This is a genomic window from Pannonibacter anstelovis (assembly GCF_036881715.1).
Classification (GTDB): Bacteria; Pseudomonadota; Alphaproteobacteria; order Rhizobiales; family Stappiaceae; genus Pannonibacter; species Pannonibacter anstelovis.
In genome coordinates, this window is sequence record NZ_JBAKBF010000016.1 from 1 (window position 1) to 82,391 (window position 82,391).

The 82,391-nt window shown below is 63.0% G+C and carries 65 protein-coding genes and 1 other annotated feature; of the genes, 40 read left to right on the top strand and 25 right to left on the bottom strand.

The features are described 5' to 3' along the window. Positions 1 to 450: 450 nt before the first annotated feature. Positions 451 to 1,665, bottom strand: a complete 1,215-nt coding sequence (locus tag V6L75_RS19180) for a hypothetical protein (protein ID WP_334253084.1) — start codon at positions 1,663 to 1,665, stop codon at positions 451 to 453. Between the two features lie 433 nt (positions 1,666 to 2,098). Here V6L75_RS19180 and V6L75_RS19185 point away from each other — a divergent pair, with 433 nt between their 5' ends. Further along, positions 2,099 to 7,780: an autotransporter outer membrane beta-barrel domain-containing protein gene (locus V6L75_RS19185; protein ID WP_334253085.1), complete on the top strand. Its 5,682-nt coding sequence runs from the start codon at positions 2,099 to 2,101 to the stop codon at positions 7,778 to 7,780. A 57-nt stretch (positions 7,781 to 7,837) separates the two neighbouring features. Here the strand turns inward: V6L75_RS19185 and fumC are convergent, their stop codons facing one another. Further along, on the bottom strand, positions 7,838 to 9,220 hold the full coding sequence (gene fumC / locus V6L75_RS19190) for a class II fumarate hydratase (RefSeq protein WP_334253086.1): 1,383 nt from the start codon (positions 9,218 to 9,220) through the stop codon (positions 7,838 to 7,840). A 193-nt stretch (positions 9,221 to 9,413) separates the two neighbouring features. Here fumC and V6L75_RS19195 point away from each other — a divergent pair, with 193 nt between their 5' ends. The 4 genes from V6L75_RS19195 to V6L75_RS19210 all read left to right on the top strand — a co-directional run bounded on the left by V6L75_RS19195 (position 9,414) and on the right by V6L75_RS19210 (position 13,639). After that, positions 9,414 to 10,406: a metal ABC transporter solute-binding protein, Zn/Mn family gene (locus tag V6L75_RS19195; RefSeq protein ID WP_334253087.1), complete on the top strand. Its 993-nt coding sequence runs from the start codon at positions 9,414 to 9,416 to the stop codon at positions 10,404 to 10,406. Positions 10,407 to 10,488: 82 nt separating this feature from the next. Continuing rightward, positions 10,489 to 11,262, top strand: coding sequence for a metal ABC transporter ATP-binding protein (locus V6L75_RS19200; RefSeq protein ID WP_334253088.1), 774 nt, complete (start codon positions 10,489 to 10,491; stop codon positions 11,260 to 11,262). Between the two features lie 222 nt (positions 11,263 to 11,484). Next, the gene (locus V6L75_RS19205) at positions 11,485 to 12,717 is read left to right on the top strand and encodes a metal ABC transporter permease (protein WP_334253089.1); all 1,233 of its coding nucleotides are present in this window, start codon (positions 11,485 to 11,487) and stop codon (positions 12,715 to 12,717) included. Continuing rightward, positions 12,707 to 13,639 (top strand): metal ABC transporter permease, encoded by a 933-nt coding sequence (locus V6L75_RS19210; RefSeq protein ID WP_334253090.1) that lies wholly within the window; start codon positions 12,707 to 12,709, stop codon positions 13,637 to 13,639. Before V6L75_RS19205 ends, V6L75_RS19210 begins: the two co-directional genes overlap by 11 nt. Positions 13,640 to 13,647: 8 nt before the next feature. Here the strand turns inward: V6L75_RS19210 and V6L75_RS19215 are convergent, their stop codons facing one another. The 3 genes from V6L75_RS19215 to V6L75_RS19225 form a co-directional block, all read right to left on the bottom strand. Beyond that, complete coding sequence (locus tag V6L75_RS19215; protein ID WP_334253091.1) at positions 13,648 to 14,718, bottom strand: quaternary amine ABC transporter ATP-binding protein; 1,071 nt, start codon at positions 14,716 to 14,718, stop codon at positions 13,648 to 13,650. Continuing rightward, positions 14,711 to 15,595: an ABC transporter permease gene (locus V6L75_RS19220; RefSeq protein ID WP_334253092.1), complete on the bottom strand. Its 885-nt coding sequence runs from the start codon at positions 15,593 to 15,595 to the stop codon at positions 14,711 to 14,713. The genes V6L75_RS19215 and V6L75_RS19220 overlap by 8 nt, the downstream gene beginning before the upstream one ends. A gap of 126 nt (positions 15,596 to 15,721) precedes the next feature. After that, the gene (locus V6L75_RS19225) at positions 15,722 to 16,717 is read right to left on the bottom strand and encodes an ABC transporter substrate-binding protein (protein ID WP_334253093.1); all 996 of its coding nucleotides are present in this window, start codon (positions 16,715 to 16,717) and stop codon (positions 15,722 to 15,724) included. A gap of 604 nt (positions 16,718 to 17,321) precedes the next feature. On the opposite strand from V6L75_RS19225, the gene V6L75_RS19230 reads away from it, so the two are divergent. Together V6L75_RS19230 and V6L75_RS19235 are read left to right on the top strand one after the other, a co-directional pair. Next, positions 17,322 to 19,430, top strand: coding sequence for a putative bifunctional diguanylate cyclase/phosphodiesterase (locus V6L75_RS19230; protein WP_334253094.1), 2,109 nt, complete (start codon positions 17,322 to 17,324; stop codon positions 19,428 to 19,430). A 91-nt stretch (positions 19,431 to 19,521) separates the two neighbouring features. Beyond that, on the top strand, positions 19,522 to 20,466 hold the full coding sequence (locus V6L75_RS19235; protein ID WP_334253095.1) for a 2-hydroxyacid dehydrogenase: 945 nt from the start codon (positions 19,522 to 19,524) through the stop codon (positions 20,464 to 20,466). Here the strand turns inward: V6L75_RS19235 and gph are convergent, their stop codons facing one another. The 3 genes from gph to V6L75_RS19250 form a co-directional block, all read right to left on the bottom strand. Then, positions 20,467 to 21,126: a phosphoglycolate phosphatase gene (gph, locus tag V6L75_RS19240; protein ID WP_334253096.1), complete on the bottom strand. Its 660-nt coding sequence runs from the start codon at positions 21,124 to 21,126 to the stop codon at positions 20,467 to 20,469. It abuts the gene before it with no gap. After that, complete coding sequence (gene rpe, locus V6L75_RS19245) at positions 21,123 to 21,809, bottom strand: ribulose-phosphate 3-epimerase (protein WP_334253097.1); 687 nt, start codon at positions 21,807 to 21,809, stop codon at positions 21,123 to 21,125. The genes gph and rpe overlap by 4 nt, the downstream gene beginning before the upstream one ends. 155 nt (positions 21,810 to 21,964) lie before the next feature. Continuing rightward, entirely contained in the window at positions 21,965 to 22,729 is a 765-nt protein-coding gene (locus V6L75_RS19250) for a DeoR/GlpR family DNA-binding transcription regulator (RefSeq protein ID WP_334253098.1), read from the bottom strand. Between the two features lie 314 nt (positions 22,730 to 23,043). Between V6L75_RS19250 and glpD the strand changes: the two genes are divergently transcribed. The 10 genes from glpD (at position 23,044) to V6L75_RS19300 (ending at position 34,902) form a co-directional block, all read left to right on the top strand. Beyond that, positions 23,044 to 24,645 (top strand): glycerol-3-phosphate dehydrogenase, encoded by a 1,602-nt coding sequence (gene glpD, locus V6L75_RS19255; protein ID WP_334253099.1) that lies wholly within the window; start codon positions 23,044 to 23,046, stop codon positions 24,643 to 24,645. A gap of 23 nt (positions 24,646 to 24,668) precedes the next feature. Continuing rightward, positions 24,669 to 25,757 carry an ABC transporter ATP-binding protein gene (locus tag V6L75_RS19260; RefSeq protein ID WP_334253100.1) on the top strand — a complete coding sequence of 363 codons (1,089 nt, stop codon included), beginning with the start codon at positions 24,669 to 24,671 and terminating at the stop codon, positions 25,755 to 25,757. Positions 25,758 to 25,767: 10 nt separating this feature from the next. Further along, on the top strand, positions 25,768 to 26,844 hold the full coding sequence (locus V6L75_RS19265) for an ABC transporter ATP-binding protein (RefSeq protein WP_334253101.1): 1,077 nt from the start codon (positions 25,768 to 25,770) through the stop codon (positions 26,842 to 26,844). Then, the gene (locus tag V6L75_RS19270) at positions 26,844 to 27,716 is read left to right on the top strand and encodes a carbohydrate ABC transporter permease (protein ID WP_334253102.1); all 873 of its coding nucleotides are present in this window, start codon (positions 26,844 to 26,846) and stop codon (positions 27,714 to 27,716) included. The genes V6L75_RS19265 and V6L75_RS19270 overlap by 1 nt, the downstream gene beginning before the upstream one ends. A gap of 83 nt (positions 27,717 to 27,799) precedes the next feature. Beyond that, positions 27,800 to 28,576, top strand: a complete 777-nt coding sequence (locus tag V6L75_RS19275) for a carbohydrate ABC transporter permease (protein WP_334253147.1) — start codon at positions 27,800 to 27,802, stop codon at positions 28,574 to 28,576. Positions 28,577 to 28,592: 16 nt separating this feature from the next. Beyond that, positions 28,593 to 28,865, top strand: coding sequence for a DUF2160 domain-containing protein (locus V6L75_RS19280; RefSeq protein WP_334253103.1), 273 nt, complete (start codon positions 28,593 to 28,595; stop codon positions 28,863 to 28,865). Positions 28,866 to 28,914: 49 nt separating this feature from the next. Further along, positions 28,915 to 30,621 carry an ABC transporter substrate-binding protein gene (locus V6L75_RS19285; RefSeq protein ID WP_334253104.1) on the top strand — a complete coding sequence of 569 codons (1,707 nt, stop codon included), beginning with the start codon at positions 28,915 to 28,917 and terminating at the stop codon, positions 30,619 to 30,621. 166 nt (positions 30,622 to 30,787) lie between these two features. Then, on the top strand, positions 30,788 to 32,275 hold the full coding sequence (gene glpK / locus V6L75_RS19290; RefSeq protein ID WP_334253105.1) for a glycerol kinase GlpK: 1,488 nt from the start codon (positions 30,788 to 30,790) through the stop codon (positions 32,273 to 32,275). Between the two features lie 140 nt (positions 32,276 to 32,415). Further along, positions 32,416 to 32,471, top strand: a sequence feature (sul1 is cis-regulatory element that is thought to sense ions involved in sulfur or methionine metabolism; They are found in Alphaproteobacteria). A gap of 77 nt (positions 32,472 to 32,548) precedes the next feature. Further along, on the top strand, positions 32,549 to 34,033 hold the full coding sequence (locus V6L75_RS19295) for a SulP family inorganic anion transporter (protein WP_334253106.1): 1,485 nt from the start codon (positions 32,549 to 32,551) through the stop codon (positions 34,031 to 34,033). A 14-nt stretch (positions 34,034 to 34,047) separates the two neighbouring features. Then, positions 34,048 to 34,902, top strand: a complete 855-nt coding sequence (locus V6L75_RS19300) for a universal stress protein (protein ID WP_334253107.1) — start codon at positions 34,048 to 34,050, stop codon at positions 34,900 to 34,902. A 54-nt stretch (positions 34,903 to 34,956) separates the two neighbouring features. Here the strand turns inward: V6L75_RS19300 and V6L75_RS19305 are convergent, their stop codons facing one another. The 7 genes from V6L75_RS19305 to V6L75_RS19335 all read right to left on the bottom strand — a co-directional run bounded on the left by V6L75_RS19305 (position 34,957) and on the right by V6L75_RS19335 (position 42,446). Beyond that, positions 34,957 to 36,090 carry a Gfo/Idh/MocA family protein gene (locus tag V6L75_RS19305; RefSeq protein ID WP_334253108.1) on the bottom strand — a complete coding sequence of 378 codons (1,134 nt, stop codon included), beginning with the start codon at positions 36,088 to 36,090 and terminating at the stop codon, positions 34,957 to 34,959. A gap of 14 nt (positions 36,091 to 36,104) precedes the next feature. Further along, positions 36,105 to 36,896, bottom strand: coding sequence for a sugar phosphate isomerase/epimerase family protein (locus V6L75_RS19310; RefSeq protein ID WP_334253109.1), 792 nt, complete (start codon positions 36,894 to 36,896; stop codon positions 36,105 to 36,107). A gap of 39 nt (positions 36,897 to 36,935) precedes the next feature. After that, positions 36,936 to 38,015: an ABC transporter ATP-binding protein gene (locus tag V6L75_RS19315; protein WP_334253110.1), complete on the bottom strand. Its 1,080-nt coding sequence runs from the start codon at positions 38,013 to 38,015 to the stop codon at positions 36,936 to 36,938. A 4-nt stretch (positions 38,016 to 38,019) separates the two neighbouring features. Continuing rightward, on the bottom strand, positions 38,020 to 38,907 hold the full coding sequence (locus tag V6L75_RS19320; RefSeq protein ID WP_334253111.1) for a carbohydrate ABC transporter permease: 888 nt from the start codon (positions 38,905 to 38,907) through the stop codon (positions 38,020 to 38,022). Further along, positions 38,904 to 39,827 (bottom strand): carbohydrate ABC transporter permease, encoded by a 924-nt coding sequence (locus tag V6L75_RS19325; RefSeq protein ID WP_334253112.1) that lies wholly within the window; start codon positions 39,825 to 39,827, stop codon positions 38,904 to 38,906. Before V6L75_RS19325 ends, V6L75_RS19320 begins: the two co-directional genes overlap by 4 nt. A gap of 75 nt (positions 39,828 to 39,902) precedes the next feature. Continuing rightward, positions 39,903 to 41,135: an ABC transporter substrate-binding protein gene (locus V6L75_RS19330; protein WP_334253113.1), complete on the bottom strand. Its 1,233-nt coding sequence runs from the start codon at positions 41,133 to 41,135 to the stop codon at positions 39,903 to 39,905. 291 nt (positions 41,136 to 41,426) lie between these two features. Next, a complete protein-coding gene (locus V6L75_RS19335) occupies positions 41,427 to 42,446 on the bottom strand; it encodes a LacI family DNA-binding transcriptional regulator (RefSeq protein WP_334253114.1) in 1,020 nt (339 codons plus the stop codon). 269 nt (positions 42,447 to 42,715) lie between these two features. On the opposite strand from V6L75_RS19335, the gene V6L75_RS19340 reads away from it, so the two are divergent. Together V6L75_RS19340 and V6L75_RS19345 are read left to right on the top strand one after the other, a co-directional pair. Beyond that, complete coding sequence (locus V6L75_RS19340) at positions 42,716 to 43,786, top strand: sugar phosphate isomerase/epimerase family protein (RefSeq protein ID WP_334253115.1); 1,071 nt, start codon at positions 42,716 to 42,718, stop codon at positions 43,784 to 43,786. A 14-nt stretch (positions 43,787 to 43,800) separates the two neighbouring features. Next, positions 43,801 to 44,973, top strand: a complete 1,173-nt coding sequence (locus V6L75_RS19345; protein ID WP_334253116.1) for a Gfo/Idh/MocA family protein — start codon at positions 43,801 to 43,803, stop codon at positions 44,971 to 44,973. Between the two features lie 272 nt (positions 44,974 to 45,245). On the opposite strand, the gene V6L75_RS19350 is transcribed toward V6L75_RS19345, so the two are convergent. Continuing rightward, the gene (locus V6L75_RS19350) at positions 45,246 to 46,361 is read right to left on the bottom strand and encodes a Gfo/Idh/MocA family protein (RefSeq protein WP_334253117.1); all 1,116 of its coding nucleotides are present in this window, start codon (positions 46,359 to 46,361) and stop codon (positions 45,246 to 45,248) included. A 98-nt stretch (positions 46,362 to 46,459) separates the two neighbouring features. On the opposite strand from V6L75_RS19350, the gene V6L75_RS19355 reads away from it, so the two are divergent. From V6L75_RS19355 to iolB, 10 genes are all read left to right on the top strand, one after another. Next, the gene (locus V6L75_RS19355) at positions 46,460 to 47,281 is read left to right on the top strand and encodes a MurR/RpiR family transcriptional regulator (RefSeq protein ID WP_334253118.1); all 822 of its coding nucleotides are present in this window, start codon (positions 46,460 to 46,462) and stop codon (positions 47,279 to 47,281) included. Between the two features lie 117 nt (positions 47,282 to 47,398). Then, on the top strand, positions 47,399 to 48,340 hold the full coding sequence (locus V6L75_RS19360) for a sugar ABC transporter substrate-binding protein (protein WP_334253119.1): 942 nt from the start codon (positions 47,399 to 47,401) through the stop codon (positions 48,338 to 48,340). Between the two features lie 94 nt (positions 48,341 to 48,434). Continuing rightward, positions 48,435 to 49,532 carry an ABC transporter permease gene (locus tag V6L75_RS19365; protein ID WP_334253120.1) on the top strand — a complete coding sequence of 366 codons (1,098 nt, stop codon included), beginning with the start codon at positions 48,435 to 48,437 and terminating at the stop codon, positions 49,530 to 49,532. Continuing rightward, complete coding sequence (locus tag V6L75_RS19370; protein WP_334253121.1) at positions 49,532 to 50,311, top strand: ATP-binding cassette domain-containing protein; 780 nt, start codon at positions 49,532 to 49,534, stop codon at positions 50,309 to 50,311. Before V6L75_RS19365 ends, V6L75_RS19370 begins: the two co-directional genes overlap by 1 nt. Positions 50,312 to 50,342: 31 nt before the next feature. Beyond that, a complete protein-coding gene (iolG, locus tag V6L75_RS19375) occupies positions 50,343 to 51,347 on the top strand; it encodes an inositol 2-dehydrogenase (protein ID WP_123195107.1) in 1,005 nt (334 codons plus the stop codon). Positions 51,348 to 51,359: 12 nt separating this feature from the next. Further along, on the top strand, positions 51,360 to 53,270 hold the full coding sequence (locus V6L75_RS19380) for a bifunctional 5-dehydro-2-deoxygluconokinase/5-dehydro-2-deoxyphosphogluconate aldolase (RefSeq protein WP_334253122.1): 1,911 nt from the start codon (positions 51,360 to 51,362) through the stop codon (positions 53,268 to 53,270). Further along, positions 53,267 to 55,093, top strand: coding sequence for a 3D-(3,5/4)-trihydroxycyclohexane-1,2-dione acylhydrolase (decyclizing) (gene iolD, locus V6L75_RS19385; RefSeq protein ID WP_334253123.1), 1,827 nt, complete (start codon positions 53,267 to 53,269; stop codon positions 55,091 to 55,093). Before V6L75_RS19380 ends, iolD begins: the two co-directional genes overlap by 4 nt. A 3-nt stretch (positions 55,094 to 55,096) precedes the next feature. Continuing rightward, the gene (gene iolE / locus V6L75_RS19390; protein ID WP_334253124.1) at positions 55,097 to 55,999 is read left to right on the top strand and encodes a myo-inosose-2 dehydratase; all 903 of its coding nucleotides are present in this window, start codon (positions 55,097 to 55,099) and stop codon (positions 55,997 to 55,999) included. A 496-nt stretch (positions 56,000 to 56,495) separates the two neighbouring features. Next, positions 56,496 to 56,702, top strand: coding sequence for a hypothetical protein (locus V6L75_RS19395; protein WP_334253125.1), 207 nt, complete (start codon positions 56,496 to 56,498; stop codon positions 56,700 to 56,702). Then, positions 56,699 to 57,511, top strand: coding sequence for a 5-deoxy-glucuronate isomerase (gene iolB / locus V6L75_RS19400; RefSeq protein WP_334253126.1), 813 nt, complete (start codon positions 56,699 to 56,701; stop codon positions 57,509 to 57,511). The genes V6L75_RS19395 and iolB overlap by 4 nt, the downstream gene beginning before the upstream one ends. A gap of 22 nt (positions 57,512 to 57,533) precedes the next feature. Here the strand turns inward: iolB and V6L75_RS19405 are convergent, their stop codons facing one another. The 4 genes from V6L75_RS19405 to V6L75_RS19420 form a co-directional block, all read right to left on the bottom strand. Next, on the bottom strand, positions 57,534 to 57,890 hold the full coding sequence (locus tag V6L75_RS19405) for a DUF1850 domain-containing protein (RefSeq protein ID WP_334253127.1): 357 nt from the start codon (positions 57,888 to 57,890) through the stop codon (positions 57,534 to 57,536). Further along, positions 57,887 to 59,998 carry a TRAP transporter permease gene (locus V6L75_RS19410; RefSeq protein WP_334253128.1) on the bottom strand — a complete coding sequence of 704 codons (2,112 nt, stop codon included), beginning with the start codon at positions 59,996 to 59,998 and terminating at the stop codon, positions 57,887 to 57,889. The genes V6L75_RS19405 and V6L75_RS19410 overlap by 4 nt, the downstream gene beginning before the upstream one ends. Positions 59,999 to 60,097: 99 nt before the next feature. Beyond that, positions 60,098 to 61,051: a TAXI family TRAP transporter solute-binding subunit gene (locus V6L75_RS19415; RefSeq protein WP_334253129.1), complete on the bottom strand. Its 954-nt coding sequence runs from the start codon at positions 61,049 to 61,051 to the stop codon at positions 60,098 to 60,100. A gap of 210 nt (positions 61,052 to 61,261) precedes the next feature. Continuing rightward, on the bottom strand, positions 61,262 to 62,407 hold the full coding sequence (locus tag V6L75_RS19420; protein WP_334253130.1) for an ROK family transcriptional regulator: 1,146 nt from the start codon (positions 62,405 to 62,407) through the stop codon (positions 61,262 to 61,264). A 225-nt stretch (positions 62,408 to 62,632) separates the two neighbouring features. Between V6L75_RS19420 and V6L75_RS19425 the strand changes: the two genes are divergently transcribed. The 4 genes from V6L75_RS19425 (at position 62,633) to V6L75_RS19440 (ending at position 67,421) form a co-directional block, all read left to right on the top strand. Beyond that, positions 62,633 to 63,772, top strand: a complete 1,140-nt coding sequence (locus V6L75_RS19425; protein WP_334253131.1) for a CobW family GTP-binding protein — start codon at positions 62,633 to 62,635, stop codon at positions 63,770 to 63,772. Positions 63,773 to 63,775: 3 nt separating this feature from the next. Next, positions 63,776 to 64,048 carry a nitrate reductase gene (locus V6L75_RS19430; RefSeq protein ID WP_334253132.1) on the top strand — a complete coding sequence of 91 codons (273 nt, stop codon included), beginning with the start codon at positions 63,776 to 63,778 and terminating at the stop codon, positions 64,046 to 64,048. An 89-nt stretch (positions 64,049 to 64,137) separates the two neighbouring features. Continuing rightward, positions 64,138 to 66,735, top strand: coding sequence for an ATP-binding protein (locus V6L75_RS19435; RefSeq protein ID WP_334253133.1), 2,598 nt, complete (start codon positions 64,138 to 64,140; stop codon positions 66,733 to 66,735). Beyond that, positions 66,735 to 67,421, top strand: coding sequence for a response regulator transcription factor (locus V6L75_RS19440; protein ID WP_334253134.1), 687 nt, complete (start codon positions 66,735 to 66,737; stop codon positions 67,419 to 67,421). Before V6L75_RS19435 ends, V6L75_RS19440 begins: the two co-directional genes overlap by 1 nt. Positions 67,422 to 67,470: 49 nt before the next feature. Here V6L75_RS19440 and V6L75_RS19445 read toward each other — a convergent pair whose 3' ends face one another. Together V6L75_RS19445 and V6L75_RS19450 are read right to left on the bottom strand one after the other, a co-directional pair. After that, positions 67,471 to 68,415, bottom strand: coding sequence for a GNAT family N-acetyltransferase (locus tag V6L75_RS19445; RefSeq protein WP_334253135.1), 945 nt, complete (start codon positions 68,413 to 68,415; stop codon positions 67,471 to 67,473). Positions 68,416 to 68,484: 69 nt separating this feature from the next. Next, positions 68,485 to 69,441 carry a GNAT family N-acetyltransferase gene (locus tag V6L75_RS19450; RefSeq protein ID WP_334253136.1) on the bottom strand — a complete coding sequence of 319 codons (957 nt, stop codon included), beginning with the start codon at positions 69,439 to 69,441 and terminating at the stop codon, positions 68,485 to 68,487. A gap of 260 nt (positions 69,442 to 69,701) precedes the next feature. Here V6L75_RS19450 and V6L75_RS19455 point away from each other — a divergent pair, with 260 nt between their 5' ends. Next, the gene (locus tag V6L75_RS19455; protein WP_334253137.1) at positions 69,702 to 70,049 is read left to right on the top strand and encodes an NHLP leader peptide family RiPP precursor; all 348 of its coding nucleotides are present in this window, start codon (positions 69,702 to 69,704) and stop codon (positions 70,047 to 70,049) included. 39 nt (positions 70,050 to 70,088) lie between these two features. Continuing rightward, positions 70,089 to 70,430 (top strand): NHLP leader peptide family natural product precursor, encoded by a 342-nt coding sequence (locus V6L75_RS19460; RefSeq protein WP_334253138.1) that lies wholly within the window; start codon positions 70,089 to 70,091, stop codon positions 70,428 to 70,430. Between the two features lie 57 nt (positions 70,431 to 70,487). Here V6L75_RS19460 and V6L75_RS19465 read toward each other — a convergent pair whose 3' ends face one another. Next, a complete protein-coding gene (locus tag V6L75_RS19465; protein WP_334253139.1) occupies positions 70,488 to 71,501 on the bottom strand; it encodes a hypothetical protein in 1,014 nt (337 codons plus the stop codon). Between the two features lie 435 nt (positions 71,502 to 71,936). On the opposite strand from V6L75_RS19465, the gene V6L75_RS19470 reads away from it, so the two are divergent. Genes V6L75_RS19470 through V6L75_RS19490 form a run of 5 tightly spaced genes read left to right on the top strand, consistent with a single transcriptional unit; the run spans position 71,937 to position 80,221 of the window. Continuing rightward, positions 71,937 to 73,475, top strand: coding sequence for an efflux transporter outer membrane subunit (locus V6L75_RS19470; RefSeq protein ID WP_334253140.1), 1,539 nt, complete (start codon positions 71,937 to 71,939; stop codon positions 73,473 to 73,475). 15 nt (positions 73,476 to 73,490) lie between these two features. After that, on the top strand, positions 73,491 to 74,795 hold the full coding sequence (locus V6L75_RS19475) for an NHLP bacteriocin system secretion protein (protein WP_334253141.1): 1,305 nt from the start codon (positions 73,491 to 73,493) through the stop codon (positions 74,793 to 74,795). Between the two features lie 8 nt (positions 74,796 to 74,803). Beyond that, positions 74,804 to 76,978, top strand: coding sequence for an NHLP family bacteriocin export ABC transporter peptidase/permease/ATPase subunit (locus tag V6L75_RS19480; protein WP_334253142.1), 2,175 nt, complete (start codon positions 74,804 to 74,806; stop codon positions 76,976 to 76,978). Positions 76,979 to 76,985: 7 nt separating this feature from the next. After that, entirely contained in the window at positions 76,986 to 79,682 is a 2,697-nt protein-coding gene (locus V6L75_RS19485; RefSeq protein WP_334253143.1) for an ATP-binding cassette domain-containing protein, read from the top strand. A gap of 17 nt (positions 79,683 to 79,699) precedes the next feature. Further along, positions 79,700 to 80,221 (top strand): cyclic nucleotide-binding domain-containing protein, encoded by a 522-nt coding sequence (locus V6L75_RS19490; RefSeq protein ID WP_334253144.1) that lies wholly within the window; start codon positions 79,700 to 79,702, stop codon positions 80,219 to 80,221. Positions 80,222 to 80,286: 65 nt separating this feature from the next. Here the strand turns inward: V6L75_RS19490 and V6L75_RS19495 are convergent, their stop codons facing one another. Continuing rightward, positions 80,287 to 81,063: an SDR family oxidoreductase gene (locus tag V6L75_RS19495; RefSeq protein ID WP_334253145.1), complete on the bottom strand. Its 777-nt coding sequence runs from the start codon at positions 81,061 to 81,063 to the stop codon at positions 80,287 to 80,289. Then, a complete protein-coding gene (locus V6L75_RS19500) occupies positions 81,063 to 81,986 on the bottom strand; it encodes a dihydrodipicolinate synthase family protein (protein ID WP_334253146.1) in 924 nt (307 codons plus the stop codon). The genes V6L75_RS19495 and V6L75_RS19500 overlap by 1 nt, the downstream gene beginning before the upstream one ends. Between the last annotated feature and the right edge of the window lie 405 nt (positions 81,987 to 82,391).

Sequence of the window (82,391 nt, forward strand, 5' to 3'; positions counted from 1 at the left end):
ACCCCGTGGCGGCGGCGCGCCGGCCCCGGCCAGCGGCGGCAACAGCGCCATGGCCGCAGCTCTCGCTGCTGCGATGAATCGCAAGGGCAAGTGAGCGGGGGCTGTCTCAGGAGGGGGGGCTACTGCATGCACACATCGTGCCTACGGCCGGAGACAGATGGGAGAACGCCTGAAGTCTGGTTACTCTGGCACGGCGCCTCAGCTCCCTCCCCCTCGTGGGGAGGGGTTAGGGGTGGGGGGAAGGCCTCTCCATCTGGCAGAGTGTCCATTGGCTCCGGACAGCCGTTCTTCTTGATGCCGCTCCAGGCATCTATCTGTGTTTCATATAGTTTTCGGCTCAGAGCCCCCCACCCCTTACCCCTCCCCACCAGGGGGAGGGGGGCTGAAAGGCCATGCGCAAAGATGGATTACGGCCTTTGCTCTCACGCTGAACGGGGCGGAGGGATAGGGTCAGTGGCTGATGCCGCTGCCGCCGGTGATGGCGATGGTGTAGGGCATGCCTTCCACCGGGATTTCGCCGGTCTGCTTCAGGTCTGACGTGCTGATGAGGCGCAGCAGGCCCTTGTTCGGATCGGTCATCACCACGGTATCACCGGCCACAGCAAGCCGCGGGCGCGGGTCGCGCCAATGGCCGTCCATGCTGTAGGGCTCCGTCACCTTGCTGGACACCTCAATGTCACCGGACAGGATGTTGAAACGGTGCAGGGTGCCGTCTTCAGTCAGCACATAGGCATTCTGGGGCTTGGCCGGATCAAGCACGAAGTCCACCCGCCGGAAGGGCAGCGTGACGCGGGTGAAGTGGGGCGCATCCGAAGGGTCCACCACGACAAGGCCGTCAGCGCCATAGTTGCCAAGGAAGGCCTGCATGCCCTTCACGCCCAGCAGTGTGCCGGTCTTGCCCTTCGGGAAATCGGCAGGATAGGGCAGAAGCGCGAATTCGGGCTTTGCGCCATCCGTCTTCACCGTCAGGACGCCGTCTTCGCAACCCGCCGCCAGATAGGCGCCGGAGAAAGCCTCGCCATGAATGCCGGGGCAGGAAGCGAGATCCGACACCTGTTTGCCATCGGCCGAAAAGGCCTGCAGCCCGAGGCGCGGCAGGCTTGACGCGCCTTCCGGCTTTTCCTTTGCCGAAACGGTCGAGAGCACATAATCGCCTAACACGGCCACAAAGCCATGGTGGGCAACCTCCTGCGGGAAGGTGCGCATCTGCGGATCGCCGCCGAGCAGGCCCTTCACATCCGCAAGCGACGCCTTGGCGTCCTTGTCGAAATTGATGGCCAGCACACCGGAATGCTCAACCACATGCACCGGATTACCACCCTCCATGGAGGTGTTCAGCAGTGCCGGATCGCTGACCTCGACATCCGCATGGTCGCCGTGGCTTTCCAGCGCGATGCCGCTTTTCAGGAAATCGGCGCGGTTTGCTTCAGCCTGCACCACGGCAATGCCTGCCCCATCACCGAAGGGATAAAGCCGGGCGTGGCTTTTGACTTCGAAGGTCCAGCGCTGATCCGGCTTGTCCAGATCCAGAGCCGTAATCTTGCCGGTGGAATGATCGCCAACGAAAACACGCCAGTGGCTCTGGGCTTCGTCCGCCCGAACCATCGTCCCGCCAGCGGCCAGCGCCATCATCGCCAGCGCAAGGGCTGTCGTCTGCCTGAACATCTCAAACTCCTGTAATGTTATCTTATAACATACCTACTTAAGCCGGGCCGCACCTGTCTGGCAAGCCCTTTCGGAGCGGAGTCTCAGCCCGCCTCTCACAGAGTTTTGTCAAAATGCATGGCCGGTAAGGACTCATTAACCATTGCCAGATGACGTGGGGGGATTAGAGGGGGCTGCTATGGATGAGATGATGGCGCTGGAAGGCACTGTTTCCCTGACGGGGAGCGCGTGGCGCGATGCTGCTTGTTCCAAAATGCTTCCAGAGGGACGCCTTATGGCAGCATTCAGCAAATGGCTGAGGCCCCTGAGACCGGATCTTGTCTTGCCGGCGGTGGTTCTCCCCGTGCTGCTTTTGCCTCTGGCCGGCACATCCGCAAGCGCGCAGGGTTTCTTGTTTCCGGTGGTTACTGTTGCCGGATGCAATGGACCGTCCATGGGGGCACTCGGTGTCTTTGCCACGGTTGCTGATTGTAATGGAGATACATCGGGCAACCCTGGCCTCGGCATCACCTCAACCGGTTTTGACGGACAGCACGGGGGCGGCGCGGGCTGGGACAGGGCTTCAGCTGGCGGGGCTGGCGGCGGCGGGCTTTCGCTGCGGATCTCCAATGCTTTCGACTATGTCCAGTACAACGGCGGGCCAGCGGCTTTCTCGATCCTGAGCATGGGCGGCAGGGGCGGTCATGGCGGCGATGGCAACATCATTCATGACGGGGCGTCCGGCGGCCAAGGTGGTGATGGCGGATCCGTGATCTTCGTGCTGGAGCCCTCCGGGAGCATCGCGACCGGAACCATGGGAACCGTTGGCATTCTCGCGGTCAGCAAGGGTGGCCAGGGCGGTGATGGCGGCGAGGGCCATGGCGCGTCAGATGGCGGCACCGGTGGCCTCGGCGGCAATGGCGGTTCCGTCTCCGTTATCACCAATACCGGCTCAAGCATTTCCACCCTGGGCAATTATGCCGCAGCGGTGTCTGTTCTGAGTGAAGGAGGCTATGGCGGAGCGGGTGGGAGCGGCGGTTTCTTCTTCGGCCGTGGCGGCTCGGGCGGACAGGCCGGAAACTCCGGGTCATCGGTCAGTGTTAGCAATTCCGGCGCTCTTTCAACGCTTGGCGTCATGTCGCATGGCGCGCTCGCCCGCAGTGTCGGCGGTAATGGCGGAGAAGGCGGGGTCACCACCGGCACAATCCTCGTTCTGGGCGGCAATGGCGGTGCAGGCGGCAACGGCGAGCGTGTCGCGATGATGAACCTGGGCCTTATTACAACGGACGGGGATCATGCGCGTGGCCTGTCGGGGCTGAGCATTGGCGGCGGTGGCGGCGATGGCGGGCAGGCCTTTGACTACAGCTCCTTTTACGGAGTTGCAGTCGGTGGAAATGCCGGCGGCGGCGGCGACGCCGGCATGGTGACGATCGACAATTCCGGAACCATTCTCACAGCTGGGCGTCACGCAACTGGCATGGTTGGGCGGTCGATTGGCGGCGGTGGCGGTGAGGGCGGCTCTGCTCAAAGCGTGGTTCTGGGATATCAGGCCGCGCTGTCGCTGACGATGGGCGGTCTGGGTGGTTCGGGCGGCAATGGCGGCATGGTGACGCTCACCAGCTCCGGACGGGTTGCCACCGGATATATCGATCCCCTGGACGCGGTTGCGCCGCGCAATGTGCAATTGCCGGGCGATCATGCCGCAGGCATGCTGGCACAATCGGTTGGTGGCGGTGGAGGCAACGGCGGTGCGGTGATCTCGGTCACGGCAGCCGCCAGCGGCAGCGGTGCCATTGATGTTTCGTTCGCGCAGGGCGGCAGTGGCGGCTCGGGTGGCGACGGTTCGGATGCCGCTGTCTCTGTCCTGAGCGGTGGCTCGGTGGTCACTTACGGACGGCTGGCTCCTGCTGTCCATGCTCAGTCTGTTGGCGGGGGCGGTGGCACAGGCGGCCATGCGATCGACGTGGGCGCTGCGGTGGGAGAAGCAGCCGTCAGCCTTTCGGCCGTTCTGGGCGGCAGGGGGGGCAGTGGCGGCAATGGCGGAACGGCTTCAGTCTACAATGAGGGGTCTGCCGCCACAGCATCTTCCAGGTCGCCCGCAGTGTTCGCCCAGTCCGTGGGCGGCGGCGGCGGCAGTGGAGGCAGCGTCGTCACGGTTGATGCGGACATCGGCAAGAACGCGCTCAGTTTGAATGTTGCCCTCGGCATGACCGGCGGCAGCGGCGGGCAGGGCGGTTCTGCCAATGCCACGACCTTCGCCGCAAGCACCATCCAGACTCTGGGGCATCAGTCGCACGGACTTTTCGCCCAGTCGGTGGGCGGCGGCGGCGGTCATGGCGGCGACGTTCACACCTATGCGATCTCTGCCATCTACGGAAACGGCACTGCTGCGGCCGTGCCCATCGCCGTTGGCGGTCACGGGGGCAGCGGCGGTACCGGTGGCAGCGTGGCGGTCAGCCATTCCGGCAGCATTCTCACATTCGGGGATCAGTCCTATGGTCTGTTTGGCCAATCCGTTGGCGGCGGCGGCGGCGATGGCGGCTCCGTGCTGGCCTTGTCGATTGCCGCGACGCTCGACAGCCGGAGCGGGGAGAACAAGGACAAGGGCGGCAGGGCTGTCAGCACGGCGGTGACCGTTGGCGGGCATGGTGGCGTGGGGAATCATGGCGGCAGCGTTGTGGTCAATGCGGCGGCGGGCAGCTCCATTGCCACCTCGGGTGTCATGGCCACGGGCGTGAAATTGCAGTCGGTTGGCGGCGGCGGCGGCACCGGCGGCGTGGCGCACAGCTTTGCCGTGTCGACCTCGACACCAAGCTGGGACCGTTTCTTTCCGCCGCAGCCGCTGCTGCTCAGACTGGTCAACAAGGTGAGGGGGCTGCCCTCGCGCGAGACAGACAAGAAGAACGGTGCCGACATTGCCGTTTCCGTCGGTGGCTGGGGCGGTGCAGGCGGTAATGGCGGCAGCGTCACCTTCACTGCGGGGCCGGGTGCAACCATCGCGACATCCGGCGTCATGGCCTATGGTGTCCATGGCCAGTCGGTTGGCGGAGGCGGCGGCTCCGGCGGTCACGCCATTTCCAACGGCTTCATCGGCTTTGATACCTACGCGCTTGGGGTGTCTGTCGGCGGTTCCGGTTCTTCTGCCGGTGACGGCGGATCCGTCAGCCTGGCGGGCACCGCAGCGGGTTCTGAAACCGGCTGGAGCCTCATTTCGACGCAGGGGGCCAACGCACATGGCCTATTCGCCCAGTCCATTGGCGGCGGCGGCGGCGATGGCGGAGCGGCTGCTTCCGCCATAACGAGCATCCCCGTTCTGAGCGGTCAGGGCTTTGAGATGGCGATCGGCGGTGCGAGCGGCAGCTCCGGCGCGGGTGGCAGTGTGCTGGTGAGCAATCCCGGGCGTGTGCAAACCGCTGGAGCGGGCGCCCATGGCATCTTTGCCCAGTCCGTGGGTGGCGGTGGCGGCTACGGCGGCGATACGACCGCCGGAGGCCTTATGAAGCTGGCCATCGGGCGCGCGGGGTCAGGCGGCGGCAGCGGCGGCAGCGTGGCCGTTGAAGGGCAGGGCGCCATTGTCACGCTGGGGGCTGGCGCTGCCGGCATCTTTGCCCAGTCGGTCGGCGGCGGCGGCGGAGCAGGCTCTCTGGCGCATGAAGGCTCCCTTCCGTTTCTGCCCGACACCAACTACGGGCTTGCGCTCACTATTGGCGGCGGTGGCGGCAACGGGGGCTGGGGCGGCGATGTGTCGGTGAACTTTGGCGGCGGTATCGGCACCTATGGTGCCGTTGCCCCGGCCATTCTGGCCCAGTCGATTGGCGGCAGCGGCGGTACCCTGGGCGTTGTTCGAGGCACAATTGCCGGTGGTGCCTTTCCGGTCACGGTGACCTCCAGCGGGGCGTTCGGGTTTGCAGGGCAGGTTGCTATTGATGACACCCAGGCACCCGCTCCACTTCTTGTTGAAACCCGGGGCGACGGCTCGGCAGGCATCATTGCCCACGTGGCCAGCGGTGGAGGCGGCCTGGTGCTGATGGACACCGCTGTTCTGCCTCTCGATATTACGGCGGATCCCGTTCTGCCATCCATGCTGCCATTGGAGTTCGGAGGCATCGACGTGAATCTGCGTGGCGGCATCTACACCGTGGGTGCCTCCGCTTACGGCATTCTGGCGATGGATCTTCCTCAAACCGTCGCGCTGCTGGGCACGGATGGCCTTCGGATTCCGCAATCGGCCAGCAGTTCCGGTTCTGGGACCGGGATCAATATCAGGCTTCACCGCACCAGCACCGTCAGCACCTGGGGACCTGGGGCGCATGGCATCTACGTGGTGAGTAATGCGGACTATAGCGGCAGCACTGCGTTTACCGCCAGCCTCGACGGCACGGTTGCCGTGCAGGGTGCCGGTGCCTGGGCGGTGAACATTTCCGATGGCTTGACCAGCGGCAGCAAAGCTCTGGGGCAGATTGCGCAGCTTGAGATCGGCCGGACCGGTAATGTAAGTGCTGCAAAGGGCACGGCGGGTGGTATCCGGGTAGGGGCTCAGGTGAGCAACCTGCTTCTTGAGGTGGAAGGCGCTCTGCGGGCACCCGGCGGAACTGCCATTTGGTCCGAAGCAGGCGGTGCGCTGAACGTGCAGCGTGGTGGTGTTCTGGAGGGTGATATCTCTGGTCCAGTCAGCAGGGACTTGGGGATCGGCAATGCGGGGGTGATCTTCGGCTCGATACGGAACGGCGGTACATACAGGATCGCTGACAGCGGACGCCATTTCCTGGCACTTGATCCTGCGGGGCTTGCCAGTGACCGCATTGACCTGCTGTCACTCGAGACGGGCCGGGAGCAGATCATTCCGCAGCTGACCGCATTTGCCCCCGCGTTTGCGCAACCGAGCACCGTTCTGAGCTTTGCTGGAGCGTCTGACACATCCCCCATCAGTCTGCGTCCGGGCGAACCCTTGCCCTTCGGGCTCGCCTCCGGCACCGTGGCAACCCGTTTCGCCTATGATCTCTACCATGACCGGGCACTTGTGACGGGAGCCTCCGTCGACTTCGAGCGGGCCGGTTTCAGTGGCAACGCGGGCAAGGCCGCGGCCTTCGCCAATGACATGGTCTCGGCGCTCGGCAGCAATGTGCCCGGCGCGTATCCCGAGCTGGAGTCCTTGCTGCTGTTTGCAGCCAACACGCTTGACCCACAGGCCCTGGAGTCCAGCCTGGCCGTGTTTGATGCAGCCGATTTCAGCAAGGCCAGTCAGACAACGCTCTCCTCCTCCGGAACGCACCTGTCGAACATGCAGAGCTGCGGGGGCACCGAGGGGCCTTATGCAGCTATTGCCGAAGAGGCCTGCAACTGGGCCAAGGTGACCGGCGGTACCACGCGCTATGACTGGTCAAGTGATGTTGATGTGGTCATGGTCAGCCTCGGCCGTCAGCAGCGTGTCAGCGATGATCTGGTTATTGGCCTCAGCACGGCCTATGAGTCGTCTCAATTCCGTGCCAGCGGGAGGACTGCCTCGGGCTACCGCCTGCATCTCGGCGCCATCGCAAAGGTCTCACAGGGACCGTTCTATGGCTCTGTGTCGCTCAACGGCAGTTATGGTGGCGGCAAGGCGGAACGGCTCATTTCGTCTGCGGGGACAGACTATGTGGCCAAGTCGCGTCCCTCCACGCTGGCGCTTGCCTCGCGGTTGCGGGCCGGGGTTCTGGCAAAGGCCGGGCAGTTTGACGTGATCCCCAGTGTCGAGCTGGATCTGGCAGTCCTGCAGGACGGAGGCTTCACGGAGACGGGCGCAGGTTCGCTCAATCTGAAGGTTCACCGCAAGACGCATTTCCTCGCCGATGTCCGCCCCGCCTTGCGCCTGTCCACCGACCATCCTTTTGCGGGCGGAATTGCGCGTGGCTATGTGGAGGCCGGAGCCCGGATTGCACTCAACGGTCTGCAGCACACTGTCTCGCTGCCCGGCTCCCCCGAGCCGGACAAGAAGCTGCGCCTTGATCTGAAGCGGGACCGGGCCGTCGCGACCCTCGGGGTCGGCGGCTCTCTTCTGTGGGGCAATAACATGGAGGCCCGGCTGCATTATGAGGCAACGGCAGGGCGCAACACGCTCGGCCACTCGGCAGGCCTGAAACTCGGCCTGAAATTCTGACGGGGGCCGTGAACAGACATGTTGTGAAGGTGCCCGGCAGACGGGCACCTTCCGCTGTCACCCTTCGCTGAGCATCAGCTTCGGGTCCACCAGCCGGTCGAAGTCTTCGGCGGAGATGTAGCCGAGGTCGAGGCAGGCGGCTTTCAGGGTCATGTCATGCTCATAGGCGTGATGGGCAGCCTTGGAGGCCTTGTCATAGCCGATGTGCGGGCTGAGAGCGGTGACCAGCATCAGCGAGTTTTCGACATAGCCGGCAATGCGGGCCTCGTTTGCCTCCATGCCTTCCACCATGAACTTGCGGAAGCTGGTGCAGCCATCGGCCAGCATGCGGGCAGACTGGAGCACGGCGTTGATCATCAGCGGCTTGTAGACATTCATCTCCAGATAGCCGCTGGCCCCGCCCATGCCCACGGCCACGTCATTGGCCATCACCTGAATGCAGAGCATGGCCATGGCCTCGCACTGGGTGGGGTTGACCTTGCCCGGCATGATCGAAGAGCCCGGCTCGTTGGCCGGCAGGATCAGCTCGAACAACCCGCAGCGCGGGCCGCAGGCGAGCAGGCGGATATCGTTGGCGATCTTGAAGAGCGAGCCCGCTGTGGTCTTCAACGCGCCATGCAGCATCACCAGCCCGTCATGGGCTCCTTGCGCCGCAAACTTGTTGGGCGCGGTGATGAAGGGCAGGCCGGTGAGCGCCGCGATGCGGGCCGCTGCCCCTTCGGCAAAGCCCTTGGGGGCGTTGAGACCGGTGCCGACGGCCGTGCCGCCAAGCGCCAGCTTGTAGACATCGGGCAGGGCGCCTGCGATGCGGTCGAGATTCTCGTCCAGCATCTCCACATAGCCGGAGAATTCCTGACCAAGGGTCAGCGGAACGGCATCCTGCAGGTGGGTGCGGCCGATCTTGATGATGTGGTCCCAGGCCTTGGCCTTCTTGTCCAGCGCATCGCGCAGCGCCTTCACGGCGGGCAGAACACGGGTCTTCACCGCGATGGCCGCTGCCATATGCATGGCGGCGGGGAAGGTGTCGTTGGACGACTGGGACATGTTGACGTGGTCATTGGGGTGCACCGGCTTCTTGGAGCCAAGCGCCCCGCCTGCCACCTCGATGGCACGGTTGGAGATGACCTCGTTGACGTTCATGTTGGTCTGGGTGCCGCTGCCGGTCATCCAGACATGCAGGGGGAAATGCTCGTCCAGCTTGCCTTCGCTCACTTCCCGCGCTGCGGCAATGATGAGGGCGGCAAGGTCCGGGCTCAGATGTCCCAGATCCCGGTTGGTTTCGGCGGCAGCCTGCTTGAGGATGCCATAGGCATGGATGATCTCGATGGGCATCAGCTCGGAGCTGATGTTGAAATAGGTCAGCGACCTCTGCGTCTGAGCGCCCCAGTAGCGGTCACTCTCGACGCTGATTTCACCCATGCTGTCAGTTTCCCGGCGCATTCTCTGCTCCATCCAAGGGGTTTCGCGTCCCGCAACAGTCCTGCGCCAGCCGTCCGGCTTTGGCAACCGGAAAAGCCATTTTCATTTTTGCTCTTGCAACTCATTCGCAATTATCTATCTTAAATGCAAATCGTTCTTAAAAGCATTTGCCTTTTGCGGTGCAGCGCGTAGGCTGGAGATGAAAGGAACCTCGATGCTTCTGACAAGACGTGGTTTTATCGGAAGGGCGGCTCTGGCCGCTGGCGGCGTGATTGCCGGTTCTTCCGCAATAGCGGGCTTCTCCGGCTCTGCACTGGGAGCTTCACAGCAGACGGTGAGCGCAACGACCGGCATGATTGCCGATACCGCATCCGTGATCGGCGGCAATCTTGTTTCCGTCTCCGCGTTGATGGGCCCCGGGGTGGACCCGCATGGCTACCGCCAGACGCGCAGCGACATTGTCGCGATGGCGCGCGCGGATCTGGTGCTGCGCCACGGGCTTTATCTGGAAGCGCAGATGGAGGAGTTCTTCGCGGATCTGTCCCGCAGGGGTAAGGTGGTGGCGGTTGCCGATACCATAGACCCGTCGCTGCTGCTGTCGCATGAAGACTATCCGGGCCGGTATGACCCGCATGTCTGGATGGACCCGGAGCTCTGGAAGACCGTTTCTGCCACCATTGCTTCGGCGCTGAAGACGGCGCTGCCGGGTCAGGCGGGAGTGATCGAGGAACGGCTTGCGGCCTTCACGGGCGAGCTGGATGCACTTGATGCCTATTCCATGCAGGTTCTGGACAGTGTGCCGGAAAATGCCCGTGTGCTGGTAACGGCACATGATGCCTTCAGCTATTTCGGCCGTGCCTATGGTTTCGAGGTTCTGGGCATTCAGGGCATTTCGACGGCAAGCGAAGCTGGCCTTGCCCGGATTGCTGAGCTGGTCGATACGCTGGTCGAGCGCAAGATCGGCGCTGTGTTTGTCGAAAGCTCTGTGCCGGACCGCAACATGAAGGCGCTGATAGAAGGTGCTGGAGCGAAGGGCCATGACGTGGTCATTGGCGGGGAACTCTTCTCCGATGCCATGGGTCAATCCGGCACCTACGAAGGCACGTATCTGGGCATGATCGACCATAATGTTACCACCATCGCCGCCGCTCTGGGCGGCACGGTGCCGGATCGGGGCCGCCTCGGGCAATTGCAGGCTGCAGGCTGAGTAGAAGGGCAACACAAGGATGATCCCGGTGCATTTCAAACAGACTGCAAACTGCATCCTGCCGCAGCAGGGACCGACAGCTGTGAGGATCCGGGATCTCTCCGTCTCCTATGGCGGCAAGCCTGCGCTTCTGGGCATTGCTGCGGATGTGCAGGCTGCTTCCATGACAGCTATCATTGGCCCCAACGGGGCGGGCAAGTCGACCTTGCTCAAGGCAGCACTCGGCATCGTGCCGTGCCTGTCCGGCACGGTGGACATGTTCGGCCAGCCTTTTGCGAAGGTTCGCCAGCGTGTCGCTTATGTGCCGCAGCGGGCGTCCGTCGATTGGGACTTTCCGGCACGTGCCGAGGACGTTGTGATGATGGGCCTGTCCCGCGAGCTTGGGCTCCTCGGCCGTATCCGCCAGCATCACCGGGAATTCGTTATGCACTGCCTCGAACGGGTGGGCATGGCAGGCTTTGCAGACCGGCAGATCGGTCAGCTTTCCGGCGGCCAGCAGCAGCGTGTGTTCCTTGCCCGTGCGCTGGCGCAGAAGGCGGATCTCTATCTGCTGGATGAGCCCTTTGCCGGGGTTGATGCTGCGACGGAGCGGGCGATCATAGGGGTGCTGAAGGCGCTTCGGGACGAGGGGCGGACGGTGGTCTGCGTGCATCACGACCTCTCCACCGTCCCTGCCTATTTCTCGCACGTGCTCGTCATCAACATGCGCCTCATCGCGCAAGGCCCGGTGGACGAAGCCTTCACTCCTGCCATCCTCCAGCGCGCCTACGGCGGGCGCCTCGACACCTCGTCTCTTGCCCCCGCCGGTTCCCCCGCTGTGCCAGAGCTGGATCTGGCGCTGGAAACGGGGAGGTGAAGGTGGTCAACAGCTCCAGTCTTTCAGCATATGGCGCAACCTCTCAGCTCCGCTCCCCTTGGTGGTTGCCGGATTTGCAGATCTTGTTTGAAGCCGGTGAAGGCTTGGGGAATGTCTGTGATCTGGTCATCCCGGCACGGCCTTTCAGCCCCCCTCCCCACCAGGGGGCGGGGGCGGAGAGGTCTTGCCTGAAGGCGGCCAAGTACCCGCCGGAGGGCTCTCATGACTGAGGTCCTGTCTGGCTTCCTTTCTGCGCTGATGATGCAGGCGGGATATAACGCCGCTTTGGTTGGTGTTGGTGCGAGCCTTCTGGGCGCGGCGGCGGGAAGTACGGGGACGTTCCTGTTCCTGCGCAAGCGGGCGCTGATCAGCGATGCCAGCGCTCATGCGACGCTGCCGGGCATTGCACTGGCTTTCATGGTGATGGTTTCGCTGGGCGGGGATGGCCGCTCCCTGCCGGGGCTGCTGCTGGGCTCGGCCCTGTCTGCCGGGCTGGGGCTGCTGGCTGTGACCTTGCTCACCCGCTACACCCGGCTTGCCGAGGACACAGCGATCGGCGCCGTGCTGTCGGTGTTCTTCGGCTTCGGCATCGTACTGCTGACGGTCATTCAGGTGATGGGCACCGGGCGGCAGGCGGGGCTGGAGGGCTTTCTGCTCGGCTCCACAGCGGGCATGCTGTTCAGCGACGCGGTGCTGATTGCGTGCGGCGGGGCCATCTGCGTGCTTATAATGCTCATCTTTCGCCGTCCAATGCTGCATGTGTGCTTTGATCAGGGGCACGCGGAAACGAGCGGCATCCGCACCAGCCTTGCTGATGGAGTAATGCTGGGGCTGATGCTGGCGGTGACGGTTACGGGGCTGAAGCTTGTCGGGCTGGTGCTCATCGTCGCCTTGTTGATCATTCCCGCAGCGACAGCCCGCTTCTGGAGCGAGCGGGCTACTGTCATTCTCGCTCTTGCTGCCCTGTTCGGGGCGCTGGCAGGCTACATTGGTTCAGCCCTTTCGGCGGCAGCGCCAAATGTTCCGGCAGGGCCAGTCATTGTGCTCTCGGCTGCGGCTTTCTTCACCACTTCGCTGCTCATTGCGCCGCGCCGTGGACTGGTGGCGGCCGTGTTCGCTCGGGTGCGGCAGCGCCGCCGCCTGCTGCTGCGGCAAGGTGTTCTGACGCTGTCGCAACAGGGCGTGATCCATGATCCGCGCCTGTTGCACGCGCTGTCCCGCGCGGGTCTTCTGGCGGCTGACCGCAACCTGAACGGCGAGGGCCGGGCGCTTGCACAGATGCTGGCTCAGGACGAAGCGCGCTGGGCGGCGCTGCAGGCAAGCGGTGCCGGAGAGGATGTGATGTCCCGCTATGATGGTGTACGGCTTCTCAGCAGCCTTTTGCCCGAAGGCAAACTCGCGCAGCTGGACAGGCAGGCAGCTGGCTCATCCGGGGAGGCCCGCCATGGGATCTGAGATGTTCGGGGCCGAGTTCGTGCAATTCAGCCTGACGCCGCTGCTCATCGGCACGCTGGCCGCGCTGGCCTGCGCTTTGCCGGGCAATTTCCTCATCCTGCGGCGGGAAGCCATGATCGGCGATGCCATTTCCCATGTGGTACTGCCGGGTATTGTCGTTGCCTTTCTGATCACGGGGCAGATCTCCACCTGGCCGATGATGCTGGGGGCGGGCAGCGCGGCGCTTGTGGCCGTGGTGCTGATCGAGCTTCTGCGCCGCTATGGCCGGATGGAGCCGGGCGCGGCCATGGGCGTGGTCTTCACTACGCTTTTTGCCGCCGGTGTGCTGCTGCTGGAGCAGAGCAACACCAGCACTGTGCATCTGGATGTGGAGCACGCGCTCTATGGCAATCTGGAAAGCCTGATCTGGCTGGATGCGGAGGGCTGGGCCTCGCTCGCCAACCCGCAGGCGCTGGCCGGGCTGCCGCCGGAGCTTCTGCGCATGGCGGGTGTCACGGCGGTTGTGTTCCTGCTCATGGGCCTGTTCTGGCGGCCGCTGGTACTGATGACCTTTGACGAAGGCTATGCGGCGGCACGCGGGCTGCCGGTGACGCTGCTCAGCCTCGGTCTGGTCACGCTTTCGGCTGTAGCGGCCGTGGCGGCCTTTGATGCGGTGGGCTCCATCATCGTCATTGCCATGTTCATCTGCCCGCCCGCGACGGCACGGCTGATGACGAACCGGCTTGGGGCGCAGGTCTGGCTCAGCCTCCTGATTGCGGTGCTGGCTGCCATCACCGGCTATGTGCTGGCTGGCTATGGCCCGCTGTGGCTGGGGGCGGCAAATTCGGTCAGCGCAGCGGGCATGATCGCCACGGTCTCCGGTCTTTTCCTTGCGGTGGCTGCCGTCTCCGGCCGCCATCGCAAGGGGCTTTCGCGGGCGTGAGGCTTATCTCAGCCCGGTGAGACCATGGCTGCGATCATGTCATGCAGCTGGATGGTGCCGAGTTTCCGTCCATCAGGGCGCACCACGATGGCGGCAGTCTCGCTGGTCTCGGAGAAGAGCCTTGCTGCATCTTCCAACAGGCTGCCGCTGGGGATCGTCAGCTCCGTTCCGGCCAGTTCGCCCTTGCGCATGATGGTGTTGACCTTCAGCACCCGGCCGCGGTTCACCTCGCGCACGAAATCGGCGATATAGCTGTCTGCCGGACGCAGCACGATTTCCTGGCCCGTGCCATCCTGCACGATTTCGCCATCGCGCAGGATGGCGATGCGGTCGCCGAGGCGCAGGGCCTCGTCCAGATCGTGGGTGATGAAGACGATGGTCTTCTTCAGCTCCTGCTGCAGGTCCAGCAGCACCTTCTGCATGTCCATGCGGATCAGCGGGTCGAGGGCCGAGTAAGCCTCGTCCATCAGCAGGATGCCGGCGTCATTGGCCAGTGCCCGGGCAAGGCCGACGCGCTGCTGCATACCGCCGGAAAGCTGGTTGGGATAATAATCCTCATAACCTTCCAGCCCCACGCGCGTCAGCCACTTGGCCGCCCGCGCCTTGGCTTCCCGCTCGGGGATACCCTGAATTTCAAGGCCATAGATGGCGTTGCGCAGAATTGTCCGGTGCGGCAGCAGGGCGAACTTCTGGAACACCATTGCCGTCTTGTGGCGGCGGAAGTTGCGCAGCTCCTGCGCGGACATGGTGCAAACATCCTGCCCTTCGAACAGGACCTCACCTGCGGTCGGCTCGATCAGCCGGTTGATGTGGCGGATGAGGGTGGATTTGCCCGAGCCGGACAGCCCCATCACCACCTGAATGCGCCCGGCGGGCATGGTCAGGTTGATGTCCTTCAGGCCAAGGATATGATTGTGCTTGTCGTTGAGTTCCGTTTTGGAGATGCCCCCCCGCACAAGGTCCATCACGCTGGCTGGATTGGGTCCGAAGACCTTGTAAAGGCCGCGCAACTCGATGCCGGCGGTGCTCGTCTCTTCATCCGGATCATCGGCAGGGGCTGCCGTAAGCTGATCAGCCATGGGTGGCCTCCGTGTGTTTCTGCATGCGCTTGCCATAGGCCTGGGTGGACCGGTCGAAGATGATGGCGATGGCGACGATGGCGAGGCCGTTGAGAATGCCCATGGTGAAGAACTGGTTGGTGATGGCCTGAAGCACTGGCTGGCCCAGACCCCGCACGCCGATCATGGAGGCGACGACGACCATGGACAGGGACATCATGATGCACTGGTTGATGCCGGCCATGATGGTGGGCAGTGCCAGCGGCAGCTGCACGTCTTTCAGCTTCTGCCAGGAGGAGGATCCGAAAGCATCGGCAGCTTCCAGCACATCGGCGCTGACAAGCCTGATGCCCAGATTGGTGAGGCGGATCATGGGCGGGATGGCATAGATGACCACCGCAATCACGCCCGGCACCTTGCCGAGGCCGAAGATCATCACCACCGGAATGAGGTAGACGAAGACCGGCATTGTCTGCATCAGATCGAGTACCGGGTTGATGAAGGCCTGCAGCCGGTCCGAGCGGGCCATGGCGATGCCGATGGGAATGCCGAGCACGACCGCTGTGAGGGTGCACACCGCCACCATTGCCATGGTGCGCATTGTGTCATCCCACATGCCGAGCACGCCGATCAGCACAAGGGCTGCAAGGCTGCCTGCCGTCACGCGCCAGCTGCGGCTGAGCAAAAACACAAGGCCGAGAATGCCGGCCATGACGAGCGGCCAGGGCGAATCCAGCAGAAGGCTCTCGATGCCGATGAGAAGCAGGCGCAGCGGTTCGAAGGCCTGTTCCAGCGTTTCGCCATAGGCCCGTGTAAAGGTCAGAAAGCCCTCGTCGATTGTCTGCCGCAGAACACGCAAGGTGCCACGGCTGAGCGAGGGAAAGTCAAAGAAATCCATTTATTGTTCCTCTTTGCGCCAGCACCTGCCCGCAGCCTGAGCTTGCGGGCAGGTGCCTGGGGCAAACCGGCGAACAGGCCACAGGAAAGCTGTGCCCCATGGCCTGCCGGTTCATCGGGTGTCTGCTCAGAGGGCCGACTTCACCTTTTCCGCCACCTCCGGCGAAACCCAGGTGCTCCAGATTTCCGGCTTGTTTTCGAGGAACCAGTACGCGCCATCCTCGTTGGTGCCCTGGTTGTCGGTCATCCAGGCCAGCACTTCGCCTGCGGTCTTGTTGTCCCAGGAGCGTGCCTTGACATAGTCCATGGCGACACCAGCCTTGTCCGCGAATTCCTTGGTCACGACCGTGTAGACAGGCGACTTGTCCCAGTTGTTGGGCTTGGGATCGAGGCAGCCGGAAATGGCAGTGCAGCGCTCCCACTCGGCAGCATCATGCTTTACGCCCAGATCGAGCTGCGTCATCTCATACTTGCCAAGGATCGGAGTGGGAGCCCAGTAGTAGCCAAGCCAGCCTTCCTTGCGTTCAAAGGCGCGCGAGATGGAACCATCCAGCCCGGCAGCCGACCCGGTGTCGACCAGCTCGAAGCCCTTGTTCTCGACGTCGAAGGCCTTGAACAGATTGGTGGTCAGGGTCTGGCAGGCCCAGCCGGACGGGCAGTTGAAGAAGGCGCCCCTGGACTTGTCTTCTGCGCCCGGGAACAGTTCCGGCTTGGCCAGTGCATCGGCCAGGGTCTTGATGTTGTGTTCTTCAGCCAGATAGGTCGGGATCCAGAAGCCTTCCACGCCGCCTTCGGACAGCACTTCGCTGCCGACGATCAGCTTGCCCTCTTCGACCGCCTTGTCGAGGGGCTCCTGGATGGTGTTCACCCAGAGTTCCGGCGCCATGTCCGGTTCACCTTTCTCCGTCATGGAGGTGAAGGTCGGGACCGTGTCGCCAATCACAAGCTCGACTTCGCAGCCGTAGCCCTCTTCCAGGATGATCTTGTCGATATGGGCAATGGCACCCGCTGATGGCCAGTTCATTTCGGCCAGACTCACCTTGCCGCAATCTTCGGCGGCAGACGCGCCGGACATGCCAAGGCCAATCAGGGCAGCGCCCGTCAGCAGAAGTGTCTTTGTCATTGTCAGTCTCCTGTTCATCGTCATCCGCAGGCCGTGCCCGCAGCGCGAAAGCCAGCACGATCCAGGATCACGTGATGGCAAAAATGTAATGCCGGCGGGAGGATGTCCTCCTCTGATCGAAGATCTCCGGCATTTTGAAATATCCCCTTGCATTAAGAGGGATCGGACTAAACATAGTCTGGTGTATATTTATGTCAAGGTTTTGACATATTTTAAAATTTGCCTGAATTCGGGCTGATTGTCATATTTGTCGTTCTTTATATTATACTCTTGAAAATTTCGATTTTGAAAAGATTATTTTGTCTTATTGCTTTTGTTTTTTACTATTGAAAATATGATTATTTCATCATTAAAGTTTTTGTTTCTATTTTGTTGCTCTGATTTCAGGCTTGTTGGAATTGCATTCCTTTTCATCTGTGTTGCGCGGCCGCTGTGCCGCCTTTCCCACCTCTTCAGGCATGCGCTCAAGTGGTGTTTTTCGTGTATTGATTCAATATAAAGTTGTGCAGATCAACGAACTGGTGACGTTAAATGCGGAATTTCCGCGGCGTTAGGAGACTTTACGCAGCTGCTACGTATTTTCCCTCGTGAAGGGGTGCAATGCATGCTGAACGTCTTGTCCTGTATCGCGGTCGAACATGACCTGCGCTACGTCGCGCTTGCTGCGATCGTCTGTATTTTCGGGTCTTTTCTGTCGATGCGCATCTACACGCGCATGCGCAGGAGTGACGGCTCCCGCCGGTGGCTCTGGCTGTTCCTTGGTGCGCTTGTTGCGACCTGCACGATCTGGACCACGCATTTTTCAGCCATGCTTGGCTATCTGGTCCCCTTCGAGCGCTCATTTGCACCCGGTTTGACCGCAGCCAGCTTTGGAGTTTTGTTCCTCTGCATCTGCTTTGCCTTCAGTGTCTCTCTGCGCTCACCGGCGGGGATGACGATCGAGCTGGGCGGAGTACTGTTTGGCCTTGGTATCGCGATCATGCATTACACCGGCATGGCCGCATTTCTTGTCCCGGGCATCATCACCTGGGAACCGTCCTATGTGCTGGCATCTGTGGTGCTCGGTGCGTTCTTCGGCGGGCTGGCCTTCAACCGTGCCTCCCGGCCAGTGACGCGCTTCTGCCGTTCGGGGTCGATGGTGGCAATGGTGCTGGCGATCGTTTCCATGCACTTCACCGGTATGGATGCAATGACCATTATGCCGCTGGCAGGCGTTGATATTCCGCCTCAGGCCATGCCGGACGAGTACATGCTGGCAACGGTGATTGGTGTCACCACTGTCTTGCTGGTGACTGTCGGGTCGTCCTACACCATCGACCGGTTTTCCCTGCAAGAGGCAACGGAGCGCTATCAGCAGCTCACCCAGTTTGATGCTCTTACGGGTCTGCCGAACAAGACTTGGGCGGAAAGCAAGCTCGCCGGGCTTCTTGGCAGCGCAATTCGCGGCAACGACAAGGTGGCGGTCTACACCCTTGATCTGGAAGAGTTCGCCATGATCAACGCGGCGCATGGCGAGGTCACCGGAGATGCTGTGCTCCGGGAAGTCGGCTTGCATCTCAATGATGCTCTGCTGGCTGATGAATATACCGCCCGCTTGCCCGGTGCGCAGTTTCTGCTGATCAAGACAGGGGTGTTTGGCCGTCATGAACTCATGGCCACTGCAGCCCGGCTACAGAAACTGGTGGCCGGACCGCACATGACGCCAGCTGGCACGCTCACCCTGCGCAGTGCTGTGGGCTATGCCGTTTTTCCTAACGATGGGCTTGATGCCTCTGCATTGATCACAAGGTCGAGCCTTGCTGCGCAGGAGGCCCGGCGCGGCGGCAGCGGGGAGGTCCGCCGTTATCAGGCAGGTCTTGATGACGACGTGCGCCACCAGGCCCGGCTGGCGATTGATCTGCGGAGCGCTGCTTCAGGCAACCAGCTGGAGCTTTATTACCAGCCCCAGAACTGCACCAGCACCCGGTCCCTTGTCGGCTTTGAGGCGCTGGTGCGCTGGCACCATCCCACTCTTGGCATGGTGTCTCCGGGTGAATTCATCCCGGTTGCCGAGCGTACCGGACTGATTGCGGAAATCGGCGAATATGTCCTTCGCCGTGCCTGTGCCGATGCGGCGGCCTGGCCGGGGGGATATAAGGTGGCGGTCAATGTCGCGGCTTATCAGCTGACGCGTATTGACTTGCCCACTCTCGTGGATGAAGTGCTTAAGGAGACGGGGCTTGCGCCAGAGCGCCTGGAAATCGAGCTGACGGAGAGCGGCCTGATCGCCGACCACGCAAGGGCTTTGGCGACCATCACCCGTCTCAAGGCACTGGGTGTTTCCATCGCCATGGATGACTTCGGAACGGGTTATTCCTCGCTGGCGCTGCTGCAGCATTTCCCCTTCGACAAGATCAAGATCGACCGCAGCTTCATCACCGATGTGGCCAACCGGCCCCGTGCTGCCGCCATCGTGCGTGCTGCCCTGCTGATTGCGGAGAGCATGAACATCCCTGTGCTGGCAGAGGGGGTGGAGAATGAAGAGGAGTTCGCCTATCTGCGCGACGCCGGATGTCCCGCCGTGCAAGGGTTCCTCTTCGGGCGCCCTATGCCGCTCTCTTCGGTGCAGACGCTCATGCTGCGCGAGCAGTTGCGCGCGGCGTCTGCAGACGGGGCTGCCGGTGGCACTGATGGCGCGTCGCAGATGCCGGAGGCCGGACGGCTGGCGAGCTGATTTTTGCTGCCGCCGGGCACTTTCCGCTTTGCGGCAGCATTGTGGCAAGGCATGATCCGGCGCAAATGTGAAAGCGCAAGGTGCCACCGTCATGAAACCCGTCGTTCCTTTCATTGCCCGGATCTCTGCCGAGGAACGGGCGGAATGGATGATGCAGTTTGAGAGCCTCATGCCGCAGATCGAAGTGCGGCCTCTGGCTTCCATGGACGCAGCAGAACGCCTCTCGGCACGTGTGGCCATTGTCGCCAATCCTGATCCCGTTCATCTGCATGAACTGCCGGGCCTTGTATGGGTGCAGAGCCTTTGGGCCGGGGTGGAGCGGCTGCTGGGCGAGCTGATCGATACGGACTTCGCCATTGTCCGCATGACGGATCCGCAGCTGGCGGAAACCATGGCCGAAGCGGTGCTGGCGTTCTCGCTCTATCTTCACCGGGACATGCCGCTCTATCTGGCGCAGCAGCGCGAGAAGGTCTGGGCCGAAGCCTTGCCGCGCCTTGCGGCTGAGCGGCACATCGGCATTCTCGGGCTGGGCAATCTGGGTAAGGCTGCTGCCCGGCGGCTGGTGGCAAACGGGTTCCCGGTCAGCGGCTGGAGCCGCACTCCGGCAGAGGTCGAGGGCGTCGAGTGTTTCAGCGGCGGGGATGGCCTGGAGCGGGTGCTGTCGCGCTCGGATATCGTTGTGGTGCTGCTGCCCTTGACGCCGGACACGCGCGGCCTGCTCAACACGGCTCGGCTCGCCATGCTGCCGCGTCGCGCGGGGCTCATCAATTTTGGCCGTGGGCCGATTGTGGATCAGCCTGCGCTGCTGGCTGCCCTTGACGAGGGGCAGCTGTCCCATGCTGTGCTGGATGTCTTTGCACAGGAGCCGCTTCCGGCCGACAACCCCTGCTGGAGCCATCCGTCCATCACCGTGCTGCCGCATATCAGCGCGCCAACGACACCGGCGACGGCCGCACGGATCGTTGCGGCCAATCTGTCGGCCTACTTCGAGCGCGGCGAGATCCCGCCGGCAGTGGACCGCCAGCGGGGCTACTGATCAGCCGTTCAGCAGAGCTTCCAGGTCTGCGAAGTCGCTGAAGGCGGCTTCATGCGGCAGGGCCGTCACCGGGCTCTTGCGGTAGCCTTCGGTGAAGAGGAAAAAACGCGCTTTGGCCGCAACAGCGGTTTCCGCATCCACTTCGCTGTCGCCCACATAGGCAAAGGCCGGGTCTTCTGGCGAAAGCGCGAGCACCTTGGCCGCATAGGCAAGTGGTGCCGGATCCGGCTTGCGGGTGTTCAGGGTGTCACCTGTCACCACCACGTCGAACAGGTCACTCCAACCAAGCGCAGCCACCAGATTGTGCGTTGGTGCGCCGGGTTTGTTGGTGCAAAGCCCGAGACGGATACCGCGTGCCTTCAGTGCGTGAAGGGCGGCTTCCACACCGGGGAAGGGCGGGTTGGCACCGCCGGGAGCTTGCGCATAAAGCTCTTCGAAACGCTCCACACGCTCTGCCAGCAGAGCCGCATCGCCGCTGATGCCGCGGGCCGCCAGTGCCCTTTCGACGAAGCGCGCTGCGCCGTTGCCGATGTAGCTTCGTGCCTCGGTGACGGAGAGTGGGGCAAGGGCAAGCTCGGTCATCAGCGCATTGCCGATGTCTGCGATGGCCTGCACGCTGTCGACCAGCGTGCCGTCCAGATCGAATATGACGGCCTTCATGCCTGTGCTGCCGCGTTGCCCGCGCTGCGGATGGCTTCGATCTGCGCCGCATAGTGGGAAGCGGTCTCCGGCGTGCCGTCCTTGAACACGGCGGAACCTGCCACCAGCACGTTGGCCCCGGCTGCCGTCACGAGCGGAGCGGTTTCCGGGGTGACGCCGCCGTCCACTTCGATATCAATCGGACGGCTGCCGATCATGGCCTTGATGCGGGCGATCTTGTCCACCACGGCGGGAATGAATTTCTGCCCGCCGAAGCCGGGGTTGACGCTCATGACCAGCACCAGATCCAGCCGGTCGAGCACATATTCGATGACGCTTTCCGGCGTTGCCGGGTTCAGCGATACGCCCGCCTTCTTGCCCAGATTGCGGATGGCCTGCAGCGAGCGGTCGAGATGGGGACCTGCCTCTGCATGCACGGTGATGATGTCGGAGCCCGCCTTGGCGAAGGCTTCCAGATAGGCATCGCAAGGGGCGATCATCAGATGCGTGTCGAACACCTTGGCGGTATGCGGGCGCATGGCGGCGATGATGTCCGGGCCAAAGGTGATGTTGGGCACGAAATGGCCATCCATCACGTCCAAGTGGATCCAGTCGGCACCGGCGCCGTCGATGGCGCGGATCTCGTCACGCAGCCGCGAGAAGTCGCTCGCCAGCATGGAGGGTGCAATCAGGGTGTGGCTCATGGTGTCACTCCACAAGGATGGCCGGCACTTCTGCTGGCCTGTTCCGGGGCCGGGGCCCTTTGGCAAAAGAATTGCCGCACTGCGGCACAGGCGAGGAGGTAGCCTCAGCGGCGCCGCGTGTCACCCTCTTTCTTGCGAAAAGCCGTAGCGGCGGCTTATCCGCCGCAGATCACGGTCTTTGTGCCCCACTCCCTGCAGCGGGTGCTGAGGGCAGGGGAGAGCGGCCGGTCGGTGAAGAAGGTGTCGATCTCGCTCAATGAGGCAATGCGCACCGGGGCGCCGCGCAGGAACTTGGAGTGGTCGCTGACCAGAAATGTCTTGCGCGCCTGCTGGATGATGGTCTGGCTGACACCGACTTCCTGGATGTCGAAGTCCAGCAGGTCGCCGTCTTCGTCCAGCGCCGAGCAGCCGATAACGGCAAAGTCAAAGCGGAACTGTTCGATGGTGCGCATGGTCAGCGTGCCGACCAGTCCGCCATCGGTGCGGCGCAGAGCCCCGCCCGCCACGATGACCTGACAGTCCGGATTGGCGGCGAGGATATTGGCGACATTCATGTTGTTGGTCACCGCCATCAGATTGCGGTGGTGCAGCAGTGCGCGGGCGACGGCTTCCGTGCTCGTGCCGATGTTGAGAAATACGGACGCATTTTCCGGGATCGCCTTCGCGCAGGCCTCTGCAATGGCGGCCTTCGCTTCGCGGTTGAGATTGCGCCTGTCCTCATAGCCGATGTTGGAGACGCCCGATGGCAGAATCGCTCCGCCATGCACCCGCTCCAGCCGGCCGCTGTCGGCGAGCTCGGCAAGATCCCGGCGGATGGTCTGCACAGTCACGCCGAAGTGAGCCGCAAGCCCTTCGACGGTGACTTTCCCCTGCTGGCGGGCGAGTTCGAGAATCTCGGGCTGGCGGAAGCTCTGGGACACGGCATATTCCTTTTTGGATGCGCAATATGTTCGGTTTGGTTCCCTTTTTCAAGTTTCAGGCGCGAGGCGAATGCTTGGCCGAGATGCGAAGGGTTTCTTGCGGTGCGGAAGAGCGAGTGCAATGCACAAGAAATACATGCTGTTCTGCAGCATAGACCTTTCGCAGGGCGTTTTTGCCGGCTGCTCCCGGTCAAGTGTTTGCCGGTGCGGGAGAAAACAAAAACGAACATAAACGAAAATCAACGATTGACGAAAGCCCACGTCTTGTGGTTCGTTTATTTTCACAAATGTCCGGTTTCAGGAGGCCTTTGCCCGTGACGTCGCAGCAGGACCAGGTGGTCGATCTCTTTATCATCGGCGGGGGCATCAATGGCTGCGGCATTGCCCGTGATGCGGCGGGGCGCGGCCTGTCCGTTGCGCTGGCCGAGATGAATGACCTGGCATCTGCCACCTCTTCGGCCTCCACCAAGCTGTTCCATGGCGGGTTGCGCTATCTCGAATATTTCGAGGTCCGGCTGGTGCGCGAGGCGCTGATTGAGCGGGAAACGCTGCTGGAGGCAATGCCGCATATCAGCTGGCCTATGCGTTTCGTGCTGCCCTATCACAAGGACATGCGCTTTGAGGGCGAAACGCCGACATCAAAACTCCTGAACACGGTGATGCCCTGGATGAAGGGCCGCCGCCCGGCATGGCTGATCCGCTTCGGACTGTTTCTCTACGACAACCTTGGCGGCCGCAAGATCCTGCCCGGCACCACGACGGTCAATCTGAAGTCCGGCCCGGAGGGGGAGCCGCTTCAGGACCGCTTCGCCAAGGCCTATGAATACTCCGATTGCTGGATCGAGGACTCGCGTCTTGTGGTGCTGAATGCCCGCGATGCCGAGGCGCGCGGCGCCGAGGTGATGGTGCGCACCCGCGTGGTCTCTGCCGAGCGGGTGGATGGCCTGTGGTCGATCGTGCTTGAAGACTGCAACACCGGCGCCCGCACCAGCCGCAAGGCGAAGATGCTGATCAATGCTGGTGGCCCCTGGGTTGGGGATGTGATCCGCAACACCGTGCGGTCGAACTCGCAGGAAAGCGTCCGCCTGGTGCGAGGCAGCCACATCGTGACGAAGAAGCTCTACGATCACGGCAAGTGCTACTTCTTCCAGGGCGAGGATGGCCGCATCATTTTTGCCATTCCCTACGAGACGGATTTCACGCTCATCGGCACCACGGATGCCGATCATCCGGAGCCGGGCGTCAAGCCGGTCTGCACGGACAAGGAGCGCGACTATCTGCTGAAGTTCGCTTCCGGCTATTTCAAGCGTCCGGTCACGGTTGATGATATCGTCTGGAGCTACTCCGGTGTTCGCCCGCTCTACAATGACGGCGCCAAATCGGCGACGGCGGCGACCCGCGATTATGTGCTGAAGGTGGAAGAGACCGGCGGCGCGCCGCTGCTCAACGTCTTCGGCGGCAAGATTACCACCTACCGCAAGCTCGCAGAGCATGCGCTGGAAAAGATCGTGCCCTACTTCCCCGGCGCTGCCGGGGCCTGGACAGCCCGCGTGCCGCTTCCGGGCGGCGACTTTCCGGTGCTGGGCGTTGCGAAGCTGATCGGGGACCTGCGCGCCGCGTATCCGTTCCTTGATGAGCGCTGGGCCACGCGCCTGGTGAAGGCTTATGGCACCGAGGCGGCAGGCATTCTGGCTGGAGCGGAAAAGGTGGAGGACCTTGGCCGTCACTTCGGATGGAACCTGACCGAGCGGGAAGTCAAGTGGCTGATTGAAAAGGAATATGCGCGCACCGCTGAAGATGTGGTGTGGCGCCGGTCCAAACTGGGCCTTCGCCTGAGTGCTGCCGAGGTGGCGGCGCTGGATGAATGGATAAAGAGTACCTGTGCGCTGCGGCTTGGGGAGGCTGCAGCTCAGTAGGAGGAATTGGGAGGAGGGAATACATGACCCTGGTCCTGGAGAATGTCTCCAAGGTCGTGGGTGGGCTGACGCACATCCACACAACGAACCTTACCTTGCGTGAGGGCAGCATGAACGTCCTGCTTGGACCGACTTCGGCAGGCAAGACGTCACTCATGCGCCTGATGGCCGGCCTTGACCAGCCGTCTTCGGGCAAGATTCTCTGGAACGGCACGGATGTGACCGGCGTGCGGGTGCAGGATCGTGCCATCGCCATGGTCTATCAGCAGTTCATCAACTACCCGGCAATGACCGTCTATGACAACATTGCCAGCCCGCTGAGGCTGATGGGCAAGTCGCCGGCGGAGATTGACAAAGCCGTGCACAAGACTGCGGAGCTGATGAAGCTCACTGCGATGCTGCAGCGCAAGCCGCTCGAACTCTCGGGCGGACAGCAGCAGCGCTGCGCGCTGGCACGTGCGCTTGTGAAGAACGCAGGCCTGGTGCTGCTTGATGAGCCGCTTGCCAACCTCGACTACAAGCTGCGCGAGGAACTGCGCGTCGAGATTCCGAAGATCTTCGAGGCATCCGGTTCGATCTTCGTCTATGCGACGACGGAGCCGGAGGAGGCTCTGCTGCTTGGCGGCAACACGGCGACGCTCTGGCAGGGCCGGGTAACCCAGTTTGGCCCGACGCCTGAGGTTTACCGCCGCCCGGTTGACGCCACGACGGCGCGCGTTTTCTCCGATCCTCCGATGAACTTCCTTCAGATCGCCAAGGCCGGAGCCCGGCTGATGTTCGGTGACGGCCAGTCGATCCCGGCAGCGGGCAAGCTGTCGGATCTGAGCGATGGCCGCTACATCGCAGGCTTCCGCCCCAATCACCTGGAACTGCACCGGCACAGCGCCGATGCGATGGAGTTTACCGCTCATCTGATGGTCACGGAGATCACCGGGTCGGAGACATTCGTGCATCTGGAGCATCACGGCGAGCGCTGGGTCGGGCTTGTGCATGGCGTGCATGACCTGACCCTGGGAACGGCGCTCAAGCTCTATCTCGACCCTTCCCATGTCTATGTCTTCGGACAGGACGGTTCGCTGGTGGCTCCGGCCGCCTATGCGCTGGCGGCGTGAGGAGGGACCCATGGCCAAGATCACGCTCGACAATCTCGCCCATTCCTACAATCCGCGTCCGAAGGGCGAAGAGGACTTTGCGCTCAAGGAGCTGAACCACGTCTGGAACGATGGTGAGGCCTATGCGCTGCTCGGCTCGTCCGGCTGCGGCAAGTCCACGCTCCTCAATATCATCTCCGGCCTGCTTGTGCCGAGCCAGGGCCGTATCCTGTTCAACGATACCGATGTCACGGAGAAAGCGACGGCGGAGCGCAACATTGCGCAGGTGTTTCAGTTCCCGGTCGTCTACGACACGATGACTGTGCGCGGGAACCTTGCGTTTCCGCTGAAGAACCGGGGAGCGAGCGCTGCCTATGTCGCCGAACGCGTGCAGAAGATTGCCCGCATGATCGGCATGGAAGAGGTGCTGGACCGCAAGGCCCGCGGGCTGACCGCAGATGCCAAGCAGAAGATCTCGCTCGGCCGTGGCATGGTGCGGGAGGACGTCAACGCGCTTCTCTTCGACGAGCCGCTGACGGTGATCGATCCGCACATGAAGTGGGAACTCAGAACGCAGCTGAAGTCGCTGCATCACGAGTTTGGCCACACGATGATCTATGTGACGCATGACCAGACCGAGGCGCTCACCTTCGCCGACAAGGTGGTGGTGATGTATGACGGCCGGGTGGTGCAGATCGGCACGCCGCAGGAACTGTTCGAGCGGCCGGCCCACACATTCGTCGGTTATTTCATCGGCTCGCCGGGCATGAACCTGATGGATGCCAAGGTTGAGGGCAACTCGGCCTATGTGAACGGCGCAACCATCCCGCTCGGCCACGGCTATTCAGGCCTGGACGGCAAGATACAGATCGGTGTGCGTCCAGAGTTCGTGCGCCTGTCGGAGACCGAAGGTCTGCCGGTGAAGGTACGCCGCGTCGAGGATGCCGGGCGGCACAAGGTTGTCCGGGCCGAATTCTTCGGTACGGACATCAACATCATCGCGGGGGAAAGCGACCCGGTCACCTCAGGCATGAGCCGTGTGGTGTTCGATCCCGCGCATATCAATGTCTATGCCAACAGCTGGCGCGTTACGGGGGAGGCCGCCTGATGGAAAAGACAGTCAATCACAAGGCCTGGTTCCTGGTCCTGCCCGTGCTGCTGCTCGTCGCCTTCTCGGCGGTGATCCCGCTCATGACGGTGGTGAACTATTCGGTGCAGGATACGTTCGGCAACAACCAGTTCTTCTGGGCTGGTGTCGAATGGTTCGATGACATGCTGCATTCCCAGCGCCTTTGGGATGCGCTTGGCCGCCAGCTGATCTTCTCGGCCGTGATCCTTGCCATCGAGATCCCGCTCGGCATCTTCATCGCTCTGAATATGCCCAAGCGCGGTTTCTGGGCCTCGTTCTGCCTCGTCCTCATGGCTCTGCCGCTGCTCATTCCGTGGAATGTGGTGGGCACAATCTGGCAGATCTTTGCCCGTGTCGATATCGGTCTGCTGGGCGCAACGCTGCATGCTCTCGGTATTTCCTACAATTATACGCAGGATGCCGCCGCCGCCTGGGCCACAGTCATCGTCATGGACGTCTGGCACTGGACGTCGCTGGTGGCGCTGCTGGCCTATGCCGGTCTGCAGTCGATCCCCGATGCCTATTATCAGGCAGCAAAGATCGATCAGGCGAGCCGCTGGAGTGTGTTCCGGTATATCGAGCTGCCCAAGATGCAGGGCGTCCTGATGATCGCCATCCTGCTGCGGTTCATGGACAGTTTCATGATCTACACCGAACCCTTCGTGGTGACGGGTGGCGGGCCGGGCAACTCGACGACGTTCCTGTCCATTGACCTCGTCAAGATGGCTCTCGGTCAGTTCGACCTGGGCCCGGCTGCTGCCTTCTCGATCATGTACTTCCTCGTGATCCTGCTGATTTCCTGGGTGTTCTACACCGTGATGACCAACCTCGACAAAAGGGAGGGCTTCTGATGGGTGCCGCAACCATGACCGCTGCCATCCCGGCCCGGCGCCGCAGCTCTGCCCGCACAGGCATCAGCTCCCGCGCCGTGGTGATGGCTGTCTATCTGATCTTCCTGCTGCTGCCTATTTACTGGCTCGTCAACATGAGCCTGAAGACCAACACGGAGATCCTGTCCACCTTCTCGCTGTGGCCGCAGAACCCGACGCTGGCCAATTACATCACGATCCTCACGGATCCGAGCTGGTACATGGGCTATGTTAACTCGCTGATCTATGTGGTGATGAACACGGTGATCTCGATTACCGTGGCGCTGCCGGCAGCTTATGCCTTCTCGCGCTATACGTTCCTCGGCGACAAGCACCTGTTCTTCTGGCTGCTGACCAACCGCATGGCCCCGCCGGCCGTCTTCGCGCTGCCCTTCTTCCAGCTCTATTCCTCGGTCGGACTGTTCGACACGCATATCGCCGTCGCTCTGGCGCACTGCCTGTTCAACGTGCCGCTGGCCGTCTGGATCCTGGAAGGCTTCATGCGCGGGGTGCCGAAAGAAATCGACGAGACGGCCTATATCGACGGCTATTCCTTCGGCCGTTTCTTTGTAAAGATCTTCATGCCGCTGATCGCGAGCGGCATCGGGGTGGCCGCCTTCTTCTGCTTCATGTTCTCCTGGGTCGAGCTGCTGCTGTCGCGTACGCTCACCTCGGTGAATGCCAAGCCGATCGCGGCCACCATGACCCGCACGGTCTCGGCGTCGGGAATGGACTGGGGCGTGCTGGCTGCTGCCGGTGTGCTGACCATCATTCCCGGTGCGCTGGTGATCTACTTCGTCCGCAACTACATCGCCAAGGGCTTTGCCCTGGGCCGCGTCTGATCTGAGGGAGACAGATATGGACTGGATGGCCTGGACTGTTCCGACCGCGATTTTCTTCGCAACGATCGCGTCGCTGCTGGTGACCTTCACCGTGCTTGCGATCCGCTTTCCGGAGACACCGCGCACCGGTGTGCTCCGGATCGAGACGACCCGGGGGGATCGTCTCTTCATAACCCTTCTGGGCTCAGCCTTCATCACGCTTGGTTGGCTCGCCGCCTTCGGTGCTCCCTTGTGGGGGGCTCTGATCGCCTGTCTGGTTTATGCCCTGGCGGTTTTCCGCTGGGTCTGACGGGCAGGTAACCTGATCTCACGATCATGAAACTTCGGGAGGAAATGGAATGAGAGTGTTTTACACCTCCACCGCCATGGCGCTCGCCATGCTGGTTGGAAGCGGAAGCGCCTTTGCTGACATGGAGGCAGCAAAGAAGTTCCTCGACGCGGAAATCGGCGACATGTCGGCGCTGTCGCGCGCCGATCAGGAAGCCGAGATGCAGTGGTTCATTGACGCTGCCGCTCCGTTCAAGGGTATGGAGATCAAGGTCGTCTCCGAAACGATTACCACCCATGAATACGAGGCCAAGGTGCTGGCCCCGGCCTTCACGGCAATCACTGGCATCAAGATCACCCATGATCTGATCGGCGAAGGCGATGTGGTTGAGAAGCTGCAGACCCAGATGCAGTCGGGAGAGAACATCTACGACGCCTATATCAATGACTCGGATCTGATCGGCACCCACTGGCGCTACCAGCAGGCCCGCAACCTGACCGACTGGATGGCAGGCGAAGGCAAGGATGTCACCAATCCGGGCCTCGATCTGAACGACTATATCGGCATCAAGTTCACGACCGGCCCGGATGGCAAGCTCTACCAGCTTCCCGACCAGCAGTTCGCGAACCTCTACTGGTTCCGGTATGACTGGTTCAACGACGAGAAGAACAAGGCGGACTTCAAGGCCAAATATGGCTACGAGCTCGGCGTGCCAGTGAACTGGTCGGCGTATGAGGATATCGCCGAGTTCTTCACCGGCCGGGAAATCGACGGCAAGAAAGTCTATGGCCACATGGACTACGGCAAGAAGGACCCGTCTCTCGGCTGGCGCTTCACCGATGCCTGGCTGTCGATGGCTGGTGCCGGCGACAAGGGTGAGCCGAATGGCCTTCCTGTCGACGAATGGGGCATCCGCGTCAATGAAAGCTTCCAGCCGGTCGGCTCCTGCGTGGCCCGTGGTGGCGACACCAACGGCCCGGCCGCGGTCTACTCGATTACCAAATACATCGAGTGGCTGAACAAGTACGCGCCTCCGGCAGCTGCCGGCATGGTGTTCGGCGAAGCCGGTCCGGTGCCTGCCCAGGGCGAAATTGCCCAGCAGATCTTCTGGTACACCGCCTTCACCGCAGACATGGTCAAGCCGGGTCTGCCGGTCATGAACGAGGACGGCACGCCGAAGTGGCGCATGGCTCCCTCGCCGCATGGCGTGTATTGGGAAGAGGGCATGAAGGTCGGCTATCAGGACGCAGGCTCCTGGACGCTGATGAAGTCCACTCCGGTGGACCGTGCCAAGGCGGCCTGGCTCTATGCCCAGTTCGTCACCTCCAAGACCGTGGACGTGAAGAAGAGCCATGTCGGCCTGACCTTCATCCGCGAGTCCACTCTTGCGCATGACAGCTTCACCGAGCGTGCACCGAAGCTTGGCGGTCTGGTCGAGTTCTACCGCTCGCCCGCACGTCTGCAGTGGTCGCCGACCGGCACCAACGTTCCGGACTATCCGAAGCTGGCTCAGCTGTGGTGGCAGAACATTGGTGATGCTTCTTCCGGTGCAAAGTCCCCGCAGGAAGCCATGGATGCGCTTTGTGCAGAGCAGGAAAAGGTGCTTGAGCGCCTGGAGCGTGCCGGTGTGCAGGGCGATATCGGTCCGAAGCTGAACGAGGAGCAGAGCGCCGAGTTCTGGTTCGATCAGCCGGGCGCACCCAAGCGCAAGATCCCGGACGAGAAGGAACAGCCGATTACCGTTTCCTATGATGAGCTGATTGCCTCGTGGAAATAAGTAATTAGCTATCGACAATCAGAGGCGGGGCCGTAAGGTCCCGCCTTTGAGCTGACCGGGTCCTGGCGGAAATTGCCATGGCGCCGGTTTCATCGAACAACAAGATGCTTCCCCCGCGCAGCATGGCGGAGGGGCTTCTGCGGCTGGTGCAATCGAGGAGGCTGACTTGACCTATATTCTTGCCATCGACCAGGGCACGACTTCGAGCCGCGCGATCCTCTTCGACAAGCACATGAAGGTGGTTGCGAGCGCGCAGGAGGAATTTCCGCAAATCTATCCCCAGTCCGGCTGGGTGGAGCACGACCCGTCGGATCTGTGGTCGACGACAGCCGGTTCCTGCCGCGCTGCCATTGAGCGCGCCGGGCGTATGGGCCGTGACATTGCCGCTATTGGCATTACCAACCAGCGCGAAACAACGCTGGTCTGGGACCGCAACACCGGCCAGCCAGTCTATAATGCCATCGTCTGGCAGGACCGGCGCACGGCTGACCTGTGCCGCAAGCTGAAGGACGAGGGCCATGAGGCGATGGTCAGCGCCCGCACCGGCCTGCTGCTTGATCCCTATTTCTCCGGCACGAAGCTGAAGTGGATCCTCGACAACGTGGAGGGCGCCCGCGCCCGCGCCGAAAAGGGTGAGCTGCTGTTCGGCACGGTCGACAGCTTTCTCATCTGGAAGCTGACGGCAGGCGCCGTCCACGCCACGGATGCCACAAACGCTGCCCGCACGCTGCTGTTCGACATTCACAAGGGCGAGTGGAGCGCGGAGATCTGCGAGCTTCTCGATATTCCCATGGGGATGCTGCCGGAAGTGAAGGACTGCGCCGCCAACTACGGCAACGCCCGCGCCGACCTCTTCGGCCACGAAATCCCGATCATGGGTGTGGCCGGTGACCAGCAGGCTGCCACCGTGGGGCAGGCCTGCTTCAAGCCGGGCATGCTGAAATCCACCTATGGCACAGGCTGCTTTGCCCTGCTCAACACCGGGGACAAGCCGGTCGTCTCGCAGAGCCGGCTGCTCACCACCATTGCCTATCAGATCGGCGGCAAGCGCACCTATGCGCTGGAAGGCTCCATCTTCATTGCCGGTGCCGTGGTGCAGTGGCTGCGCGACGGGCTGAAGATCATCCGCGAGGCGAAGGAAACTCAGCCGCTGGCCGAACAGGCCGATCCCGGCCAGCACGTGATCATGGTGCCTGCGTTTACCGGCCTCGGTGCGCCCTACTGGCGCCCGGATTGCCGCGGCGCGATCTTTGGCCTCACACGCAATTCCGGTCCGGCCGAGTTTGCCAAGGCGGCGCTGGAAAGCGTCGGATACCAGACCCGTGACCTCCTGGAAGCCATGCAGGTGGACTGGACGGATGCCGCCGGAAAGCCCGTGCTGCGCGTCGATGGCGGAATGAGTGCCAGCGACTGGGCCATGCAGTTCCTCTCCGACATCCTCGGTGCCCCGGTGGACCGGCCGCAGGTGCTGGAAACAACGGCTCTGGGCGCAGCCTGGCTCGCAGGCATGGCGGCGGGTGTCTATCCCGACATGGACGGCTTTGCGGAAAGCTGGGCCATTGAAAAGCGCTTCGAGCCTGCCATTGGCGAAGAGGAGCGCCAGCGCAAATACGGCGCCTGGAAATCAGCCGTCGCTGCGACCATGAGCCTTTGAACCATTGATCTCCCGTGATCCGGCATATGCAGCCAGCGTGTGCCGGATCGCACATTCCAGACTCACTTTGCGCAGCATTTTTGCGCGCTTGCGCTGTTGCATCGCAGCGTCAGCCGGGTTAGGTAAAACCTCATAAGTCATCTGGACCCGGTGCAATTCCGGGTGGCTCTTCCGGCCGCCGATCCGCCGGACAATTCACTTGATCCTGCTAGCAAGAATGTCTGACAGGGGCTCTCTGTCCTGCTCTGCGCTGATCATCTGAACGGATACTCAATGATTTCAATCACCGCTTACCGGAACCAGTGGTTCGGCAACGTGCGCGCCGACCTGATCTCGGGCCTGCTGGTCGCCCTTGCACTCATCCCCGAGGCCATTGCCTTTTCGATCATCGCCGGGGTTGATCCCAAGATTGGCCTCTATGCGTCCTTCTCCATCGCCGTCATCACCGCCATTGCAGGCGGGCGGCCGGGCATGATTTCCGCCGCGACGGCGGCAACAGCCGTGCTGATGGTGACGCTGGTGAAGGAGCATGGCCTGCAATATCTGCTGGCGGCGACCATTCTCGCCGGTGTGCTGCAGGTGGGGGCAGGGCTGTTGCGGCTGGGCCATGTCATGCGCTTCGTCTCGCGCTCGGTGATGACCGGTTTCGTCAATGCGCTGGCGATCCTCATCTTCATGGCGCAGCTGCCCGAACTGACCGGCGTGACGCCGCTGACCTATGTGATGACGGCAGCCGGTCTCGGGATCATCTATCTGTTTCCTTTCATCACCCGTGCGGTGCCATCCCCTCTGGTCTGCATTTTCGTGCTGACCGGCCTTGCCATTTGGTTCGGCCTTGATGTGCGCACGGTTGGTGACATGGGTGAGCTTCCCTCAACCCTGCCGGTATTCCTTCTGCCGGATGTGCCGCTGACGCTGGAAACCTTCCTGATCGTGCTGCCTTACTCGGCGGCTGTTGCAGCCGTGGGCCTGCTGGAGTCCCTCATGACCCAGCAGCTGGTCGATGAACTGACCGATACGCCCTCCGACCGCAATCAGGAGTGTATCGGGCAGGGGCTTGCTAATTTTGCGACCGGCTTCATTGGCGGCATGGCGGGCTGCGCCATGATCGGGCAGTCGATGATCAACGTGAAATCCGGCGGGCGCGGCCGCCTGTCCTGTTTTGCGGCGGGCGTCATCCTGTTGTTTCTCATTGTGGTGCTGGGGGATTGGGTGAAGCAGATCCCTATGCCTGCGCTGGTGGCAATCATGATCATGGTGTCAATCGGCACCTTCAGCTGGTCATCGATCCTCAACCTGCGCAGCCATCCGCGCTCCTCCTCCATCGTCATGCTGGCAACGGTCATCTGTGTGGTGGCAACCCATAACCTTGCCATCGGTGTGCTGGTGGGTGTGCTGCTGTCTGGCATATTCTTTGCCTGGAAAATCTCCCAGCTGTTCCGCGTCACCTCGGAGCTGTCCGCCGATGGCCGCAGCCGCACCTATGTGGTTGAAGGGCAGCTGTTCTTTGCCTCGGTCGAGGATTTTTATTCAGCCTTTGACTTCCGCGAAGCGCTGGACCGGGTCACAATCGACGTCAGCCGCGCGCACATCTGGGACATTTCCAGCGTCTCGGCGCTGGACATGGTGGTGCTGAAATTCCGGAGGGAGGGAGCGGATGTCACCATCACGGGCCTCAACGAGGCCAGTGAGACCATCGTCGACAAGCTTGCGCTGCATGACAAGCCGGGCGCGCTCGACAAGCTGACGGCCCACTGATGGAGGACAAAGCCATGACAGCCAGAACCATCACTGCGCTCCTTGATGCCTCGGTCTATGCGCCCAGCGTCTGCGAACATGCGGTTTGGGCAGCCTCCCGCCTTGGCCTGCCCGTGGATCTCGTGCACGTGCTGGTGCGCAAGGCCGTGCATAGTGCCGATTACAGCGGCTCCATCGCGCTGGGGGCGCGCACCGCGCTCTTGAGCGAGCTGGCCCGTCTGGATGAAGAGCGGGCGCGGGTGGCGCATGAGCATGGCCGCGCCATTCTGGACGATGCCGAGGCGCTGGTGCGTGAGCGCGGGGCTGCCGCCGTCTCCAGCCGCCTGCGCCACGGCGAGGTGGTGGAGGCAGTGACCGGGATTGAGGCCGGTGCCGAACTGCTGGTCGTGGGCAAGCGCGGAGAAGCCGCCGATTTCGAGACGCTGCATCTGGGGTCCAATCTGGAGCGCCTGGCCCGCAGCGTGTCCCGGCCGCTGCTGGTCGCGGCCCGCAGCTTCCGTCCGGTGGAAAAGGTGCTCGTCGCCTTTGATGGCGGCCCCAGTGCTGTGAAGGCAGTGGAGTATATTGCCCGGAGCCCGCTTTTTTCAGGCCTGCATATCCACCTGCTGATGGCCGGCGAGCCCACCACGGCACAGAAGGGGAGCCTGAGTGCGGCCGAAGACAAGCTGAAATCCGCAGGGTTTGATGTGCTCACCGGCATTGTACCGGGCGATCCGGAGCCGGTGATTTCCTCGAATGTGGAGCACAATGGCATCGGCCTGCTGGTGATGGGTGCCTATGGCCACTCACGCCTGCGCAATCTCATCATCGGCTCCACCACGACGCAGATGCTGCGCTCCTGCAAGGTGCCGGTGCTGCTGTTCCGCTAATTCCGGACGAGGCAGGGGCAGCCGTGCAAGCTGCCCCTGCTCAGCTTTCAAGCGTCAGAGGAAGACGGTCTCATCAGCCCCATGCGGCACGGCTTCCGGCCGCTCGCACCTGGTTTCCAGCGTGATGCGGCGGTCTTCGTCAGAGGCGCGCTCAAGGCTCTCCATGATTTCCAGAACATGCAGCGCCAGCGCGCCATTTGCACGGTGCGGGCGGCCTGAGCGGATGGCGGCAACCATGTCGAAGACGCCCGCCATGCGGTAGTCGGCGACCTCCCGCCCATCGCGCAACGGGCGGTTCGGCGCGCCGAAAGGCAGGTGCGAGATGTCCTGCGCTTCCCAGTCGCCATTGCGGGCAGACAGGAGAACCTCGCCACCGAAGAAGTTCGGGTCCGGGTTGAGGATGCTGCCTTCCGTGCCGTAGAACTCGATCGGTTTGCGCCCGTGCTTCCACACGTCCCAGGACGCGGTGAAGGCAACATTGGCGCCGTTGGCGAAAGCGAGCACGCCATTGACCGTGGTCGGCACCTCCACCGTCAATTCCTTGCCGTTGTGCGGCTCACTGGTGATGACGCGCTTGTCCCGCCCGCGTGAGGCGTGAGCCACGACGCTTTCCACCGGCCCCAGGCAATTGACCAGCTGGGTAATCGGATAGCAGCCGATATCCAGCACCGGCCCGCCGCCCCTCTGGAAGAAGAAGAACGGGTTGGGGTGCCACATTTCCATGCCGGGGGTAGCGAAGGTGACGGCGCCGCCCACCACCTTGCCGATCCTGCCTTCGTCAATCAGCTCCCGCGCGCGCTGATGGGCAGCGCCGAGGAACGTGTCCGGTGCCGAGCCGATCCTCAGTCCTTTGGCATCGGCGGAAGCCACCATTTCCTTCGCCTCCGCGTATGTGACGGCAAAGGGCTTTTCGGAATAGACGTGCTTGCCGGCCGCAAGGATCGATCCGCTGACGGTGGCATGGGCCTGCGGCACCGTCAGGTTGATGATCATTTCAATGTCCGGATCGGCCAGCATGGCGTCAACGGTCATGGCCTCGACGCCATAGGCCTCCGCCTTGGCGCGGGCTGCCTCTGCATTGAGATCCGTCACCGCCTTCACTGAAACGATCTGCGATTTGGCGCCGCCGGTCAGATAGGCATCGGAGATGTTGCCGCAGCCGATGATGCCGAGTTTCATGGTCTTCATTTGTGTGCGTTCCTTCAGGCGCTGCGGACGGTCTTGGCGGCTTCGCCGGAAAGGCCGGTGAGATAGGCGTAGCTCTGGCGGGCAAAGGCAGCTGCATCGGCTGGCTTGTCATGTTCCAGAACCATGAGGCGGACGCCATGGCTGCGGGCGGCTTCGTGCAGCGCAGGCCAGTCCAGCGTGCCTGCACCCACATTGGCCCAGCCGTCTTCATCAAGGTTCTCGCCCTGCGGAGCGATGTCCTTCACGTGGATGGCCGACAGCCGGTCCTTGTGCTCATTCATCCAGGCGAGCGGGTCTGCGCCGCCACGCACCAGCCAGGCAAGGTCGGCTTCGATCGTCAGCGGAGAACCGGCAGAGGCCTCAATCAGCAGGTCGAAAGGGATCGCGCCATCGGAGCAGGGGAACAGCTCCCAATGGTGGTTGTGATAGCCAAGGCCGATGTTGCGGCTTTTCATCCGCACGGCCATTTCGCCCAGCTCCACGCCAAGCTTGCGCCAGTAGTCAGCGGGCATGCCCTCGCGCTCGCCGGGGGGAACGGCGGGCATGTAGAGCTGGGAAATGCCGATGGCAGCAGCCTGATCTGCCACCCAGTCGAACCGTTCGCGCAGGTCCGCCAGCCCGACGTGGCCGGAGGGGGCGGTCATCCCGTGCTGATCGAGAAGGGCGCGGGTTTCCGTGGCATTGGCCAGATGCGAGCCGATGGTTTCCACATGACGTAAGCCGATGGAGGCCAGCGTCTCAAGCTGATGGGCGAGGTTTCCATAATCCCGCAGTGAATAAAGCTGGATGGAGATGATGTCCTGCATGTCGAGTGCTCCAGTGAGATGAGGGAAGAAGGGCCCGGCTCAGAGGCGTTCGCCATCCTCACCGCCAAAAAGGGAAAGCTGGTCCGCGTCAAAGGCGAGGCTGACCGGGGTGCCGAGCGGATAGCTAATGGTGCCGGGCAGGCGGATCTGCAGCGAAACGCTGTCATTGGCGCACCACATCAGATTGTCGGCGCCATGGGTTTCCAGCAGATCGACCCGGAAGCCCGGCTGGGCATCGGGGGTGTTGACGCGCACATGCTCAGGGCGCACGCCCAGCGTTGCCTGCATGGGGGCACGCACCGGCTCGCGGAAGCGGTACTGGCTCAGCGGCTGGAGAATGCCCGGCGCGGTGAAAACGGGGGCGCCATCGCCCGGCTGCACCATGCCTTCGATAAAATTCATCCGCGGGCTGCCGACAAAACCGGCCACGAAGAGATTGGCCGGGTGATGATAGATCTCCGCCGGTGTGCCGAGCTGCTGGATCTTCTGGTCCTTCATCACGGCAATGCGGTCGGCCAGCGTCAGCGCCTCGATCTGGTCGTGGGTCACGTAGATCATCGTCGTGTTCTGCATCTGCTGGTGCAGGCGCTTGATCTCGACGCGCAGTTCATTGCGCAATTGTGCATCGAGGTTCGACAGCGGCTCGTCGAAGAGGAACACATCCGCATCGCGTACCAGCGCACGGCCAATGGCAACGCGTTGGCGCTGGCCGCCGGAAAGCTGGTCGGGGCGCCGGTCGAGCAGATGGCTGATCTGCAGCATGTCCGCAGCCCGGCTCACCTTGGCCTCGATCGCAGACTTGGGTGTCTTGGCCATGCGCAGGCCGAAGGACATGTTCTCCCGCACGCTCATGCGCGGGTAGAGCGCATAGGACTGGAACACCATGGCGATGCCCCGGTCCTTGGGTTCTTCCCAGGTGACATTGCGCCCGCCGATGTGGATCTGGCCTTCATTGATATCGAGAAGACCAGCGATGGCATTGAGCAGGGTCGACTTGCCGCAGCCGGATGGGCCAAGCAGGACGATGAATTCCCCGGCTTCGATATCGAGCGACATGCCGTCGAACACGCGGTGCTGGCCGAAGGCTACAGTGACGTCACGGACTGAAACAGCAGACATGGCGTTATCCCTTGACCGCGCCGGCGGCGATGCCCCGCACGAACCAGCGTCCCGAGAGGAAATAGACGGCGAGCGGAACCAGCGCCGTGAGCATGGTGGCGGCCATGTCCACGTTGTAGGCGCGCTCGCCCTGGGTCGAATTGACGATGTTGTTGAGCTGCACCGTCATCGGCAGGTTTTCCCGCCCGGCGAAGGTGAGGCCGAAGAGGAAGTCGTTCCAGATGCCAGTGACCTGCAGGATGGTGGCGACGATGAGGATCGGCGCCGACATGGGCAGGATGACCCGCAGGAAGATCGTCCAGAAGCCGCCGCCATCTACACGGGCCGCCTTGAACAGCTCGATGGGCAGGCCCGCATAATAGTTGCGGAACAGCAGGGTCATCAGCGGCAGGCCGAAGATGACGTGAACGAGCACGATGCACAGGAGCGAGTTGTAGATGCCGGTGGTGGCGAAGATGCGGACCAGCGGATAGAGGAACACCTGATAGGGCACGAAAGCGCCAAGCAGCAGGATGCCGAACATCAGGTTCGCGCCCCGCACCCGCCAGAAGGACAGGGCGTAGCCCGTGACAGAGCCCAGGGCGACCGAGAAGAACACTGACGGCACGAGGATCTTCAGGGAGTTCCAGAAGCCGTTGCTGATGCCGGTGCAATCAAGGCCGGTACAGGCAGAGGACCAGGCCCGGACCCAGGCATCGAAGGTGAGCTCCTCCGGCCATGACAGGATGCTGCCGAGCCGGATTTCCTCCATGTCCTTCAGCGAAGTCATGAGCATGATCCACAGCGGCAGCAGGAAATACAAAGCGCTGATCAGCAGGAAGGCATAGACCCCGGCGCGGGCGAGCGTCAGGCGCTGTGGCTTGCGGCCGGAAGGGATGACGGTCTGGCTCATGCGTGCCTCCCCTGCTGCGGCCGCATGTAGCGGGCATAGACCCACGGAGCGAGAACGCTGGTGACGGCGATGAGCATGGCCGTGGCAGCGGCGGTGGCGAGGCCGATGTTGTTGCGCTCGAAGAAGTGGTCCATGACGAATTTCGCGGGCACTTCCGAGGCGATACCCGGTCCGCCATGGGTCATGGCGACGGCAAGGTCATAGAGCTTGACCACGCCGGTCGCGAGCAGGACCACCGCGGTGATGATCATCGGCCCGAGCAGAGGCAGCACGACGGACAGATAGGTGCGCCATACGGGAATGCCGTCGATTCGGGCGGCCTTCCAAAGGTCGGCATCAATGCCGCGCAGGCCCGCCAGCATGATGCACATGACAAGGCCAGCGCCATGCCAAAGACCCGCGATCACCAGCGTGTAGATGACCATGTCCGGATTGACGAGCCAATCGAACTGGAAGCTTGTGAACCCGAAGTCGCGGACGATCTGCTGCAGGCCGAGCGTGGGGTTGAGGAACCACTGCCAGGCAAGGCCGGTGACCACGAAGGACATGGCATAGGGATAGAGGAAGATGGTGCGGAACAGGGCTTCACCGCGCACGTTCTGATCAATGAAGACCGCCATCAGGAAGCCGAGGATCAGGCAACCGGCGATGAAGAGCACGCCGAAGACGGCGATGTTTTCGACCGAGAGCAGAAAGCGCTCGTTGGCGAAGAGGCGGGAGTATTGCTGCAGACCCACCCAATCCAGAACTGGCAGAAGTCTGGAACTGGTGAAGGACAGGCGGATGGTCCAGAGCAGGCAGCCCACGAAGACCACCAGAACAATAAGTGCCGTGGGGACGAGGGCCAGTGTGGCAGCCAGATTCCGCCGTCTGCGCGTGCGGCCCCGTTCCGGCCGGACGGCCGGTAGAGCTATGGTCATGGTTACATACCCCTTGATGAGTCCGGTTTGACAGCTCCGGCAATCCTGCTTGGGGCCGCCGGAGCCTTGTCCGGTTCAGCCGGCTGACTGCATCGCGGAAACAAACCGCTCGACGAAGTCATCTGCCGTCATGGACGGCGTGCTCCAGAACTGGGTGATTACATCGCGGGTGGCACCGACCAGATCAGGCGATGCGATGAAGTTGATGCTGGGCACTTGCTGCTCGGGGTCCTTCAGGGCGGCCATGCCGGTTTGTGCGCAACTGTCCATGCCGCTCACATCCACATCCAGTCTGACCGGAACAGAACCCTTCTTCGTGTTGAAGGTGACCTGGGTTTCAGGTGCCAGCATCAGTTCGGCCATCGCGGCCTGAGCTGCTTGCGCGCTGGCATCATCGATCTTGGGAAAGACGAAAACGTCGCCGCCCATGACATAGCCGCCGGGCATGACGGTGCAGCCAAAGTCCTTGCCGGCAGTCAGGCCTGCTGCGGTGAATTCGCCCTTGGCCCAGTCGCCCATGACCTGCATGGCGGCCTTGCCGGTGATCACCATGCTGGTGGTGTCGTTCCAGTTGCGCCCCGGGCTGCCTTCGTCCGTCAGTTCGCGCAGGGCGGCAAAGGTTTCGGCTGCCTTGCGGAAAGATCCGCTTCTGGCCGCCTCCGTGTCACGGCTGGCGTAGACCTTCTGGAAGACATCCTTGCCCGCTTCCGCCACGAGGATGGCATCAAACAGCAGATGATCCTGCCAGTTCTGGCCGCCATGGCCGAAGGGCACGATGCCGGCTTCGCGCAGCTTGGGGCCTGCGGCAATGATATCGGCAAAGGTCTGCGGCGGTTCCACGCCTGCCTTGGCAAGAGCCTCCGGATTGTAGAAGAGCCAGTTCTGGCCGTGGATATTGACGGGCACCGCATAGAAGCTGCCGTCGCGCGTGGTTGCGGTGATGATGTCCGGCGGCAGCACATCGCGCCACTTGTTGGCTTCCGCGACCTCGTCCATCGGGCGCAGCATGCCGGTTGCGACCAGTTCATCGAACTGAAGACCGGTGTTGAATTGCATCACGGTTGGCGGATTGCCGCCGACGATGCGGTTGATGCCTGCCGTGCGGGCATTGGGGCCACCGGCGATGGCGGAATCTATCCACTCACCCCCCTTGGCCTTGAAGGCTTCTGCAAACACCTTGATGGATTCGGATTCTCCTCCCGACGTCCACCAGTGCAGGACTTCAGCTTTCATTTCTGCGGCCTGACCTGTTGCAGGCATGACCAGGCACATCGCCGTGGCCAGCAGGGCGTGACGAAACATTTTCATATGGTCTCCTCCCATTGAAACGATTTCACGACCTCTTTGGGTTCTTTGTAATCGTTTACATAAAATTCATAGCACAAGCGTGTGCCGCTTGAAAGGGGTAAATATTCGGAAGGACAACCGGGAGAGTGGCTGGGTGGGGCGGTTCGGGGCAGGCCGCAGCAAGATGGCGGACAGCTGAGGCGCTCCCGATGTAGAAGCAGAAGCACAGCTGTGCCAAACACTCAGCGTCGCCCCGGGGCGAAGCGGAGCGCTTGGCCGGGGCGACTCAGTGCCTGGTGCCTGCTTGCGCGCTCACCTTGCTTTGGCGGGCATCCCCGTGCTGCCGCGCACGACGATTTCCACAGGCAGGACCCGGCGCAGTGAGGGCGGAGTGCCGGTTTCGATCAGGTCCAGAAGCACGCCCATGGCTTCCTCGCCGATCTCGCGGCGGGGCTGGCGCACGGTGGTCAGCGGCGGGTTGGTGCAGCTGGAGAACTGGATGTCGTCGAAACCCATCACCGCCACATCTTCCGGCACCTTCAGGCCGCGCCGGGTCAGCTCCATGATCACGCCGATGGCCATTTCATCACTGATGCAGAAGAAGGCCGTCGGGGGATCCTTCATGCCGTCCATGCTGGCTGCGGCCCGGATACCGCTTTCGATGGAAAAGTCGCCGGGCAGCAGCAGGGTGGGGTCGAGCGGAATGCCCGCGGCTGCGAGCGCTACGGCATAACCCTCCTCCCGCTGGCGCGTCAGGATGTTGCGTTCCGGGCCTGCCACATAGGCAATGCGACGGTGGCCTGCAGAAATCAGATGCTCCACGGCGAGCCGTGCTGCGGCCATGTTGTCGATGCCGATGAAAGGCAGGCCGGGCATTTCGATTTCTTCGCAGACCGAAATCATCGGCGGCGGGTTGGCCGGAATGCTGCCCGCAGGCCAGGGCAGGCGGCCCGAAAGCAGCACCAGCCCGTCCACCTTGCCCGAGCGCAGGTAGGACACATAGGTTTCCTCAAGGGCAGGATCATTCTCGCTGTTGCCGATGAGCAGGCCATAGCCGCGCCGCTGCGCCACGGCTTCCAGCCCGCGCAAGATGCTGGCGAAGAAGGTGTTGCCGATGTCGGGGACAATAGCGAGAATCATGCGTGTGCTTTTCAGCCGAAGGCTCTGCGCCATGGCATTGGCGGTGAAGCCTGTGCTGTCTATGGCTGCCAGAACCTTCTTTCGCGTTGCCTCCGCCACCTTTGCCGGATGGTGCAGCGCGCGGCTGACGGTGGCGATGGAAACCCCGGCGAGGCGGGCGACGTCCTCGATTGTGGCGGTCTTGCTCTGCATGCTGATCCCTGTTTCTGCCTGGATGCAAGGCTATATGCAACCTCTGACCTATGCCTTTCCAAAATGCGTCTGTAAATGTTTACAGACGAAATAAAAAGGTTTACATAAGCTCGGTGGGCCGTCTGGAGCATGATAATCCACGGCTTGCATCCGCGTTACCCCTGCCGGATGAAATGCAGAAACATGTTCCAGCACGCCAGACCGGCGCCTCTCCTGCAGGCAGGTGAAGCCCGGAGCAAGGGGTTTTTGTCATCGCTCGGGAGGTGCGCATGAAAACGATGAAGGGTCCGGGTCTGTTTCTGGCCCAGTTCGCCGGGGATACGGCGCCGTTCAACTCGCTCAAGTCCATAGTGAACTGGGCGGCTAGCCTCGGCTATCGCGGGGTGCAGATTCCAACCTGGGACAGCCGCCTGTTCGATCTGGACAAGGCCGCATCCTCTTCCGGTTATTGCGATGACATAGCGGGCATGTGCCGCGAGGCGGGCGTGGAGATCACCGAGCTTTCAACGCATCTTCAGGGGCAGCTTGTGGCTGTTCATCCGGCCTATGACGTGCCATTTGATGGCTTTGCCCCGGCGGCGGTGCATGGCAATCCGGCTGCGCGGCAGGCCTGGGCGGTGGATCAGATGCTGAAGGCGGCCAAGGCCTCGCGCCATCTCGGCCTCAATGCCAGTGTCAGCTTTTCCGGCGCGCTTGCCTGGCCGTATGTCTATCCCTGGCCGCAGCGGCCTGCGGGATTGATCGAGACGGCCTTTGACGAACTGGCCCGGCGCTGGCGGCCCATTCTGGATGCCTATGACGAGGCGGGCGTTGACCTGTGCTACGAAATCCATCCGGGTGAAGACATCTTCGATGGTGCCAGCTTCGAGATGTTCCTGGAGCGCGTTGGCGGCCATCCGCGCTGCTGCATCAACTATGACCCCTCGCATTTCATGCTGATGCAGCTCGACTATCTGGCGTTCATCGACATCTACCACGAGCGCATTCGCGCCTTCCATGTGAAGGACGCCGAATTCAATCCGGATGGGCGTCAGGGCGTTTATTCCGGCTATCAGCCGTGGATCAACCGCGCCGGGCGTTTCCGCTCACTGGGCGACGGGCAGGTGGATTTCTCCGGCGTCTTCTCGCGCTTGACGGCGCATGGCTATGACAGCTGGGCTGTGCTGGAATGGGAATGCTGCCTCAAGCATCCGGAAGACGGTGCTGCCGAAGGCGCGCCTTTCATCGCGGACCACATCATCCGGGTGACGGAAAAGGCCTTTGATGACTTTGCCGCCAGCGGGGCGGATGATGCGGCGAACCGGCGCATGCTGGGCCTTGCCCCGGCAACGGCTGGCTGAGGGAGGGCCGGAACATGGCAATTGAAGCAAGGGGCGATGCGGGACTAGGCGCCCGCGTGCGCCTCGGCATGGTTGGCGGCGGACAGGGCGGCTTCATCGGCGCGGTCCACCGCATGGCCGCAAGGCTGGATGGTGACTTTGATCTCGTGGCTGGTGCCCTTTCTTCGGACCCGGAGCGGGCGCGCCAGTCTGGCAGAGAGCTGGGGCTTGATCCGGAGCGCTGCTATGCCAGCTTTGAGGCGATGGCCACATCGGAAGCGGCAAGGCCGGATGGCATCGAGGCAGTGTCTATCGTCACACCCAACCACCTGCATTTTCCAGTGGCCCGAACTTTTTTGAAAGCCGGTATCCACGTGATCTGCGACAAGCCGCTGACCTCGACGCTGGAGGATGCGGAAGAGCTGGTGAGGCTGGGGCAGGCAAGCGGGCGGCTGTTCGTGCTCACGCACAATTATTCCGCCTATCCCATGGTGCGGCAGGCGCGGGAGATGATCGCCAATGGCGAGCTGGGCACCTTGCGCGTGGTGCAGGTGGAATATCCGCAGGACTGGCTGACCGAAGCGGTGGAGGAAAGCGGCCAGAAGCAGGCCGCCTGGCGCACTGACCCGGCACGTTCGGGCGCGGGCGGCTGCATCGGCGACATCGGTACCCATGCCTTCCAGCTGGCCACCTTCGTGACGCAGCTTGCGCCGTCCGAAGTTTTGGCCGATCTCAGCACCTTCGTTCCGGGGCGCAGGGTGGATGACAATGTCAACGTGCTGCTGCGGTTTGCTGGCGGCGCGCGCGGCATGCTCTGGGCCAGCCAGGTTGCGCCGGGCAACGAGAACGGGCTGCGCTTGCGCGTCTATGGGGACAAGGGCGGTCTGGAGTGGGAGCAGGAAAACCCGAACCATCTGTGGTTCACCCCCTTCGGCGAACCGCGCCGCCGGCTCACACGCGGCGGGGCAGGCACGGGACCGGCGTCCGCTGCCGTAACGCGGGTGCCTTCGGGGCATCCTGAGGGCTATCTGGAGGCCTTCGCCACGCTTTACCGTGAGGCGGCGGTTGCCATCCGCACAGCACGCAACGGCGGACCGGTGGCCATGCCGGAGCATCTGCCGGGCCTCGGTGATGGGCTTGCCGGCCTGCGCTTCATCGATGCCTGCATCCGCTCGTCATCTGCGGGCGGGGTGTGGACGGGGCTGTAAGCCGTTGAAAAGTAGGGGCCGGAGCATCCGCCGCTCCGGTCCACGCTGAAGGAAAGACCTCTCCTTCGTCATCCCGGCCAAGCGCAGCGCGAGCCGGGACCGGTGAGCCAAGGCCCCTCGGCTATGGCTCCAAAGGCAACCAACTTAAACCCCGGCTCACCGGTCCCGGATCTCTGCTCCGCTGCGTCCGGGAAGACGACGGAGAGGGGAGGGCAGGAAGAGCGCATTCAATTAAGGCCGGAGCAGGTGCTGCTCCGGCCTTCTTGTTGATCTTACACGCTCACCCGCGTGCCGTTGCGTGCCGCTTCCGCGATGGCGTGGATGACCTTTTCGAATTCCAGTGCGGCTGCGAAATCCGGCCAGGGGCGGGTGCCGGTTTCGATGGCGCGCAGGAAATCGGCAGCCTCGATGATCTTCAGGTCGTTGAAGCCGATCTGGTGGCCGGGGGCAGGGCAGAAGGCGCCGTAGACATCGTGATCCGGCCCGGTGAGGATGGTGCGGAAGCCCTGCTCGGCCTTTGGCCCCTCGTTGACGAAGAGCTGCAGCTCGTTCATCCGCTCCTGATCATAGATGATCATGCCCTTGGTGCCGTGGATCTCAAAGCCAAGCCGGTTCTTGCGCCCCCAGGCAGAGCGTGAGGCGGCAAAGGAGCCCTGTGCCCCATTGGCAAAGCGCAGGATGGCCGTGGCCGTATCCTCGTTTTCCACCTTGCCCCGGCCGGTGCCATCCGGCAGGGGGCGGGTTTCGTGCACGGTCTGCATGTCGGCGATGAGGCTTTCGATGGGGCCGCAGATGCCGCAGAGCAGGCTGATCAGGTGACAGCCGATATCCCCCAGTGCGCCAAGGCCGGCCTCGCCAAGCTTCGCCCGCCAGGTCCAGGGCAGGTCCGGGTCGGCCTGATAGTCTTCATCCACCGCGCCGCGCACATGCACGATACGGCCGATCCGCCCTTCCTGCACCAGCTTCTGCGCATGGCGGTAGGCGGGATTGCGGGTGTAGTTGTAGCCCGTCATGGTCAGCTTGCCGGAGCGGGCGGCTGCGGCGGCCATCTCTTCGGCCTCGGCCAGCGTCAGGCCCATCGGCTTCTCGCACCACACATGCTTGCCCGCCTCAAGGGCAGCAACCGCCATATCCTTGTGGAAACGGTTTGGCGTGGTGATCGACACCACATCCACCTTCGGGTCATTGACCAGCGCCTGCCAGTCTCCGGTGGAGCGGGCAAAGCCGAACTGGCTAGCAAAGGCGGCGGCCTTGTCTTCCGGCGTGTCGCACAGCACCTCCAGCCGCACATCCTGCACATCGCCCATGACAGCGCGCGCGTTGCGCCAGGCAAGGGCATGCGCCTTTCCCATGAAGCCTGTTCCGATCAGGCCAATCCCCAGTGTCATTGATTTCCTCCCGAACAAAATGGAATTTTTGTTCCATTCACGTCATCCTGCGGCTATCCTGTTTTGTCAAGCAGGATCAAAAGACTGGCAAAACAACAATGTCGCATCCATCGGCCCCGCGCACCATCGAAGCCTTCCATGCCCGGTTGCTGGAAGCGGCAGAAACCCTGCCAAAACGCCTGCGCCAATGCGCGGAGTATCTGGCGGCGAACACGGACCGGATTGCCGTTTCAACGGTGGCCGAGATGGCGCTTGCCGCCGGTGTGCAGCCCTCGGCGCTGATGCGATTCTGCAAGATCCTTGGTTTTTCCGGTTATTCGGAGATGCAGCGCCTGTTCCGTGATGCCTATGCGCAGGGCTGGCCGGACTACGCGACACGGCTCAGAAACCTGCGCGAAAGCGGCGCGGGCAGTCCCTCGGCCCTGCTTGCGGAGTTCATTGATGCGGGGCGCATGTCGCTGGAAAACCTCGCCAGCAGCATCGACAGCCGTAATCTGGACCGGGCAGTGAAGATTCTTTCCGAGGCCGGAATGGTGCATCTCGTGGGTCTCCGCCGTGCCTTTCCTGTGGCTTCTTATCTTGCCTATGCCTTTGAAAAGATGGATGTTCCAGCGTTCTTGCATGATGGTGTCGGCAAGCTCGACCACCGCCATGCCATCCGGCCGGGCGATGCGCTGGTGGCCATCACCTTCTCGCCCTACAGCGGTGAAACCGTTGAACTGGCGGAGTTTGCGCGGGGCCAGGGCGTGCCGGTCATTGCCATCACCGACACGGTGATGAGCCCGTTGCAGAAGCTGGATGCCACGGTGCTGAGTGTGGCTGAAGTGGACTTCGGCGCCTTCCGCGCATTGTCGGCGACGCTTTCGCTCGCCATCACGCTGGCGGTGGCCGTTGGTGCCGGGCGAAAAGCCGCACCATAAAAAAACTGTTGCATCAAACCTAAAAATGGAATGAATATTCTACACCCGAAGCCCGGACATATCCGGGCCGGGACTCCGCCGGGGGGAGCCGGCGGATCCGCACTCTGGGAGGTTATGATGAGAAAAGCGCTTACCGCCATTGCCGCTGCGGCCATCGCCGTGGCTGGCCTGTCTGCTCCGGCTGCTGCTGAAGGCGAAAAGTTCGTCCTGGTCAGCCATGCGCCGGACAGCGACAGCTGGTGGAACACCATCAAGAATGCCATCGCCGTTGCCGGTGACCAGATGAAGGTCAGCGTCGAGTACCGCAACCCGCCGACCGGTGACCTGGCCGACATGGCCCGCATCGTGGAGCAGGCGGCAGCATCCAACCCGAATGGCATCATCGTCACCATCGCTGACTATGATGTGCTGTCCGGCCCGATTTCCAACGCGGTGGCCAAGGGCATTCCGGTCATCACCATCAACTCCGGCACCATCGAGCAGTCCAAGAACCTGGGTGCACTGCTGCATGTGGGTCAGCCGGAATATGACGCAGGCTTCGGCGCGGGCGAAAAGGCCAAGGCAGCCGGTGCCAAGTCGTTCCTCTGTGTGAACCACTACATCACCAACCCGGCTTCCGTGGAGCGCTGCCAGGGCTTTGCCGCCGCACTCGGCGTGGAACTCGGCAACCAGATGATCGACGCCGGTCAGGACCCGTCCGAAATCCAGAACAAGGTCTCGGCCTATCTGCAGACCAACCCGGACACGGGTGCGATCCTCGCCCTCGGCCCCACCTCGGCGCATCCGACGCTTGCTGCGCTGGAGCAGAATGGCAAGGCTGGCCAGATCTTCTTCGGCACCTTCGATCTTTCGCCGGAAATTGCCAATGCCATCAAGGCTGGCACCATCAACTTCGCCATCGACCAGCAGCCCTATCTGCAGGGCTATCTGCCTGTGGTGATCCTCACCAACTACGCGCGTTATGGCGTCGTTCCGGGCAACTCGATCAACTCGGGCCCGGGCTTCGTCACCAAGGACAACATCGCACTGGTTGAGAAATACGCCGGTCAGTACCGGTAAGCAGCTGATCTGAAACCAGTTTTCAGCCCCGGCCGGGGCGTGCAGAAATGCCCCGGCCCCTTGCAACAGACTTTCCTGAAAATCGAGGCAACTCATGACGGACGAGCGCATCAAGCAGGTCTCGGCCCTGCGCCGTGCCATGATCCGGCCCGAGCTGGGTGCGACCACCGGCACCGTTCTGGTCTTCCTTTTCTTCCTCCTGATCGCGGGCAACTCCGGCATGTTCGCGCCGGAAGGCATCATGAACTGGACCGTGGTGTCCGCCCAGTTTGCCATCATCGCCGTGGGCGCTTGCCTGCTGATGATTTCCGGTGAATTCGACCTTTCCGTCGGCTCCATGATCGGCTTTGCCGGCATCGTGATCGCCATTCTCAGTGTTCAGCTGGGCTGGCCCATCTGGGCCGCCATCATTGCGGCATTCGTTATCTGTGTGGCGCTGGGCTGGCTCAATGGCATGCTGGTGATCAAGACCGGGCTGCCATCTTTCATCGTGACGCTGGCCTTCCTCTACATCCTGCGTGGCCTCACCATCTGGCTGTCGATCCTCACCACCCGCCAGACCATCATTGGCGGCGTCAAGGAACTGGCCGCAAACGACTGGCTTGCCTTCCTTTTCGGTGGCGTCATCTTCAAGGATCTCTTCGTCTGGTTCGCCGATCTCGGCCTTGTCGGCAAGTTCGTGGCAGGTCCCAAGGCCGGGCTGCCGGTGGTCGAAGGCGTGCCGATGCTGGTTGTCTGGGCGCTGTTGCTCGTTGCATTCGGTCACATCCTTCTCACGCGCACCAAGTTCGGCAACTGGATCTTTGCGTCGGGTGGTGACGCACAGGCCGCCCGCTATGTCGGCGTGCCGGTCAACCGGGTGAAGGTGCTGATGTTCATGTTCACCGCATTCTGCGCCACCGTGTTTGCCACCTGCCAGGTGATCGAATTCGGCTCGGCGGCCGCGGACCGCGGCCTGCTGAAGGAGTTCGAGGCCATCATCTGCGTGGTCATCGGCGGTGCGCTGCTGACCGGCGGCTATGGTTCGGTCATTGGCGCGGCGCTAGGCGCCATCATCTTCGGCGTGGTGCAGCAGGGCCTGTTCTTCTCGGGCGCCGAGAGCTCACTCTTCCGGGTGTTCCTCGGCACGATCCTGATCCTTGCCGTGATCCTCAACACCTACATCCGCCGCATGATCACGGGAGAACGCTGATGTCCGCCCCGCTCATCGAACTGCGCAACATCGAGAAGCATTTCGGCCCCGTGATCGCGCTGGCTGGCGTCAGCTTCGACGTGAAGGCCGGAGAATGCCACTGCCTGCTGGGCGACAATGGCGCCGGCAAGTCCACCTTCATCAAGACCATGGCTGGCGTGCACAAGCCGACCAAGGGCGAGATCCTGGTGGATGGCAAGGCCACAGTCTTCAACAGCCCGCGTGACGCCATGGGCGCAGGCATTGCCACGGTCTATCAGGATCTGGCGATGATCCCGCTGATGTCGGTCACCCGGAACTTCTGGATGGGCCGTGAGCCGGAGAAGAAGTTCGGCCCGTTCCGCTTCATCGACTTCGAAAAGGCAAACCGGGTGACGCTGGAGGAAATGGCCAACATGGGCATTCACCTGCGCGAGCCGGAACAGGCGGTCGGCACGCTTTCGGGCGGCGAGCGCCAGACGGTTGCCATCGCCCGCGCGGTCTATTTCGGCGCCAAGGTGCTGATCCTCGACGAGCCGACGTCCGCGCTCGGCGTGCGTCAGACCTCCAACGTGCTGGCAACCATCGACAAGGTGCGCAAGCGCGGCATCGGTGTCGTCTTCATCACCCACAATGTGCGCCATGCCATGGCCGTAGGGGACCGGTTCACCGTGCTGAACCGCGGCAAGACGCTGGGCACCGCAAAACGCGGGGAAATCAAGCCGGAAGAATTGCAGGACCTGATGGCGGGCGGCAAGGAACTGGCTGAACTCGAGGGTTCGCTCGGCGGCACGATCTGAGGTGTTGCGGGTTAATTTAGGAAAGACCGACATGACAATGCGTTTCGCAGTATTGGGGGCAGGGCGGATTGGCCGCGTCCATGCCAAGGCGATCGCCGCAACGGAAGGAGCCACGCTGATTGCCGTGGCCGATCCCGTCGCTGCGGCAGCTCAGTCGCTGGCGGCGGAGCATGGCTGCTCCATCCGCACCATCGACGAGATTGAAGCGGCAAAGGATGTGGATGCCGTCATCATCTGCACCCCGACAGACACCCATGCAGACCTGATCGAGCGCTTCGCCCGCGCCGGCAAGGGCATCTTCTGCGAAAAGCCGGTGGATCTGAACGTCCAGCGCGTCAAGGACTGCCTGAAGACGGTGAAGGAAACCGGCGCCACGCTGATGGTCGGCTTCAACCGCCGCTTCGATCCGCATTTCGCCGCGCTCAAGGCCACCATCGACAGCGGCCGCATTGGCGATGTGGAGATGGTGACGATCACCTCCCGCGATCCTTCGCCCCCTCCGTATGAGTATATCTCCCGTTCGGGCGGCATCTTCCGCGATATGACCATCCATGACTTCGACGTAGCCCGCTGGCTGCTGGGCGAGGAAGTGGAAACGGTGATGGCCTCTGCCTCCGTTCTGGTCGATCCGGAAATCGGCAAGCGCGGTGACTTTGACAGCGTCAACATCATCCTGCGCACCGCTTCGGGCCGTCAGGCGATCATCACCAACACCCGCCGTGCGGTCTATGGCTATGACCAGCGCATCGAGGTGCTGGGTGCCAAGGGCATGGTGGCTGCCGAGAACCTGCGCGAAGCCAACATCGAGGTGGCTGATGCCAGCGGCTACCACAAGCCGCCGCTGCTCGACTTCTTCATGACCCGCTACACGGCAGCCTACGCCGCCGAAATCACCGCCTTCATCAAGGCCGTGACCGACAAAACCGTGCCGCCCACCACGGGTGAGGACGGGCTGAAGGCACTGGCTCTGGCGGAAGCGGCGCTGAAGTCGGTCGCGGAAGGGCGGGCCGTGCGCCTCTCGGAAATCACGGGCTGAAGGACCACGCGGATGAGCAAGACCCTCGATCTCATCACCATCGGCCGGTCGTCGGTCGATCTCTATGGCTCCCAGGTGGGCGGCCGTCTTGAGGATATGGGCAGCTTCCAGAAATATATCGGAGGCTCGCCCACCAACATTGCCGCCGGTTCTGCGCGGCTTGGCCTCAAGGCTGGCCTCATCACCCGCGTGGGGGATGAGCACATGGGCCGCTTCATCCGCGAACAGCTGGTGCGCGAGGGCGTGGATGTGACGGGCGTGAAAACCGACCCGGAACGCCTCACCGCCCTCGTGCTGCTGGGCATCCGTGACGACAAGCAGTTCCCGCTGATCTTCTACCGCGAGAACTGCGCCGACATGGCGATCTGCGAGGACGACATCGACCCCGCCTTTATCGCCAGCGCAAGGGCTGTTGTGGCCACCGGCACGCACCTGTCCCATCCGCGCACCGAAGCTGCCGTGCTGAAGGCCCTGCGCCTTGCCCGCGAAAGCGGCGGCCAGACGGCGCTCGACATTGATTACCGTCCCAACCTCTGGGGCCTGTCCGGTCATGGCGACGGCGAAAACCGCTTCATCGCTTCGGCCAAGGTGACGGCCCGCCTGCAGCAGCACCTTCCCCTGTTCGATCTGATCGTCGGCACGGAAGAGGAGTTCCACATTGCAGGCGGCTCCACCAACACCATCGAGGCGCTTCGTGCCGTGCGGGCGCTGACGGGGGCGACGCTGATCTGCAAGCGCGGCCCCATGGGCGCTGCCGCCTTTGCCGGGGCCATTCCCGATACGCTGGATGAAGGCGAGGCAGGGCCGGGCTTCCCCATCGAGGTGTTCAACGTGCTGGGCGCGGGCGACGGCTTCATGGCGGGCTTGCTGAAGGGCTGGCTCGATGGCGAGACCTGGCCGCGTGCGCTGACCTATGCCAATGCCTGCGGTGCCTTTGCCGTGTCGCGTCATGGCTGCACGCCGGCCTATCCGTCCTGGGAGGAGCTGCAGTTCTTCCTGAAGCGCGGCATCGTTACGCCTGCGCTGCGCAAGGACGCTGAGCTGGAGCAGGTACACTGGTCCACCAACCGCTCCTATGACTGGCCGTTGATGCATGTCTTTGCCTTCGATCACCGCCGCCAGATGGAAGAGCTGCCGGGGGCAACGCCGGAAAAGATCGGCGCCTTCAAGAAGCTGTGTCTTGCCGCCGTGGAAGAAGTTGCTGCTGGAAAGACCGGGTACGGTCTTCTGTGCGACAACCGCCTTGGCCGCGATGCGCTGCATCAGGCGGCCGGCAAGGGACTGTGGATTGGCCGTCCGGTCGAATGGCCCGGCTCGCGTCCGCTGACGCTGGAGCCGGAGCTTGGCCCGGACTATGGCGGTCTGACCGAATGGCCGCTGGAGCATGTGGTCAAGGTTCTGTGCTTCTGCCATCCGGATGATGATGCGGCCCTTTGGGCGGAGCAGGAAGCGGTGATCCAGCGCCTGTTTGCCGCTGCCCGCCGCAACCGGCTTGAGTTCCTGCTCGAGGTCATCCCCTCCAAGGTTGGCCCGGTGGATGACGAAACGACCGCCCGCATCATCGAGCGCTTCTACAAGCTCGGTGTTTATCCGGACTGGTGGAAGCTGGAGCCAATGCGCTCCGATGCAGCGTGGAAGCGCACCTGTGACATGATCAAGGCCTATGATCCGCGTGTGCGCGGCATCGTGGTGCTGGGTCTAGACGCTCCGGAAGACGAGCTTGCTGCCTGCTTTGCCACGGCCGCGCAGCATGATCTGGTCAAGGGTTTTGCCGTGGGGCGCACCATCTACAGCGAGGCAGCACGCGGCTGGCTCGCCGGAACGATGACGGATGCTGAGGCCATTGCGCAGATGGCCGGAAAATTCGCCCGCCTGTCCGCCACATGGGATGCGGCACGCGGTGCATCGGGAGTTGCTGCATGAGCAAGGTAAGACTGACCGCCGCCCAGGCCATGGTGCGCTGGCTTTCCAGCCAGATGACCGAAGAGGGCGTGCCCTTCATCGCCGGTGTCTGGGCCATCTTCGGCCATGGCAATGTGGCCGGTATTGGTGAAGCGCTCTACGGCGTGCGCGACACGCTGCCTACGTGGCGCGGCCACAACGAGCAGGGCATGGCCCATGCGGCCATCGCCTATGCCAAGCAGCTTGGCCGCCGCCGGGCCATGGCGGTGACTTCCTCCATCGGTCCCGGCGCCACCAACATGGTGACGGCGGCTGCGCTCGCCCATGTCAACCGGCTGCCGGTGCTGTTCGTGCCGGGCGATGTCTTCGCCAACCGCGGGCCGGACCCGGTTTTGCAGCAGATCGAGGATTTTGGCGACGGCACCATCAGCGCCAATGACTGCTTCCGCCCGGTCTCGCGCTATTTCGACCGCATCATGCGGCCCGAGCAGCTGCTGACTGCTTTGCCGCGTGCCATGGCGGTGATGACCGATCCGGCCGATTGCGGCCCGGTGACGCTGGCTTTCTGTCAGGACGTGCAGGCGGAAGCCTATGACTGGCCGGAAGAGTTTTTCGCCCCCCGCGTCTGGCGCCAGCGCCGCCAGCGCCCGGACGAGGCGGAACTGGCCGAAGTGGTGGCCCTGATCCGCGCCGCGAAAAAGCCGGTGCTGATCGCAGGCGGCGGCGTGCATTACTCCGGCGCTACGCAGGCGCTGAAGGCCTTTGCCGAGGCGCATCAGATTCCGGTGGTCGAAAGCCAGGCGGGCAAATCTGCCCTGCCGTGGGATCATCCGCTCAACCTTGGTCCTGTCGGTGTTACCGGATCGGAAAGCGCTAACAGCGCCGCGAAGGATGCCGATCTCGTCATCGGCGTTGGCACGCGTTTTCAGGATTTCACCACCGGCTCCTGGGGGCTCTTCCGCAATCCGGCGCGCAAGCTCGTGTCCATCAACGTTGCGGCCTATGACGCCATGAAGCATGGCGCTGTGCCGCTGCAGGGCGATGCCCGCGTCTGCCTTGGCGAGTTGTCTGCGCAGCTGGGCGCCCACAAGGGCCCGGCCATTGCCGCAAGCCTCAAGGCAGACTGGTTTGCCAAGGTCGATCCGCTGACAGCTGCTCCGGAGGCGGATGCAAACGGCCTGCCCACGGATCAGCAGGTGATTGGCGCCGTGCAGCGTGCAGCTGGTCCCGATACGGTGGTGATGTGCGCCGCCGGCACCATGCCAGGCGAACTCCACAAGCTGTGGAAGGCGAGCCGCCCCATGTCCTATCACATGGAATACGGCTTCTCCTGCATGGGCTACGAGATCGCCGGAGCGCTGGGCATCAAGATGGCGGAGCCGGAGCGCGACGTCATCTGCATGGTCGGTGACGGCAGCTACATGATGATGAATTCCGAACTCGCCAGCGCCGTGATGCTGGGCCAGAAGATCACGGTCGTCATCACCGACAACCGGGGCTACGGCTGCATCAACCGGCTGCAGATGGGCACCGGTGGAGCCGAGTTCAACAACCTTCTCGACCACACCAACCACACCAACCCCAGCCATATCGACTTCGTGGCCCATGCGGGTGCCATGGGGGCGAAGGCGGTGAAGGCCGGGTCCATCGCCGAGCTTGAGGCAGCTCTTGCCGAAGCGAAGATGGCGAGCGGTCCGTTTGTGGTGGTCATTGACACCGATCCCTACCCCTCCACGCCCCATGGCGGCCACTGGTGGGATGTGGCGGTGCCGGAAGTTTCCGCCCGTGCCGAAGTGCGGGCGGCGCGCGAGTCCTACGAACGTTCGCTTCAGGAAAGAAACTGATCCATGATCCTCTATGGCACCAATCCTATTGCCTGGTCTAACGACGACGACCAGACCCTCGGCGCCCATATTTCGCTTGAGCAGTGCCTCGATGAAACCGCCAAGATCGGTTTCGACGGCATCGAGAAGGGCCACAAGCTGCCGACGACGCCGGAAGGCATCGCCAAGGAGCTGGGCGGACGCGGGCTGAAATACATCTCCGGCTGGCACTCGCTGAACCTTCTGACGAACTCCATCGAGGATGAGAAGGCAGCGATGCAGCCCTTCCTCGACCTGCTGAAGGCGGTGGGTTCCAAGGTGATCATCACCTGCGAAACCTCCAATGCCATTCATGGCAATGACGGCGTGCCGGTGAACAACAAGCCGGTGCTGGCCGCCTCCGAGTGGGCTGACTTTGGCCGGGGCGTCGAGGCGCTGGCGGCCTTTGCGGCAGAGCAGGGCATCACGCTGGTCTATCACCACCACATGGGCACGGTGGTGGAGAGCGAGGCGGAAATCGACCTGTTCATGAAGCACACGGGACCGGCCACCAAGTTGCTGTTCGACACAGGCCACTGCTATTTCGGCGGCGGCAATCCGGCAGCAGTGGCCGAGCGCCACATGGCCCGCGTGCGCCATATCCATGCCAAGAACGTGCGCCCGGACATCATGCGTCAGGTGCGTGAGGAAAACCTCTCCTTCCTCGAAGGCGTGCGCCGCGGTGTCTTCACCGTGCCGGGCGATGCGGAAGGCGGCGTGGACTTCCTGCCCGTGCTGAAGAGCGCGGCGGCTCATGGCTACGAAGGCTGGCTCGTCATCGAGGCCGAACAGGACCCGAGCGTGCGCAATCCCTTCGAGTACCAGAGCATGGGCTTCAACGCCTTGCGCAGCTTCGCCCGCGAGGCTGGGCTCGACAAGGGCAGGTGAACGGAGCTGGGGGCCGCCGGATCTACATATCAGGTCCGGGGATTGCCCGCAGTCATGCGTTTGATCTGTGGCAGGGCCTCTCCGCCCCCTCCCCCTTGAGGGGAGGGGTGAGGGGTGGGGGTAACGGACTGGAAACACGGGGTATTTTCATTGAAGGTGTGCAGGGTAGAGACGAGTGCCAATCAAGCCGCGCTCCTGCGTGAAGACCCCCACCCCTACCCCCTCCCCTCAAGGGGGAGGGGAAACGAGAGGCTTCAGCAAGAGAAGTAAGACTATGAAACTGCTTGTCTTTCCAGCATCAAAGCAGCGCTCGCAGCCTCTTCTTATACGATGTGTGAAGCCGATAGGCCCCTTCAAAGGGGGAGGGGAGTGGATAGGCAAAGCCAGGGAGACATGGCACGAAGCTCCGTCCGGGGTATATTCAGCGCATGCCCCGGACATCTGCTACGCTCGGCGCAGCCGCTCTCTCCTGATCCCTCGCAGCAAAGAGACCTTGATGAAGATTATTGACCCGACCCATTCCTTCTACGGCCCGCTGTGGCGGCGCATTGCCATTGTGGTGGTCACGGCTGGCTGGGCCGGGTTTGAATACTGGAACGGCTCCACGGGCTGGGCGCTGTTCTTCGCGGCCATTGCGGCCTATGCCGCGTGGGCTCTGATCATCACCTACAAGGCGCAACAGGGCGGAGATGGAACGGTATGAGCAAGCTTCTGAGAAAGCCGCAAGGCACCCACGGCAAGACCCACGCCATCACGCCGGAAAGCGCCGGCTGGGGCTATGTGGGCTTTGATCTCTACCGGCTGAAGGCGGGCGAAAGCGTTGGTGAGGCCACCGGCGGACGCGAAGTCATTCTCGTGCTGGTCGAGGGCAAGGCCCGCCTCTCCGCATCGGGCAACGATTTCGGCGAGATGGGGCTGCGCATGGATGTGTTCGAGCGTCTGCCGCCCGCCTGCCTCTATGTGCCGGACCAGTCGGACTGGTCTGCCACCGCCACCACGGATCTGACGCTGGCCGTCTGCTCGGCACCAGGCAAGGGCACCCATGAAGCGCAGGTGCTGGGGCCGGATGGCATCCAGCTTGACCAGCGCGGGCAGGGCACCAATACGCGCTACATCCACAACATCGCCATGGAAGGGCGGGATGTGGCTGGCAGCCTGCTGGTGACGGAAGTCTTCACCCCCTCCGGCCACTGGTCGTCCTATCCGCCGCACCGGCATGATGAGGACAACTATCCGGACATGACCTATCTGGAAGAGACCTACTACCACCGGCTCAACCCGGCGCAGGGCTTCGGCATCCAGCGGGTCTTCACCGAGGACGGCTCCCTCGACGAGACGATGGCCGTTTCCAACCACGACGTGGTTCTGGTCCCCAAAGGCCACCACCCCTGCGGCTCGCCCTATGGCTACGAGATGTATTATCTCAACGTCATGGCTGGCCCCTTGCGCAAGTGGCGCTTCAAGAACCACCCGGACCACGACTGGATCTACCAGCGCGACATGGTGAAGTGAGGAATAGGGGGCGCAGCCGCTCCTATCTGCACGGCGCAATCCTGACCGGTTCCGAAGCATCTGCCCCGATCGTGTGGCAGGTGCCGTCTGCGCAGAGGGTCCAGCCGGAGACGGTGGCGCCAGAGGCGGCGAGCAGAAGCTCCGGTTGCGGCGGCAATGTGGGAGCCCAGACCCACCAGCCGTCCTGAAGCCGGGCGCCATCGCCCGGCTCCATGCCCGCGCCCGAGCCGCGCACACGCGCCTCCTGAAGTTTGAGGCCGTCCTCCGTTACAGCCCAGGTTTCCTGCCACTCCGTCTTCTCGACGGAGTGGGTCCATTCCAGTGTGAAGGGGCCGGAGAGGCTGAGCGTCAGCGCTCCGGCCAGAAGGCAGGCGCTCATGCGCCCGCGTTCGGGGTGGCCTTCTTGCCAGCCGACATGTTGGTCCGCCAGACGAGGAAGGCGAAGAGCGCAAAGAGCCCCAGCCCCACTTCATCCGTGATGGGCAAGGCGGCAACCAGTGTGAAGGCGGAAGCCATGGCAAGTGCGCGCATCCACCAGGGCAGCGGCACGCCGAGCCAGCCGATGACGGCAGCGCCCCACAGAGCGATGGCGATGGCAACCTTGAGAACGACGTAGACCACCGCCGGGACGTAGCCGATGCTGGCTGCCAGCGCGCCGCCGTCCTGCAGCATCAGGGCAGGTGTATAGACGGCCATGAAGGGAATGACGAACCCGGCCGCCGCCACTTTCACCGCCTCGAAGGAGATCTTCAATCCGCTTTCCTTGGCGATCGGGCTTGCGGCAAAGCAGGCGAGTGCCACAGGCGGCGTAAGGTCAGCCAGAATTCCGAAATAGAACACGAACATGTGGCTGACGATCAGCGGCACGCCGAGTTCCAGCAAGGCCGGGCCTGCGATGGACGAGGTGATGATGTAGTTCGGGATCGTCGGGATGCCCATGCCCAGCACGATGCAGGTGATCATCGTCAAAAGCAGCGAGAGGAACAGGCTGTTCTGCCCAACGCTGACGATGAACTGGCCGAAGGTGGTGGCCGCCCCTGTCAGCGTCATGGTGCCGATGATAATGCCAACGAGGGCGCAGGCAACGCCCACGGGCAGCGCGGTCCGGGCGCCGTCGGCGAGACTGTCGCGGCACAGGGCCAGCGTGTTGCGCCCGCCCTTGGTGAAGATGTTGATGAGGATCAGCGCCGAGATCGCAATCAGCAGCACCTTGATGCCGAGCGCGAAGAAGGCAGCGCCCGTCAGGCCGAGGCCAATCCAGAAGATGGTGCGGATGACACCCTGCGGCAGTCCGAGCGCAATGGAGCCGCCGAGGATCAGCAGGACGGTCAGTCCCAGACCGATGGTGCCGGCAAACAGCGGCGTATAGCCGCCGAAGAGCAGATAGACCAGCACGCCGAGCGGCAGCAGCAGGAACCAGCCTTCTTTCAGCGCCTTGCTGGCGGAGGGCAGCTCATCCTTCGGCAGGCCGCGCAGGTTCCGCTTGCCTGCTTCCAGATGCACCATCCAGAAGGCGGAGGCGAAATAGAGCACGGCGGGAATGAGGGCTGCCTGTACGATCTCGTAATATTCGACGCCCAGTGTTTCGGCCATGATGAAGGCCACCGCACCCATGACCGGCGGCATGATCTGTCCGCCCATTGAGGATGTGGCCTCCACGCCGCCGGCAAAGGCGGGGCGGTAGCCGAAGCGCTTCATCAGCGGGATGGTGAACTGGCCGGTGGTGACCACATTGGCGACGCCCGAGCCGGAAATGGTGCCCATAAGCCCGGAAGAAATGACGGAAACCTTGGCGGCCCCGCCCGTGGCATGGCCAACGAGGCCGAGGCTGACATCGGTGAAGAGCTTGATCATCCCGGCCCGTTCCAGGAAGGAGCCAAAGAGAATGAACAGGAAGATGAAGCTGGAGCTGACGTAGACCGGAATGCCGTAGATGCCTTCCGTGCCATAGGTCATGTGCTCGACGACCTGCGAAAAGTCATAGCCGCGATGGTCCAGCGGTGGCGGCAGATACTGGCCAAAGAGGCAGTAGGCGAGGAAAAGTCCCGCGATGATCGGCAGGGCCAGCCCCATCATTGCCCAGGCGGCTGCAAAGACCGTGACAAGCGCGATGACGCCCATGACAAGATCTCGCGGCAGCGGGTCACCGGAACGGATCAGAAGGTCCGTATAGTCCCACCACTGATAGGCCGCGACGGACACAGCCGCAAAAGCCATGAGCCAGGCCAGAACGCGTACCGGCAGCTTGTCGTGCCGGGCGGCGGCGACCAGAGGAAAGGTGAGCAGGCCGAGAAATCCGACATGCACGGCACGCACGATCTGGCTTGGCAGGTCGATCACATGGGCGGCCGTGGCAATCTGGAACGCGGAAAAGGCAAAGGCGATCCAGAACAGCAGGCGGCCCTCGAAGCCCTCCTGAAAACCGGCACCATGCGGGTCTTCCTGAGGGGCGGCAATCGGGGTCTGCGATGACGGGGATGTGCTCATGCGCGGCTCGAACTTTCGCGGGTGCGTCAATGCAAGGGGAAAAGGGGTGACAAGAAAGAGAGGGAGCGCAGATGCTGCGCTCCCTCGTCAGGCGAGGCCTTACATCAGGCCTTTTTCCTTGTAGTAGCGCTCTGCGCCCGGATGCAGCGGCACGGGCATGCCGGTAATTGCCTTGTCGAGGCTGATGGCCTTTGCTGCCGCATGGGCGGCAACCATTTCCGGCAGATTCTCGAATAGCTGCTTGGTCATCTGGTAGGCGGTCTCTTCCGAGACATCCTCATGGGTGACGAGGAAGTTGACGACCGCGACCGTCGGTACATCGGCGCTCTGGCCCTCGTAGGTACCAGCCGGAATGGTGGCGGCAATGTAGGGTGCGCCAAGCTTCGTCACCACGTCTTCCGGCACGGCCACCATGTTGACCGGAACGGAGGTGGCCAGGTCCTTCAGCGAGGCGACGCCAAGGCCTGCGGATTGCAGGGTGGCGTCGAGCTGGCGGTTCTTCATCAGTTCCACGGACTCGGCAAAGGGCAGATACTCGGTCTTGGCAAGATCGCCATAACCCATGCCTGCGGCAGCAAAGATGGCACGGGCGTTCAGCTCCGTACCGGACTTGGCGGCGCCCACCGACAGGCTCTTGCCCTTGAGGCCGGCCAGATCGGTGATGCCGCTGTCCTTGGAGGCGACGATCTGGATGTAGTTCGGGTAGATGGCGGCGATGCCGCGCAGCTTGTTGAGCGGAGCCTTGAACCCTGCTTCAGCATTGCCTTCCCAGGCGAGCTTGACCGAATCGCCAAGGGCAAAGCCGATCTCGCCCTTCCCCTGCTGAAGAAGGTTGAGATTTTCGACCGAAGCCTTGGTGGCCTGCACCTGCGGGCGGGCGCCTTCGATCTTCTCGCCATAGATTTTGGACAGGGCAACGCCCAGCGGATAATAGACGCCAGATGTGCCACCCGTGAGCACGTTGATGAATTCGGCCTTTGCAGGTGCCATGGCAACGCCAATGGCGGTGGCCGCGATGGCAGCAGCACCAAGCGAACGCTTGAATAGGTTCATGAATATGCCTCCCTTTTGGTTCCGGTGTTCTCACCCGGCATCGGGCGCAGCGGATGCCGCGGCCCGGCACTGGCGTGTGGCCACGCGAGGACAAGGTCTCCTCCCGTGAGCCTTACCGGCTGTGAAAGTAGCGGGGGAAACGGCGCAAGGGCAACCGTGTTTCTACCGAAGCCGTCCGGTGGAGTGCGCCTCCAGGAAGAAGGGCGTGACTTAGCCGCCGAGGGCGGTCTCGATCAGCCTTGGGAGGCCAAGCCGGGCCGCTCCGGCCAGAGGGGCGCGGCTGCCAAGCTGCGAAAGGCGGATTTCGGGTGGAGAGGGGTGGCACTGGGGTGCAAGTGCGCGGACGCGGGCGATGAAATCCGGCCTTGCGCCGATGGAGCCACCCAGAACCACAAGGGCTGGGTTGGTGATGGCAGCAAGCGCGGCAATGGCACGAGCCACCAGCCGGGCAGTGTCCGCCAGCACGGTTTCCGCGGCTGGATCGCCCCCTTCTGCGAGGGTGAAGATCTCAGGCACGGTGATGTCCTTGCCGCTCAGTGCATGGTAGCGGCGGCGCATGCCGTGGGAGCCTGCCTCCTGTTCCAGCGCGCCGCAGTCCCGCGATTGCGGGTCGAACGGATCAGCGCCAAAGGGCAGAAATGCTATCTCTCCGGCCGCATGTGCGGCGCCGCGTAACAGCTGGCCATCGCAGATGAGGCCGCAGCCGATGCCGGTGCCGATGGAAATATAGGCCATGTCCAGAACAGGAGCTGCGGTGGACAAGGCCCACCGCTCGCCTTCCGCAGACAGGTTCACGTCATTTTCCAGTTGCACGCTGCATCCGAGCGCTTCGGCGAAGGCGGCACGCACGTCGAATGTATCGAAGGCCGGAATGTTGGGTGCCATCATCACCCGGCCGGTCGTGAGGTCCGGTGCGCCGGGCACACCGATGACGGCATGGCGCACCCGGTTCCACTCAATGCCGGAAGCCGCAGCCGTTTCCCGGCACAGGCGGGCGATCTGGGTGATGACGTGCCCGCCGCCCCGGTTGTCCGTTGCTTCCGTCAGGCCTGACAGCAGTGAGCCGGTGAGGGTGGCAAGGGCAACGGTCACCTTGGTGCCCCCCAGATCCACCACGGCGCAGCAGGCCGCTTCCGGAACCGGAGCGAAAACGCTGGCCCTGCGCCCGATGTGACCTTCGGTCTCACCGGCCTGGCGGATGAGGCCAGCATTCTCCAGCGCCCGGCATACAAGAGACAGTGTCTGCTTTGACAAGCCGCAGCGCCGCGCCAGCTCGGCCCGGGACATGGGGCCATCGGATAGAAGTTGCTGGAATACGGCGTGATGCGTGGCCTGGTGTTGCGGGATGGGGACCATATTGGGCTCTTTTTTGTTCGTTAGATTGACGAACTAAAATGCTCATCTGCCCTGCTGTCAAGCGCCTGACCGTCTTGCGGTACTTGAATGCATGTAATAATGTAACATTCTCATGCGCGCTTGCCAGCACGTGCCAGATGCTTATTTCTAGCCGGTGTCCTGCCGGATTGCCTCAAGGCAGGACAGAATGACCTGCAGCCGCCGGTGCGAGGAATTGGGGACGGAATGTCAAAGATCACGCAGAAAATCCCCGTTATCGTCCTCACCGGCTTTCTGGGCTCCGGCAAGTCGACGCTTTTGCAGGATCTGTTGAGCCGTGAGAACGGGCAGGATACGGCGGTCATCATCAACGAATTCGGCGAGGTGCCGATTGATCATGATCTGGTCCGGGTGGGCCGGGGCGAGCTGATGCGCACCTCCACCGGCTGCCTATGCTGTACCGCCGGCTCCGATGTGCGCGGAACCCTTTACGAGCTGTATGAAGCGGTGGAGAGCGGCGATGTCGCCCCGTTCTCCCGAGTCATCATCGAAACCACCGGCCTTGCCGATCCCGCACCGCTGGTCAACCAGCTGGTAGCCGGTGCCATGCCCGCCATGGGTCTGCGCGACCATGTTGTGGCGCGGCATTTCGTGCTTGCCGGTGTCGTCACCACAGTCGACATCATCACGGGCGAAATCACGCTGGAGAACCATTTCGAAGCGGCCAAGCAGGTGGCCTTTGCCGACCGGATCGTGCTGACCAAGACGGATCTGGCGCAGGACCCGGCGAGCAAGCGCGATATCGATCTGCTGGCAGAAGGCCTGCGGCAGCTGAACCCTGCGGCTGAGCTTATCGACCGGCACGGGGAAGGCGTTGACCTCGACAGCCTGTTCGTGCCGCGCAACTATCAGCCGGCCAGCCTTGGCGAGGATGTGCTGGGGTGGCTTGCCATGGATCAGGCCGTTAGCGCCGAGGGCGGCCATGTGCATGGCAAAAGCGGGCTTTCCCGCCACGCTGCCCGGGTGAACAGTTTCGTGCTCACCTCCGATACGCCTTTTGCCGAAGCCAACTACAAGCGCTTCATGGAGGTGCTGGTGAAGGCTGCCGGGCCGCGCCTTCTGCGCGTCAAGGGGCTGATCGCGCTGGAAGATGCACCTGACAGGCCGCTGGTGATCCATGCCGTGCAGCATGCTGTTTTTCCGGCCGTGCAGCTGGAGGCCTGGCCGAGCGAGGACCATCGCGGACGGCTGGTGTTCATCACGGACGAGCTGGAGGAGAAGCCCGTCCGCGAGCTGTTTGAAGCCGTGCTCGTCGGCCGCCCTTCAGCCATGGAGCGCCTGCGCAATGCAATCGGGCTGGGGCCCAAACCAACACGGGACGCCTGAGACATGACGGCATTCATCAATCCGCTCAAGCCGCGCTCGCGCGGTATTCCGCAGAAGATCGCCGAGATCAAGGGCTGGGTCCGCACGGCCTTTGCCCTTGAGGAGGGCGTCGCCATCTCCTTGTCGGAGCTTTCCTGCCGCGATGAGGGCTGCCCGGATGTGGAAACGGTCATTGGCCTGTTGCGCGAAGGTCATCCGATCGAGGTGCTCCGCCTGCACATGCCGCTGACGGAGGTGAACGAGGCGGATGTGCTGAAGCTGGCGGCGGGCGGCTGAGCCTCCGGCGTTTTTCGGGTTGACGTCGCACGGAGGCGAATAAGGCGGTATGTCTTTGGGAAACCACAGACCTGCGCAGGTCCGATTCGATGACTACGCAATCCGCCCTGGATCTTCCAGCATCACGGCTGTTCAGCTGGACCGGTGAGTTCCGGAACCGGGAACGGGAAGACGCCTATTGTACGGCGTCTCTCCGCGAGACGCTGGGGACGGCCAAGCTCTGTGTCACGGCGACGACCATCGCCAGCCTGGCCTTTGCACCCATGGACATCATGATGCTGGAGGAGCCGCGCCTGCTGCTCTTTCTGGGCGTCCGTGCGGTGCTGGCTGTGCTCTGCCTCGTGGTGCTTTACGTTCTGGCGAAGGCCGAGAGCCACCGCCAGGTTGTTGTGCTGACCTATGCACACATCCTGCCGTTCTTCTTTCTCAATGCGCTGATTTTCGATCATCCCGCCTTGACCCGTCATGGCGGTCTGCTTCTGCCGCTGATCGCCATTGCCATGCCCATGTATCTGCCGGGGCGCTTCCGGGGGGTGGCTCTGACCAGTGCCTATGCACCGCTCATCAGCTTGCTGTTCTGGGGGGTGTTGCGGCCGAAGCCCGAAACACCGCTGGACCTGGCCTCCATCTTTCTTGTGATCACCGTTGGTTATGTGGCCGGCAGCGTGGCGCGGGTGCAGCTCAATCGCATGCGCCGGGAAGAGTTTCTGCGTATCGACCGTGAGCGGCAGATCAATGAGGAGTTGCGGCAGGCCAAGGATGCGGCAGAGGCCGGCGCCCGCGTCAAGGCGGACTTCCTTGCGGTCATGAGCCACGAGATCCGCACTCCGTTGAATGGGGTGCTCGGCATGGTGCGGCTCGCGCAGGCCGAAGAACTGCCGCCGGTCGCCCGCACACGGCTGGAAATCCTGCAGCAATCCGCAGAGGCTCTCGCCACCATCCTGGATGATGTGCTGGACCTGTCGAAGCTGGAGACGGGAACGGCAGAACATGAAAACGTGCCGCTGGACCTGCATCAGATTCTCAAGGATGTGGTGACACTGGTCAGTTCCAAGGCGCAGGAGAAGGGACTATCCGTCCGGCTGGATTTCCACCCTGATGTTCCGCGCCAGGTGATGGGAGATCCTGCAAGACTGCGTCAGATCCTGCTCAATCTGGCCGGCAATGCGGTGAAGTTCACGGAACGGGGTTTTGTCACCATTACGGTGGATCTGCAGGGGCAGATGTCCGGCGGAGTGCAGGCGGGTGGCACGCTTCTGCCGCTGCGCTTTTCCGTTCGGGATACGGGAATCGGCATTTCGGAGGAAGAGATGCCGCGCCTGTTCCAGCCCTTCTCCCAGGCCGATGCCTCGATCCGCCGCCGTTATGGCGGCTCAGGCCTTGGCCTTGTCATTTGCAAGCGGTTGGCCGAAGCCATGGGCGGCAGCGTTTCCGTGACCAGCGTCAAGGGTGAAGGCAGCTGTTTCCAGCTCAACCTGCCCATGGCGCAGGCATCGGAGCGGGCGCTTGCGGCAGCCGCAACGGAGCTGACAGCCGGCGCTCATGCCGGGCTGGTGCCGCTGCGCAGCCTGGCGATCCTTCTGGTGGAAGACAATCCGGTGAATCAGCTGGTCGCCTGCGGGCTGCTGGAGCGCGAGGGCCATGTCTGCACCGTGGCAGACAGTGGTGAGGAGGCACTGAAGCTGGTCCAGGCGCGGCCCTTTGATGTGGTGCTGATGGACCTGCAGATGCCCGGCATGGACGGTTATGAAACCTGCAGCGCCATCCGGGCGCTGGGTGGCGCCTTCCGCAATCTGCCCATCATCGCGCTCACGGCCAATGCCCTTCCGGAGGACCGGCGCCGGTCGCAGGAGGCGGGTATGGACGGGCATCTGGAAAAGCCTGTCCGGCCGGAGCTTCTGAACGATACGCTGCACAGGGCCGCCAACCGGCGGTATGCGCAGGAGCGCTCTTCGGCGGAGCGGCGGCCGATGCGGCCGCTCAACATCCTGCCGGGTGCCGATATTCTGATTGCAGGTGATGTTCCGCCTGGCCTGCCGGAAGGTCTCACGGACCTCGGTTACCGTGTCTTTCCGCTGCCGGACATCAAGGCGGCTCAGCATATCCTGGCCGTGCGGCCCTTTCCGGTAATGATCCTATTCCCGCGCCGTATGGGGGATGTGGCCGTGGCGCAGAAGCTTTGCGAATGCGGCATGCAGCTGGTCACCTGTGCCGATGGGCCGTCGGCTGAGGAAGAACTGCGACGGCTTGGTACCGGCGCGGTCTTCCAATGTGGACGGACAGAAGGCAAGCATGTCCGGGATCTGGCGGAAGAATTGGGGCAGCTGCTGAGAGGACCTTCATCGTCCGGGGAGATAACTGCGCCGGCGCAGCTGCTGGGACCTGACAGGCTTGCGCAGCTGCAGATCCTGTTCCTGGATAATTTGAAAGAGCAGCTTCAAGCTTTGCGTAAGGCTGAAGGTGATAGCGTAGAACTGCAGCGTGTTGCACACAGGGTGAAGGGCAGTGCGGCCAACATGGGTTACACTGATCTTCAGCACGCTGCGGGCCTCTTGTTGACAGAGAAAGCTGCGCCAAATAACGGCGCTATCGATAAGCTCTCAACCGCACTTGCCGCTGCGATCGCAGAGCTTGAAACGCATACAGGCGCGAAGGGAACTGACGCGCCCGGGAAGACAGCACGCTGATGACCGCAACAGTACTTGTCGTTGAAGATGCCCCCGAAAGCCTGGAAATGATCTCCGGCTTCCTCAAGGATAATGGCATGACGGTCATCGCCGCAGGGACCGGTGCGGATCTGAGGGCCCGGTTGCAGGGCTTGCAGCCCGACATCATTCTGCTTGACGTCAATTTGCCCGATGAAGATGGCATCGAACTGGCGCGGCAGCTGCGCCTTGGTGAGCGGTTCGGCCTCATCTTCGTGACAGGGCGGGATTCCGATGAAGATGTGCTGGCCGGGCTCGAGGCGGGCGGAGATGACTATGTCACCAAGCCGATCAACCTGCGCACGCTGCTCGCCCGAATCCGCAGCGTGCTGCGCCGCTCCCGCGAGCCGGTGATCACCTTTGACGGGTGGATCCTGGACGTGGTGCGCCGTGAGCTGTTCCGTCCCAACGGCCAGCTTGTCGAACTGACAGCCGGTGAATTCAACATTCTCGTGGCACTGGCCTCACGCCAGATGCAGCCGCTGAGCCGGGACTTTCTGCTGGATGTGATCTCCAACCGCGACCCGCGCGACATCAGCGGCCATACGGTCGACAATCTGATCGCCCGCCTGCGCAAGAAGATGCAGCACGAGGGAAAAGATGCTCCGATCGTCACCATCCGCGGTGTTGGCTATGCGCTGATGCCCTCGCAGGGCAAGCCGGACTGAGCCGGGATGGCCCCTTTTCGCGGGGTCCATCCCGTCTGAACAGTCCAGATCAGCCGAGAGCCTTGTGGCTCTCCAGAATGCTATCAGCCCACATGGCGTAGGGCCGGAAGCGGCTGTCGAGCAGGCGGCAGACTTTGGCGCCTTCCGTTGTGGTGGGCTGCAGGACGAGGCTTGACAGGGGGCCACGGATCTCTTCAAGCCGGGTCAGGAGCTCTCCCATCCCGGCAATCAGTGCGCCATGCCAGTGCACAGAGGGTGAAAGCCAGCCGCAGGGCAATGTCCAGTGCCCGAGAGTGGCGTGATGCTGAGCCAGAAGCCAGCCCAGGGACTCCCCGGCAGCATTGAACAGCGCCTGCGAAACCTCCCGGTCGAGCCCGTCCTGCCACTGCCGGGGATCCGCCCAGACGGGCAGGGCATTGCAAGCAGTGAGCCGGGCCGTGGCGCTGGAAAGACCTTCCTCTTCGCGGGCATCCAGACTGGCCAGGGATTTGAAAATGAGGCCGCGGCGCTCCAGTTGGCGCATCAGCATTTCGTGCTGCGGCAGGGCGTCATGCCGCTCCCCCACATGAAAGGCCATGCGCAGCCGTGCCTTGGCCGCAGGCCGCCAGCCCGAGGCAGTCAGCAGACCTGCGAAGGCGTCGCCCTGCGGCAGACGTTCGGACCATTGGGTGGCGAGCCGGGTGCGCCCTTCCGCCTTCATTCTTGCGGCAAAGGCTTCCAGCAGGCGGAGCGCCAGATGCTGGCGGCGCAGAAGCGGCAGCACCATCACGGAGAGGAGCTCCTGCTCGCCGGGCACAATGCTGCTGCGCCGGGACAGAAGCAGTCCTGCGGGAATGTCGCCGAGCCACAGACCGAGATGGCAGAAACGGTCCTGCTCCGCGCCGGTCAGCCCCTCGCGCAGCGTTGCGGCAAGGCCTTGTGCTGTCAGCGGCGCGAAGCGGGGCAGATCGTCAGGCCTGCAAGGTCTGATCTCTATGGGCTCCGTCAGGTGCATTGATGGTGGCCTGGCTGGGGTCGGGGACATGCATATGCTCGCAGTGATGTTGTACGGGTTCGGGAGCATTCAGTCTGCGCTGAATATGCACTCGCTTTCGAAGAGGTAATCGGTCGAAACTGCGTGGCTGCCGAAGTGCTTGTAGAGCATCTGCTCCATGCCGCCGGGCACATCGGCGGGGGGCTGGCAGATGAGGATGGCCTCGGGCCCGGCCTCTTCCTCCAAGACCTGCAGCAGCCGGGCAATGGCACCCAGAAGCCAGCTCTGCGGGATGCGCTCGCGCACGACCCAGCCCTGGGGGATGTACCAGCGCTGGAACGCTGCCTGCTGGATGCAGACCAGCCAGCCCTGAACCGCGCCGGTCTCATCGAAGAGGATCTGACTGAGACCGGCCCCTTCGCCTTGTGCCCAGTATGCGGGATTGGACCATTCCGGTGCACGTCCTTGCGCAATCAAATCCTGCCCTGCCTGCACAAGCTGCTGGCGTCCGGTATCATCCAGACTGTTAAAGCTGACGCAGCGCAGCCCCTTTGCCTCCAGCCGCGTGAATATGCGGTCGCGCAAGGGAAAACCTTTTGGCCAGTCCCCGGCGCGCCAGGACATGCGGCGGCGTGAGACCTCGGGCTGGCCCCATCCGGAGGAGGCAAGCAGCCGGGCAAATTCGGCCGCGCGCGGCAGGCGGCTGGACCAGCGGGCATAGATGCCGCGCCGTCCGCCTTCGCGCAGGGTCTGGCACAGCTGGGCGAGCAGCATCATGGCTATGCCCCGTCCACGCCATTGAGGCGCAACCATAATCGAGGAGAGCTCCTGCAGACCGTCCTCGCCTGCACAGGAGAGGACCAGTCCGGCAGGCTCATCACCGATGAAGGCGGCAAGGCGCAGCACACGCATGTCCTGCGTGGGGGCGGTCAGCATCCATTGCAGCGCGCCTGCCGTCAGCGCGGCGAGGGCCGGTGCTTCTTCGGGTCTGGTTTCCCGGATCTGCGGTACTTCTGTGTCCGGATCCTGTGCTGTCATGGTGTCCATTTGGGCCCGCTGCCATAGACAGGCTACCTCTCGGCAGCCCGGTTTTCCTGCCTTCTTACTACCGCAGGTGCGGCGGTTTGTTTTGGCACTTTTGAGGTCCAATCCGTCTGCGCCCGGTTCACCGGGCCTATAACGGAGGCAGATGATTTCTGCAGCCTGGGTAAGATCTGACAAATGCTTGCCCGGTGCGCAGGACGACTTGCTTGGCCTGCCGGACCGGCTGGCCCCTGGTTGTTTTCCAAGACAGAGGCGGAGAGAAGATGTCCCACGTTCCGGATCCCATGACGCAGGCCCGTCAGCACATCGAGCGCGCGCTGATCGAGAGGGCGCAGTCTGATGAGGCTTTCCGCAAGCTGCTGCTTCAGGACCCGCGCGCGGCACTGAAGCAGCTGATCGGCGTCGATCCGATCCCCGGTTTCAAGATCCGTGTGCTGGAAGAGGTGCCTGGCGAGGTGGTTCTGGTGCTGCCGCGTGCCATCGCACAGGACGAGCTTCCAGATGAAATGCTGGACTACGCAGCTGGCGGCGGCGATGGCAACCCCTGCCCGGACCCGCGTGCAGGCTTCCGTGGGACCATCGTCAAGACCCGTCCTGCTTCCAGCAATTGACGGGTGGTTTTCCGGAGTTCGCGGCAGGGAGTGATTACCATGCAGGTTCTGGATCAGATTTCCGAGGTGAAGACCCGGCTGCAGGCCATTGCGGTGGCCAAGGCTGATGAGGATGCGTCTTTCCGCCAGTCTCTGGCCGCCGATCCGGCTGCCGCACTCGGCAAGCTGCTGGGTGTGGACGGGTTCAGCGGGCTTTCGATCCGGGTGATCGAGGAGAAGGCCGGAGAAGCTGTCCTCGTCCTTCCGCCTGCCGCGGATGACGGGGCGCTTACCGATGATCAGCTGGCAAGGGTTTCGGCCGGGGCGGGTGTTTCCGACAATCTCAAGACTTTGCTGGAAGTGCTGAACTCTTTCATCCGCTTTCAGTCCGTGCGCTCCTGAGGGACTGCAGAACAGGAGGCGCCGGCCGGCAGGCAGGCGCCTTTTGCATTTCACGGATCAGTCAGTTGCGAGCAGGTAAGCGAAGTTGCCTGTCATCCAGCTGTCCATCGCATCCCATGCATTCTGCAGGACTTCGATATCGCGGCCGCCGCGTGCGTGGAGCTGAACAAGGCCCAGCGTTTCGGCTTGCTCCATCAGCAGGCGGGCGTGGGTTCTGGAAATGCCTGCATGTTCGGAGATGGCTTCATAGCCCATCTGGATACGGCTGCTGCCGGTCCTGGATGCCTCGTGAAGCAGCATCAGGAATGTGAGATAGCCGCCGTCCCGCTCCGCCAGAGCCGAAATGGAGCGATGCTGCATCCGCATGCCGAAATAGTCCTGCAGCAGGGGGGCAAAGCTCCGGCGCCAGTTGCGGTGGCCTGCCGTTGCCGGGGCAATGCTGCGCTCTGACCAGGCCGGTGCCATCGGGTCTGCATGCGGATGCTGGCCGCCATTTGCCTCGCCACCATGGCTGAGACGCGCCAGAAGCTGGCTCGCGCTTGCCGATTGATCCCCCAGATCCGGCCGCTGGCAAAGGGGAGACAGGTGCATTTCAGTGAAAAGCGCATCGGCAGACCACATGCGGGCGGTGGGGATCAGGATACTGATCCGCAGATCCTCTTCTGCCTTGCGCCGCTCAATGAAGCCGTAGCGCTCGAAGATGGCTACCAGCGCTTCGATCCGGTTGCGGCTGGTCAGGCCCGAGGAGGAAAGGCGCGCCTGAAGTCGCCCGAGTGTCAGCCAGCTGTCCCGGTCTTCCGGGTTCTGGGCGGCGCTCAGGCACAGGATCGCCTGAAACACCATGAAGCGGCCTTCTTCCAGCATCAGACGTGCCAGCAGATAGTCACCGCGAAAAAGGGACACGAGGTTCTGCACAACGGCGTCGCGGACGGGTGGCGTGATGGCCTGTTGTCCGGCATTGAGGATCTCAAAGGCGGCAGTGTTCTGGCGCTCTGCACCCTCCCACGGGCATCCAGCCGCAGCACGGAGCGTGCCCGGAACAGGGTGCTTGAGAGGGAGGGCTGCATTCATCAAATGATCTCCAGACCGGCTTCCGCTGAGAAGCGTCTTGCGCTGGGCAAAAGCTTCTACGACCGCACGTACTCTGTCCGATATTGATACCATGTAATTTGATGTGCTGTAGTAGAGGAATATCAACGGCTGTTGATGTTCGGCTAATCTGTCATTCTTTGCGTGTATGCATTTTCTTTTTTCAATTGAATACTTTAGCTCTATAGTATTTTTTATTTGTTTTTGCTTAATGGTTAGATGATATTTTGTTGCTTTCAATAGTTTCCTTGCTTGATTTTTGGTGTGTATTGAACTTCGCCGGGATTGCCAGTGCCTCGTCGTTAGTGCTGGATGCGGCTGGCGTTTTTTGGGTGCTTTTGGTGTTGCTCTGCCGCCGGGTGTTACGTGTTTGGGGACTGTGGGGCTGGTATGTGGCGTGTCGGGCGGCTTGGAGTAATGCGTGACGGGATTTCGCTCCCGCTTGCCGTGGCGCGGCGCGCCGGGGCCGTTGGGCTTCTGGCTTTGCTGCTGTCCGGGTGCGCGCTGCTGGGCAATCCGCTCGTTCCGGCCGATGACTTCTCCCCGGTGATGCCTTCCGCTTACATCCATCAGGACCCGCGCAGTCAGGCGCTGATGCGTGCGCCGGCCGCTGCACCCGCATTCTGGGCCGCCTTTGGCTCGCCGGAGCTTACCGCGCTCGTCTCCCGGGCGGAGGAGGGGAGCAAGGATATCGCCGCCGCGATTGCCCGCGTCCGTCAGGCGGAATGGGGTGCGTTGCAGGCCGGAACGGGGCTTTTGCCGTCAGGTGCGCTGAGCGGGACGAGCACCACATTCCGGCCCTCGGCCACCGTGGCGGGGCTGGAAAGCGGGCGCCTGCCGCAGCAGCAGCTTCGGCGTGCGGGCCTGTCCGCCTCCTGGGAGCTGGATTTCTGGGGCAAGAATGCCGCCCTCTACTCGGCGGCTGCCCGGCGTGAAGAAGCAGGTGTCTTTGCACTTGCCGCAACACGTCTGGCTGTGACGGCGGAAACGGCGCAGACTTATGTGACCGTGTTGTCCCTGCGTGACCGGCTGGCGATTGCGCGGCAGAACCTTACTCTTGCCCGCAAGGTGATGGACAGCATCCATGAGCGGGTTGAGGCGGGCTCGGCCACACAGGTGACGCTGGCCCAGCAGGAGACTGTGGTGCGTCAGCAGGAGGCCGCGATCGTTAGCCTGCGCCGCTCTCTATCTCAGGCGGAGCTGTCGCTTGCATTGCTTGTTGGCGCCCGCCCGGGAGACGTCAATCTCGGCAAGGGCGGTCTCAAACGCCTGAAGCTGCCGCCGCTGACCGCCGGTCTGCCCTCGGATGTGCTGAGCCGCCGTCCGGATGTGCGTCAGGCGGAAGCGCAGATTCTGGCCGCCTCTCAGGATGTGGGCGCTGCGCGGGCGGCGATGCTGCCGAGCCTGAGTTTCTCGCTCCAGCGCGGCTTTGAAAGCCTGACCACGAGCACGCTGATCTCACCGGCTTCCAGTGTTGCGAACTTCACCAGCCAGCTGGCTCAGCCCCTCTTCGATGCGCCCCGGCTGGCGGCTCAGATGAAGGGGGCTGAAGCACGGCGTGAAGAGCTGATCGCCATCTATGAGCAGGCGGTTCTTTCGTCCCTGTCCGATGTGGAGAAGGCGCTGGTGGCGCTGAACACGAGCGGGGAAGAACTGGCGATTGCCGGGAAGGCCGTTGATGCGGCGCGCCGGGCCTATGAGCTGACACAGGAGCAGCTGGAGGCCGGGCAGGTGGACATGACGACGGTGCTGAACACCCAGCGGGAGTATTTCTCAGCCTCCGACAGTCTGGAGCAGTTGCGCCTTGCGCGGTTCCAGGCAGCGATCGCGCTTTACCGGGCGCTGGGCGGGGGATGGTCGCCGGAAGATGCAAGGCTGCTGATGCAGCCGAAGGAAACGCCGTCCGAAAGCGGAATGAAGACCGTAGCCGCCGCAAGTGCGGCTGCGGCGCAGTAAGAGAAGGCAGGGGCCATGTCATCGCAACCGAGCCCGGCGCCGCAGGATGGCGCGTCCAATCAGGCAAGCCGCCTGTTCCGGCAAGCGGCGCTGGACCGGCTTTCCTCTCCCGAGCAGCTGGACCAGCTGATCTCCCTGACGCGCCCGCGTGACCTTCTGGCCATGCTGACACTGTTTGCCCTCATCGCTCTGGCGATCGGCTGGTCAATTCTTGGCCGGGTGCCGGAGCGGGTGAAAGGGTCTGGCATCCTGATCACTACGGGCGGACGTGTTGTTGATGCGGTGGCGACCGGAGACGGCACGCTGACGGATATTCTGGTGGAGGTTGGTGGCACGGTGCAGCAGGGGCAGGTGGTGGCACGGGTCATCCAGCCCGCCCTGCGCCAGCAGCTCGAGAACATCAACGCTGTAATCGCGGAGCGCCGGGCGCTTCTGGAGGAATTGAAAGGCCAGGTGGCAGAGCGCACCCGCGCTGCCGATGAAACGCAGGCAGCCCGCGTCAACGCCTTGACCATGCGTGTCAGCGATGCACAGGAGCGGGTGCGGGTGCTGGACGAGCAGGAGAAGCGCGATACGGCGCTGTTCGACCGCCGCCTCATCACCTGGCAGCAGCTCCTGGAAACCCGCAGGGCGCTGGCTGAGGCGCGGCAGAGCGAACTTGAGGCCCGCAGCCAGATCTCGCAGGTGGAAAGCGACGCCATCGTGCAGCGCAATTCCAACGACCGGGACATCCGGTCTTCCGAGGAACGGCTGGCGGACGCAGAACGGCAGAAGGCCGAACTGGAAATCCAGCTGCGCCAGCAGGAAACCATTACCAGCCCGGCAAATGGCCGCGTGGTGGAGTGGAAGGCCGTGCCCGGCACCCGAATTGCGCCGGGACAGGCGCTTCTGAGCATCGAGAGCGGCACGGCGGGGCTGGAGCTTCTGCTTTACCTGCCGCCCAATGATGGCAAGCGCGTGGTCTCTGGAATGCCCGTGCAGATCGCCCCATCCACGGTGCGGCGTGAGGAGTATGGCATGATGGAAGGGACGGTGGCGGCGGTTTCCGACTTCCCCACCACGGCCCAGGCGATGCAGGCCATCCTGCGCAATGACCAGCTGGTGCAGAGCTTTTCATCCAAGGGCGCGCCCTTTGCCGCGCGCGTGCTGCTGACGCCGGACGCCAACACGCCGAGCGGCTTTGCCTGGAGCGGCGGTTCGGGGCCTGAGCAGCAGTTCAGCAGCGGCTCGCTGGCCGAAGCGGAAGTGACTGTCGCCTGGCGGCGTCCGATCAGCTACGTCATTCCCTGGCTGCGCAAGGTCTCGGGGCTGGCAGGGTGAGCGGCCGCATGAGCACGGATACGCCCCCCAAACCCGCAAAGCGCCGCCGCAAGGCAACGCCGTCCATCCTGCAGATGGAGGCGGTGGAATGCGGTGCGGCCAGCCTTGCCATGATCCTCGCCCATCACGGCGCCTGGATTCCGCTGGAACAGCTGCGCGTTGCCTGCGGCGTTTCACGCGACGGCTCCAAGGCCAGCAGCCTGCTGAAGGCAGCCCGGCAATATGGCTTCACCGCCAAGGGCTTCCGTAAGGAACCTGAGTCGCTGACCGATCTGCCCTGGCCCGCCATCCTGCACTGGAACTTCAACCACTATGTGGTTTTCGAGGGCATGACGGAGACCCATGCCTATATCAACGATCCGGCGCTGGGGCCGCGTGTAATCACCCGTGAAGAGCTGAGCGAAGCCTTTACTGGTGTGGTTCTTACCTTCGAGACGACAGACGCCTTCCGCAAGACGCCCAAACCCGAGGGGCTGCTCTCGGCCTTCCGGGCCCGTGTCTCGTCTTCCCACGGGGCTCTGTGGCTGATCGGCCTGTTGAGTCTTGCGCTCGTCATTCCCGGTGTGGTGCTGCCGGTCTTCGCCAAGATTTTCGTCGACGGAATCCTGATGCAGCAGCAGGAGCATCTGACCCGCCCGCTGCTGATCGCACTCGGCCTGACGGCCCTGATCAAGACCGGTCTCACATGGCTCAGGTCCTCGCTGATCCTGAGATTGCGCACCAAGCTGACGATTTCCGGCGCGGGCGCATTCGTCTGGCGGGTGCTGCATCTGCCCATGTCTTTCTTCTCCCAGCGCAGCGCCGGTGAGATTGCGTCCCGCGTCGAGGCAAGCGAACGGGTGGCGGAGGTCATTTCCGCCGATATGGCCAATGCGGTGCTGAACTGGGGCACTCTGGCCTTCTTTGCCGTGGTACTGGTCGGCTATGATCCAGTGCTCGGTGCGCTGACCATCGCCCTCAGCCTGCCGAACCTCGTGGTGCTCCGCATCGTGCAGGAGCGGCTGAAGCAATCCTCCATCCGCCTCGCAGTGGAACATGGCAAGCTGGGCGGCACCACGGTCGGCCTCATCTACAACATTGAGACCATCAAGGCTTCGGGCCTTGAAACCTCCTCCTTCGGGCGCTGGGCCGGCATTCATGCAAGGCTGCTCAATGCGGTTCAGGAATCCGGCTCGCGCGCCCTGATCACCTCGCTGGCCCCGGCGCTGCTCACCGGTCTGGTGGATGTGGCCATTCTGGGCGCAGGCGCCTTCCGGGTGATGCAGGGGGCGATGACCCTAGGGGATCTCGTCGCCTTCCAGCTTCTGGCCGCCAGCTTCTCCGCGCCGCTTGTCAGCCTCGTTGCCCTGTCGCCGAAACTTGCCAATATCCGCGCCGATCTCAACCGCGTCGATGATGCCATGCGCAACCAGCCAGATCCGCTGACGCAAAGCCCGGCCGGTGGCGCCTCGCGGCTGATGAGCGGTGCCCTGGAGGTGGACGCCATCCGGTATGGCTACAATCCGCTTGATGAGCCGCTGTTCGAGCGCATTTCCCTGTCCGCCCGTCCGGGGGAGCGCATCGCCCTTGTCGGCCGGTCTGGCTGTGGCAAGTCCACGCTGGGGCGGCTGATCTGCGGGCTCGTGGCGCCCTGGGAGGGGGAAATCCGCCTCGACGGCGTGCCGCTTTCCCAAATGGACCAGTTCCAGCGTGCAGCCAACATCGCCTATGTGGATCAGGACATCTTCCTCTTTGAAGGCACGGTCCGCGAGAACCTGACGCTCTGGAATCCGGATGTGCCCGATGATGCCATCACCCGGGCGCTGGAGGATGCTGCGATCCTTGATGACATCGTGTCGCGCCCCGGCGAACTCGACGCTCATGTGGAGGAAGGCGGGCGCAACTTCTCCGGCGGCCAGCGCCAGCGGCTGGAACTCGCACGTGCCCTTGTCGGCGACCCGGCCATTCTGGTGCTGGATGAAGCGACGGCTGCGCTCGACCCGCAGACGGAAAAGGCCATCGATGACAACCTGCGCCGCCGTGGCTGCACCTGCATCATCATCGCCCACCGGCTCAGCACCGTGCGCGACTGCTCGGAGATCATCGTGATGGAGCGGGGCGAAATCGTCGAGCGCGGCACCCATGACAGCCTGATGGCCGCCAATGGTGCTTATGCGGATCTTATCCAGACGGGGGCGCAGTGAGGCGGACATGACACAAGGCTCCCATCCCGCTCTGGCTTCTGGTGCTTACCTGCCCTCCGGCAGCGCCCATCCGCATGTGCTCGATGACCCGGCGCAGTGGCTCATCATCGAGCGCGGCTATCTCGACGTGTTCGCCGTCTTCGGCGCGCCGCTGGAAGGCCGCCGGCTGTTCCTTTTCCGGCTGGAACAAGGGGGGCTTGCACGCGGCATTGCGGCAGCCGCGCTGGACGATGGCCGAAGCCTCACCCTTGTTGGCGTTGGCGGTGCGGACAGTGCCTTGCGCCGTTGCGCCTCCGGCGGGCCGGTGGCCGCAGAGGCCGTGCAGCGCTGGCAGGACATGCTGGCCCAGGCTGCGGACCTGCTTCCGGTGCCCGAAGATGCTGCGGAAGGCAGTGAACCCAGCGATGCCGTGCTGCTGCTCGCACTGGCCAACAGCCTTGCAGAGCGCGAAGCCTTGCGCAGCCAGCATGACTGGCGCAGCGAAAGGCGCAAGCTGGGTGAGGCGCGCAAGACGCAGGCCCTATCGGAACTCGCCTCTGCCGCCGCCGGACATACAATCGAAGCGGCCGTTACCCCGGCTGCCGCCGATGACCCTGATCCGCTGCGCTCCAGCCTGTTGCGCATCTTTGGTGCCCTGAAGGTTGCGCCGAAGCTGGAGGCCTTCGAGACGCCGGGCGGGCTGGAAGAGGGACGCAACCGCCTCGACATCATCGTGTCGCGCCACCAGATGACCCGGCGCACCGTGCTGCTGCGTCCCGGCTGGACGCTGCTGCCTGGCCTGCCGCTGATCGGCTTCATGGGCGAAGAGCGCCGCCCCGTGGCCCTGCTGTTCCGCAAGGGGCGCTGGCACGTGCATGATGGCTCGCGCGTGACGCCGATTGCCAGCGATGGAACGGAAGGCAGCGGCACCGCTGGTCTCGCGGCCGATGCAGTGCAGATCTATCCCGCGCTGCCCGCCAGCTCACTGCGCTTCCGGGACCTGTTTTCTTTCGGCTTTGCGGGCCTTGCGGCAGACAGGTGGCGGCTGGTCTTGCTGATGCTGGCCGCCGCCATTCTGGCAACACTGGTGCCCTATGGCTCCCGCTTCCTCGTCAGCGATGCTATTCCCTACGCCAATCTCAACCTCACCGGTGTGATCATCGGCGGATTGCTGGCGGCAGCACTGGCCCGGGCAGTGTTTGATGCGGGCAAGGGGCTGACCATGCTGCGCTCGGAGCTGGGCTTTGAAAGCCGGCTGCAACCGGCCATGTTGTTACGCCTTTTGCGCCTGCCGCCTGCCTTCTTCCGCCGCTATGCAGTGGGTGACATTTCCGATCGTGTGCTCGGCATTCAGGCCGCGCGCGAGGTGATCACCTCCAGCTTTACGAGCGCGGCGGCGAGCAGCGTGTTTTCCATCATCAGCCTGGTGCCGATCCTCACGGTGGACAAAAGGCTGGCGCTTATTGTGCTCCTTCTGGCCGTGCTCATTGGCCTGATCAACGTGGCCATCAGCTATCAGGCGCTCATTCACGAGCGCAAGCGCATGGCGCTGAAGGGCCGGATCGAGAGTTTCGTGGTGCAGATGCTGATGGGCATCACCAAGCTCAAGGCCTCCGCCAGCGAGGCAATGGGCTTTGGCCGCTGGTCAGGTCTTTTTTCGCAGAACACGCGTCACGCCGTAAAGGCCGGGCGCTGGGCCAATCTGCAAGGCGCGTCTGATGCGCTGCTGCCGCAACTCGCCACCATCGTGCTCTATGCCATGATCCTCTATTTCCTGAAGGCGGACATGGAAAAGGCTGCCAGCGGCGGGGATGCGGGGAAAGGCTTCTCGCTGGCCGACTTCATCACCGTCTCGACGGCCTTTGCCCAGGTTCTGGGCGGCATTTCGGCGCTGGCCGGCGCGCTGATCCAGTCGTTGTCCGCCGTTCCGCTGATCGAGCGCGCCGGGCCGATCATCGAGGCCGTGCCGGATGCACCGCCGCCGGAAAGCCGCCCGGTGAAGCTGTCCGGCGCTATCGATATCCGCAATGTCTCCTTCCGCTATTCGGAAAAAGCCCCGCTTGCCCTCAACGAGCTGAGCGTGCGCATCGGCAAGGGCGAGTTTGTTGCCATCGTCGGGGCATCGGGCTCCGGCAAGTCCACGCTGCTGCGGCTCTTGCTCGGCTTCGACCGGCCGGAGCTGGGGGACATCTTCTTTGATGGCCATTCCCTCAGCCGGCTGGATCTTGCGCAGGTGCGCCGCCAGATCGGCGTGGTGCTGCAGCATGGCCGCATCATGGCCGGCAGCATCCATGACAACATCGCCGGTGAAAGTGGCCTCGGCATGGATGCCTCGCTGGAGGCCGCGAAAATGGTCGGCCTCGACAAGGACATCGAGCAGATGCCCATGGGTCTGCATACGGTGATGCTGGACGGCGGCGGCACGCTGTCGGGTGGCCAGCGCCAGCGGATACTTCTCGCCCGGGCGCTGATCAGCAAGCCGGCCGTGCTGTTCCTGGATGAGGCGACAAGCGCCCTCGACAACCGCACGCAGGCCATCGTCACCGAAACCCTGCAGCGGCTGCCGGTGACAAGGCTCGTCATCGCCCACCGGCTCAGCACCATCGAAAGCGTCGACCGCATCATCATGCTCGACAAGGGGCGGGTGGTGGAGACCGGCAGCTACAGCGAACTCATGGCACTCGACGGACATTTTGCGGCGCATGCCCGCCGCCAGCTGGTTTGAACTGAGGACGGATTTTCATGCGCAAGGTTCTTTACATACTGGGTCAGCTGGATGACGCGGACATCGCCTGGATGGCCCAGACCGGCGCGCGCCGGACGGTGGCTGCGGGTGCCGTGCTCATTCAGGAGGGCCGCGCCACGGCGGATCTCTTCATCGTGCTGGATGGGCAGGTGGATGTACAGGTGACCGGCGTCGGCACCGTGGCCAGCCTGTCGAGCGGCGAAATCCTTGGCGAAATGTCCTTCGTTGACAAGGCGCCGCCCTCGGCCACCGTCGTGGCCGCTCGCGATACCCGTGTTCTGGCACTGGAAAAGCGCCGCATCGAACAGCGGCTGGAGGAAAACGCGGCCTTCGCCGCCCGCTTCTACAAGGCGCTGGCCGTGTTTCTGGCAGACCGTCTGCGCACCACGACCCTGCGCGGCAAGGGCGGGAGCGGACAGGCCGAGGACGAGCTGGATGACATGGTGCTGGACGGGGTCTCCATGGCCGGGCTCCGGTTCCAGCACCTTCTGGAAATTCTGAACGGCGGCAACGGCTGAAATCAGGCCTTTGGCTCCGTCAGGCGAAAGGCCGTGCAGAGGTGGGTCTGCACGGCCTTTTTTGTTCAATGGCTGCGGGTGGCTCCGCCATCCACACGGATCAGCGAGCCGGTGACATAGGACGCCCGCTCCGAGGCAAGGAAGGCGACCATGGCGGCAAACTCGTCCGGACGGCCGTAGCGGCCAACCGGAATGGCTTCTGCCGAGGCGCGCGCCACTTCTTCAACGGGCTGGCCAGTGCGCTTGGCTGCGGCTGCATCCAGTTCCTCAAGCCGCGTGGTCAGAATACGGCCCGGCAGCACCACGTTGACGGTCACCCCGTCACGGGCAACTTCGGCGGCCAGCGTCTTCGACCAGCCGGTGACGGCAGCGCGGATGCCGTTGGAAAGCGCCAGATTGGCAATCGGCTGTTCCACGCCGGAGGAGGCAACGGTGATGACGCGGCCCCAGCCCTTCTTCTGCATCTGCGGCACCAGCCGGCCCGACAGATGGAAGAGGTTCGCTGCCATCGCCTCGAAGTGCTGGATCCACAGGCTGCGGTCCATGGTCAGGGCCGGGCCGGGGGGAGGGCCGCCAATGTTGTTGACGAGAATATCCACCCCGCCTTCCGCCAGCAGTTTGTCCAGCGCTGCGTCAATGGCGGAGAGATCGGTGAGGTCCAGCTTCAGCGGTGTGACCTGCGCGCCTGCAATCTCACCGGCCCAGGCTTCGATGGCCGCGCTGGTGCGGGCTGCGGCGATCACATGAGCGCCTTCCCGGGCGAGTTCTTCGGCAATCGCCCGGCCAAGGCCGCGGCTTGCACCCAATACGAGGGCGCGCTTGCCCTTCAGTCCAAGATCCATCAGTTCAACTCCTTAAGACGCTTTTCAAGGCGGGCCATCAGCCGGTCCACTTCCGCACGGGACAGGGGATCGAGCGGCGCGCCGGGTTTGCGCAGGGCAGGGCTTGCCAGAATGCCGCGCCGGTACATGATGTATTTGCGGATTGCGAGACCTGCGCCGGGCTGCTGTTCCATCCGCGCGAGTGGCAGATAGGCATCAAACAGATCCCGCGCGCGCTCCATATCGCCCTTGCGGTGGTTTTCAACGACGCCCGCCATCATTTCAGGATAGGCAAAGCCGGTCATGGCGCCATCGGCACCCCGTTCCATCTCCTCAGGCAGGAAGACGCCGCCATTGCCGCATAGGATGGAGATGCGCCGGTTCAGCGTGCCTTCCTTCCGCAAAGCAGTGATCTTGGCCAGCCCCGGCCAGTCCTCGTGCTTCAGGCAGACGGCGGTGGGCAGGGCATTGAAGATGCGGGCGAGTGCCGGAACGGAGATCTGCACGCCCGTGACCAGCGGGAAATCCTGCAGCACGAAGGGGGTCTCTCCGAGGAACTCGGCCACCTGCATATAATAGGTGACGATCTGGTCGTCGGTGCGCAGGGAGCCGGGAGGGGCAACCATGACACCAGCCGCGCCCATATCCATCACGCGGGCGGTCAGGTCCTGCATCTGCGCAAAGCCCGGTGCGGAGGCGCCGACCACGATCGGTACCCTTCCATCCACCCTCTTCATTATATGGCGCACGATGGCCGCGGACTCGTCAGAGGTCAGCTTGGGAGCTTCTCCCATGATGCCCAGAACCGTCAGGCCCGTAGCGCCTGCAGCCAGATAATGATCGACCATGCGGTCGCAGCTGTTGAAGTCAATGTCACCCGTCTCGGTGAACGGCGTGGCGGCGATCACATAGACCCCGCTGGCCGCTTCTGTCAGTCGTGTCATTGGTGTTTCCCATGATGCGGGCCGTCATCCGGCCGGTGGAAAGGCAGACTGCATTTTTAAGCTGCAGATGTCAGCAGAAACCGTTGAAACGGCCCCGCCGGGCAGGGCTTAACAGAAGGTTTATGCAGCAGGATCAGGAGGTTCGGTCCGGATGGGCCAGGCCGCAGAGTTTTTTGAAGGAGCCTGTTGAAAACTGTCATACCCCTTGCAGCCGCAGAATTCTGCGGGGTTGAGGGGTGGGTGTGTGGAGGTTGTCCACATGCTGCCGTCAAAAATTCATCCGCCTCGCAAAAAATCGTCACGAAAGCGATTGACCGGTCCGGTGGGTCTGCGTATAAGCCTGTTCATCGACGGCGGCAACGTCGCTGGCGGCGGGGACGCTGTTCCCGAGACTTCCCGACAGGG

Bases quoted from the DNA above. Each gene is read 5' to 3' on its own strand.
- V6L75_RS19180 (WP_334253084.1), bottom strand. From the start codon at position 1,665: ATGTTCAGGCAGACGACAGCCCTTGCGCTGGCGATGATGGCGCTGGCC.
- V6L75_RS19185 (WP_334253085.1), top strand. From the start codon at position 2,099: ATGGGGGCACTCGGTGTCTTTGCCACGGTTGCTGATTGTAATGGAGAT.
- fumC (WP_334253086.1), bottom strand. From the start codon at position 9,220: ATGCGCCGGGAAACTGACAGCATGGGTGAAATCAGCGTCGAGAGTGAC.
- V6L75_RS19195 (WP_334253087.1), top strand. From the start codon at position 9,414: ATGCTTCTGACAAGACGTGGTTTTATCGGAAGGGCGGCTCTGGCCGCT.
- V6L75_RS19205 (WP_334253089.1), top strand. From the start codon at position 11,485: ATGACTGAGGTCCTGTCTGGCTTCCTTTCTGCGCTGATGATGCAGGCG.
- V6L75_RS19210 (WP_334253090.1), top strand. From the start codon at position 12,707: ATGGGATCTGAGATGTTCGGGGCCGAGTTCGTGCAATTCAGCCTGACG.
- V6L75_RS19215 (WP_334253091.1), bottom strand. From the start codon at position 14,718: ATGGCTGATCAGCTTACGGCAGCCCCTGCCGATGATCCGGATGAAGAG.
- V6L75_RS19220 (WP_334253092.1), bottom strand. From the start codon at position 15,595: ATGGATTTCTTTGACTTTCCCTCGCTCAGCCGTGGCACCTTGCGTGTT.
- V6L75_RS19225 (WP_334253093.1), bottom strand. From the start codon at position 16,717: ATGACAAAGACACTTCTGCTGACGGGCGCTGCCCTGATTGGCCTTGGC.
- V6L75_RS19230 (WP_334253094.1), top strand. From the start codon at position 17,322: ATGCTGAACGTCTTGTCCTGTATCGCGGTCGAACATGACCTGCGCTAC.
- V6L75_RS19235 (WP_334253095.1), top strand. From the start codon at position 19,522: ATGAAACCCGTCGTTCCTTTCATTGCCCGGATCTCTGCCGAGGAACGG.
- gph (WP_334253096.1), bottom strand. From the start codon at position 21,126: ATGAAGGCCGTCATATTCGATCTGGACGGCACGCTGGTCGACAGCGTG.
- rpe (WP_334253097.1), bottom strand. From the start codon at position 21,809: ATGAGCCACACCCTGATTGCACCCTCCATGCTGGCGAGCGACTTCTCG.
- V6L75_RS19260 (WP_334253100.1), top strand. From the start codon at position 24,669: ATGACCCTGGTCCTGGAGAATGTCTCCAAGGTCGTGGGTGGGCTGACG.
- V6L75_RS19265 (WP_334253101.1), top strand. From the start codon at position 25,768: ATGGCCAAGATCACGCTCGACAATCTCGCCCATTCCTACAATCCGCGT.
- V6L75_RS19270 (WP_334253102.1), top strand. From the start codon at position 26,844: ATGGAAAAGACAGTCAATCACAAGGCCTGGTTCCTGGTCCTGCCCGTG.
- V6L75_RS19275 (WP_334253147.1), top strand. From the start codon at position 27,800: ATGGCTGTCTATCTGATCTTCCTGCTGCTGCCTATTTACTGGCTCGTC.
- V6L75_RS19280 (WP_334253103.1), top strand. From the start codon at position 28,593: ATGGACTGGATGGCCTGGACTGTTCCGACCGCGATTTTCTTCGCAACG.
- V6L75_RS19285 (WP_334253104.1), top strand. From the start codon at position 28,915: ATGAGAGTGTTTTACACCTCCACCGCCATGGCGCTCGCCATGCTGGTT.
- V6L75_RS19295 (WP_334253106.1), top strand. From the start codon at position 32,549: ATGATTTCAATCACCGCTTACCGGAACCAGTGGTTCGGCAACGTGCGC.
- V6L75_RS19300 (WP_334253107.1), top strand. From the start codon at position 34,048: ATGACAGCCAGAACCATCACTGCGCTCCTTGATGCCTCGGTCTATGCG.
- V6L75_RS19305 (WP_334253108.1), bottom strand. From the start codon at position 36,090: ATGAAGACCATGAAACTCGGCATCATCGGCTGCGGCAACATCTCCGAT.
- V6L75_RS19310 (WP_334253109.1), bottom strand. From the start codon at position 36,896: ATGCAGGACATCATCTCCATCCAGCTTTATTCACTGCGGGATTATGGA.
- V6L75_RS19315 (WP_334253110.1), bottom strand. From the start codon at position 38,015: ATGTCTGCTGTTTCAGTCCGTGACGTCACTGTAGCCTTCGGCCAGCAC.
- V6L75_RS19320 (WP_334253111.1), bottom strand. From the start codon at position 38,907: ATGAGCCAGACCGTCATCCCTTCCGGCCGCAAGCCACAGCGCCTGACG.
- V6L75_RS19325 (WP_334253112.1), bottom strand. From the start codon at position 39,827: ATGACCATAGCTCTACCGGCCGTCCGGCCGGAACGGGGCCGCACGCGC.
- V6L75_RS19330 (WP_334253113.1), bottom strand. From the start codon at position 41,135: ATGAAAATGTTTCGTCACGCCCTGCTGGCCACGGCGATGTGCCTGGTC.
- V6L75_RS19335 (WP_334253114.1), bottom strand. From the start codon at position 42,446: ATGCAGAGCAAGACCGCCACAATCGAGGACGTCGCCCGCCTCGCCGGG.
- V6L75_RS19340 (WP_334253115.1), top strand. From the start codon at position 42,716: ATGAAAACGATGAAGGGTCCGGGTCTGTTTCTGGCCCAGTTCGCCGGG.
- V6L75_RS19345 (WP_334253116.1), top strand. From the start codon at position 43,801: ATGGCAATTGAAGCAAGGGGCGATGCGGGACTAGGCGCCCGCGTGCGC.
- V6L75_RS19350 (WP_334253117.1), bottom strand. From the start codon at position 46,361: ATGACACTGGGGATTGGCCTGATCGGAACAGGCTTCATGGGAAAGGCG.
- V6L75_RS19355 (WP_334253118.1), top strand. From the start codon at position 46,460: ATGTCGCATCCATCGGCCCCGCGCACCATCGAAGCCTTCCATGCCCGG.
- V6L75_RS19360 (WP_334253119.1), top strand. From the start codon at position 47,399: ATGAGAAAAGCGCTTACCGCCATTGCCGCTGCGGCCATCGCCGTGGCT.
- V6L75_RS19365 (WP_334253120.1), top strand. From the start codon at position 48,435: ATGACGGACGAGCGCATCAAGCAGGTCTCGGCCCTGCGCCGTGCCATG.
- V6L75_RS19370 (WP_334253121.1), top strand. From the start codon at position 49,532: ATGTCCGCCCCGCTCATCGAACTGCGCAACATCGAGAAGCATTTCGGC.
- iolG (WP_123195107.1), top strand. From the start codon at position 50,343: ATGACAATGCGTTTCGCAGTATTGGGGGCAGGGCGGATTGGCCGCGTC.
- V6L75_RS19380 (WP_334253122.1), top strand. From the start codon at position 51,360: ATGAGCAAGACCCTCGATCTCATCACCATCGGCCGGTCGTCGGTCGAT.
- iolD (WP_334253123.1), top strand. From the start codon at position 53,267: ATGAGCAAGGTAAGACTGACCGCCGCCCAGGCCATGGTGCGCTGGCTT.
- iolE (WP_334253124.1), top strand. From the start codon at position 55,097: ATGATCCTCTATGGCACCAATCCTATTGCCTGGTCTAACGACGACGAC.
- V6L75_RS19395 (WP_334253125.1), top strand. From the start codon at position 56,496: ATGAAGATTATTGACCCGACCCATTCCTTCTACGGCCCGCTGTGGCGG.
- iolB (WP_334253126.1), top strand. From the start codon at position 56,699: ATGAGCAAGCTTCTGAGAAAGCCGCAAGGCACCCACGGCAAGACCCAC.
- V6L75_RS19405 (WP_334253127.1), bottom strand. From the start codon at position 57,890: ATGAGCGCCTGCCTTCTGGCCGGAGCGCTGACGCTCAGCCTCTCCGGC.
- V6L75_RS19410 (WP_334253128.1), bottom strand. From the start codon at position 59,998: ATGAGCACATCCCCGTCATCGCAGACCCCGATTGCCGCCCCTCAGGAA.
- V6L75_RS19415 (WP_334253129.1), bottom strand. From the start codon at position 61,051: ATGAACCTATTCAAGCGTTCGCTTGGTGCTGCTGCCATCGCGGCCACC.
- V6L75_RS19420 (WP_334253130.1), bottom strand. From the start codon at position 62,407: ATGGTCCCCATCCCGCAACACCAGGCCACGCATCACGCCGTATTCCAG.
- V6L75_RS19425 (WP_334253131.1), top strand. From the start codon at position 62,633: ATGTCAAAGATCACGCAGAAAATCCCCGTTATCGTCCTCACCGGCTTT.
- V6L75_RS19430 (WP_334253132.1), top strand. From the start codon at position 63,776: ATGACGGCATTCATCAATCCGCTCAAGCCGCGCTCGCGCGGTATTCCG.
- V6L75_RS19435 (WP_334253133.1), top strand. From the start codon at position 64,138: ATGACTACGCAATCCGCCCTGGATCTTCCAGCATCACGGCTGTTCAGC.
- V6L75_RS19440 (WP_334253134.1), top strand. From the start codon at position 66,735: ATGACCGCAACAGTACTTGTCGTTGAAGATGCCCCCGAAAGCCTGGAA.
- V6L75_RS19445 (WP_334253135.1), bottom strand. From the start codon at position 68,415: ATGCACCTGACGGAGCCCATAGAGATCAGACCTTGCAGGCCTGACGAT.
- V6L75_RS19450 (WP_334253136.1), bottom strand. From the start codon at position 69,441: ATGGACACCATGACAGCACAGGATCCGGACACAGAAGTACCGCAGATC.
- V6L75_RS19455 (WP_334253137.1), top strand. From the start codon at position 69,702: ATGTCCCACGTTCCGGATCCCATGACGCAGGCCCGTCAGCACATCGAG.
- V6L75_RS19460 (WP_334253138.1), top strand. From the start codon at position 70,089: ATGCAGGTTCTGGATCAGATTTCCGAGGTGAAGACCCGGCTGCAGGCC.
- V6L75_RS19465 (WP_334253139.1), bottom strand. From the start codon at position 71,501: ATGAATGCAGCCCTCCCTCTCAAGCACCCTGTTCCGGGCACGCTCCGT.
- V6L75_RS19470 (WP_334253140.1), top strand. From the start codon at position 71,937: ATGCGTGACGGGATTTCGCTCCCGCTTGCCGTGGCGCGGCGCGCCGGG.
- V6L75_RS19475 (WP_334253141.1), top strand. From the start codon at position 73,491: ATGTCATCGCAACCGAGCCCGGCGCCGCAGGATGGCGCGTCCAATCAG.
- V6L75_RS19480 (WP_334253142.1), top strand. From the start codon at position 74,804: ATGAGCACGGATACGCCCCCCAAACCCGCAAAGCGCCGCCGCAAGGCA.
- V6L75_RS19485 (WP_334253143.1), top strand. From the start codon at position 76,986: ATGACACAAGGCTCCCATCCCGCTCTGGCTTCTGGTGCTTACCTGCCC.
- V6L75_RS19490 (WP_334253144.1), top strand. From the start codon at position 79,700: ATGCGCAAGGTTCTTTACATACTGGGTCAGCTGGATGACGCGGACATC.
- V6L75_RS19495 (WP_334253145.1), bottom strand. From the start codon at position 81,063: ATGGATCTTGGACTGAAGGGCAAGCGCGCCCTCGTATTGGGTGCAAGC.
- V6L75_RS19500 (WP_334253146.1), bottom strand. From the start codon at position 81,986: ATGACACGACTGACAGAAGCGGCCAGCGGGGTCTATGTGATCGCCGCC.